Annotated in this window: 105 protein-coding genes (2 of these 105 running past the window's edge); 43 read left to right on the top strand and 62 right to left on the bottom strand. The window is 70.5% G+C overall.

Features of this window, described 5'->3' with window-relative positions:
- From ACZ6ZP_RS32325 to thyX, 3 genes are all read right to left on the bottom strand, one after another.
- On the bottom strand, nt 1-1121 hold the 5' portion of the coding sequence (locus ACZ6ZP_RS32325) for a ribonuclease J (protein WP_351165675.1). The gene continues 565 nt to the left of window position 1, outside the view; 1121 of the gene's 1686 nt are visible here — the first part of the coding sequence; its start codon is at nt 1119-1121; its stop codon lies beyond the left edge, outside the window.
- 136 nt (nt 1122-1257) lie between these two features.
- Entirely contained in the window at nt 1258-2157 is a 900-nt protein-coding gene (gene dapA, locus ACZ6ZP_RS32320) for a 4-hydroxy-tetrahydrodipicolinate synthase (RefSeq protein WP_351165673.1), read from the bottom strand.
- A 190-nt stretch (nt 2158-2347) separates the two neighbouring features.
- Entirely contained in the window at nt 2348-3088 is a 741-nt protein-coding gene (gene thyX / locus ACZ6ZP_RS32315) for an FAD-dependent thymidylate synthase (protein WP_249587375.1), read from the bottom strand.
- A gap of 191 nt (nt 3089-3279) precedes the next feature.
- Here thyX and ACZ6ZP_RS32310 point away from each other — a divergent pair, with 191 nt between their 5' ends.
- Both ACZ6ZP_RS32310 and ACZ6ZP_RS32305 read left to right on the top strand, forming a co-directional pair.
- The gene (locus ACZ6ZP_RS32310; protein WP_351165671.1) at nt 3280-3519 is read left to right on the top strand and encodes a hypothetical protein; all 240 of its coding nucleotides are present in this window, start codon (nt 3280-3282) and stop codon (nt 3517-3519) included.
- Nucleotides 3520-3628: 109 nt separating this feature from the next.
- Nucleotides 3629-4189 (top strand): PH domain-containing protein, encoded by a 561-nt coding sequence (locus ACZ6ZP_RS32305; RefSeq protein ID WP_351165669.1) that lies wholly within the window; start codon nt 3629-3631, stop codon nt 4187-4189.
- Nucleotides 4190-4198: 9 nt separating this feature from the next.
- Here ACZ6ZP_RS32305 and ACZ6ZP_RS32300 read toward each other — a convergent pair whose 3' ends face one another.
- The 5 genes from ACZ6ZP_RS32300 to rpsO all read right to left on the bottom strand — a co-directional run bounded on the left by ACZ6ZP_RS32300 (nt 4199) and on the right by rpsO (nt 9842).
- Complete coding sequence (locus ACZ6ZP_RS32300; RefSeq protein WP_351165667.1) at nt 4199-4651, bottom strand: hypothetical protein; 453 nt, start codon at nt 4649-4651, stop codon at nt 4199-4201.
- A 19-nt stretch (nt 4652-4670) separates the two neighbouring features.
- Nucleotides 4671-5423, bottom strand: coding sequence for a 4-hydroxy-tetrahydrodipicolinate reductase (gene dapB, locus ACZ6ZP_RS32295; RefSeq protein ID WP_469409333.1), 753 nt, complete (start codon nt 5421-5423; stop codon nt 4671-4673).
- Between the two features lie 40 nt (nt 5424-5463).
- The gene (locus tag ACZ6ZP_RS32290) at nt 5464-6843 is read right to left on the bottom strand and encodes a M16 family metallopeptidase (RefSeq protein ID WP_351165663.1); all 1380 of its coding nucleotides are present in this window, start codon (nt 6841-6843) and stop codon (nt 5464-5466) included.
- Nucleotides 6840-9056 (bottom strand): polyribonucleotide nucleotidyltransferase, encoded by a 2217-nt coding sequence (locus ACZ6ZP_RS32285; protein WP_351165661.1) that lies wholly within the window; start codon nt 9054-9056, stop codon nt 6840-6842. Before ACZ6ZP_RS32285 ends, ACZ6ZP_RS32290 begins: the two co-directional genes overlap by 4 nt.
- Nucleotides 9057-9554: 498 nt before the next feature.
- Nucleotides 9555-9842, bottom strand: coding sequence for a 30S ribosomal protein S15 (gene rpsO, locus ACZ6ZP_RS32280; protein WP_351165658.1), 288 nt, complete (start codon nt 9840-9842; stop codon nt 9555-9557).
- A gap of 400 nt (nt 9843-10242) precedes the next feature.
- On the opposite strand from rpsO, the gene ACZ6ZP_RS32275 reads away from it, so the two are divergent.
- Nucleotides 10243-10563 carry a DUF397 domain-containing protein gene (locus tag ACZ6ZP_RS32275; RefSeq protein ID WP_351165656.1) on the top strand — a complete coding sequence of 107 codons (321 nt, stop codon included), beginning with the start codon at nt 10243-10245 and terminating at the stop codon, nt 10561-10563.
- 74 nt (nt 10564-10637) lie between these two features.
- Here ACZ6ZP_RS32275 and ACZ6ZP_RS32270 read toward each other — a convergent pair whose 3' ends face one another.
- Both ACZ6ZP_RS32270 and ACZ6ZP_RS32265 read right to left on the bottom strand, forming a co-directional pair.
- The gene (locus ACZ6ZP_RS32270) at nt 10638-11048 is read right to left on the bottom strand and encodes a hypothetical protein (RefSeq protein ID WP_399979912.1); all 411 of its coding nucleotides are present in this window, start codon (nt 11046-11048) and stop codon (nt 10638-10640) included.
- The gene (locus tag ACZ6ZP_RS32265; protein WP_366464334.1) at nt 11045-11239 is read right to left on the bottom strand and encodes a hypothetical protein; all 195 of its coding nucleotides are present in this window, start codon (nt 11237-11239) and stop codon (nt 11045-11047) included. Before ACZ6ZP_RS32265 ends, ACZ6ZP_RS32270 begins: the two co-directional genes overlap by 4 nt.
- Before the next feature lie 697 nt (nt 11240-11936).
- Here ACZ6ZP_RS32265 and ACZ6ZP_RS32260 point away from each other — a divergent pair.
- From ACZ6ZP_RS32260 to ACZ6ZP_RS32230, 7 genes are all read left to right on the top strand, one after another.
- A complete protein-coding gene (locus ACZ6ZP_RS32260; protein WP_469409352.1) occupies nt 11937-15155 on the top strand; it encodes an SCO5717 family growth-regulating ATPase in 3219 nt (1072 codons plus the stop codon).
- 375 nt (nt 15156-15530) lie between these two features.
- Entirely contained in the window at nt 15531-17432 is a 1902-nt protein-coding gene (locus ACZ6ZP_RS32255; RefSeq protein ID WP_469409328.1) for an ABC transporter substrate-binding protein, read from the top strand.
- Between the two features lie 3 nt (nt 17433-17435).
- Complete coding sequence (locus ACZ6ZP_RS32250) at nt 17436-18518, top strand: ABC transporter permease (protein WP_351165645.1); 1083 nt, start codon at nt 17436-17438, stop codon at nt 18516-18518.
- Complete coding sequence (locus tag ACZ6ZP_RS32245; protein ID WP_361470252.1) at nt 18515-19444, top strand: ABC transporter permease; 930 nt, start codon at nt 18515-18517, stop codon at nt 19442-19444. Before ACZ6ZP_RS32250 ends, ACZ6ZP_RS32245 begins: the two co-directional genes overlap by 4 nt.
- Nucleotides 19441-20484 carry an ABC transporter ATP-binding protein gene (locus tag ACZ6ZP_RS32240; RefSeq protein ID WP_469409325.1) on the top strand — a complete coding sequence of 348 codons (1044 nt, stop codon included), beginning with the start codon at nt 19441-19443 and terminating at the stop codon, nt 20482-20484. Before ACZ6ZP_RS32245 ends, ACZ6ZP_RS32240 begins: the two co-directional genes overlap by 4 nt.
- A gap of 35 nt (nt 20485-20519) precedes the next feature.
- Nucleotides 20520-21518, top strand: coding sequence for an ABC transporter ATP-binding protein (locus ACZ6ZP_RS32235; protein ID WP_366464332.1), 999 nt, complete (start codon nt 20520-20522; stop codon nt 21516-21518).
- Between the two features lie 180 nt (nt 21519-21698).
- Nucleotides 21699-21896, top strand: a complete 198-nt coding sequence (locus ACZ6ZP_RS32230; protein ID WP_469409323.1) for a hypothetical protein — start codon at nt 21699-21701, stop codon at nt 21894-21896.
- Nucleotides 21897-22009: 113 nt separating this feature from the next.
- Here ACZ6ZP_RS32230 and ACZ6ZP_RS32225 read toward each other — a convergent pair whose 3' ends face one another.
- A complete protein-coding gene (locus ACZ6ZP_RS32225; protein WP_469409321.1) occupies nt 22010-22210 on the bottom strand; it encodes a hypothetical protein in 201 nt (66 codons plus the stop codon).
- Nucleotides 22211-22438: 228 nt separating this feature from the next.
- Between ACZ6ZP_RS32225 and ACZ6ZP_RS32220 the strand changes: the two genes are divergently transcribed.
- The gene (locus tag ACZ6ZP_RS32220) at nt 22439-22672 is read left to right on the top strand and encodes a hypothetical protein (RefSeq protein WP_469409319.1); all 234 of its coding nucleotides are present in this window, start codon (nt 22439-22441) and stop codon (nt 22670-22672) included.
- A gap of 56 nt (nt 22673-22728) precedes the next feature.
- Here ACZ6ZP_RS32220 and ACZ6ZP_RS32215 read toward each other — a convergent pair whose 3' ends face one another.
- The 9 genes from ACZ6ZP_RS32215 to rimP all read right to left on the bottom strand — a co-directional run bounded on the left by ACZ6ZP_RS32215 (nt 22729) and on the right by rimP (nt 35229).
- Complete coding sequence (locus ACZ6ZP_RS32215) at nt 22729-23694, bottom strand: bifunctional riboflavin kinase/FAD synthetase (protein WP_351165631.1); 966 nt, start codon at nt 23692-23694, stop codon at nt 22729-22731.
- A 115-nt stretch (nt 23695-23809) separates the two neighbouring features.
- Nucleotides 23810-27928: a serine protease gene (locus ACZ6ZP_RS32210; RefSeq protein ID WP_469409316.1), complete on the bottom strand. Its 4119-nt coding sequence runs from the start codon at nt 27926-27928 to the stop codon at nt 23810-23812.
- Between the two features lie 263 nt (nt 27929-28191).
- Entirely contained in the window at nt 28192-29100 is a 909-nt protein-coding gene (gene truB, locus ACZ6ZP_RS32205; RefSeq protein WP_351165628.1) for a tRNA pseudouridine(55) synthase TruB, read from the bottom strand.
- A complete protein-coding gene (gene rbfA / locus ACZ6ZP_RS32200; RefSeq protein ID WP_351165625.1) occupies nt 29097-29555 on the bottom strand; it encodes a 30S ribosome-binding factor RbfA in 459 nt (152 codons plus the stop codon). The genes truB and rbfA overlap by 4 nt, the downstream gene beginning before the upstream one ends.
- A 32-nt stretch (nt 29556-29587) precedes the next feature.
- The gene (locus ACZ6ZP_RS32195; RefSeq protein ID WP_351165622.1) at nt 29588-29881 is read right to left on the bottom strand and encodes a DUF503 domain-containing protein; all 294 of its coding nucleotides are present in this window, start codon (nt 29879-29881) and stop codon (nt 29588-29590) included.
- A gap of 139 nt (nt 29882-30020) precedes the next feature.
- On the bottom strand, nt 30021-33224 hold the full coding sequence (gene infB / locus ACZ6ZP_RS32190) for a translation initiation factor IF-2 (protein ID WP_351165621.1): 3204 nt from the start codon (nt 33222-33224) through the stop codon (nt 30021-30023).
- A 145-nt stretch (nt 33225-33369) separates the two neighbouring features.
- Nucleotides 33370-33660: a YlxR family protein gene (locus ACZ6ZP_RS32185; protein WP_351165619.1), complete on the bottom strand. Its 291-nt coding sequence runs from the start codon at nt 33658-33660 to the stop codon at nt 33370-33372.
- Between the two features lie 67 nt (nt 33661-33727).
- Nucleotides 33728-34726, bottom strand: coding sequence for a transcription termination factor NusA (gene nusA, locus ACZ6ZP_RS32180; protein ID WP_351165616.1), 999 nt, complete (start codon nt 34724-34726; stop codon nt 33728-33730).
- Between the two features lie 2 nt (nt 34727-34728).
- A complete protein-coding gene (rimP, locus tag ACZ6ZP_RS32175) occupies nt 34729-35229 on the bottom strand; it encodes a ribosome maturation factor RimP (protein WP_351165614.1) in 501 nt (166 codons plus the stop codon).
- A 231-nt stretch (nt 35230-35460) separates the two neighbouring features.
- Between rimP and ACZ6ZP_RS32170 the strand changes: the two genes are divergently transcribed.
- From ACZ6ZP_RS32170 to ACZ6ZP_RS32160, 3 genes are all read left to right on the top strand, one after another.
- Entirely contained in the window at nt 35461-35988 is a 528-nt protein-coding gene (locus ACZ6ZP_RS32170; RefSeq protein ID WP_469409311.1) for a hypothetical protein, read from the top strand.
- A complete protein-coding gene (locus ACZ6ZP_RS32165) occupies nt 35985-36452 on the top strand; it encodes a ferritin-like domain-containing protein (RefSeq protein ID WP_351165609.1) in 468 nt (155 codons plus the stop codon). The genes ACZ6ZP_RS32170 and ACZ6ZP_RS32165 overlap by 4 nt, the downstream gene beginning before the upstream one ends.
- A gap of 62 nt (nt 36453-36514) precedes the next feature.
- Nucleotides 36515-37414, top strand: coding sequence for an aminoglycoside phosphotransferase family protein (locus ACZ6ZP_RS32160; protein WP_351165607.1), 900 nt, complete (start codon nt 36515-36517; stop codon nt 37412-37414).
- Between the two features lie 92 nt (nt 37415-37506).
- On the opposite strand, the gene ACZ6ZP_RS32155 is transcribed toward ACZ6ZP_RS32160, so the two are convergent.
- From ACZ6ZP_RS32155 to ACZ6ZP_RS32110, 10 genes are all read right to left on the bottom strand, one after another.
- Nucleotides 37507-39201: a proline--tRNA ligase gene (locus ACZ6ZP_RS32155; protein WP_351165604.1), complete on the bottom strand. Its 1695-nt coding sequence runs from the start codon at nt 39199-39201 to the stop codon at nt 37507-37509.
- A 107-nt stretch (nt 39202-39308) separates the two neighbouring features.
- Nucleotides 39309-39866 carry a GNAT family N-acetyltransferase gene (locus tag ACZ6ZP_RS32150; RefSeq protein WP_351165601.1) on the bottom strand — a complete coding sequence of 186 codons (558 nt, stop codon included), beginning with the start codon at nt 39864-39866 and terminating at the stop codon, nt 39309-39311.
- A gap of 61 nt (nt 39867-39927) precedes the next feature.
- The gene (locus ACZ6ZP_RS32145; RefSeq protein WP_351165598.1) at nt 39928-40776 is read right to left on the bottom strand and encodes a GNAT family N-acetyltransferase; all 849 of its coding nucleotides are present in this window, start codon (nt 40774-40776) and stop codon (nt 39928-39930) included.
- A gap of 276 nt (nt 40777-41052) precedes the next feature.
- On the bottom strand, nt 41053-42210 hold the full coding sequence (gene ispG / locus ACZ6ZP_RS32140; protein ID WP_469409305.1) for a flavodoxin-dependent (E)-4-hydroxy-3-methylbut-2-enyl-diphosphate synthase: 1158 nt from the start codon (nt 42208-42210) through the stop codon (nt 41053-41055).
- Nucleotides 42211-42373: 163 nt separating this feature from the next.
- Nucleotides 42374-43675 carry a M50 family metallopeptidase gene (locus tag ACZ6ZP_RS32135; protein WP_351165594.1) on the bottom strand — a complete coding sequence of 434 codons (1302 nt, stop codon included), beginning with the start codon at nt 43673-43675 and terminating at the stop codon, nt 42374-42376.
- A complete protein-coding gene (dxr, locus tag ACZ6ZP_RS32130) occupies nt 43672-44928 on the bottom strand; it encodes a 1-deoxy-D-xylulose-5-phosphate reductoisomerase (protein WP_351165592.1) in 1257 nt (418 codons plus the stop codon). The genes ACZ6ZP_RS32135 and dxr overlap by 4 nt, the downstream gene beginning before the upstream one ends.
- A 110-nt stretch (nt 44929-45038) precedes the next feature.
- A complete protein-coding gene (locus ACZ6ZP_RS32125; protein ID WP_351165590.1) occupies nt 45039-46985 on the bottom strand; it encodes an acyl-CoA dehydrogenase family protein in 1947 nt (648 codons plus the stop codon).
- 234 nt (nt 46986-47219) lie between these two features.
- A complete protein-coding gene (locus tag ACZ6ZP_RS32120) occupies nt 47220-48665 on the bottom strand; it encodes an aldehyde dehydrogenase family protein (RefSeq protein WP_361470230.1) in 1446 nt (481 codons plus the stop codon).
- 181 nt (nt 48666-48846) lie between these two features.
- Entirely contained in the window at nt 48847-50442 is a 1596-nt protein-coding gene (locus tag ACZ6ZP_RS32115) for a PucR family transcriptional regulator (protein ID WP_351165587.1), read from the bottom strand.
- Between the two features lie 246 nt (nt 50443-50688).
- A complete protein-coding gene (locus tag ACZ6ZP_RS32110; protein WP_469409301.1) occupies nt 50689-53082 on the bottom strand; it encodes an ATP/GTP-binding protein in 2394 nt (797 codons plus the stop codon).
- A gap of 278 nt (nt 53083-53360) precedes the next feature.
- On the opposite strand from ACZ6ZP_RS32110, the gene ACZ6ZP_RS32105 reads away from it, so the two are divergent.
- The 3 genes from ACZ6ZP_RS32105 to ACZ6ZP_RS32095 all read left to right on the top strand — a co-directional run bounded on the left by ACZ6ZP_RS32105 (nt 53361) and on the right by ACZ6ZP_RS32095 (nt 56110).
- Nucleotides 53361-53531, top strand: a complete 171-nt coding sequence (locus ACZ6ZP_RS32105; RefSeq protein WP_469409299.1) for a hypothetical protein — start codon at nt 53361-53363, stop codon at nt 53529-53531.
- A 170-nt stretch (nt 53532-53701) separates the two neighbouring features.
- Nucleotides 53702-55036, top strand: coding sequence for a 4-aminobutyrate--2-oxoglutarate transaminase (gene gabT, locus ACZ6ZP_RS32100; RefSeq protein ID WP_351165582.1), 1335 nt, complete (start codon nt 53702-53704; stop codon nt 55034-55036).
- A 495-nt stretch (nt 55037-55531) separates the two neighbouring features.
- A complete protein-coding gene (locus ACZ6ZP_RS32095; protein WP_469409298.1) occupies nt 55532-56110 on the top strand; it encodes a phosphatase PAP2 family protein in 579 nt (192 codons plus the stop codon).
- Here ACZ6ZP_RS32095 and ACZ6ZP_RS32090 read toward each other — a convergent pair.
- The 8 genes from ACZ6ZP_RS32090 to ACZ6ZP_RS32055 form a co-directional block, all read right to left on the bottom strand.
- Nucleotides 56098-57213 carry a chitinase gene (locus ACZ6ZP_RS32090; protein ID WP_469409297.1) on the bottom strand — a complete coding sequence of 372 codons (1116 nt, stop codon included), beginning with the start codon at nt 57211-57213 and terminating at the stop codon, nt 56098-56100. The genes ACZ6ZP_RS32095 and ACZ6ZP_RS32090 overlap by 13 nt on opposite strands.
- A gap of 219 nt (nt 57214-57432) precedes the next feature.
- Complete coding sequence (locus tag ACZ6ZP_RS32085) at nt 57433-57927, bottom strand: hypothetical protein (protein WP_351165720.1); 495 nt, start codon at nt 57925-57927, stop codon at nt 57433-57435.
- A gap of 143 nt (nt 57928-58070) precedes the next feature.
- Nucleotides 58071-59489 carry an NAD(P)/FAD-dependent oxidoreductase gene (locus ACZ6ZP_RS32080; protein WP_351165568.1) on the bottom strand — a complete coding sequence of 473 codons (1419 nt, stop codon included), beginning with the start codon at nt 59487-59489 and terminating at the stop codon, nt 58071-58073.
- A 50-nt stretch (nt 59490-59539) separates the two neighbouring features.
- Entirely contained in the window at nt 59540-60343 is an 804-nt protein-coding gene (locus tag ACZ6ZP_RS32075; RefSeq protein ID WP_351165566.1) for an ABC transporter permease, read from the bottom strand.
- Nucleotides 60343-61272, bottom strand: a complete 930-nt coding sequence (locus ACZ6ZP_RS32070; protein ID WP_351165564.1) for an ABC transporter permease — start codon at nt 61270-61272, stop codon at nt 60343-60345. Before ACZ6ZP_RS32070 ends, ACZ6ZP_RS32075 begins: the two co-directional genes overlap by 1 nt.
- Nucleotides 61269-62429 carry an ABC transporter ATP-binding protein gene (locus tag ACZ6ZP_RS32065; RefSeq protein WP_351165562.1) on the bottom strand — a complete coding sequence of 387 codons (1161 nt, stop codon included), beginning with the start codon at nt 62427-62429 and terminating at the stop codon, nt 61269-61271. Before ACZ6ZP_RS32065 ends, ACZ6ZP_RS32070 begins: the two co-directional genes overlap by 4 nt.
- Nucleotides 62430-62478: 49 nt before the next feature.
- Entirely contained in the window at nt 62479-63723 is a 1245-nt protein-coding gene (locus ACZ6ZP_RS32060) for an ABC transporter substrate-binding protein (RefSeq protein WP_351165560.1), read from the bottom strand.
- A gap of 62 nt (nt 63724-63785) precedes the next feature.
- A complete protein-coding gene (locus ACZ6ZP_RS32055) occupies nt 63786-65288 on the bottom strand; it encodes a gamma-aminobutyraldehyde dehydrogenase (protein WP_469409294.1) in 1503 nt (500 codons plus the stop codon).
- Nucleotides 65289-65464: 176 nt separating this feature from the next.
- Between ACZ6ZP_RS32055 and ACZ6ZP_RS32050 the strand changes: the two genes are divergently transcribed.
- Entirely contained in the window at nt 65465-66055 is a 591-nt protein-coding gene (locus tag ACZ6ZP_RS32050) for an NADAR family protein (RefSeq protein WP_383823019.1), read from the top strand.
- A 23-nt stretch (nt 66056-66078) separates the two neighbouring features.
- Here the strand turns inward: ACZ6ZP_RS32050 and ACZ6ZP_RS32045 are convergent, their stop codons facing one another.
- Nucleotides 66079-66495, bottom strand: a complete 417-nt coding sequence (locus ACZ6ZP_RS32045) for a DUF4190 domain-containing protein (RefSeq protein ID WP_361470218.1) — start codon at nt 66493-66495, stop codon at nt 66079-66081.
- A 432-nt stretch (nt 66496-66927) separates the two neighbouring features.
- Between ACZ6ZP_RS32045 and ACZ6ZP_RS32040 the strand changes: the two genes are divergently transcribed.
- From ACZ6ZP_RS32040 to ACZ6ZP_RS32020, 5 genes are all read left to right on the top strand, one after another.
- Nucleotides 66928-67986, top strand: a complete 1059-nt coding sequence (locus ACZ6ZP_RS32040) for an adenosine deaminase (RefSeq protein WP_351165551.1) — start codon at nt 66928-66930, stop codon at nt 67984-67986.
- Nucleotides 67987-68006: 20 nt separating this feature from the next.
- On the top strand, nt 68007-68705 hold the full coding sequence (locus ACZ6ZP_RS32035; RefSeq protein ID WP_469409291.1) for a glycerophosphodiester phosphodiesterase: 699 nt from the start codon (nt 68007-68009) through the stop codon (nt 68703-68705).
- Nucleotides 68706-68735: 30 nt separating this feature from the next.
- The gene (locus ACZ6ZP_RS32030) at nt 68736-68903 is read left to right on the top strand and encodes a hypothetical protein (RefSeq protein ID WP_351165547.1); all 168 of its coding nucleotides are present in this window, start codon (nt 68736-68738) and stop codon (nt 68901-68903) included.
- Nucleotides 68904-68952: 49 nt separating this feature from the next.
- Entirely contained in the window at nt 68953-69336 is a 384-nt protein-coding gene (locus ACZ6ZP_RS32025; RefSeq protein ID WP_469409288.1) for a winged helix-turn-helix transcriptional regulator, read from the top strand.
- 148 nt (nt 69337-69484) lie between these two features.
- Nucleotides 69485-70651 carry a serine hydrolase domain-containing protein gene (locus tag ACZ6ZP_RS32020; RefSeq protein ID WP_469409286.1) on the top strand — a complete coding sequence of 389 codons (1167 nt, stop codon included), beginning with the start codon at nt 69485-69487 and terminating at the stop codon, nt 70649-70651.
- 42 nt (nt 70652-70693) lie between these two features.
- Here the strand turns inward: ACZ6ZP_RS32020 and ACZ6ZP_RS32015 are convergent, their stop codons facing one another.
- Together ACZ6ZP_RS32015 and ACZ6ZP_RS32010 are read right to left on the bottom strand one after the other, a co-directional pair.
- Nucleotides 70694-71404: a class F sortase gene (locus ACZ6ZP_RS32015; protein WP_469409285.1), complete on the bottom strand. Its 711-nt coding sequence runs from the start codon at nt 71402-71404 to the stop codon at nt 70694-70696.
- Nucleotides 71401-72213: a hypothetical protein gene (locus ACZ6ZP_RS32010; RefSeq protein WP_383823004.1), complete on the bottom strand. Its 813-nt coding sequence runs from the start codon at nt 72211-72213 to the stop codon at nt 71401-71403. Before ACZ6ZP_RS32010 ends, ACZ6ZP_RS32015 begins: the two co-directional genes overlap by 4 nt.
- Before the next feature lie 156 nt (nt 72214-72369).
- On the opposite strand from ACZ6ZP_RS32010, the gene ACZ6ZP_RS32005 reads away from it, so the two are divergent.
- Nucleotides 72370-72837 carry a hypothetical protein gene (locus tag ACZ6ZP_RS32005; RefSeq protein WP_351165539.1) on the top strand — a complete coding sequence of 156 codons (468 nt, stop codon included), beginning with the start codon at nt 72370-72372 and terminating at the stop codon, nt 72835-72837.
- Between the two features lie 205 nt (nt 72838-73042).
- On the opposite strand, the gene ACZ6ZP_RS32000 is transcribed toward ACZ6ZP_RS32005, so the two are convergent.
- The gene (locus ACZ6ZP_RS32000; protein WP_351165537.1) at nt 73043-73291 is read right to left on the bottom strand and encodes a DUF6059 family protein; all 249 of its coding nucleotides are present in this window, start codon (nt 73289-73291) and stop codon (nt 73043-73045) included.
- A 983-nt stretch (nt 73292-74274) separates the two neighbouring features.
- Between ACZ6ZP_RS32000 and ACZ6ZP_RS31995 the strand changes: the two genes are divergently transcribed.
- Nucleotides 74275-75093: an AfsR/SARP family transcriptional regulator gene (locus tag ACZ6ZP_RS31995; RefSeq protein WP_351165535.1), complete on the top strand. Its 819-nt coding sequence runs from the start codon at nt 74275-74277 to the stop codon at nt 75091-75093.
- Nucleotides 75094-75195: 102 nt separating this feature from the next.
- On the opposite strand, the gene ACZ6ZP_RS31990 is transcribed toward ACZ6ZP_RS31995, so the two are convergent.
- Both ACZ6ZP_RS31990 and ACZ6ZP_RS31985 read right to left on the bottom strand, forming a co-directional pair.
- The gene (locus ACZ6ZP_RS31990; RefSeq protein WP_351165533.1) at nt 75196-76785 is read right to left on the bottom strand and encodes an acyl-CoA carboxylase subunit beta; all 1590 of its coding nucleotides are present in this window, start codon (nt 76783-76785) and stop codon (nt 75196-75198) included.
- Nucleotides 76786-76909: 124 nt separating this feature from the next.
- Nucleotides 76910-77110, bottom strand: coding sequence for an acyl-CoA carboxylase subunit epsilon (locus ACZ6ZP_RS31985; RefSeq protein ID WP_351165531.1), 201 nt, complete (start codon nt 77108-77110; stop codon nt 76910-76912).
- A 180-nt stretch (nt 77111-77290) separates the two neighbouring features.
- On the opposite strand from ACZ6ZP_RS31985, the gene ACZ6ZP_RS31980 reads away from it, so the two are divergent.
- The 4 genes from ACZ6ZP_RS31980 (at nt 77291) to ACZ6ZP_RS31965 (ending at nt 82012) form a co-directional block, all read left to right on the top strand.
- Nucleotides 77291-78844: a multicopper oxidase family protein gene (locus ACZ6ZP_RS31980; RefSeq protein WP_469409282.1), complete on the top strand. Its 1554-nt coding sequence runs from the start codon at nt 77291-77293 to the stop codon at nt 78842-78844.
- Nucleotides 78845-79120: 276 nt separating this feature from the next.
- Entirely contained in the window at nt 79121-79897 is a 777-nt protein-coding gene (locus ACZ6ZP_RS31975; RefSeq protein ID WP_383822999.1) for a thioesterase II family protein, read from the top strand.
- Nucleotides 79898-79985: 88 nt separating this feature from the next.
- Nucleotides 79986-80255, top strand: a complete 270-nt coding sequence (locus ACZ6ZP_RS31970; RefSeq protein WP_351165524.1) for an acyl carrier protein — start codon at nt 79986-79988, stop codon at nt 80253-80255.
- Nucleotides 80256-80518: 263 nt separating this feature from the next.
- A complete protein-coding gene (locus ACZ6ZP_RS31965; RefSeq protein WP_351165522.1) occupies nt 80519-82012 on the top strand; it encodes a peptide MFS transporter in 1494 nt (497 codons plus the stop codon).
- Between the two features lie 27 nt (nt 82013-82039).
- Here ACZ6ZP_RS31965 and ACZ6ZP_RS31960 read toward each other — a convergent pair whose 3' ends face one another.
- Genes ACZ6ZP_RS31960 through ACZ6ZP_RS31950 form a run of 3 tightly spaced genes read right to left on the bottom strand, consistent with a single transcriptional unit; the run spans nt 82040 to nt 86146 of the window.
- Nucleotides 82040-83275, bottom strand: a complete 1236-nt coding sequence (locus ACZ6ZP_RS31960; RefSeq protein WP_468616347.1) for a cytochrome P450 — start codon at nt 83273-83275, stop codon at nt 82040-82042.
- Entirely contained in the window at nt 83272-84924 is a 1653-nt protein-coding gene (locus ACZ6ZP_RS31955) for an FAD-dependent monooxygenase (RefSeq protein ID WP_351165518.1), read from the bottom strand. Before ACZ6ZP_RS31955 ends, ACZ6ZP_RS31960 begins: the two co-directional genes overlap by 4 nt.
- Nucleotides 84925-84928: 4 nt before the next feature.
- Nucleotides 84929-86146, bottom strand: a complete 1218-nt coding sequence (locus tag ACZ6ZP_RS31950; protein ID WP_351165516.1) for an aminotransferase class I/II-fold pyridoxal phosphate-dependent enzyme — start codon at nt 86144-86146, stop codon at nt 84929-84931.
- A gap of 344 nt (nt 86147-86490) precedes the next feature.
- On the opposite strand from ACZ6ZP_RS31950, the gene ACZ6ZP_RS31945 reads away from it, so the two are divergent.
- Nucleotides 86491-87435: a methyltransferase gene (locus tag ACZ6ZP_RS31945; RefSeq protein WP_361470202.1), complete on the top strand. Its 945-nt coding sequence runs from the start codon at nt 86491-86493 to the stop codon at nt 87433-87435.
- A 90-nt stretch (nt 87436-87525) separates the two neighbouring features.
- Here ACZ6ZP_RS31945 and asnB read toward each other — a convergent pair whose 3' ends face one another.
- Both asnB and ACZ6ZP_RS31935 read right to left on the bottom strand, forming a co-directional pair.
- Nucleotides 87526-89388 (bottom strand): asparagine synthase (glutamine-hydrolyzing), encoded by a 1863-nt coding sequence (asnB, locus tag ACZ6ZP_RS31940; protein WP_351165511.1) that lies wholly within the window; start codon nt 89386-89388, stop codon nt 87526-87528.
- A 99-nt stretch (nt 89389-89487) separates the two neighbouring features.
- Nucleotides 89488-91002, bottom strand: a complete 1515-nt coding sequence (locus ACZ6ZP_RS31935) for an FAD-dependent oxidoreductase (protein ID WP_399979810.1) — start codon at nt 91000-91002, stop codon at nt 89488-89490.
- A 263-nt stretch (nt 91003-91265) separates the two neighbouring features.
- Here ACZ6ZP_RS31935 and ACZ6ZP_RS31930 point away from each other — a divergent pair, with 263 nt between their 5' ends.
- The 9 genes from ACZ6ZP_RS31930 to ACZ6ZP_RS31890 all read left to right on the top strand — a co-directional run bounded on the left by ACZ6ZP_RS31930 (nt 91266) and on the right by ACZ6ZP_RS31890 (nt 97121).
- Nucleotides 91266-91919, top strand: a complete 654-nt coding sequence (locus tag ACZ6ZP_RS31930; protein WP_361470198.1) for a SchA/CurD-like domain-containing protein — start codon at nt 91266-91268, stop codon at nt 91917-91919.
- Nucleotides 91916-92296 carry an antibiotic biosynthesis monooxygenase family protein gene (locus tag ACZ6ZP_RS31925; RefSeq protein WP_351165505.1) on the top strand — a complete coding sequence of 127 codons (381 nt, stop codon included), beginning with the start codon at nt 91916-91918 and terminating at the stop codon, nt 92294-92296. The genes ACZ6ZP_RS31930 and ACZ6ZP_RS31925 overlap by 4 nt, the downstream gene beginning before the upstream one ends.
- Nucleotides 92293-93030, top strand: coding sequence for an SDR family NAD(P)-dependent oxidoreductase (locus ACZ6ZP_RS31920; RefSeq protein WP_351165503.1), 738 nt, complete (start codon nt 92293-92295; stop codon nt 93028-93030). The genes ACZ6ZP_RS31925 and ACZ6ZP_RS31920 overlap by 4 nt, the downstream gene beginning before the upstream one ends.
- Nucleotides 93030-93425, top strand: a complete 396-nt coding sequence (locus tag ACZ6ZP_RS31915; protein ID WP_351165501.1) for a SchA/CurD-like domain-containing protein — start codon at nt 93030-93032, stop codon at nt 93423-93425. The genes ACZ6ZP_RS31920 and ACZ6ZP_RS31915 overlap by 1 nt, the downstream gene beginning before the upstream one ends.
- 23 nt (nt 93426-93448) lie before the next feature.
- Nucleotides 93449-94558, top strand: coding sequence for a methyltransferase (locus ACZ6ZP_RS31910; protein ID WP_469409277.1), 1110 nt, complete (start codon nt 93449-93451; stop codon nt 94556-94558).
- Nucleotides 94559-94672: 114 nt separating this feature from the next.
- A complete protein-coding gene (locus ACZ6ZP_RS31905; protein WP_351165496.1) occupies nt 94673-95098 on the top strand; it encodes a PPOX class F420-dependent oxidoreductase in 426 nt (141 codons plus the stop codon).
- A gap of 191 nt (nt 95099-95289) precedes the next feature.
- Entirely contained in the window at nt 95290-96087 is a 798-nt protein-coding gene (locus ACZ6ZP_RS31900) for a hypothetical protein (protein WP_351165494.1), read from the top strand.
- Between the two features lie 67 nt (nt 96088-96154).
- Complete coding sequence (locus tag ACZ6ZP_RS31895; RefSeq protein ID WP_351165492.1) at nt 96155-96577, top strand: SgcJ/EcaC family oxidoreductase; 423 nt, start codon at nt 96155-96157, stop codon at nt 96575-96577.
- Nucleotides 96578-96668: 91 nt separating this feature from the next.
- Nucleotides 96669-97121 carry a DUF1772 domain-containing protein gene (locus ACZ6ZP_RS31890; RefSeq protein ID WP_351165490.1) on the top strand — a complete coding sequence of 151 codons (453 nt, stop codon included), beginning with the start codon at nt 96669-96671 and terminating at the stop codon, nt 97119-97121.
- A gap of 12 nt (nt 97122-97133) precedes the next feature.
- On the opposite strand, the gene ACZ6ZP_RS31885 is transcribed toward ACZ6ZP_RS31890, so the two are convergent.
- The gene (locus ACZ6ZP_RS31885) at nt 97134-98231 is read right to left on the bottom strand and encodes a methyltransferase (RefSeq protein ID WP_366461438.1); all 1098 of its coding nucleotides are present in this window, start codon (nt 98229-98231) and stop codon (nt 97134-97136) included.
- A 25-nt stretch (nt 98232-98256) separates the two neighbouring features.
- Here ACZ6ZP_RS31885 and ACZ6ZP_RS31880 point away from each other — a divergent pair, with 25 nt between their 5' ends.
- Complete coding sequence (locus ACZ6ZP_RS31880; protein WP_351165485.1) at nt 98257-98751, top strand: hypothetical protein; 495 nt, start codon at nt 98257-98259, stop codon at nt 98749-98751.
- Between the two features lie 303 nt (nt 98752-99054).
- Here ACZ6ZP_RS31880 and ACZ6ZP_RS31875 read toward each other — a convergent pair whose 3' ends face one another.
- The 9 genes from ACZ6ZP_RS31875 to ACZ6ZP_RS31835 form a co-directional block, all read right to left on the bottom strand.
- A complete protein-coding gene (locus ACZ6ZP_RS31875) occupies nt 99055-99375 on the bottom strand; it encodes an antibiotic biosynthesis monooxygenase family protein (protein ID WP_351165483.1) in 321 nt (106 codons plus the stop codon).
- Nucleotides 99376-99504: 129 nt separating this feature from the next.
- Nucleotides 99505-99849, bottom strand: a complete 345-nt coding sequence (locus tag ACZ6ZP_RS31870; RefSeq protein ID WP_468616337.1) for an antibiotic biosynthesis monooxygenase family protein — start codon at nt 99847-99849, stop codon at nt 99505-99507.
- A 12-nt stretch (nt 99850-99861) separates the two neighbouring features.
- Nucleotides 99862-100191, bottom strand: a complete 330-nt coding sequence (locus ACZ6ZP_RS31865; protein WP_351165478.1) for an antibiotic biosynthesis monooxygenase family protein — start codon at nt 100189-100191, stop codon at nt 99862-99864.
- Nucleotides 100188-100940, bottom strand: a complete 753-nt coding sequence (locus ACZ6ZP_RS31860) for an SDR family NAD(P)-dependent oxidoreductase (protein ID WP_351165476.1) — start codon at nt 100938-100940, stop codon at nt 100188-100190. Before ACZ6ZP_RS31860 ends, ACZ6ZP_RS31865 begins: the two co-directional genes overlap by 4 nt.
- A 31-nt stretch (nt 100941-100971) precedes the next feature.
- Entirely contained in the window at nt 100972-101436 is a 465-nt protein-coding gene (locus tag ACZ6ZP_RS31855) for a DUF1772 domain-containing protein (protein WP_351165474.1), read from the bottom strand.
- Between the two features lie 8 nt (nt 101437-101444).
- Complete coding sequence (locus tag ACZ6ZP_RS31850; RefSeq protein ID WP_351165472.1) at nt 101445-101921, bottom strand: SRPBCC family protein; 477 nt, start codon at nt 101919-101921, stop codon at nt 101445-101447.
- Between the two features lie 124 nt (nt 101922-102045).
- Nucleotides 102046-103251, bottom strand: coding sequence for a ketosynthase chain-length factor (locus ACZ6ZP_RS31845; protein ID WP_351165470.1), 1206 nt, complete (start codon nt 103249-103251; stop codon nt 102046-102048).
- Complete coding sequence (locus ACZ6ZP_RS31840) at nt 103248-104516, bottom strand: beta-ketoacyl-[acyl-carrier-protein] synthase family protein (RefSeq protein ID WP_351165468.1); 1269 nt, start codon at nt 104514-104516, stop codon at nt 103248-103250. Before ACZ6ZP_RS31840 ends, ACZ6ZP_RS31845 begins: the two co-directional genes overlap by 4 nt.
- A gap of 64 nt (nt 104517-104580) precedes the next feature.
- Nucleotides 104581-104919: a TcmI family type II polyketide cyclase gene (locus ACZ6ZP_RS31835; protein ID WP_351165466.1), complete on the bottom strand. Its 339-nt coding sequence runs from the start codon at nt 104917-104919 to the stop codon at nt 104581-104583.
- Nucleotides 104920-105730: 811 nt separating this feature from the next.
- Between ACZ6ZP_RS31835 and ACZ6ZP_RS31830 the strand changes: the two genes are divergently transcribed.
- The 3 genes from ACZ6ZP_RS31830 to ACZ6ZP_RS31820 all read left to right on the top strand — a co-directional run bounded on the left by ACZ6ZP_RS31830 (nt 105731) and on the right by ACZ6ZP_RS31820 (nt 108072).
- Nucleotides 105731-106579 carry an AfsR/SARP family transcriptional regulator gene (locus ACZ6ZP_RS31830; protein ID WP_351165463.1) on the top strand — a complete coding sequence of 283 codons (849 nt, stop codon included), beginning with the start codon at nt 105731-105733 and terminating at the stop codon, nt 106577-106579.
- Nucleotides 106580-106741: 162 nt separating this feature from the next.
- Nucleotides 106742-107518, top strand: a complete 777-nt coding sequence (locus ACZ6ZP_RS31825; RefSeq protein WP_351165461.1) for a TetR/AcrR family transcriptional regulator — start codon at nt 106742-106744, stop codon at nt 107516-107518.
- Nucleotides 107519-107622: 104 nt separating this feature from the next.
- Entirely contained in the window at nt 107623-108072 is a 450-nt protein-coding gene (locus ACZ6ZP_RS31820) for a cupin domain-containing protein (protein WP_351165459.1), read from the top strand.
- A gap of 81 nt (nt 108073-108153) precedes the next feature.
- Here ACZ6ZP_RS31820 and ACZ6ZP_RS31815 read toward each other — a convergent pair whose 3' ends face one another.
- The 3 genes from ACZ6ZP_RS31815 to ACZ6ZP_RS31805 form a co-directional block, all read right to left on the bottom strand.
- Complete coding sequence (locus ACZ6ZP_RS31815) at nt 108154-109344, bottom strand: ABC transporter substrate-binding protein (protein ID WP_351165457.1); 1191 nt, start codon at nt 109342-109344, stop codon at nt 108154-108156.
- A gap of 111 nt (nt 109345-109455) precedes the next feature.
- A complete protein-coding gene (locus tag ACZ6ZP_RS31810) occupies nt 109456-112095 on the bottom strand; it encodes an MXAN_6230/SCO0854 family RING domain-containing protein (RefSeq protein WP_469409270.1) in 2640 nt (879 codons plus the stop codon).
- A 170-nt stretch (nt 112096-112265) separates the two neighbouring features.
- Nucleotides 112266-112445, bottom strand: partial view of a gamma-aminobutyraldehyde dehydrogenase gene (locus ACZ6ZP_RS31805; protein ID WP_351165453.1) — the 3' portion only. The gene runs 1260 nt beyond the window's last position; only the last 180 of its 1440 coding nucleotides appear in the window; the start codon falls outside the window, past its right edge; it ends in the stop codon at nt 112266-112268.

The following is a 112445-nucleotide window of genomic DNA, read 5'->3' as shown; positions in this document are numbered from 1 at the left end:
ACGTGCACCTTCGCGTTGCCCTTGTGGACGACGTTCGCTCCCCAGCGGGTCAGGCCGTTGATCACGCGGTAGACCGCGTTCTCGTTGCCGGGGATGAGCGACGACGCCAGGATCACCGTGTCGCCCTGGACGATGCGGATCTGGTGGTCGCGGTTGGCCATCCGGGAGAGGGCGGCCATCGGTTCACCCTGCGAGCCCGTGCAGACGAGCACGACCTGGCTGTCGGGGAGGTCGTCGAGCGTCTTGACGTCCACCACCAGGCCCGGCGGGACCTTCAGGTAGCCCAGGTCCCTCGCGATGCCCATGTTGCGGACCATCGAGCGGCCGACGAAGGCGACCCTGCGGCCGTACTCGTGGGCCGCGTCCAGGATCTGCTGGATGCGGTGGACGTGGCTGGCGAAGCTCGCGACGATGATCCGCTTCTGGGCGCCGGCGAAGACGCCCCGGATCACGTTCGAGATGTCGCGCTCCGGCGGGACGAAGCCCGGGACCTCGGCGTTCGTCGAGTCGGAGAGGAGGAGGTCGATGCCCTCCTCGCTCAGCCGCGCGAACGCGTGCAGGTCGGTGAGGCGGCCGTCCATCGGCAGCTGGTCCATCTTGAAGTCGCCGGTGGCGACGACCATGCCCGCGGGAGTGCGGATGGCGACGGCCAGGGCGTCCGGGATGGAGTGGTTGACCGCGATGAACTCGCAGTCGAACGGGCCCAGACGCTCGCGGTCGCCCTCGACGACCTCGAGCGTGTACGGACGGATGCGGTGCTCCTGGAGCTTCGCCTCGATGAGCGCGAGCGTCAGCTTGGAGCCGATCAGCGGGATGTCCGGCTTCTCGCGGAGGAGATAGGGGACACCGCCGATGTGGTCCTCGTGGCCGTGCGTGAGCACGATGCCGTCGATGTCGTCGAGGCGGTCCCTGATGGACGTGAAGTCCGGCAGGATCAGGTCGATTCCGGGCTGCTCCTCCTCGGGGAAGAGCACTCCGCAGTCGACGATCAGCAGGCGACCGTTGTACTCGAAGACGGTCATGTTGCGGCCGATCTCACCGAGGCCGCCGAGCGGGGTGACCCGCAGGCCGCCCTTCGGGAGCTTCGGCGGGGCGCCGAGTTCAGGATGCGGATGACTCAAAAGACTCTCCTCACCACACGCGCCACGTACCTCCAGGGCACGTGGCGCGCATGACGTTCGTGCAGTAGCAGTTGTTTGGTGTGGGTGCAGGACCGTGTCCCGCGGTGTTACGCGTATTCAGTTGTGAAGTCTGTGGTCAGAGCTGTACCCCGCCGGCGGCGAGATCGATCTTGAGCTGGGCCGTCTCGTCGGGCGACAGTTCGACCAGGGGCAGCCGCAGCGGTCCCGCGGGGCGGCCCTGGAGGGTGAGCGCCGCCTTCGTGGTGATCACACCCTGCGTACGGAACATGCCCGTGAAGACCGGGAGCAGCTTCTGGTGGATCTCGGTGGCCTTCTGCACGTCACCCGTGACGTACGAGTCGATCATCGCGCGCAGCTCCGGGGTGACCACGTGGCTGACCACGGAGACGAAGCCGCAGGCGCCGACGGAGAGCAGCGGGAGGTTCAGCATGTCGTCGCCGGAGTACCAGGCGAGGCCGGAGCGGGCGATGGCCCAGCTGGCGCGGCCGAGGTCGCCCTTGGCGTCCTTGTTGGCGACGATCCGCGGGTGCTGCGCCAGGCGGACGATCGTCTCGGTGTTGATCGGTACGCCGCTGCGGCCGGGGATGTCGTAGAGCATGACCGGCAGCTCGGTGCTGTCGGCGATCGCGGTGAAGTGGCGGAGCAGGCCCTCCTGCGGGGGCTTGTTGTAGTACGGCGTGACCGTCAGGAGGCCGGTGGCGCCGACACGCTCGGCGTCGCGGGCGAGCTCGATGCTGTGGCGGGTGTCGTTCGTGCCGACGCCCGCCACGACGTGGGCGCGGTCTCCGACTGCTTCCACTACGGCTCGGACGAGATCGGCTTTCTCCGCGTTGCTGGTGGTCGGCGACTCACCGGTGGTGCCGTTGATGACGAGGCCGTCATTGCCTGCGTCCACCAGGTGGGCGGCGAGTCGCTGAGCGCCGTCGAGGTCGAGTGCGCCGTCCGCCGTGAAGGGCGTGACCATAGCGGTGAGGACCCTGCCGAAGGGGGTCTGCGGAGTGGAGGTCGGAGCCATGGGTAACACGCTACTCGCTGCTCAGCGCGTGGTCCCCCCTCGGGGGATGTGTGCGGACCTGACAAGTGAGGAGCCCGGCACTGCCTGCTCGGGGGTTCAAGCAGTGCCGGGTCCGTTTGATCAGGCTAGATGAACTTCCCGAAATGCCGCAATACGGACACCTCACTCAGCCCACCCGTACATCAGTGCCTTACGGAGCCACGCGTCCGTTGCCGTTGAACGCGGCGTGCGTGAGGGGCATGAGCTTGGCCCAGTGCTCCTCCATCTTTTCGCCGACCATCTCGATCTCCCGCTGCGGGAAGGACGGGACCTTGGCGAGCTCGTGCTGCGTGCGCAGGCCGAGGAAGTGCATCAGCGAACGGGCGTTGCACGTCGCGTACATCGACGAGAAGAGGCCGACCGGCAGGACCGCGCGGGCGACCTCGCGGGCGACGCCGGCGGCGAGCATCTCCTGATACGCCTCGTACGCCTGGCGGTACGAGTCCTCCATGACGCGGCCCGTGAGCTCCTGCTGGGCCTGGGTGCCCTCCACGAAGACGTACTTCCCGGGGCGGCCCTCCTGGACCAGCTTGCGGGACTCGTCCGGGACGTAGAACGTCGGCTGGAGCTCCCTGTAGCGGCCCGACTCCTCGTTGTACGACCAGCCCACGCGGTGTCGCATGAACTCGCGGAAGACGAAGATCGGGGCGCTGATGAAGAACGTCATCGAGTTGTGCTCGAAGGGGCTGCCGTGGCGGTCCCGCATCAGATAGTTGATCAGGCCCTTGGAGCGCTCCGGGTCCTTCTGGAGCTCTTCCAGGGACTGCTCCCCGGCAGTGGAGACACGGGCGGCCCACAGGACGTCGGAGTCGGTCGCGGCATGCTTCACCAACTCGACGGTGACCTCGCTGCGGAAGCTGGGCTTGAGGTCTTCGGTGGGGGTCTCGCTCACTGGCGCGGGTCCTTCCATGTGCATCACTCGGGCGGCGCCCACTCTATGGCCCGGCACTGACAATCGGCCGTTCGGTGCCTCGCCACGACAATCTTCGGCGAATTTGGCGAAACCGGGCACCATTTGGGCGTTTCGAGCGTCTGTCTAGACAACAGAGTTTCGTTCGAGTCGCGTGAGGAGAAACGCACATCATGTTCCGTCGGCGCGAGCCCGTACCGTTCGCCTTCATCGCCGAAGCCGACAAGTTCCGCAGCAATGTCACTCCCCCACCCCGAGAGCGCCCTTCGGCCGCTCAGGTCGTGGGCCGCACCCTGGTCGGCCTGGTCGTCGTCGCCGGCCTCGCGGGTTCCCTGCTGGTCGGCATGCCCGCCCTGTCGCCCGAGCAGTCACCCGCGCAGACCCAGCAGTCCGAGGCCTCGACCGGTCGATGACGACCGTCTCGGCCCTGCCCCGTCCGGACCCCCAAGGGTGGTAGGCGTGAGCAGGGCTCGGTAGCCTCACCGGGCACAGACCGTGCGTGGATCGAGTGAGGATTCAGTCGTGCCCCTGCCCTTTCTGACGGCGGACCGCGCCTTTGACGAGACAGCGGACGACGCCCCGCTGCCGTTCGACGATCGCGACCACTGGCGGCGGCCCTACCGGCCGGGGCCGTGGCGGGTGGGGGCGTCCGCACTGCTTCTGCTGCTCGCCTCGTACGTCCTGGTCGCCGCCGTGATCATCGCGTTCGCGGACTCCCTCGCGGGTGCCGCGATCTGCGCGGGGCTCGCGACGGTCATCATCGTGAGCGCGCTGCGGCTGCTGCGGGTGGGCACCTGGGTGAGCGCGCACGGACTGCGTCGTGTGTCCTTCCTGACGACGCAGACCGTGCCGTGGGACCAGGTCGTGACGGTGCGTACGACCCAGCAGCCCGTGCGGTGGCTGGGTCTTCCCCGCACGGTACAGGGGCAGGCGCTCATCCTCGTACGACGGGATCAGCGGGCCGATGGGCCGTCCTTCCTGCTCACCGACCGCAATGCCGACTTCCTGGCCCGGCACGAGGCCTTCAACCGGGCGGCCGACTCCATCGAGGTGTGGGCCGACGAGTACCGCCGCACCGCCTGATCCCCAGAGCTAGACGTTCACCGGTCGGCCCGCCCGCAGCGCGATCGCGCGCTGCATCGCCTTTCGCGCGCGCGGGGTGTCCCGGGCGTCGTGATAGGCCACGGCCAGGCGGAACCAGCAGCGCCAGTCGTCCGGGGCGTCCTCGGTCTCGGCCTTGCGCCGGGCGAAGACCTCGTCGGCCGAGTCGCGGTCGATCCGGCCGCCGGGCGTGCGCTTCAACTCGTCGACGGGCAGGCCGCCTTCGGCCTCCAGCTCGGCGGCCAGACGGTTGGCGCGCTGGACGAACTGCGTGTTCTTCCAGAGGAACCAGATGCCGATGAACGGCAGGATGAGCACCGCGACGCCGAACGTGACGGTGAGCGCGGTGCCGTGCTGTATCAGGAGCACGCCGCGGCTGCCGACCAGGACGAAGTAGACGACCAGGACGGCAGCCGTGACGGCGTAAGTGATCTTTGCTCGCATGAGGGTCAGCCGGTCCGTGTCAGTTCAGATCCAGGAAGTGTTCCAGGCCGAACGTCAGGCCCGGAGTGCTCACCACACGGCGTACGCCGAGCAGGATGCCCGGCATGAAGCTGCTGTGGTGCAGCGAGTCGTGCCGGATCGTCAGGGTCTCGCCCTCACCGCCAAGGAGCACCTCCTGGTGGGCCAGGAGGCCGCGCAGCCGCACGGAGTGCACCGGGACGCCGTCGACGTCCGCGCCGCGCGCGCCGTCGAGCGCCGTCGAGGTGGCGTCCGGCTGCGGGGCGCTGTCCGCCTCCCGACGGGCCTCGGCGATGAGCTGGGCGGTGCGCGTGGCGGTGCCGCTGGGGGCGTCGGCCTTGTTCGGGTGGTGCAGCTCGACGACCTCGACGGACTCGAAGTACGGCGCCGCGATCTGCGCGAACTTCATGGTGAGGACCGCGCCGATGGAGAAGTTCGGGGCGATCAGGACGCCCGTCTTCGGCGATGCGGCCAGCGCGGTCTCCAGCTGCGTGATGCGCTCGTCCGTCCAGCCCGTCGTACCGACGACGGCGTGGATGCCGTGTCGCACGCAGAAGTCCAGATTGCCCATCACCGAGTCGGGGTTGGTCAGTTCGACCGCGACCTGGGCGCCGGCCTCGACCAGCGTGTCCAGCTTGTCGCCCCGGCCGAGCGCCGCGACCAGTTCCAGGTCGTCGGCGGCCTCGACGGCTCGGACGGCCTCGGAGCCGATCCGGCCCTTTGCTCCGACGACCGCCACGCGCAGCTTGCTCATGTGCCTGATTCCTTAAGGGAGTTAGGAGACCGCTAAGGGGTTAGGAGACCGCTTCGTGCAGGCGGGCGGCCTGCTTGTCCTTGAGCGGGCCGATGGCCGAAAGCGACGGACGGTGGCCGAGGACCTCGCGGGCGACCTCACGGACGTCGTCCGGGGTGACCGCGGCGATCCTGGCCAGCATGTCGTCGACCGACATCTGCTCGCCCCAGCACAGCTCGCTCTTGCCGATGCGGTTCATCAGCGCACCGGTGTCCTCGAGACCGAGGACGGTGGAGCCCGCGAGCTGGCCGATCGCGCGCCCGATCTCGTCGTCCGACAGACCGTGCTCGGCGACCTGGTCGAGTTCGTCGCGGCAGATCTTCAGCACGTCGTGCACCTGGCTCGGGCGGCAGCCCGCGTACACGCCGAAGAGGCCGGTGTCGGCGAAGCCCGACGTGTACGAGTACACGCTGTAGGCCAGGCCGCGCTTCTCCCGGACCTCCTGGAAGAGCCTCGATGACATGCCGCCGCCGAGGGCGGTGTTCAGGACGCCCATGGCCCAGCGGCGCTCGTCCGTGCGGGCCAGGCCCGGCATGCCGAGGATGACGTGGGCCTGCTCGGTCTTGCGGTTGACGACCTCGACGCGGCCCGCCGTGCGCAGGGCGCGGGAGCCCTGGCGCGGGGCGACCGGCGTCGCGTCGGTGCGGTGCAGGGCGCCCGCCTTCTCGAAGGCGGCACGGACCTGACGTACGACCTTGTTGTGGTCGACGTTGCCCGCGGCCGCGACCACCAGGTGCGTCGGGTCGTAGTGCTTCTTGTAGAAGCGGCGGATCCGGTCCGCGTTCAGGGCGTTGACCGTCTCCTCGGTGCCCAGGACGGGGCGGCCGAGCGGGGTGTCGCCGAGCATCGTGTGCGCGAACAGGTCGTGCACGCAGTCGCCCGGGTCGTCCTCGGTCATCGCGATCTCTTCGAGGATGACGCCGCGCTCCGCGTCGACGTCCTCCTGGAGGATCAGGGAGCCCGTCAGCATGTCGCAGACGACGTCGATGGCGAGCGGCAGGTCGGTGTCGAGCACGCGTGCGTAGTAGCACGTGTACTCCTTGGCCGTGAAGGCGTTCATCTCGCCGCCGACCGCGTCAAGGGCGGACGAGATGTCCAGGGCGCTGCGCTTCTTGGTGCCCTTGAAGAGCAGGTGCTCCAAGTAGTGCGTGGCGCCGTTCAGAGCCGGGGTCTCGTCGCGGGAGCCGACGTTCGCCCAGATCCCGAAGGTCGCGGAGCGTACGGAGGGCAGGGTCTCGGTGACGACGCGGAGGCCGCCCGGCAGCGTCGTACGGCGAACCGTTCCGATGCCGTCCTTGCCCTTGAGGAGGGTTTGGGTACGGGCGACGGCCCGCCCCTCCGAAGAGGGGCGGGCCGTCGTCGTGGTGCTACGCGACGTCACTTGTCGGTGTCGTCCTTCGTGTCGTCGCCCTCTTCGCCCTCGACGACGGGGATGAGGGAGAGCTTGCCGCGCGAGTCGATCTCGGCGATCTCGACCTGGACCTTCTGGCCCACACCGAGGACGTCCTCGACGTTCTCCACGCGCTTGCCGCCGGCGAGCTTGCGGATCTGCGAGATGTGCAGCAGACCGTCCTTGCCCGGGAGCAGGGACACGAACGCACCGAAGGTCGTCGTCTTCACGACGGTGCCCAGGTAGCGCTCGCCGACCTCCGGCATGGTCGGGTTGGCGATGCCGTTGATCGTGGCGCGGGCGGCCTCGGCGGCCGGTCCGTCGGCGGCACCGATGTAGATGGTGCCGTCGTCCTCGATCGTGATGTCGGCGCCGGTGTCCTCCTGGATCTGGTTGATCATCTTGCCCTTCGGGCCGATGACCTCACCGATCTTGTCCACCGGGATCTTGACCGTGATGATGCGCGGCGCGTTCGGGGACATCTCGTCCGGAACGTCGATCGCCTCGTTCATGACGTCCAGGATGTGCAGACGCGCGTCACGGGCCTGCTTCAGCGCGGCGGCCAGGACCGAGGCGGGGATGCCGTCGAGCTTGGTGTCGAGCTGGAGCGCGGTCACGAACTGCTTCGTACCGGCGACCTTGAAGTCCATGTCACCGAACGCGTCCTCCGCACCGAGGATGTCGGTGAGGGCGACGTAGTGCGTCTGGCCGTCGATCTCCTGCGAGATCAGACCCATGGCGATACCGGCGACGGCGGCCTTCAGCGGCACACCGGCGTTCAGCAGCGACATCGTCGAGGCGCAGACCGAGCCCATGGACGTCGAGCCGTTCGACCCGAGGGCCTCGGAGACCTGACGGATCGCGTACGGGAAGTCCTCGCGCGAGGGGAGCACGGGCACGATCGCGCGCTCGGCGAGCGCGCCGTGGCCGATCTCGCGGCGCTTGGGCGAACCCACGCGGCCGGTCTCGCCGACCGAGTACGGCGGGAAGTTGTAGTTGTGCATGTAGCGCTTGCGCGTCACCGGCGAAAGGGTGTCGAGCTGCTGCTCCATGCGGAGCATGTTGAGGGTGGTGACGCCCAGGATCTGGGTCTCGCCACGCTCGAACAGCGCCGAACCGTGCACGCGCGGGATGGCCTCGACCTCGGCGGCGAGCGTACGGATGTCCGTGACGCCACGGCCGTCGATGCGGACCTTGTCCTTGATGACGCGCTCGCGGACCAGGTTCTTGGTCAGCGCGCGGTAGGCACCGGAGATCTCCTTCTCGCGGCCCTCGAACTGCGGGAGCAGCTTCTCGGAGGCGATCTCCTTGACGCGGTCCAGCTCGGCCTCGCGCTCCTGCTTGCCGGCGATGGTCAGGGCCTGGGAGAGCTCCGACTTCACGGCGGCGGTCAGGGCCTCGAGCACGTCGTCCTGGTAGTCCAGGAAGACCGGGAACTCGCCGGTGGGCTTGGCGGCCTTGGCGGCGAGGTCCGACTGGGCCTTGCAGAGCGCCTTGATGAAGGGCTTCGCGGCTTCCAGACCGGCGGCGACGATCTCCTCGGTGGGAGCCTCGGCGCCGTCCGCGACGAGCTGGATGGTCTTCTCGGTGGCCTCGGCCTCGACCATCATGATCGCGACGTCGCCGTCCTCCAGGACGCGACCGGCGACGACCATGTCGAAGACGGCGTCCTCGAGCTCGGTGTGCGTCGGGAAGGCGACCCACTGGCCCTTGATCAGCGCGACACGCGTGCCGCCGATCGGACCGGAGAAGGGCAGTCCTGCCAGCTGCGTGGAGCAGGAGGCGGCGTTGATCGCGACCACGTCGTACAGGTGGTCGGGGTTGAGCGCCATGATCGTCTCGACGATCTGGATCTCGTTGCGCAGGCCCTTCTTGAAGGAAGGACGCAGCGGGCGGTCGATCAGGCGGCAGGTCAGGATCGCGTCCTCGGAGGGACGGCCCTCACGACGGAAGAACGAACCGGGGATCTTGCCGGCGGCGTACTGCCGCTCCTCGACGTCCACCGTGAGGGGGAAGAAGTCGAGCTGGTCCTTGGGCCGCTTGGAAGCGGTGGTGGCCGACAGCACCATGGTGTCGTCGTCCAAGTACGCGACGGCGGAGCCTGCGGCCTGCTTGGCCAGGCGGCCCGTCTCGAAGCGGATGGTGCGGGTGCCGAAAGTGCCGTTGTCGATAACAGCCTCGGCGTAGTGGGTCTCGTTCTCCACTAGCGTTTTCTCCTCGTCTTCGTCCCTTGGCCCGTGTGGCACGGGGACGGTGGCGGAGAAGCGCTCCTTCTGGTGCGGGCCGGTCTTCGATCGAAGCACCCGGGCTGTACCCGGGGGCCACTACCGAGGACCGGCGGCGGCTTTCCTTGAGGTGCGCTTCTCCTCGTTCGGTGTGACGTCGTCTCGTCGCCATGTGCGACGCCGCTACGTCTCCGAACCGTGCAGTCCGATTCTGCCCAGTCCGGTATGGGTGTGCGTATGACGTTGTGCGACCAGACTACAAAGCGCTGGTGACACTTCGCACGTAGAGCGTGCGTACATCGTGTACGGCGCTCTTGTGTACGGCTACGTCGTGCTCAGCTGTACGGCGATGTCGTGCTCGGCGATGACGTACTCAGTGACGTCACCGCCACTGTCGCCTTCGCTGTCGGCACGGATCGCGCATACAGCAAAGGGAGCGGTCCCCTCTTGCGTGGGAACCGCCCCCTTCACGATGTCTTACTTGGCGCCCGCCGCGCCGCGACGGATGCCCAGACGGTCCACCAGCGCACGGAAGCGCGCGATGTCCTTCTTGGCCAGGTACTGCAGCAGACGGCGGCGCTGACCGACCAGGATCAGCAGACCACGACGGGAGTGGTGGTCGTGCTTGTGGGTCTTGAGGTGCTCGGTCAGGTCCGAGATCCGGCGGGAGAGCATGGCGACCTGGACCTCGGGGGAGCCGGTGTCGCCCTCCTTCTGGCCGAACTCGGTCATGATCTGCTTCTTCGTAGCGGCGTCGAGCGACACGCTTACTCCTCGTAGTCTTTACGTGGCCACCGAGTGCCCCTGGTCTAAATCGCAGGGGAGCTTCCATAACTCGGGAGGCTAGGTCCGCTGGGCGCTGTCTCCGGGGCCTCGATCACGTACTCGATCGAGGGGGTCTGGGGACGCGTACACATACGGCCGTTACACAGGGTACCAGTCGGCTTGTGGGAGCTTGACCGGGGCCCCGAAAGGTGCCTGCTCCGCCCGCTCCGCAAGGTGTCCCCTACCTCATTCTCCACCCTGCCGTGAGCGGTTCTCCCTCCCTGGTGTGAGCGTGATCGGATACCCGCTCCACGGCTCCAGGCCCCCAGTACGCTGAGCGGGCAGTTCGTTCGCACCGTTCGCACGTCGGATTCGCACGTCGGGAAGGGGCCGTCCCACCATGGCCGAGACAGAGGGCACGAGCGCCCAGGCGCAGGACGAGGACGTCGCAGCGCGCAAGGAGCGGGAGAAGAACGAGCTCTACGCTCTCGACATCTCCGGCGTCGAGTGGCACAGCGCACCGGGCACCGAGGCGCACGAGGAGCGGGTCGAGATCGCGTACCTGCCGGACGGCGCGGTGGCCATGCGGTCGTCGATCGAGCCCGAGACGGTGCTGCGGTACACCGAGGCGGAGTGGCGGGCCTTTGTGCTCGGGGCGCGGGACGGGGAATTCGATCTGGAGCCGACGCCGCCGCAGAGTGCCGGCCGGGACGTGGGCTGACCGGGACGTGGGCTAACTGGGACGTGGACTGACCGGCCTCCCGAGGCCGCTCCCCCGCCGGGGTGCGCGTGGATCTAGTGCTTCGCGCCCTCGATGCCGATGACCAGCCACGACCATTCCTTCTTCTTCTCGGCACTGGGCCGCCCTGAGGCCTTCCTGGTGCCGAAGAAGAAGTACGGGGTCTCCTTGCCGGGCCGGGGGTTCAGGCTCGTCAGTCCCATGGGCGTGATGCGGTCGCCGCTCTCCCGGTACGCGAGGAGCTGGTCACCGCTCATCCGCAAGGGATGGAGCAGCTGATCGCTCCCCGACTCGAACTTCATGACGGTCTTGCCCGTCCCGAGGTCGAACGACACGACGCGATTCGCGTTGTTGACCATGTCGCCGTGCGGGTCCTCGCGGCTCATGACGAAGACCTGGTCGTCACTGACCACCGTCGAGGGGCAGTCGTCGACCGCGCCGAAGCCTCTCGCGAGCGAACAGTTCACGACATGGCGACCGCCTTCGAGCCCGATGGTCGCGCGCCGCTTCCCGCGATCGTCCCGAACACGGTCTCGGACGTCGGGGACGCCTTGCCCCAGACCCTCTCGCCCGTGTCGATGTCGACGAAGGCCACCTGGTTGCACAGTGCCTCGGGATCGTTCTTGGACCTGTGGAGCACCGCTGTGCGGCCTTCCACCCGTCACATGACGGGTGACCCCGCAGATGACAATTCCTGCGAGCTCCGTCCGCTACCAGCGTGGACTGGGTGAAGGAAGAAGGAGGAGGAGGCGGGCCGAAGCTCACGTCGTGAGTTCTTTGTCTGCATCTGTGGGGGGCAGCGGTATCGGGCCGTCTACATGGGGGCACCGGGGGGAAGCGCATGATCGTACGTGGGCGCTCGGGCCGTTGATCCAGCGTGTCGGCCGCACCGCGGTCAACGCCGGTCCGTGGAGCGTCAGTTCCTCCGCACTCCACCCCGAAGCTCCTCTGCACTTCACCCCAAAACGCATGCGCGGCCCGGGGCGGGGTGGCGCGGGCCCCGGATGCCGAGACCGGATTGTTGAGTAGGGCTCGGAGGGCCGACTCGGCGAGAGGTGATGACAGGAGGACTCATGAATTGGCCAGCACTTGTCGCTTGTTGAGCGATTTGTCCGTCACTGTTTCGGATGAGGGGATCACTCCTGCGGGGAGCGTGATGGAACGGACAGCATTCGTGGGGTGGGCTGCCCTGCCGTGCTGGTGCTTTTGGTGATTAGGCTGGGACAGGGCGCGACGCCAGAACCCGCGAGTGGGTTGTGCGCGTCCACCACGGGGAGAGCCATGGCGGATCGGACGACAGAAACGGTCGCCCTCCCACCACGGCACGAGGGTGCTCGACCACATCAGGAGGCATTGTGAACAGCGATCGGGACGAGATCCGCGGGGGCTGGGACACACCCGTCGATGATCAGTCCGACGCGGAGTCCGCTGCCGAGACGACGGGCGAGTTCACCATCGACTACGCCCCGCCTGCCTGGTACACGCAGAACGCGTCCGGCAGTGCGGGGGAGACTCCTTCGGCGTCGCCTGCCGCTCCGGCGACCTCGTCGCCCGTCTCTCCGCCTGCTTCTCCGCCTGCGGCTTCTGCTGAGCCGGTCGCTCCTCCCGTCGCTCCCGAGCCTCCGGCTCCGCCGGTCGGGCTGCCCACTGCTGTGCCGAAGCTGCCTGTGGGGAGTGGGTTCAAGCCGCAGGCGGATTGGGCTGCGCCGACTGCTCCCGTGCCGCCTGCTCCCGAGCCGATTGATCCCGCTCCGGTTGATCCCGCTCCGGTTGTTCCTGCTCCGGAACCTGTTTCATCCGAGAGCGCGGCGGCTTCGGGGGGTGCTGCCGACTGGAGTGGAGCCGTTGCTGGTGTTGCCTCCTCTGTGCATGTGACGGGTGTTGTTCCTAAGCCTGAGGTGGAGCCTGAGCCCGAGTCCGCCCCTGAGCCGGAACCCGAAGATGCGGATGCGCCTGTCGCCGAGAGCAGTGGCGATCTGGAAAGTGGCGCCACCATGCGGTTCTCCGCCGGCGCTCTGAAACGGGAGATCGAGGAGCGTGCCGCCGCTGAGGCTCCGGCTTCGCGGGATGATGACGCCGCGACGGTTGAGCCTGATGCGGAGGAGGCCGGCGAGGGCGAACTTGGTCTTGGCGAGCTTGGTCTTGAGGATGAGAGTCCTGCGGCTTCTGTTGAGCCTGTCGACGAGTCCGACTCGGATGAGGATTCCTCTGCCGTTGATGACGATGTGAGCGTTGACTCCGATGTCGCGGACGAGATCCGTGATGCCGGTCCGCAGGACGCCGTTCCTGCCTCGCCCGTCGACGAAGTGCAGGACTCCGTACCGCCCTCCTGGACTCCGCCGCCCGCGCCGCACAGCGGGCTCCCGCCGTTGCCGCCCGCCTTCCAGCCCGCCGCGCCTGCGTCAGCACCGCAGTGGCCCGTGCCCGGCCAGGCCTCTACGCCGCCGGCCGCCGAGCCGACGCCTGCTGCCGCCGAGCCCGTGCAGCCGCCGGTGCCTCAGCAGGCTGAGCCCACTCCTGCGCCTGCACCTGCCCCTGCACCTGCACCTGCCCCCGCGCCAGCGCCCGTACAGCCGCAGGCTCCGCAGACTGCGCCTCCCGCTTGGCCCTCGCCGACCGGGCCCGTGGCTCCCTCACCTGTCGCGCCCACGCCTCCTGGTGGGTACGGGTTCCCGCAGGCCGGTGCGCCTGCTCCGACCCCGGCACCTGCCCCTGCCCCTGCTCCCGTGACGCCGGCCCCCGAAGCGCCTGCTCCGCCCGCCGGTTATGGGTTCCCGCAGCAGGGCACCGCCCCTGCCCCGCCGAGCGGTTATGGGTTCCCGCAGCAGGGCCCTCCCGCTCCGTACAACCCCAACTCCCCTGCCCCGCAGGGTAGTTACGGGTTCCCGCAGCCCCCAGCGCCCCAGGCCCAGCAGCCGCTCCCGCCCGCCGTCGCCCAGCAGCAGCCAGCACCGCAGGCAACTCCCCAGCCCTCGGCCCCCGTACAGCCGCAGCCTCCGCAACAGCAGCCGCAGCCGCAGCCGCCCCTTCCGGCTCAGCAGCAGCCGCAGGCTCAGCCCCAGGCGCAGCCCCCGGCCCAGCCTCAGCCCCCCATCGACCCCCGCACCGGTGCCGCCTGGCCGCAGGCCGTGCAGCACGATCAGCGGGAGCGGACCAACCCCGGGGCTCCGCTCGGTTACACCGCTGCCGTCGAGCTCTCCTCCGACCGGCTGCTTCGCAACAACAAGCAGAAGGCCAAGAGCAGCCGGCCCGCTGCCGGTGGGTCCCGGTTCAAGCTCGGCGGCAAGAAGGAAGAGGCCGAGCGGCAGCGGAAGTTGGAGCTGATCCGGACTCCGGTCCTGTCCTGCTACCGGATCGCTGTCATCAGCCTCAAGGGCGGGGTGGGGAAGACCACCACCACTACCGCGCTCGGGTCGACGCTCGCCACCGAGCGGCAGGACAAGATCCTCGCCATCGACGCCAACCCCGACGCCGGTACGCTCGGGCGCCGCGTGCGCCGCGAGACCGGGGCCACCATCCGTGACCTCGTCCAGGCGATCCCGTACCTCAACTCGTACATGGACATCCGGCGCTTCACCTCGCAGGCCGCGTCCGGGCTTGAGATCATCGCCAATGACGTCGACCCGGCCGTCTCGACGACCTTCAACGACGAGGACTACCGGCGCGCCATCGACGTACTGGGGAAGCAGTACCCGATCATCCTCACCGACTCGGGTACGGGGCTGCTCTACAGCGCCATGCGGGGCGTTCTCGACCTCGCCGATCAGTTGATCATCATTTCGACGCCCTCCGTGGATGGCGCCAGCAGTGCTTCGACGACGTTGGACTGGTTGTCCGCGCATGGGTACGCCGACCTCGTGTCGCGTTCCATCACCGTCATCTCCGGGGTCCGCGAGACCGGGAAGATGATCAAGGTTGACGACATCGTGTCGCACTTCGAGACGCGGTGCCGGGGCGTTGTCGTCATCCCCTTCGACGAGCATCTCGCCGCCGGCGCCGAGGTCGATCTCGACATGATGCGGCCGAAGGTGCGGGAGGCGTACTTCAATCTCTCGGCGATGGTTGCCGAGGACTTCGTGCGGGCCCAGCAGCAACAGGGCCTCTGGACTTCCGACGGCAATCCGCCTCCGGTCGTGGCTCCGCCCCTGCCGGGGCAGGGGGGTTATCCCGGACAGCAGGGCGCTGCGCCTGCTCCTGCTCCCGGGCAGCAGCCGTACGGCGGGCAGGCGCCGCAGCCCGGGCAGGCGCCGCAGCAGCCGTACGTTCCCCAGCAGCAGCCGCAGCAACAGCAGCCCCCGCAGCAGTACCCCCAGCCGGGTGGGCAGCCCTACCCGCAGCAGCCGGGGGCTCCGCAGGGGTGGCAGAACGCGGCGCCGCAGCAGGCTCATCCGCAGGCGCCTGCCGCGCCGGCGCCTGGACAGCCGTACCAGGATCCTCAGGGGCAGCCCGCGGCTCAGGGGCAGCCGCAGCCTCAGCCGCAGCAGGCTCCGCCGCCCGTTCAGCCTGGGCAGCCGTACCAGCCCGGGGCTCCCTATCAGCCGCAGCCTCCGGCGCCGGACGCGCCGCAGCAGTAGCCTCCGGCGATCTCAACTGGGCCCGCACCGACTTCCGGTGCGGGCCCAGTCCCGTTCCCCGGCCCCGCGGATTCCGCTGACGAACAAGCATTTCCCGCCCACCCGCCCGATCACCCCGCAGCCCCCACCCCCCAAAGGAAGACGCCCTCCCCCACCTGCCCCTCCCCCCACCATCACCCCCCGACCAGCCACGCTTCACAGGTCTTGACCAATGCGGATGAAATCCGGGTCAACTCGTTATTTCCGCAGGCCACATGGGGTTCACCTGCCGTTGACTGACGCAGACTGGCGCTGGTAGACACACACATCAACCAGCTGGCGTTCCTTGATCAACTAGCCATCTCTGCGCGAGCGATGACGCGAGGTCACCGACCCATGGATACACAAGATCAGCACGGCAGAACACGGTCTCACCCCACCACGAAGGCACCCCCACGGCCCCGCGGCCTCAGCCGCACCCGTATCCGTCTCCTCCTGGCATCGGGAGCCGCCGCCTTCACCCTCACCGCGGGCCTCGCCACCCCCCTCAACCCGGCCCCCGACCAGGCCGAGGCCAAGGCGGACGGCAAGAAGACCCTCACCGTCGCGGTGGCCCAGAGCGTCGACTCGCTCAGTCCCTTCCTCGCCCAGCGGCTGCTCAGCACCAGCATCCACCGCCTGACGTACGAGTACCTGACGAACTACGACGCCAAGGACAACCACGCCATCCCCGGCTTCGCCACCAAGTGGGAGCCCTCCGCGGACAAGCTGACCTGGACGTACACCATCCGGGGCGACTCCAAGTGGTCGGACGGCAAGAAGGCGACCGCCGAGGACGCCGCCTGGACGTTCAACAAGGTGATGTCGAAGGAAGGCACCGCCACCGCCAACTCGGGCTTCGTCGCCAACTTCAAGAAGGTGACCGCCCCGAGCCCCACCAAGCTCGTCATCGAGCTCAAGAAGCCGCAGGCCACCATGGCCGCGCTCGACGTGCCGATCGTCCCGAAGCACGTGTGGGAGAAGGTCGACGACGTCTCGAAGTTCAACAACGACGAGTCCTTCCCCATCGTCGGCAACGGTCCCTTCGAACTCACGGACTACAAGACCGACCAGTACGTGAAGCTGAGGGCCAACAAGGACTTCTGGCGCGGCGCGCCCAAGTTCGACGAGCTGGTCTTCAAGACGTACAAGGACCAGGACGCGGCCGTCGCGGCGCTCAAGAAGGGCGAGGTCTCCTTCGTGGCCGGCCAGCCCGCCCTCACCCCGGCGCAGGCCGCCGAACTCAAGGGCACGGAGAACGTGAAGGTGAACGAAGGGCCGGGGCGGCGCTTCTTCGCCATCGCCACCAACCCCGGTGCCAAGACCCGCGACGGCAAGAAGTTCGGTGACGGCCACCCGGCCCTCCTGGACAAGAAGGTCCGCCAGGCGCTCTTCCTCTCCGTGGACCGCGAGGCACTCGTCGACAAGGTCTTCCAGGGGCAGGCCGTCGAGGGCGAGGGGTACATCCCGCCGCGCTTCGCGGAGTACGCGTGGAAGCCCTCCGCCGACCAGAAGCTGTCGTACGACCCCAAGAAGGCCGCCCAACTCCTGGACGACGCGGGCTACAAGAAGAACAGCGACGGCAAGCGCGTCGGCAAGGACGGCAAGCCGCTCGACCTGCGCATCCTGTGCCACGCCACCGACCCGAACGACAAGGCCGTCGGCAAGTACCTCAAGGAGTGGTGGGGCGATCTCGGCATCGGGCTGAAGGTCAACTGCCTCGATGACGTGTCCGTGCCCTGGTACGCGGGCGAGTACGACCTCGCGTTCGACGGCTGGTCGGTCAACCCCGACCCGGACTTCGTGCTCGGCATCCATTCCTGCGCCGCGCTGCCGGTGAAGGCCAAGGAGAGCGCCGCGACCGACAACTTCATCTGCGACAAGAAGTACGACGATCTCTACAACAAGCAGCTGGCCGAGTACGACCCGGACAAGCGCGCTCAGACCGTCAAGGAAATGCAGTCCTGGCTCTACGACTCCGGGTACATGAACATCCTGGCGTACCCGAACGCCGTCGAGGCCTACCGCACCGACCAGATCAAGTCCATCACCACCATGCCGACGGCCGCCGGCAACATCTACGGCCAAGACGGTTACTGGTCCTGGTGGTCGGCGGTGCCCGCGGATGGGAAGAGTTCCTCCAAGGATGGAAGCTCGACCGGTGTCATCATCGGTATCGCCGCCGCCGCGGTGGTGCTCGTCGGCGGTGGAGTCCTGTTCGCCCTGCGCCGCCGTTCGACCGCAGAGGACCGCGAGTAACGCATGACCGCTGACAGCAATCCCGCACTGCTCGACACCGAGGGCGCCGCGGCGACCGACGATCCGGTATTCGCCGGGCCGTCGGCCCGCGGCCCTCGGGCCCGCAATACCCGCGCCTATCTCCTGTACGTGGCGGGCAAGCTGGGCGGCGCCGCCGTCTCGCTGTTCGCCGTCCTTGTGACCAGCTTCTTCCTGTTCCGTCTGATCCCGGGCGACCCGGTGAAGCAGATGACGGGCGGAAAGCGCGTATCGGCCGAACAGCTGGACGCGATGCGCAAGGAGTTCGGCCTCGACCAGCCGGTCATGACGCAGTTCCTCGACTACTGCGGCAATGCGCTGACCGGCGACTTCGGCACCTCGTACCAGTTCCACACCCCGGTGATGGACAAGATCACCGACGCGCTGCCCGCGACGCTCCTGCTCACCGGCACCGCGTTCGTGCTCTACACCCTCATCGGCATCTGGCTCGGCACCCGCACGGCCTGGCGCAACGGCGGGCTCGGGGACCGTGTCCACACCGGCCTGGCGCTCACCCTCTACTCGGTGCCGTCCTTCTGGCTCGGACTGCTCCTCATCATCACCTTCTCGGTGGGCGTCGGCCCGATCCCCGGGCTCTTCCCGACCGGCGGACTCGAATCGGGGGGCGAGACGGGCATCGCGTACGTCCTCGACGTCGCGCACCACATGGTGCTCCCCGTCATCACCCTGGTGGCGGTGGGATACGCCCAGACGCTCCTCGTCATGCGCTCGTCGCTCCTGGACGAGATGGGCAGCGACTATCTGACGACCGCCCGCGCCAAGGGGCTGCGGGACGATCTGGTACGCCGTCGCCATGCCGTCCCGAACGCGATGCTGCCCACCGTCACGCTGATGTTCGTGAACCTCGGCACGGTGGTGGCGGGCGCGATCCTCGTCGAGACCGTCTTCTCCTGGCCGGGGCTCGGCGGGCTCTTCTACGCCGCGCTCAGCGTGCCCGACCTGCCCCTCGTGCAGGGTCTGTTCTTCGTGTTCGCCGCCGCGGTGATCCTGATGAACACCCTGGCCGACGTGCTCTATCCGCTGCTCGACCCGAGGGTGGGCCGATGACGACCGAAGCGACAAAGACCGAGGTCCCGGTCGCGAAGAGCCCCCGGGCGCTCGCCTGGACCCGCAGACGCCACTCCGTCGCCCGCTTCTGGCGCGATTACCGCACGCACCGGGCCGGTCTCTTCGGCCTTGCCGCGCTCGTGGTCATCGCGCTCGTCGCCGTCTTCGCACCGCTCCTCGTCGGCTCGGACGCGCAGAGCGTGACCGACGCGCCGGGCAAGCCGATGGAATCGCCGAGCGGTGAATTCCCGCTGGGCACCGACCAGTTCGGGCGCGACCTGCTGGGCCTGCTGGTGTGGGGCGCGCGGATCTCGCTCACCGTCGGGCTGCTCGCCGCCGTTCTCTCGGTGGCCATCGGCACGATCGTGGGGATCACCGCCGGGCACTTCAAGGGCTGGTACTCCACCGTCATCATGCGCGTCACCGACTGGTTCCTGGTGATGCCGACGCTGGTGCTCGCCATCGCGCTCGCCTCGGTGATGTCCAAGTCCATCTGGACGATCATCCTGGCGATCGGCGTGACCACCTGGCCGACGACCGCACGGCTCGTCCGCGCCCAGACCCTGGCCGTGGAGTCCCGCCCGTACATCGAACGCGCGCAGGCGCTGGGCGGCGGCCACGGCCATGTCATGGGCCGGCACGTCCTGCCCAACGTCATGCCGCTGGTGCTCGCGCAGACGACCCTCGTGATCTCCAACGCCATCCTCACCGAGGCCACGCTCGCCTTCCTCGGCCTCGGCGACCCGACCGTCGTCTCCTGGGGCGGGCTGCTCCAGGACGCGCGCGAGGCGGGCGCGGTCAGCGCGGGCGACTGGTGGTATCTCGCCCCGCCCGGACTCGCCATCGCCGTCGTGGCCCTCGCGTTCACGCTGTGCGGGCGCGCCGTGGAATCCGTGCTGAACCCCAGGCTGGGGGTCTCCCGTTGAGCAGTTCGACCGAAGTGACGGAGACCAAGGTGACGGAACAGCGCCTGCTCGACGTGAGAAACCTCGAAGTGACGTACGCGTCCGGGGCGGCCGCCGTGCGCGGCGTGAACCTCTCGGTCGACGCGGGCCAGAAGCTCGGCGTCGCGGGCGAGTCCGGCTGCGGCAAGTCGACGCTGGCGCTCGCGCTGCTGCGGCTGCTGCCGGCCGGCACGAAGGTGACCGGCGAGGTCCTGCTCGACGGTGAGGACGTCCTCACCATGAAGTGGGGCCAGGTCCGCGCGGTCCGCTGGGCGGGCGCGTCGATCGTCTTCCAGGGCGCGATGCACTCGCTCAACGCGGTGCACCGCATCGGCGAACAGATCGCCGAGCCGATCCTGCTGCACAAGAAGGCCACCCAGGCCGGGGCCAAGAAGAAGGCCGGTGAGCTGCTCGAACAGGTGGGTCTGCCGGCCGCCCGCGCCGAGGCGTACCCGCACGAGCTGTCGGGCGGGCAGCGTCAGCGCGTGATGATCGCGATGGCGCTCGCCTGCGATCCGCGCCTGATCATCGCCGACGAGCCGACGACGGCCCTCGACGTGATGATCCAGGCTCAGATCCTGCGCCTGATCGAGCAGTTGGTGGCCGAGCAGGACCTGGGCCTGATCATGATCAGCCATGACCTCGCGGTGCTCTCCGACACCTGCGACCGGCTCGCGGTGATGTACGCGGGCCGCGTCGTCGAGGAAGGCCCGGCCTCCGAGGTCTACGAGAACGCCCGGCACCCGTACGGAAAGGCCCTCTCGGCGGCCTTCCCCCGCATCGGCGACGCGGCGTCCCGCTTCGCTCCGCGCGGTCTGCCCGGCGACCCGCCGGACCCCTCCGCGCTCCCCACGGGCTGCACGTTCCACCCGCGCTGCACGGTCGCCCTGGACACCTGCACCACGGAGGACCAGGCGCTGCGGGACGCGGGCCCCCGGCACCGCGCGGCGTGCGTACACGCGGGCGCACAGCTTCCGGCGCAGCCGACATCGGCACCGGCGACGGCGGAGCGCACTCCGTGAGCCCCGACAGAACACGCACCGAGGAGCAGCGACGCATGACCACCGATGACCCCCTGCTGTCGGCGGGCGACCTGCACATCACGTTCCCCGGCCGCCGTGGCGCGCCGCCCGCGCGGGCGGTGGACGGCGTGGACCTGGACATCGAGCCGGGCGAGATCGTGGCCCTGGTCGGCGAGTCGGGCTGCGGCAAGACGACCCTGGCCCGTTCCCTGCTCGGCCTGGTGTCGCCCACGTCCGGCAAGGTGACCTTCGGCGGCAAGCCGCTCGACTACTCGGGCCGCGCCCTGAAGGCGTACCGCAAGCGCGTGCAGCTGGTCCTTCAGGACCCCAGCGGCTCCCTCAACCCGCGTCACACGGTGTACGAGGCCGTGGCGGAGGGCCTGCGCATCCACGGGCACGGGGGCGACGAGCAGGCCACGGTCGCCGACGCCCTGTCACGGGCGGGGCTCCGGCCGCCCGAGCGGTTCTTCCTGCGCTATCCGCACGAGCTGTCGGGCGGCCAGCGTCAGCGTGTGGTCATCGCGGGCGCGCTGGTCCTGGAGCCCGAACTGATCGTCGCGGACGAGCCGGTGGCCTCGCTGGACGCCTCCGTACGCGGCGAGATCCTCGCCCTGCTGCTCAAGCTCCGTGACGAACTGGGCCTGTCCGCGCTGGTGGTGACGCACGACCTGGGTCTGGCGTGGAACATCGCGGACCGCGTCGCGGTGATGTACCTGGGCCGGATCGTCGAGACGGGCACGGTGGAGGAGGTCCTGACCTCGCCTCAGCATCCGTACACACAGGCACTGTTGTCGGTGCTTCCGGAGGCCCCCGGTGACCCGGTCGTCCTCACCGGCGAGCCGCCGGACCCGTCGCGCATCCCGGGCGGCTGCCGCTTCCACGCGCGCTGCCAGGTGCTCGCGTCGGGCGAGGCGGAGCGGGCTGGAGTGGCGGACCGGTGCCGTACGGAGGATCTGCCGGTGCTCTCCGGCGGCGGCGAGACGCAGGTGGCGTGCCACTGGGCGGCGGTCAACGTCAGCGCGTCCGGAGTCTGATCGAGGGCGTCAGGGCCTGCGCCGGAACGGCGGCCGGGCGGGGGCCCTGGGGCGGCGGATCGTTACCTCTTCCCCGTACGGGTGATCCGGGGCCTACCGGGCGTGAGCGCTGGGGAGTCACTGATCGGTTCGGTTTCATCACGGACCGTAGTCAACTCCACCGAAGTGAAGGAGATTTCCATGCGCCGTTCCGCCGCCGTCATCCTCGGGGCCGTCGCTCTGCTGGGGGTCCTCGCCGTGCCCGCCGGTGCCGTCCCCGACCCCGTAGGGACCGTCGACTGCGTGGCGCAGGCCGCCGGTGACGTCACCACGCTCGTCGATCCGGCGAGCCTGGGCGTCCCCTCAGAGGTGCCGGGCGCCGCGTGCCTCGCCCCGTGACCTGAACTCCCCTGAGTCGTCCCGTACTTGCGCGGTCACCCGGGACCCGCGCGAGTACGGTCGGCCGCGAACGGCGTGCCGCGTCGTTCCCGGCGGTATCGGTCCCACCGGCATCAGTCCCAGCGGTATCCGTCCCCGAAGTTGAGGACGTGCTCGAGCACGTCCTCCAGGGGGTCGTCGATCTGCCCGGTGCTGATCAGCGAGACCCTGGGCGCGTTGTGCGAGTTGTCGTGGGTCTCGTCCGCGTGCGCCGTGCCGGAGCACAGGACGGTCGGCACCGCGGCCACCGCCGCGACCAGCGCCCAACGGGACATTGCCTGCACCCAACTGCCGTTCACTGCAGCCTCCTTGGACCGTGCACGTGCGGGGCCGCCGATCGCGGCCCGCTCACCGTGCGTAACACCGGCACGACCAGGAAGTCACTGACGATCATACGAACGGGTCGTCGGACGTCGGGGCCCGTGCGTCGCCCGTGTGGGCTAACCCGATCTCCGCGGCCTCTCCCCACCTGCCGGAGGAATCCGGAAGAAAGCAGAGATCGCATGCGTCATCGCCGTGTCCTGACCCTCACCCTGCTCGCGGTCCTGGGCCTGTCCGTCACCGCGATCACCACAGCGGCCACGGCTTCGGCTTCGGCTTCGGCTTCGGCTTCGGCGGCACAGCACGGGACGGCGAACCCGGCCCCGCCACTGCCCCACATCGAGTCGCTGATCACCGAAGGAGTCAACGTCGAGGGCCCGCTGGTCAACAGCGTCGCCCTGCCGCACGTCCTGTAGGGAGGAGGACGGAGGGCCGGGGGCTGGGGGGCTTGGCCCTCGGCCCCCTCCTCCGATTACTCCGAAGCGCCCTTGGCGGAGTCCGCCTCGATGAGCTCGCGGGCCTTCTTCACGTCGTCCGCGATGGCCACGAGCAGCGAGTCGATCGAGTCGAACTTCGCCTGTCCGCGCACGAAGGCGAGAAAGTCCACGGCCACGTGCAGCCCGTACAGATCGAGCCCGATGCGGTCGATCGCGTACGCCTCGACCGTCCGCTCCGTCCCGTCGAACTGCGGGTTCGTGCCGACGGAGATCGCCGCGGGCATCGCCTCGCCCTGCGCGTGCAGCCAGCCCGCGTAGACGCCGTCGGCGGGGATGGCGGTGTGCGGCAGCGTCTCCACGTTGGCGGTGGGGAAGCCCAGTTCACGCCCGCGCTGCGCGCCGCGTACGACGACGCCCTCGACGCGGTGCGGGCGGCCGAGGATCTCCGCCGCGCCCTCCACGTCGCCCTCGGCGACCAGGCGCCGGGTGAGGGTGGAGGAGAAGGGCTCGCCGCCCCCGGCCTCACCGCTCACGTACAGGTCGATGACGTCGACTTCGTAGTCGTACGTGCCGCCGAGCTCGGTCAGGAAGGCGACGTTGCCCGCGGCCTTGTGGCCGAAGCGGAAGTTGGGGCCCTCGACGACCAGGCGCGCGTGCAACTTGTCGACCAGGACCTTGACGACGAAGTCGGCGGGCGACAGCTTCGAGAACTCCGTGGTGAACGGCAGGATGAGCAGCGCGTCCACGCCCAGCTCCGCCATGAGTTCGGCGCGCCGGTGGTGCGGGGCCAGCAGCGGCGGGTGGCTGCCGGGGCGCACGACCTCGGAGGGGTGCGGGTCGAAGGTGACGACCACGGCGGGCACGCCGAGCTCACGGGCGCGCTCCACCGCACGGCCGATGATGAGCTGGTGTCCGCGGTGTACGCCGTCGTAGGAACCGATGGTGACGACGCTGCGCCCCCAGTCCTGGGGGATGTCCTCCAAGCCACGCCAGCGCTGCACTGTCTTTGCTCCTCGCCGAACCTGTGTACGTGTGTGTACGTCCCATTGCCGATTGCGCAGGTCTAAGACTGCCATGCCCGTGCCGTCCGGATCGCATCGGAGGGGGTGGCGGGGGTCACGCGGGGACACGGGCTCCGGCGAGGTTCTCGATCATGCGGCGGGCGCTGGGACCGACGAGGGCGGACCAGTCCTGCGGGGCCGCGCGGATCCACCGGGAGACCAGGGTGGAGAAGCCCGCTACGGAACGGGCCAGCTCGACCAGGCGCCGATCGAAGCAGGTCGCGCCCTCCGGGGTGCGGACGAGCAGCACGCCGGTGCGGTGCACCAGGTCGCGGACCCTTTCCTTGTCGTCGCCGCCCGCCACGGCGCAGAGCACCGCGTCCAGGACCTCGGGCTCGCGCTCCTGGTCGAGCAGCACGTCCAGGAGCTCGGTGCGCAGGGCGCGCGACGCGTCGGTGCCGGGGGCGGCGAGGGCCGCTGCCAGCGCGGCGCGCACCGGGGGCGTGTGGTGCCGCAGGAAGGCCGTGACCAGCGGGTGGAGGACGGCACGGACACCGGGCCCCTGCTCGAACCGCAGGTCGAGGAAGGCCGCCACGTGCCCCGCGAGGTCGGGACGCAGCTCCAGCACATCGCGTACGAGATCGGCCACCCGCCGGGCGAGCCCGGGCGCCGTCACGTCGGCCAGGGCGCGCAGGACGTCGCCCGGCGCGGGGCCGGGTCCGTACAGGCGGGTCCGGAAGGCGGCGAGGATCTGCTCCGGGTGGGTGTCGAGGGCGGTGACGAGCGCGCTCGCGGGCAGCTGCGGGTCGCCTGCGGTGAAGCGCTTCAGGGCGGGCGGCAGATGGCGTGCGCGGGTCTGCGGGTCACGCACGAGGAGGGCGAGGGCGGCGCCGTGCAGGGTGTCGTCGGCGGTGCGGGCGAGGAGGGCGAAGGCCGTGTACCGCAGGAGCCTGTGGTCGGCGTCCGTGGTGGCGTGCGGGGCGGCGCGCAGGCCGTAGGCGACGGCGGCGACACGGCGTGCGGGCCGCTCGTCGTGGACCCAGCGGTCGACGGCCCGGCAGACGGCCGATGGCTCCTCCTCCGCGAGCGCGGCGAGCAGTTCGTCGGCGCGGGGGTGGGCGCAGTCGACCAGGATCTCGGTGAGGTCGTCGATGGCGCGGTGGCGGTGGGTGTGGAGGAGGGCCTGCGCGGCCGATGCGACGGTGGCGTGGGGGGTGGCCGCGAGGGGGCGTTCGTCGGTGAACCAGCGGGTGAGTTGTGGCTGCACCTTTTCGGGCTCGGTGGCCAGGAGTTCGGCTACGGCGTCGAGGCAGCGGCCCTGCCGGGTGCCGGGCGGGGGGTCGTGGATCACTGCCTCCCGCAGGAGGTCGAAGCGGTGGTCTTCGGCCAGGGGCAGGCCCAGCCAGAACTCGGCGGGGTGGCTGCCCTGCTGGGCGAGGTCTTGGAGCAGCCCGAGGTGGAGGCTCGCGTCGGCCACCCGCTGCAGGGTCTCCACCAGCAGATGGCCGGCCCACCACTGCGCGTCCCCACACCCTTGCGCTGCGGCCCCCGGCGGCACGGGACCGCTGCCCCCACCCTCCGTCCAATCAGCCCCCGACGGCGGGGACCTGTGACCCACCTCCCCTGCCACATCAACACCCGGCGGTACAGGACCGCAGCCCCCACCCTCCGTCCAATCAGCCCCCGACGGCGGGAGCCGGTGACCCACCTCCCCTGCCACATCAACACCCGGCGGTACAGGACCGCAGCCCCCACCCTCCGTCCAATCAGCCCCCGACGGCGGGGACCTGTGACCCACCTCCCCCGCCACATCGACACCCGGCGGTACAGGACCGCAGCCCCCACCCTGTGCCACATCGGCCCCCGGCGGCGCGGAACCGCTTCCCCCACCCTCCGTCCAATCAGCCCCCGGCGGCCGGGGCCGGTGACCCACCTCCCCTGCCACATCGACACCCGGCGGTACAGGACCGCAGCCCCCACCCTGTGCCACATCGGCCCCCGGCGGCACGGGACCGTTGCCCTCACCCCCTGCCACTTCGGCACCCGGCGGCTGAGGTTGTGCCCACCCTTCCCCAAGCTCTCGGCTTCGCTCGAGCAAGGGAGACCCCAACCGGCCTGCCGAACGCCTGCCCACAACGAGGGCGGCCTCCCCGTTCCCCCCAGCGGGGGTGGCCCCGCTCTCCGCCGCCGTCCCCGCCGCTGTGGGCAATCGTCCCGCTGGGCGATGGAGGTCCCCCCGCTCGAGCGCAGCCGAGAGTGGGGGAGGGTGGGCACAGCCCTGGATGCCGGGGTCCGACTCGTCAGGCGCCGCGCAAGGCTCCCCGAAGCGGGCCAAGTCCCTCAGCCGGGCCTCCAGTTCAGCGGGGCCCCGCTGTCGGCCCAGGAGCAGCAAGGCCTGGATCACGGGGCCGATGCGGTGCCGGGGTACCGGCAAGGACGACTCGGTGTCCGGCGCAGCCGGCCCGTACCGGTACACCAGCGACCACAGAGCACCGTCCACGTCCAAGTGCATCCCCTGGATCCAGTCCGCGAGCTCCTCGTGCGCGAACCTGTACCCGTCCCCCGCGGGGACGAGGAGCCCCTCCGTGAGCACCGCGGAGGCCCACCCCGCCCCCCACGGGAACACCTCCTCGAACGACGCCCGGTCCAGCTCCCCCTGCCCCGGCCCCAGGCACCGCCGGGCGGCCTCGTGCACCTGCCCGGACACCTTCGCCGCCAGGCGCCGTACCGCCGCGCCCCGGACCCCGTTCGCCGCCGCGAGCCGCACCGCCACCCGCAGGCACAGCACGTCCAGATAGGCCTCGAAGATCTCCTCCCGGTCCGGGCACCCCGGCGGCGGCTCCTCCGGCAGGGCCGCCCGCACCTCCGCGAGGAGCCGCAGGGCCAGCGGATGCCGCGCGTCGGCCGCGGCGAGCGCGCCGTCCGGGATGCCGTACCGCGCCCGTGCGATCCGTGCCTGCCGCTCGGGCAGATCCCGCAGCTCCACGCACCCGGCCGAAAGCGAGGCGGGAAAGTGCGCCCCTGCCTGCTCCCAGTACTCCGAACGGCAGCCCACCACGAGCCGCGCCCCCGTCTCCCGCAGCCACTCGGCCGTCCCCCCGCTCCACTGCGCGAGGCGGTGCGCGAGGACCGGCGGCATCTCCTCCGGCCCGTCGAGCAACAGCAGCAGCGCCCGCCCCTCGTCCCGCACGAGCCGCGCGACCCGCCCGGCGGAGATGTCCCCGAGCCCGTCGTCCGCCTCGGGCAGGGCCTCCTCCGAAGCCTCCAGGATGCGCCCCGCCCGCTGGAGCGCCCGCTCCACCGCGTCGCCCACGCCCGTGTCCGTGCCCTGGAGGTCGGCGCCGCGCAGCCACAGCGTGGGAGCCGGTTCGGCGCCCCGGGAGCGGAGCGCGGCGAGCGCCGCGAGCTCCGTGGTGCGGCCGGTGCCGGGATCTCCGACCAGGCCGAGCACCTGCGCGGGCCCAGCCGTGAAGTCCGCCAACTCCCTTGCGGTGTCCGGGCGTTCGACCGGTTCGAGCAGTGCGGGGCGCGGCCCGTCGGAGCCCACCGACGTCGCCGCCAGGTGCAGCGCGCCCGCCAGGTTCAGATCGCGGCCGTACGCGGGAACGGTCGCCGCGTTGCGTGCGAGGAGCTCGGCGAGCGGCCCGCCCGGATCGGCTGCGGCCGCCTCCCGCAGCGGCACGGCGAACCCCGCCGCACGGTGCTCACTGTGCAGCGCGGTCCCCAGGACGGCGAGCACGGCTCCGGACGAGACGTCGACGACCGGGCCGCCCGCGGCGCCGCCGCCGAGCCGCAGCGCGTCCGCGCCGTCCGTACCGATCGCCAACTCCATGGCGGCGTCGACCAGATGGAAGCGGTCCGTCGCCGTGTACGTCACCGGCGCCGGGCCCAGGACCCGCGCCTCGCGCCTGCCGCGCGCGACGATGCGGACGTAGGCACCCATGGGGGTGGTCTCGCGGACCGTGACAGGCAGGGGCCGCAGGCACAGCCCCTCCGTGCGGACGAGCGCCAGATCGGCCTCGGGGAGTGCCACCACGGAATCGGCGGTCACCACGCAGACACGCTCCCCCGCCGCGTGCAGCACGATCCGCGCGAGGCCGTCGACCGCTTCGTGGCTGGTGATCACCGTGCCGTGGTCGTCGGCGGCGAAGCCCATCCCGCGCGGGCGCCCGGCCAGATCGCAGATCCGCACCAGGGCCCCGTCGAGCGCCGCCGGGTCACCCTGTCCCGCCATGCCCGAACCTCCCCGCCGCGCCCCGTACCTCCGACGGTAGGTCGGCGGTGATCAGCAGGACAGAACGCGTCGCGAACGCGCCCCCTTCCGCCCCCTCGATTCACTCCGAGCGCCTGCCCGATGGGGTGAATCCGCAGGGCGCGGTGGATACAACTTGAGGTGGGGGAAGAGGGGGGTTCGCCGTGGAGCGGCGCGCGACGACGCGCACAGTTGTCCGCCGCTCCACGACGGAGACCCGGGAAGGGCCATACGAAGGCGAAGGCTCAGGCGAAGACGGCCAGGCTCTTGGCCTTGCCCTTCAGCTCCTCGGCCAGGACCAGGAAGCGGCCCTCCGGATCGAAGACGGCGACGGCGCCGACACCGGCGTACTCCCCCGGCATCTCGATCCGTACGCCGTTGAGCAGCAGCTTCGCCCGCCGCTCGTCCACGTCCCAGCGCGGGAACGCGGCGGTGGCCGCCTCGGCGACCGGCATCACCGTCAGCTCCTCCTGGAGCTGGTCGATGGTCCTGGCGGCGTCCAGCTTGTACGGCCCGACGCGGGTGCGCCGCAGCGCCGTCAGATGGCCGCCGACCCCGAGGTCCGCGCCGAGGTCGCGGGCGAGGGCGCGGATGTACGTCCCCGACGAGCAGACCACGGACACGACCAGGTCCAGGACGGGGGTGCCGTCGTCGGCGACGGCGTCCCTGACGTCGTACACGGTGAAGGCGGAGATCTTGACCGGCCGGGCGGGGATCTCGAAGTCCTCGCCCTCGCGGGCGCGCGCGTACGACCGCTTGCCGTCGATCTTGATCGCGCTGACCTTCGACGGCACCTGCATGATGTCGCCGGAGAGCTTGGCGATGCCCGCGTCGATGGCGTCCCGCTTGATCCCCGAGGCGTCGGCCGACGAGGTGATCTCGCCCTCGGCGTCGTCCGTGACCGTGTTCTGGCCGAGCCGGATCGTGCCGAGGTACTCCTTCTCCGTCAGCGCGAGGTGGCCGAGGAGTTTGGTCGCCCGCTCGACCCCGAGGACGAGAACGCCCGTCGCCATGGGGTCGAGGGTGCCCGCGTGGCCGACGCGGCGGGTCTTGGCGATCCCGCGCATCTTGGCGACCACGTCATGCGAAGTGAAGCCGGACGGCTTGTCGACGATGACAAGGCCGTCCGGCGTCTTGTTGCCGGTGTTGCTCATGCCGAGGCGTCGCCATCCGTCTCGTCGTCTTCGTCTTCCGGCTTGCGGTACGGGTCGGCACCGCCGGCGAACTCGGCGCCCGCGGACACCTCGCGCACCTTCTCGTCCGAGAGCCGGGCCCTGTCGAGGAGGTCCTCGATGGCCTTGGCGTTGTCCGGCAGCGCGTCCGCCATGAAGGTGAGGCTCGGGGTGAACTTCACGCCCGCGGCCGCGCCGACCGCGGAACGGAGGACGCCCTTGGCGCTCTCCAGACCGGCGGCGGCCGCCGCGCGGTCCTCGTCGTCCCCGTAGACCGTGTAGAAGACGGTCGCCTCCCGCAGGTCACCCGTGACGCGGGTGTCCGTGATGGTCACGTGCGTACCGAGCCGCGGGTCCTTGATCCCTCGCTGCAGCTTCTGGGCAACCACCTCTCGGATGAGGTCCGCCAGCCTTTTCGCCCGCGCGTTGTCGGCCACTGCTCCGTCTCCTTCTTCGCCTTGCTGTGCAATCAGTCTTCGTCGCCGTGGAGCCTGCGTCGAACGGAGAGCAGCTCCACCTCGGGACGGGCGGCGACCATGCGCTCGCACCGGTCCAGTACGTCGGTGAGGTGCCCCGTCTCCCCGGAGACCAGCGCCAGGCCGATCTCGGCCCTGCGATGGAGGTCCTGGTTCCCGGTCTCCGCCGCGCTCACCCCGTACTTGCGGATGAGTTCGGCGACGATCGGGCGGACGACGGAGCGTTTCTCCTTCAGCGAGTGAATGTCGCCGAGGAGCAGATCGAAGGACAGTGTCCCCACATACATGTATGTCCGGATGTCCCGCCGGTGCGGGTTCGTGCCCCGCCAACCACTTGGCAGGGACACAAGAACCGTACACGGAACGGCCGGGGCCGATCGACGGGATTTACCTCCCCTCGACCGGCCCCGACCCGAGCTGCGTTGATCAGCCGCGAGGCTTCTCGCGCATCTCGTACGTCGCGATGACGTCGTCGATCTTGATGTCGTTGAAGTTGCCGAGGTTGATACCGCCCTCGAACCCTTCGCGGATCTCGGTGACGTCGTCCTTGAAGCGGCGCAGACCGGAGATGTTGAGGCTCTCCGCGATGACCTTGCCGTCGCGGATGAGGCGCGCCTTGGTGTTGCGCTTGACCTCGCCCGACCGGACCAGGACACCGGCGATGTTGCCCAGCTTGGACGAGCGGAAGACCTCGCGGATCTCCGCCGTGCCGAGCTCGACCTCTTCGTACTCCGGCTTGAGCATGCCCTTGAGGGCCGCTTCGATCTCTTCGATCGCCTGGTAGATGACCGAGTAGTACCGGACGTCCACGCCTTCGCGCTCGGCCATCTGCGCGGCACGACCGGCCGCACGGACGTTGAAGCCGATCACGATCGCGTCGGAGCCGGTCGCCAGGTCGATGTCCGACTCGGTGACCGCACCCACGCCACGGTGCAGGACGCGGATGTCGACCTCTTCGCCGACGTCGAGCTGGAGCAGCGAGGACTCGAGAGCCTCCACCGAACCGGACGCGTCGCCCTTGATGATGAGGTTGAGTTCCTGCACCAGACCGGCCTTGAGGGCCTCGTCCAGGTTCTCCAGGGAGAACCGAACACCCTTGCGGGCGAAGCGGACGTTGCGCTCACGGGCGGCACGCTTCTCGGCGATCTGACGGGCCGTACGGTCCTCGTCGACGACCAGGAAGTTGTCGCCGGCACCCGGGACGTTGGTGAGACCGAGGACGAGGACCGGAGTCGAGGGACCCGCCTCTTCCACGTTCTCGCCCTTGTCGTCGAGCATCGCGCGGACTCGGCCATACGCGTCGCCGACCACCATCGTGTCACCGACGCGGAGGGTACCGCGCTGGACCAGGACGGTCGCGACGGCGCCGCGGCCCTTGTCCAGGTGGGACTCGATCGCAATACCCTGCGCGTCCTGCGCCGGGTTGGCGCGAAGGTCGAGCGAGGCGTCCGCGGTCAGGACCACGGCCTCCAGGAGGGCCTCGATGTTCTCGCCCTGCTTGGCGGAGATGTCGACGAACATCGTGTCGCCGCCGTACTCCTCTGCCACCAGACCGAACTCGGTGAGCTGACCGCGCACCTTGGTCGGGTCGGCACCCTCGACGTCGATCTTGTTGACCGCGACCACGATCGGCACGTCGGCCGCCTTGGCGTGGTTCAGCGCCTCGATCGTCTGCGGCATCACACCGTCGTTCGCCGCGACCACGAGGATCGCGATGTCGGTGGACTTCGCACCACGGGCACGCATGGCGGTGAACGCCTCGTGACCGGGGGTGTCGATGAAGGTGATCCGGCGGTCCTCGCCGTTGACCTCGGCGCCGACCTGGTACGCACCGATGTGCTGCGTGATGCCGCCGGCCTCGCCCGCGATGACGTTCGTCTTGCGGATGGCGTCGAGCAGTCGGGTCTTACCGTGGTCGACGTGACCCATGACGGTCACGACCGGCGGACGCGCGACGAGTGCTTCCTCGCCGCCCTCGTCCTCGCCGAACTCGATGTCGAAGGACTCGAGCAGCTCGCGGTCCTCCTCCTCCGGGCTGACGATCTCCAGGACGAAGTTCATCTCGTCCGCGAGGAGCTTCAGCGTCTCGTCCGGGACGGACTGCGTGGCAGTGACCATCTCGCCGAGGTTCATCATCACGCCGACGAGCGACGCCGGGTTGGCGTTGATCTTCTCGGCGAAGTCGGTCAGCGAGGCACCACGGGACAGGCGGACCGCCTGGCCGTTGCCCCTCGGCAGCATGACGCCGCCGACCGACGGAGCCTGCATCGACTCGTACTCCTGGCGCCTCTGCCGCTTCGACTTGCGACCACGACGGGCGGGCCCGCCGGGACGGCCGAACGCACCCTGCGTGCCACCACGGGCACCGGGACCGCCGGGACGGCCACCGAAGCCGGGACGACCGCCGCCGCCACCGGGGCGACCGGCGAAACCGCCGCCACCGCCACCGGGGCCGCCGGGACGACCGGCGAAGCCACCGCCGCCACCGCCACCGGGACGACCGGCGAAGCCGCCGCCGCCACCGGGACGACCGCCGCCGCCACCGGCACCGCCGGGACGACCGCCACCACCGGGACCACGGCCACCGCCGGGGCCACCACCGGGACGCGGGCCGGCAGCGGGACGCTGCGGCATCATGCCCGGGTTCGGACGGTTACCACCGGCACCGGGAGCGCCGCCGCCGGGACGCGGAGCGCCACCCTGCGGGCGGGGCATGCCGCCCGGGCTGGGGCGAGCGCCGCCCTGACCCTGCGGACGAGGAGCACCCTGGCCGCCGCCCTGGCCCTGCGGGCGCGGGGCGCCGCCGGGACCGCCGGGGCCACCCTGGCCGCCGGGACGCGGGGCGCCGCCCGGACGGGGCGCCTGCGGGCGCGCCATGCCGGTGGAGCCACCAGAGGTGAAGGGGTTGTTGCCGGGGCGCGGTCCTGCCGGACGGCCACCGGGGCGCGCTGCGCCACCCTGGCCGCCGGGACGCGGAGCGCCACCCTGACGGTCGCCGCGGTCGCCACGACCACCCTGGGCCTGACCCTGACCACCCTGACCGGGGGCCGGACGGCCCGCGGGCTTGGGGGCACCCGGGCGAGCGCCCGGACGGGGGCCTGCCGGCGCCGAAGAGGCGGCCGGAGCAGCCGGAGCGGCCGGCGGAGCGGTGAACTCCGGGGCGGCCGGAGCCGGGGTGACCGGTGCGGCGGGCGCAGCCGGGGCGGCCGGAGCCGCGGGCGCGGCCGGAGCTGCGGGCGCCGGCTTGGGCGTCGGCGGCTTCGGACCCGGACGCGGGCCGGGAGCGGCCGGAGAGGCCGCGGGCTTGTCGGCCGCGGCGGCGGGCTTGGCCGCCGGCGGCTTGGGCGCGGCCGGACCCGGACGGGCGGCCTGCGCGGGAGATGCGGACGCCGGACCCGAGGGGGCCGGCGGCTTGGGGGCGGCCTGCTTGCGCGGCGCGCCGGGCTTGGCGGCGGCCTTGCCGTTGCCACCACCCTGGTTCAATGCGTCAGTCAATTTGCGTACTACGGGCGCCTCGATCGTCGAGGACGCCGAACGTACGAATTCACCGAGTTCTTGGAGCTTGGCCATGACGACCTTGCTCTCTACGCCGAACTCCTTGGCGAGCTCGTATACCCGGACCTTAGCCACTTCGCTCCTTTTAGGTCCGGGTTACGCCGGACCGTCGCTACTTCATGGGCGTACTCATCGCGTGCTCATCGAGTGCTCATCGCAATCTCGACCTACTTCCAACTCGCGGAATACCAGGGCCGCGCGGGGTTCCGCGCGACCTTCCTTACGGTGTTGCCTGCTGGGCAACTGTCTCGACGACTCGGCGCAAGTCCGCCGTGTCGAGCGGGCCCGGGGCCCGGAAGGCCCTCGGGAACGCTCTGCGTCGGACCGCCAGGTCGAGACAGACCGGGACGGGGTGGATATACGCACCCCGGCCGGGCAGCGTACCGCTTGGATCGGGGGCGCAAGCGCCCTCTTTCGCCACGATGCGCAGCAGATCGCTCTTGGCCGCTCGCTCCCGGCACCCCACACAGGTGCGTTCAGGGCATGCGCGGGCTTGCGTCCGGCCAGACACGATTAAGTCTACCTCCCCGCACCGACCTCACCCCTTTGGGGCAATAATCGAACGGTTGTTGTCTTGATCAGGACTCCGGAGAGTCCTGGACCTGCTCGGTGTCCGGGCGGATGTCGATGCGCCAGCCGGTGAGCCGCGCGGCGAGGCGGGCGTTCTGGCCCTCCTTGCCGATCGCAAGGGACAGCTGGTAATCGGGCACCGTCACCCGCGCGGAACGGGCCGCGAGGTCGACGATCTCCACCTTGCTGACCCGCGCCGGGGAGAGCGCGTGGGCGACCATCTCGCCCGGGTCGTCCGACCAGTCGACGATGTCGATCTTCTCGCCGTTGAGCTCGGCCATGACGTTGCGCACACGCTGGCCCATCGGGCCGATGCAGGCGCCCTTGGCGTTGAGGCCGGAACGGGTCGAGCGCACCGCGATCTTGGTCCTGTGACCGGCCTCACGCGCGATGGCCGAGATCTCGACCGAACCGTCGGCGATCTCCGGCACCTCGAGCGCGAAGAGCTTCTTGACGAGGCTGGGGTGCGTACGGGAAAGCGTGACCGAGGGACCGCGGACACCCTTCGCCACCCGGACGACGTACGAACGAAGGCGCAGGCCGTGGGTGTACTCCTCGCCCGGCACCTGCTCCTGCACCGGCAGGATCGCCTCGAGCTTGCCGATGTCGACGAGCACGTTCTTCGGGTCGCGGCCCTGCTGGACTACGCCCGTGACGATGTCGCCCTCACGGCCCGCGTACTCCCCCAGGGTCGCGTCGTCCTGGGCGTCGCGCAGCCGCTGCAGGATGACCTGCTTGGCGGTCGTCGCCGCGATACGGCCGAAGTCGGACGGGGTGTCGTCGAACTCCTTGGCCTCCTGGCCCTCTTCGAGGTCCGCCGGGTCCTCCGTCGCCCACACCGTCACATGGCCGCTCTCGCGGTCAAGCTTCACGCGGGCGCGACGGAAACTGCCGTCGGTGCGGTGGTAGGCGATGAGGAGAGCGGACTCGATCGCCTCGACCAGCAGGTCGAAGGAGATCTCCTTCTCCCGGACCAGACCCCGCAGGGCACTCATGTCGATGTCCACGGCTACGCCTCCTCTTCCTTCTTGTCCTTGCGGCTGAACTCGACCTCGACGCGCGCCTTGGCGATCGCGTCGAAGGTGAGCCTGCGGGCGGTGGGCTTGCGCCCCTTCACGCCCGGTACTTCAAGATCCACGCCTTCGTCGTCCACCTCGAGGATGCGGGCGATCACGTCGTCGCCGCCCTCCGTCAGCTGGAACTTCACCAGGCGCCCGACGGCGCGCAGATAGTGGCGGTGCTCCGTCAGCGGGCGCTCGGCGCCCGGGGAGCCGACTTCGAGGGTGTACTCCCCCTCGCCCATCGCGTCGCTCTCGTCGAGCTTCTCGGAGATCTCGCGGCTGATCTCGGCGATCTGATCCAGGTCCACGCCGTCGTCGGAATCGACGACGACCCGCAGCACCCGCTTGCGTCCGACCGAGGCCACTTCGATCTCTTCGAGATCCAGATCCTTCGAGCTGACGAGCGGTTCCAGCAGTTCTCGCAGCCTCTCGCTCTGGGTGGTGCTCATCCGGGTGACTCCTCGGCCGCGTGTGCTGTTGTGGGATCGTCGCGTGTCAGCTCAAAGGGTATCCGGTCCGGAGGGGTGTTGCCGCCCGCCGTCCGCCCGCTCCGCGCCCGGCACCGAGCCGCTCACGCGTACGACGGCAGGCCGAAGGTACGGTGATCACCGGGCTCGCGCCCGGCTTCGCCCACCTTCTGACTGCCTGCCTTTCTGGCCTTCCTGCCGAGGACGTCTGCTGTGCCGTCGTATCCCACCCCCTCGCACGCCCGTTCGGGGCCGCGCCGGAGGAGTCTGCTGACCGGGGCCGCCGGAGCGGCCGGGGCCGTGCTGCTCTCGGGCTGCTCGGACTCCGACTCCACGGACGAGAGCCCTTCCGCCGCCGCGCGGCTGCGCGCGCATGCCGCCCGGGACAGCGGTGAGCTGCTCGGGCGGTACGACGCCGTCCTCGCCGCCCATCCCTCGCTGGCCGGACGGCTGGACCCGCTGCGGGCGGAGGTGAAGCGGCACGCGGCGGTCTTCGCGGAGGGGGCCGCTTCCCCGTCCCCTTCCGGCTCCCCCGCCAAGTCCGCCTCGCCCACGCCGAAGCCCGCCGTCCCCCAGGACGAGAAGGCCGCCGTGCGCGAGCTCGCCAAGGCCGAGCGGGAGCTGGCGAAGCGGCGCGGGGGCGCGCTCGTCGACGCGCCCGCGGAGCTGGCCAGGCTGCTCGCGTCGGTGGCGGCGGCGGGCGCCGCGCACGCGTATCTGCTGACGGAGGGCGACAAGTGAGCGATTCCAAGGACGAGTTGAGAGCGGTGCAGGCCGCGCTGGGCGCCGAGCACGCGGCCGTGTACGGCTTCGGGGTCGTCGGCGCCCGGATCGGCGAAGGCCGCAGGGCCGAGGCGCGCACGGCGTACGACGCGCACCGTGCCCGGCGCGACGAGCTGCAGCGCGCCGTGCGCGACCTGGGCGGCGAGCCCGAGCCGTCGGCGCCCGCCTACGCGCTGCCGTTCGCGGTGCCGGACTCCGCTGCGGCCGTGCGGCTCGCGACGGAGTTGGAGGAGCGGGTCGCGGGGGTCTACGCGGATCTCGTACGCGCGTCCACCGGCGCCCGGCGCGGCAGCGCCGCCGAGGCGCTGCGGGAGGCGGCGGTCCGGGCAGCGCGGTGGCGCGGCGGGAGCGTAGCCTTCCCTGGTCTCGCCGAGCGGGCCGCCGGGTCGGGCACCTCCGCACCGGCGACACCCAAGGCGTAGCCGGCCGTCACGACAGTGGCGCGGCCGGCAGTCGCGACCGTAGGGAAGGGAACACCTCGCGTATGGCTCTCGAACCGCCCCGGCGTCTCGTCACCGCACTCGGTGAGACGGCGCAGGACGGCGACGACTGGCTGGAGGGGCTGCCCGGCGCAGCCGAACAGGCCGTCGCTCTACGCGAGTTGACCGTCGAGCGGGTCCACGTGCCCGGCGGGCGCAGCGGCCTCGTCGTCCTGGTGCGCCTCGCCGACGGCACACCCGCCGTGCTGAAGCTGGTGCCGCCGCGCTCGCGGCCGCAGAGCGAACGGGCCGCGCTCGCGCACTGGGGCGGGCTCGGTGCCGTACGCCTTCTGGACCCCTCCGCCACGGACGGCGCCCTCCTCCTGGAGCGGCTGCACCGCGACGTGTCGGTGCGTTCGCTGCCCGAGGCCAAGGCCCTCCTGGAGGCGGCGGGCACGCTGCGCCGGCTGTGGGTGGAGCCGCCCACGGAGCACCGCTTCGAGACGGTCGCCGAGCGGACGGGGCGGCAGGCCGAGGCGATGCGGGCCTCCGCATCCGCCGACGGGGAGGTCGCGCCGCTGGTGGACGCCGCGCTCGCCGCGCGGGACGAGCTGCTCGCGGGGGACGCGGAGGTGCGGCTGCTGCACGGCACGTTCCGGCAGAGCAAGGTGCTTCAGGGGGATCGGCTGCCGTGGCTGGCCGTGGGGCCCGACCCGGTGGTCGGGGAGCCCGCGTTCGACCTGGCGCGGCTCGTACGCGACCGCGTCGAGGACCTGATCGCCTCCCCCTCGGGGTCTTCGATCACCCGCCGCCGCGTGAAGAAGCTGGCCGAGGCGCTGGACGTCGACCAGGAGCGGCTGCGGGGCTGGACGCTGTTCCGCGCGGTGGAGTCCGGGGTGCGGGCCCGCCGGGTGGGGCGGGAGCAGGACGCGGAGCTGTTGCTGGAGTTCGCCGGGTGGCTGTAGGGGCGGGTTCTCTTCCCCGGCCCCGCCGAGTTCGTCCTCAGGCGCCGGACGGGCTGAGGATCAGCCCGTCCGGCGCTTGAGCAGCACCTCACTCAGGCAGTCAGGCGCGCGATCGCCTCAGCCACGGTCAGCTCCTCGCGCTCGCCGGTACGGCGGTCCTTCAGCTCCACGACGCCCTCGGCCGAGCGACGGCCCGCGACCAGGATCTGCGGGACACCGATCAGCTCCGCGTCCGTGAACTTCACACCCGGCGAGACGCCCGCACGGTCGTCGACCAGGACCCGCACGCCCGCCGCGTTCAGCTGCTCGGAGACGTCCAGGGCCAGCTCCGTCTGGAGGGCCTTGCCCGCGGCCACCACGTGGACGTCGGCGGGGGCGATCTCCTTGGGCCAGCACAGGCCCTTGTCGTCCGCGGTCTGCTCGGCGAGCGCCGCCACCGCGCGCGAGACGCCGATGCCGTACGAACCCATCGTCACGCGGACCGGCTTGCCCTGCTGGCCCAGGACGTCGAGCTGGAAGGCGTCGGCGAACTTGCGGCCCAGCTGGAAGATGTGGCCGATCTCGATGGCGCGGTCGAGCTGCAGGCCGGTGCCGCACTTGGGGCAGGGGTCGCCCGCCTCGACGACCACGACGTCGAGGTAGTCGTCGACCTCGAAGTCACGGCCCGCGACGACGTTCTTGGCGTGCGTGTTGATCTTGTTCGCGCCGGTGATCCAGGCGGTGCCCGGAGCCACCCGCGGGTCGGCGATGTAGCGGACCTTCTCCAGGCCCTGCGGGCCGACGTATCCGCGTACGAGATCGTCGCGGCCCTCGAAGTCCTCGGCCGTCACGAGCTCCACGACGGCGGGCGCCAGGTGCTCGCCGAGCTTGCCGAGGTCGACCTCGCGGTCGCCGGGCACGCCCACGGCGACGATCTCGCCGTCGACCTTGACCAGGAGGTTCTTCAGGGTCGCCGAGGCCGGGACGCCGAGGTGGGCCGCGAGCGTCTCGATCGTCGGGGTGTCGGGGGTGTCCAGGTCCTCGACGGGGCCGTGCGCCGAGCCGTCCGCCTCGGTGGCGACGAAGGAGACGGCCTCCGTGTTGGCCGCGTAGTCGCACGCGGGGCAGTCCACGAAGGTGTCCTCGCCGGCCGGGGCGGGCGCCAGGAACTCCTCGGAGGCCGAGCCGCCCATCGCGCCGGAGACGGCGGAGACGATGCGGTGGTCGAGGCCGAGGCGCTCGAAGATCTTGATGTACGCGGCGCGGTGCAGGGCGTACGACTCGGCGAGGCCCTCGTCCGTGGTGTCGAAGGAGTACGAGTCCTTCATCTGGAACTCACGGCCGCGCAGCACACCGGCGCGGGGGCGGGCCTCGTCGCGGTACTTCGTCTGGATCTGGTAGAGGATCACCGGCAAGTCCTTGTAGGACGAGCACTGGTCCTTGACGATCTGGGTGAAGATCTCCTCGTGCGTGGGGCCGAGGAGGTAGTCCGCGCCCTTGCGGTCCTTGAGGCGGAAGAGCAGGTCGCCGTACTCGTCGTAGCGGCCCGTCGCGTCGTACGACTCCTTGGGCAGGAGCGCGGGCAGGAGGACTTCCTGGGCGCCGATGGCGTCCATCTCCTCGCGCACGACGTGGGTGATGTTCTCCAGGACCTTCTTGCCGAGGGGCAGCCAGGACCAGATGCCGGCGGCGGTGCGGCGGACGTATCCGGCCCGGACGAGCAGCTTGTGGTTGAGCGTCTCGGCGTCCGCCGGGTCGTCGCGCAGTGTCTTGATCATCAATCGGGACATGCGCTGGACCTGGGCCATGGTGAACTCCTGCGGGATGGGGGTCCCCCCTGCTCGAGCGGAGCCGAGAGCTTGGGGGAGAGTGATGTCAGGAGGTTAGCCGGGGGCCGGGCGCGTGCGGAAATCGGTCAGGCGTCGGGGCGCCTCAGCGGCAGGGGCGCGCCCATCACCGCGTACGGCTTCGGGGCGCTGGGGAACTGGACGTTGCGGGCCAGGTCGGCGTACCCGAGGGAGCGGTAGAGGCCGCGCGCGGGGCTCTCGATGTCGATGGCGGAGAGGATCGAGCGGGGCTGGCTGACGGCGTCCGTGATGGTGGTGATGAGGGTGCGGCCCACTCCGCGGTTCTGGTGGCCGGGCTGCACATGGAGTTCGGTGATCACGAAGGAGTCGTCGAGCCAGTCGTCCAGGCCGCCGGCGCGCAGATACGGCTCGACGACCGTGGACCACCAGTGGCCGCGGTCGTTGGGCATGCCGTAGACGAAGCCGACGAGCCGCCCCTCGGGGGTGGTGGCGCCGAGCGCGCGGGCGCCGGGGTAGGTGATGTGCCGCAGCACGATCTGCCGCCGCACGGACACCTCGTCGTCGCTGAGCCCGAAGGCGTGGGCCTGCACCCGCAGCGCTTCGTCCACGTGCGCGGCGAGGTCGAGCGGCCCGATCACGACGTCGTCAGTCATGCGGTCAGTCATGCGCCGAACTTTAACTCGCTGACGGCGATACGTGAGGAGTGCGGTGTGAGACGCGGGGGAGCTAGAACAGGACGCTCATGAACGCCCCGACCTCCTGGAACCCCACCCGCCGGTACGCCGACCTGGCCGCGGTGTTGAAGTCGTTGACGTAGAGGCTGACGACCGGGGCCACGTCCGCGAGGGCGTAGCGCAGGACGGCCGCCATGCCCGGCGCCGCGTAGCCCTGGCCGCGGTACTCGGGGGCGACCCAGACGCCCTGCACCTGGCAGGCCATCGCCGTGGCGGCGCCGATCTCGGCCTTGAAGACGACCTTGCCGTCGCGGTCGAGGCGCGCGAACGACCGTCCCGCGCCGACCAGTTCGGCGACCCGTGCCTGGTAGAGCAGGCCGCCGTCACCGGCGAGCGGCGAGATGCCGACCTCCTCGGTGAACATCGCCACGCACGCGGGCATGATCGTCTCCATCTCGTCCTTGCGGACGCGACGGACGTACGGATCAGGGGTGATGTCCGACGGCAGCCGGTCGGTGACCATCAGGGGCTGCTGCGAGCGGACCTCGCGGGCGGGGCCCCAGGACGGTTCGAGCAGCCGCCACAGCTGGGCGGTGGGCTCGGCCGGGCCGACGATGGAGGAGCAGCGGCGGCCCGCCCTGCGGGCGCGGTCCGCGAAGGCGCGTACGGCTCGGGGGGTCGCGCAGATGGGGACGAGATTGGCGCCCGCGTAGCAGAGGGACTCCAGCATGCCGTCCTGGTACCAGCCCCACATCTCGCCGCCCAGGCGCCACGGGTCGAGGCCCGCGACCCGGACCCGTGAGGTCACGAAGGCGTTGGCCACCGGCTCGCGGTCGAGCACTGCGAGCGCGGCGTCCAGGTCACTCGGTTCGAGGACCCTGGTGGTGGTCTGAGTCAACACGTGCGGGGGCCTCACCATACGGTCTGCTGATCTCCGCACTGTACCTGGCGGGGGCGCCTTGTGCCCTGGGGTGGCTTGGAGGGGGCTTTGTCTGCTCTCCCCCGCGGGTGGCGGGTGGGTCTTCTTCGCCGCTTCGCGGCGGGATTCCCGCCCGCCCGATTACCCCGGGTGCCCGGGTGGATGGCAAGTAGAGGTCCGCCGCGAAGCGGCGGTTCGGGCCGAACACACGAGGGCTCCGCCACCCGACCCGGTGGCGGAGCCCTCGTTGCGAGAAAGTCAGCCGGCCACGGCCACCGACGGCTCCCCGGAGGGGACGCCGTCCTTCTCCATCTGCTCGGCGATCTTCATCGCCTCTTCGATGAGGGTCTCCACGATCTTCGACTCGGGGACGGTCTTGATGACCTCGCCCTTGACGAAGATCTGGCCCTTGCCGTTGCCGGACGCGACGCCGAGGTCGGCCTCGCGGGCCTCGCCGGGGCCGTTCACGACGCAGCCCATGACGGCGACGCGGAGGGGGACCTCCATGCCGTCGAGGCCCGCGGTGACCTCTTCGGCCAGCTTGTAGACATCGACCTGGGCGCGGCCGCAGGACGGGCAGGAGACGATCTCCAGGCGGCGCGGCTTGAGGTTGAGGGACTCCAGGATCTGGAGGCCGACCTTGATCTCCTCCACCGGCGGGGCCGAGAGGGAGACGCGGATGGTGTCGCCGATGCCCTCGGAGAGCAGCGCGCCGAAGGCGACCGCCGACTTGATCGTGCCCTGGAAGGCGGGACCGGCCTCGGTCACGCCGAGGTGCAGGGGGTAGTCGCAGGCGGCGGCCAGCTGGCGGTAGGCGTTGACCATGACCACCGGGTCGTTGTGCTTGACCGAGATCTTGATGTCGCTGAAGCCGTGCTCCTCGAAGAGCGACGCCTCCCAGAGGGCCGACTCGACGAGCGCCTCGGGGGTGGCCTTGCCGTACTTCTGGAGGAGGCGCGCGTCCAGGGAGCCCGCGTTGACGCCGATCCGGATCGGGGTGCCCGCGTCGTTCGCGGCCCGCGCGATCTCCTTGACCTTGTCGTCGAACTGCTTGATGTTGCCGGGGTTCACCCGGACCGCGGCGCAGCCGGCGTCGATCGCGGCGAAGACGTACTTCGGCTGGAAGTGGATGTCGGCGATCACCGGGATCTGCGACTTGCGGGCGATGGTGGCCAGCGCGTCCGCGTCGTCCTGCGTGGGACAGGCGACCCGCACGATCTGGCAGCCGGACGCGGTCAGCTCGGCGATCTGCTGCAGCGTCGCCCCGATGTCGGACGTACGCGTGGTGGTCATCGACTGCACCGACACCGGTGCGTCGCCGCCGACGGCGACCGTACCGACCTGGATCTTGCGGCTGACACGGCGGTCGGCGAGCTTGGTCGGTACGGACGGGATTCCGAGAGAAACGGCAGTCATCTGGCGTGCATCCCCAAGGTGTGGATCAAGGTCCCGAGATCGGCGGGCTCCAGGCTTCGAGATTACGGCACCCCACAGGGCCCGAGCACATCCCGCCCCCAAGTCCACCCAATGGTGGGCGACCGGACACATAGAGTGCCCGGCCGCCGCAAACTTCACATTGCTAGGAGATTCTTACCGGGTTAACGACGTCCGCGATCAGGACCAGGATCGTGAAGCAGATGAAGATTCCGGCCACCACATAGGCGACGGGCATCAGCTTCGCGACGTCGAAGGGGCCCGGGTCGGGCCGCTTCAGGACCTTGGCCGCGTTGCGCCGCAGCGACTCCCACAGGGCGCCGGCGATGTGCCCGCCGTCCAGCGGCAGCAGCGGCAGCATGTTGAACAGGAACAGCGAGAGGTTGAAGCCCGCCACCAGGAACAGCATCATCGCGACCTGGTTCTCCGGCGGGATGTCGAGGGTGAAGACCTCGCCGCCCACGCGGGCCGCGCCCACGACGCCCATCGGGGAGTCCTGCTTGCGGTCGCCGTCGCCGAAGGCCGCGTCCCACAGGTCGGGGATCTTGGACGGCAGGGCGATGAGCGACTCGACGCCGTTCTCCATCATGTCGCCCATGCGGTTCACGGAGTCGCCGAAGCCCTGCTTGACGATGCCGGTGGCGGGGGTGAAGCCGAGGAAGCCCGCGTAGACGTACTTGCCCTCCACATAGCCGCCCTCACCGTCGGTCTTGCTGACCTGGTTCTTGATGAGGTCGGCCCGCAGCTCCTTCCGCTTGCCGTCGCGCTCGACCGTGATGGTGGCCGGGCCGATGGTCTCGCGGATCTTGCCCTGGAGCGCGGACCAGTCGTCGACGGGCTGCCCCTGGAAGGCCACGATCTTGTCGCCGAGCTTCAGGCCCGCCGCCTTGGCGGGCGCGGGCGTGTCGCCCTTCTCGCACTTGGAGCGGTTCTCGCTCTGCTGGATGACGCAGTCGGACACCTTGCCGACCGTCGTCGTCTGGGTGCTGATGCCGAACGTCATCATCACGCCGAGGAAGATCGCCACGGCGAGGATCAGGTTCATGAACGGGCCCGCGAACATCACGATCACGCGCTTCCACGGCTTGCGCGTGTAGAAGAGGCGGGTCTCGTCGCCGGGCTTGAGCTCCTCGAAGGCGGCCGAGCGCGCGTCCTCGATCATGCCGCGCCACGGGGAGGTCGAGCGTGCCTCTATCCGGCCGTCCGGACCCGGCGGGAACATGCCGATCATGCGGATGTACCCGCCGAGGGGGATGGCCTTGATGCCGTACTCGGTGTCGCCCTTCTTGCGCGAGAAGATCGTCGGGCCGAAACCGACCATGTACTGCGGCACGCGGATGCCGAACAGCTTGGCGGTCGACAGGTGGCCCAGCTCGTGCCAGGCGATCGAGAACAGCAGCCCGACCGCGAAGACGACTATGCCGAGGATCATCATCAAGGTCGTCATGCGCGGGCCTCCGCGGTCGCCTTCGCCGTCAGTTCACGGGCCCGGGCGCGTGCCCAGGTCTCCGCTTCGAGGACGTCCGCGACGGTCAGGGAAGTTCCCGCCGACGGCGTGCCGTGTTCGGCGACGACCTTCGTCACGGTCTCCATGATCCCGTTGAAGGGCAGGGCGCCGTTCAAGAACGCGTCCACGCACTCCTCGTTGGCCGCATTGAACACCGCCGGGGCCGTGCCCGCGAGCTTGCCCACATGCCGGGCGAGCCCGACCGACGGAAAAGCGTCGGTGTCGAGGGGGAAGAACTCCCAGCTCGACGCCTTCGTCCAGTCGAAGGCGGGCGCCGCGTCCGGCACGCGCTCGGGCCAGCCGATGCCGATGGCGATCGGTCCGCGCATGTCGGGCGGCGTGGCCTGGGCCAGCGTCGATCCGTCGGTGAACTCGACCATGGAGTGCACGTAGGACTGCGGGTGGACCACGACCTCGATGCGCTCGAAGGGGATGTCGTAGAGGAGGTGCGCCTCGATGACCTCCAGACCCTTGTTGACGAGGGTCGCGGAGTTGACGGTGATGACCGGGCCCATGGCCCAGGTCGGGTGCGCCAGCGCGTCCTCGGGCGTGACGCCGGCCAGATCGGCCTTCGTACGTCCCCGGAACGGGCCCCCGGAGGCCGTGACGACCAGCTTGCGCACATCGGCGCGGGTGCCCGAGGCGAGCGCCTGGAAGAGCGCGGCGTGCTCGGAGTCGACCGGGATGATCTGCCCCGGCTTGGCGAGCGCCTTCACCAGCGGGCCGCCGACGATCAGCGACTCCTTGTTGGCGAGCGCGAGGGTGCGGCCCGCTTCGAGCGCGGCGAGGGTGGGCGCGAGCCCGATGGAGCCGGTGATGCCGTTCAGGACGGTGTGGCACTCGGAGGCGGCGAGCTGCGTGGCCGCCTCGGGCCCGGCGAGGATCTCGGGCAGCGGCTCGTCGCCGTACTGCCCCTTGAGCGCCTCGCGCAGCGCCGGTACGACGTCCTCGCGGGCCACGGCCACGGTCCGCACCCGCAGCTGCCTCGCCTGCTCGGCGAGCAACGCGACGCGGCCGCCCGCGGCGGAGAGCGCGGTGACGCGGAAGCGACGGGGGTTGCGCAGGACGAGGTCGATGGCCTGGGTGCCGATCGACCCGGTCGAGCCGAGGATGACGATGTCCCGCGGGCCGTCCGTGACGACGGGGTCGAAGACGAGATGCGGGTCGGCGAGGGGGGCTGGACTGTCGCTCATCCCCCCATTCTTGCCTGGGCGGCGGTGCGAGGGGACACTGCGCCCCGATCCGGCGGGCCGCAATCGTGTTCCGGGGCGCTCCTGTGACGGCGAACGCCCCGGAAAGCGCGTCAGCGGATCGGCCGGTGGACGTTCTCCCGGGTGCTCGCGCCCGGTGTCGCGTCCGCGATCCACGGGCCCTCGCCGCTGGGGTCGACGATGCCCGACTCCAGCCAGGTGTACATGCCGTTCAGGACGCCCTTGACCACCTTGCGGTCGATGTCGTCCGTGTTCGTCCACAGGCGGTCGAACAGCTCGTCGACGCGGATGCGGGACTGGCGGCAGAACGTGTCGGCCAGCTGGTAGGCCTCGCGGCCGTGGTCCTCCGTCGTCCGCAGGAGCTCGGCGCGCACGCACGCCGCGCTCATCGCGAAGAGTTCGGCGCCGATGTCGACCACGCGGCCCAAAAAGCCCTGCTTGGTCTCCATCTTTCCCTGCCAGCGCGACATCGCGTAGAACGTCGAGCGGGCCAGCTTGCGGGCGTTGCGCTCCACGTAGCGCAGGTGCGGGGAGAGGTCGGCGTGGCCGCTGGGGTGGAACTCGGCGTACGAGCGCGGGAGCTGGCCCGGGCCCGTGACCAGCTTCGGCAGCCAGCGGGCGTAGAAGCCGCCCGCCTTCGCGCCCGCCTTCGCCTTGTCGGTCAGCGACTTGTCCGGGTCGATCAGGTCGCCCGCCACCTTCAGGTGCGCGTCCACCGCCTCGCGGGCGATCAGCAGGTGCATGATCTCCGTCGAGCCCTCGAAGATGCGGTTGATGCGCAGGTCGCGCAGGACCTGCTCCGCCGGGACCGCGCGTTCGCCGCGGGCCGCGAGGGACTCGGCCGTCTCGAAGCCGCGGCCGCCGCGGATCTGCACCAGTTCGTCGGCCATCAGACAGCCCATCTCGGAGCCGTACAGCTTGGCGAGCGCGGCCTCGATGCGGATGTCGTTGCGGTCCTCGTCGGCCATCTGGGACGAGAGGTCCAGGACGGCCTCCAGGGCGAAGGTCGTCGCCGCGATGAAGGAGATCTTCGCGCCGACCGCCTCGTGCAGCGCGACCGGCTTGCCCCACTGCTCCCGCGCGCCCGACCACTCACGGGCGATCTTCAGGCACCACTTGCCCGCGCCGACGCACATCGCGGGCAGCGACAGGCGCCCGGTGTTGAGGGTCGTCAGGGCGATCTTCAGGCCCGCGCCCTCCGGGCCGATGCGGTGCGCGGCGGGGACCCGGACCTGGTGGAAGCGGGTCACGCCGTTCTCCAGGCCGCGCAGGCCCATGAAGGCGTTGCGGTTCTCGACGGTGATGCCCTCCGCCGCCGCCTCCACCACGAAGGCCGTGATGCCGCCCTTGTGTCCTTCGGACTTCGGCACGCGCGCCATGACGACCAGGAGGTCCGCGACGACGCCGTTCGTGGTCCACAGCTTCACGCCGTCCAGGACGTACGAGTCGCCGTCCGGCACCGCCATGGTCGCAAGGCGCGCCGGGTCGGAGCCGACGTCCGGCTCGGTCAGCAGGAACGCGCTGATGTCCGTGCGGGCGCAGCGCGGCAGGAACTCGTCCTTCTGCTCCTGGGTGCCGAACTGCTTGAGCGGCTGCGGTACGCCGATCGACTGGTGGGCGGAGAGCAGCGCGCCGATCGCCGGGCTCGCGGAGCCGACGAGGGCGAGCGCCTTGTTGTAGTAGACCTGCGTGAGGCCGAGCCCGCCGTACTTCGTGTCGATCTTCATGCCGAGCGCGCCGAGCTCCTTGAGGCCGTTCATCACCTCGTCGGGGATCTGCGCGTCGCGCTCGATGCGGGCCGAGTCGATCTTCGTCTCGCAGAAGTCGCGGAGCTTGGCGAGGAACTCCTCGCCGCGCCGGGCGTCCTCGTCGGCGGGCAGGGGATGCGGGTGGATCAGGTCGAGCCGGAAGCGGCCGAGGAAGAGTTCCTTGGCGAAGCTCGGCTTGCGCCAGTCCTGTTCGCGGGCGGCCTCGGCGACCTGCCTGGCCTCGCGTTCGGTGACGGACGGCCCGGAAGGGGGTGTGGTTGGTGCGGACATTGAGGAGCTCACCTCGCCGCGGAGGGGGCCGATCGGCTCCGGTTGACCCGATCTCGACCCGGTCGGTTACTGACTGGTGCTACTCGATCGTATGGATCGTATGTACCCGATTCGCCCGGAGCCCACCAGTCCTCGCGCAGCGTTCGGCGCATCGCGTCCCACGCGGTGTCCTCGCGCACGAGAACGGCCGGAGCCCCCGCACAGTGGGCTCCGGCCGTTCGGTCCGTGAACGGGTTACAGGGCGAGGCCCGTCATGACCATGACCCGCTCGTAGGTGTAGTCGTCCATCGCGAAGCGGACGCCCTCGCGGCCCACGCCGGACTGCTTGACGCCGCCGTACGGCATCTGGTCGGCGCGGTAGGAGGGGGCGTCGCCGATGACCACGCCGCCGACCTCGAGGGCGCGGTGGGCGCGGAAGGCGGTCTGCAGGTCGTGCGTGAAGACGCCCGCCTGGAGGCCGTACTTGGAGTCGTTGACGGCGGCGAAGGCCTCCGCCTCGCCGTCCACCTTCTTGATCGTGAGGACCGGTCCGAAGACCTCCTCGACGGCGATGGTCGCGTCGGCCGGTACGTCGGCGAGCACGGTCGGCGCGTACGAGGCACCGTCCCGCTTGCCGCCGGCCAGGAGCTGCGCGCCCGCCTGGACGGCCTCGTCGACCCAGGACTCCACGCGCTTGGCGGCGTCCTCGTTGACGAGCGGACCGACGTCGGTCTTCGGGTCGGACGGGTCACCGGTGACCTGGCCCTCGATCGCCTTGAGGACGCGCGGCACGAGCCGGTCGTACACGGAGGCGTCGGCGATGACGCGCTGCACCGAGATGCAGGACTGGCCGCCCTGGTAGTTGGAGAACGTCGCGATGCGCGAGGCCGCCCAGTCCAGGTCCTCGTCGGAGGAGAAGTCGGAGAGGACCACGGCGGCGCCGTTCCCGCCCAGCTCCAGGGTGCAGTGCTTGCGCGGCACCGAGTCCAGGATCGCGTACCCGACCTTCTCGGAGCCCGTGAAGGAGATGACGGGAAGGCGCTCGTCCTGCACGAGGGCGGGCATCTTCTCGTTCGCGACCGGGAGGACCGACCAGGACCCCGCGGGCAGCTCGGTCTCGGCGAGCAGCTCGCCGATGAGGAGGCCGGAGAGCGGGGTCGCGGGCGCCGGCTTGAGGATGATCGGCGTGCCGGACGCGATGGCCGGGGCGATCTTGTGGGCGCAGAGGTTCAGCGGGAAGTTGAACGGCGCGATGCCCAGGACGACGCCCTTGGAGAAACGGCGGGTGAAGGCGAGACGCCCCTGGCCACCGGCGTCGGTGTCCAGGCGCTGGGCCTCGCCGCCGTTGAACCGGCGGGCTTCCTCCGAGGCGAACCGGAAGACGGAGACGGCGCGGCCGACCTCGCCGCGGGCCCACTTGATCGGCTTGCCGTTCTCGGCGGAGATGAGCTGGGCGATCTCTTCCGTGCGCTCGACGAGCCTGCGGCTCACGTGGTCGAGGGCGGCGGCCCGCACGTGCGCCGGGGTCGCGGCGAACTCGTCGCGCACCGCGTACGCGGCGGCGACGGCCTCCTCGACCTGGGCGTCGGTCGGGACGGCAGCCTTGCCGACGACCCGCCCGTCCCAGGGCGATGTGACGTCGAGAGTGGTCTCACCGGTGGTCTGGCGACCGGCGAGCCAGAAGGCGTGGATGGAAGTCATGTCGATTCCCGGCCCTTCCGCGAAGGTGTGTCTTGGGGGGTACGTTCCCCACCGTAGGGGCGGCAGGGGTGCGGGACGTTTGTCCGACTCGGAGTACTGCCCTCCGGGGCCGCGCCTCTTTGGCAGGTGAGCGATTCCCCCGCATTTGCTCCGTACCGCTCGATTGCTCCGTACCGCTCGATCAGTCCGTACCGCTCGATGTCGCCTTCAGTGACAGCCACAGCTCCATGCGGACGTCCGGGTCGTCCAGGGAGCGGCCCAGGATCTCCTCGACCCTGCGCATGCGATAGCGCAGCGTGTGGCGGTGGACGCCCAGGTCGGCCGCTGCCGCGTCCCACTGGCCGTGCCGCGAGAGCCAGGCGCGCAGCGAGGCGATCAGGTCGCCGCGGCCCTTGGCGTCGTGCTCGTACAGGGCGCGCAGCAGACCGTCGGCGAACGCCCGCACCGCGTCGTCGGCGAGCAGCGGCAGGACCGAGCCCGCCGCGAGGTCCTCGTGCTCGACCATCGCGCGGCCCCGGCGCCGGGCGATGGAAAGCGCCTGGTCGGCCTGTTTGTACGCGGTGGCCGCGGCGATGGGTCCCGCGGGTGCGGAGAGGCCGAGCAGGAGGGCCGCCCCGTCGACCGCGCCCTGTTCCGGCGCCTCGGGGCGCGCGGCCTCCAGCGCCTCCGCGTACGCGACGCAGGCCGCGGCGCCCGCGCCGCCGTCCACGACGAGCAGCACGAGCCGCTCGCCGTAGGGGACGACCAGGAGTGCCTCGCCCGCGCGGGCGGCGGCCGACTCGACGGCGTCCGTGAGGGCGGCGAACGGGTCGCCGTCCTCCGGGGCGGAGGCCGATGCGGCCGGTACCTCCGCCACCACCAGGCGGAACGGCGCGTCCAGCAGGCTTCCGTACAACTCCCCCGCCACCGTGCGGGCGTGCTCCGGCTCCCCGGCGAGCAGCATCCGGAGCACGGCGGAACCGACCCGGGCCTCGGCGGCCTGGAGCGAGCGGTTGCGCTCGGTGGTGAGGGTGAGCAGCGCTATGGCCGAGTGCAGTGCGTACCGCTCGGCGGTGCCGAGGGTGGAGGCCGTGCCGACGGCGAGCGCGGCGCGGGGCCGCCGTCCGGTGCCGATCGAGTGCAGCTCCACCCGGTCCTCGGCGCCCGCGACGACCGCGCTCGCGGGCGCCGCCCGGTCCCGCAGCCGCTCGACGTCGGAGGTGAGCCGGGCGGCCCTGCGGGAGGCCCACTCGGGGGCGGTGGCGACGACGGCGCCGGACGCGTCGTACAGCGCGGCCCAGCCGTCCACCTGGCCGGCCAGCGCGCCGAGCAGCCCCTCGGGGCCGTCGCTCAGGGCCTGCTTGGTCAGCTCGCGCTGGGCGGCGAAGCCCGCCGTCACGGCGCGGTACTGGTCGGCGGCGATGGCCGCGGAGACGGCCTTGCTGATGGCGAGGAAGGGGGTACGACGCGGGACTTCGAGGAGCGGGAGCCCCTCGTCCGCCGCCGCGGCGACCAGCGCGTCCGGGATGTCCTTGTAATGCACCCCGACCGCGAACCCGAGCCCGACGACGCCCGCCGCCGCGAGCCGCTTCACATAGCGGCGCATCGCCTCCGGATCCTCCGCGTCCAGCTTGAGCGCGGTGATCATGAGGAGCTCGCCGCCCTCCATGTAGGGCACGGGGTCGGTGAGCTCACTGGCGTGCGCCCAGCGCACGGGCGCGTCCAGATGATCCTCACCCGCGCGCACGGTGAGCTTCAGTGCGGAGTGGTGGACGAGGGAGGCGAGCGTGGGCGGCATGGGACCTTCAGGTCTGTCAGCAGGTCAGGGCATGTCAGGGCGGGCGTCTGGCAGCGGCTGATGAGGCACGCGTCCCGGTCGGCCATGGAATCCCGGACCAGATGTGGATCTTTTGGCCGGTACGTATGAACGACCTGTGTCGATTCTGCCTCACCGTACGGTACGTACGGGACCGAATACCCCGTACGTACATCCCTACCTACGCCCCGGCGGCTGTACGTACATCCCTGAACTACGCCCCGGCGGCTACCCCCGAAGATCCACCAGCAGCGGCGGCGCGTGCTCTCCTCGTACGTCCGTCAGCGAGAGCACGGCGTGGCCCGGGGGCAGCGAGTGGGCGAGGTCGGACGCGGACCAGCGTTCGCGCTCGACCTTGCGCACGGTGACGGCGTCCGTCGTGACCGCCTTGCCGGTGACGAGCTTGCGCAGCGAGTGCAGCGCCCGCGTCATCGGCTGGTCGGCGAAGACGGTGTGCTGCGCGACTTCCTTGGTCTCGATCCACTCGGTGCCCCAGGCCTCGGTGAACCGGCGTCCGTCCCAGGTCGTCACTCCGGAGAAGGCCATCCGGCAGCCGACCGCGGCGTAGAGCGGCCCCTGGAGCGGCTCCGGCACCTCGCCGATGGTGCGCAGACCGAGCACGACGCCCGCGTTCAGCGACCGCAGCCGCTGGATGGCGCGCACGCTCTCGGTGGTGACGGTACGCGCGGCGTCGTCGAGGACCAGGCAGACGAAGTGCGGCCGCCGGGCACGGCCGCGCACGACGTACGCGAACTGGGCGAGCAGCAGCCGGGCGAGGAGCCTGGACGCCTCCTCGTGGCCGTGCTCGGGCAGATCCACCCTGACCCGCAGCGGGTGGTGGACGGCGGCGCGCATCGAGAAGGGGCGCCCATCGCCGCCGGGGTTGAAGAAGTCGGCGAAGGCGGGCCGGTCGAGCAGGGCGAGCCGGTCGGCCAGGGCGGGGCCCGGGTCGTTGGGAGAGTCGGACTGGCGGACACGGGCGTCGAGTTCGCGGCGCATGGCGGTGTGCCCGCCCGCGGCGAGGCCCGTCCGGAGGTCGTCGAGCCCGGCGGGGTCGCCTTCCAGGAGTTCGCGCAGCACGGGGACCGAGGGGAAGCGTCCGTGCAGCTGGCGGTAGGGGCCCAGGAGTTGGGCGAGGGTGGTGGCGGCGCGCCGGGTGTCGACGGCCTCGAGATCGCCGACCAGGCCTTCGGCGAGGAAGGCGGCGGCCTCGTCCGCGTCGGCGCAGTCCGCGTACAGGTCGATGTCGTGCACGGACGCCGGGTCGCCCGGCTTGACCACGACGTCGTACGCCTGGTCGGGACCGAGCGCCGTGCCCGCCGCGCACACGACGACGACCGCGCACTGTCCGGTGAGGGCGCCCAGGGAGAGCGATTCGGCGACCGGGCGCATGAGCCGTCCGGTCTTGCCCGCGCCGGAGGGACCCACCGCGAGCAGCGAGGTGCCGAGCACGGCGGGGTCGAGCGCGGCTCCGGCGTCGCGCACGGCGTAGGGGTTGCGCTCGTCCTTCGCGTAGCGGCCGATCTTGACCTGTCCGACGAGCAGGTCGTGGACGGCGCTGCGAGCGGGCAGGTCGCGCTGGCCCGAGGGGTGGGCCCAGGCGGCACAGCCGTGCCGCGCGACGGTGTCCACGAAGGTGGCGAGGGCGGCCGGGTCAGGGGCGCCCGGGTCGGGGGCGGCCGTGCGCCAGGCGTGCGTCACGCGGGTGCAGTCGACGTCGTTCATGCGTCCGCTGACCAACTCGGCGGAGAGCAGGTCGGCGGCCTTGTGCTGTCCTGCCGCGCGCAGTTCGGGCCAGTGCGCGCGCGGCGGCGCGGCGGCGGGGCGCGGCGGGGTCACGCGCGGCCGTGCCGCCACGGTCCTGCGGTCGCGGACCGCCTCCCACCATCCGCCGATGCGGGCGAAGGGCCACAGCACGGCGAGGGTGATCACGACGTACAGCGTGTCGGTGAGCACGCGCGACTCGAAGACTTCGTAGCCACCCGCGAGGAGGGCGACCAGCGAGAAGACCGGGTCGGCCACGGGCAGCGGCCGCGCGTCGAGCCCGAGGGCGCTCGGCCAGACGAAGACCAGGACGCCGACCGCCCCGACCGAGGCGATCACGGCACGGGCCGGTTGCGGACGCCGCGTCACGAAGTGCCGGATCGCGTCGGGCCAGGCACCGAGCCGCCCGACGGTGTACACCACCGCGCCGAAGACGAGACCGTCGTAGACGATGCGGGCGTCCTCGGCCTGCCTCATCTTGGGCTGGATGCTGCCGGCCCACCACCATTCACCCGGCGTGAACAGCTTCAGCGGGGCCCACTGGTAGGGGATGCTGCCCTGCCGCCACAGCGACCAGAACAGCAGACCGAGCACGGTGGAGATCACCATGCCCACGATCAGCCGCCGGTCGGCGCCCTCGGTATCGGCCTCGGGCGCGGGGGGCCGGTAGGCGTAGCGCCAGATGCCCGGTGCCGCCTCGGGGCGCGGCGCGGCGAGCCAGTCGGCGACGGACGACGCGTTGTCGGCGCCGGGCGGCTGTCGAGGCATCGGCGGCGCCGCGGGGCTCGGGGGCCCCGCCGGGCGCGGCACCGGTGTGGCGTGTGTGCCGCGAGCGTCGTGCGTGCCTTCGGAGTCCATGGCCCTTGCCCCCTGACCTGCCGGTCTGTCGGTTCAGCCGTCAATCTAGTGCCCCCGCATGGGTAGTTCACCGAATACGCGCCCGGACCTGCGGGAATGGGGCGGGCGCGAGGGCCTCGGCGGCCTGTGCGGCACACATCGAGACGACTACGGTCGTCCGATGCCCGATCCCGAAGACACCCACACCGGCACCGGCACCGGCACCGGCACCGGCACCGGCACCGGGCACCGCCGTCGGCGGCCCGGGGGAACGTGATCCCTTCACCAAGCCGCTGGCGGTGCTGGCGGTGCTGGCGGTGCTGGCGGTGCACGACCCCGCACACGCCACGCGCCTGTGGATCGCGGGCGAGCCCGGCGCCCGCCGCATGGTCTCCGTACCCGGCGGCGCCCGCCGCACGGTCTCCGTACCCGGCGGCGCCCGCCCCCTGAGCTTCGCGCCCGACGCCTGAGCCCGGCGCTCAGCCGCCGACGCCGCCGTCCGGGCCGCTATGTCCACCACGGACAACCGCCACGCCGAACAACTCCCCCGTGGAGCATGCCCGCCCCCACCCTCCGCCCCTAACCTGCGAAGAAAGCAAGCATTCGAGCGTCCGCCTCGTCCCACCCCCAGGAGCACCCCATGACCGCACTTCCGCAGGAGCGCCGCGTCGTCACCGCCATCCCCGGGCCGAAGTCCCAGGAGCTTCAGGCCCGCCGCACCGCCACGGTCGCCGGCGGCGTGGGTTCCGTGCTGCCCGTCTTCGCGGCGCGCGCGGGGGGCGGCATCATCGAGGACGTCGACGGCAACCGCTTCATCGACTTCGGCTCCGGCATCGCCGTGACGTCGGTCGGTGCCAGCGCCGAGGCCGTCGTACGCCGTGCGACCGCGCAGCTCGCCGACTTCACCCACACCTGTTTCATGGTCACGCCGTACGAGGGGTACGTCGCCGTCGCGGAGCAGCTCGCGGAGCTGACGCCCGGTGACCACGAGAAGAAGTCCGCGCTCTTCAACTCCGGCGCCGAGGCCGTCGAGAACGCCGTCAAGATCGCCCGTGCGCACACCAAGCGCCAGGCCGTCGTCGTCTTCGACCACGGCTACCACGGCCGTACGAACCTCACGATGGCGCTGACCGCGAAGAACATGCCGTACAAGGACGGCTTCGGGCCGTTCGCGCCCGAGGTCTACCGCGTGCCGGTGGCCTACGGCTACCGCTGGCCGACGGGCGAGGAGAACGCCGGTCCCGAGGCCGCCAAGCAGGCCATCGACCAGATCAGCAAGCAGGTCGGCGCGGAGAACGTCGCCGCGATCATCATCGAGCCGGTGCTCGGCGAGGGCGGCTTCATCGAGCCCGCCAAGGGCTTCCTGCCCGCGATCGTGAAGTTCGCCAACGACAACGGCATCGTCTTCGTCGCCGACGAGATCCAGTCCGGCTTCTGCCGCACCGGCCAGTGGTTCGCGTGCGAGGACGAGGGCATCGTCCCCGACCTGATCACGACCGCCAAGGGCATCGCGGGCGGTCTGCCGCTCGCCGCCGTCACGGGCCGCGCCGAGATCATGGACGCCCCGCACTCCGGCGGCCTCGGCGGCACCTACGGCGGCAACCCGGTGGCCTGCGCCGGTGCGCTCGGCGCCATCGAGACGATGAAGGAGCTCGACCTCAACGGCAAGGCGAAGGCCATCGAGGCCACGATGAAGGCCCGCCTGAACGCCATCGCGGAGAAGTACGACATCGTCGGCGACGTCCGCGGGCGTGGCGCGATGATCGCCATCGAGCTGGTCAAGGACCGCGCCACCAAGGAGCCGAACCCCGAGGCGACGGCCGCGCTGGCCAAGGCCTGCCACGCCGAGGGCCTGCTGGTCCTCACCTGCGGCACGTACGGCAACGTCCTGCGCTTCCTGCCGCCGCTGGTCATCGGCGACGACCTCCTGAACGAGGGCCTGGACATCATCGAGGCGGCGTTCGCGCGCGTCTGAATCGTGTACGAGGGTTGGCACCCGACGGAGCCGGGATCACCCCAAAGGGGGAAGATCCCGGCTCCGCATGTGTCCGCACATGCCCCTGACGTGTGCCTGCCTCGCGCGGTGCCAGACCCATGACCTGGGGTGACCGTCAGGGCATGTGAAGAACGTGTGCGGGCCCCATGACGGCTTGCCGTTCCGCCTGTCGGCCTGTCACCACCTGACGTACGGTTTCTGCAGATGAGAGAAACACCCCGCCCACAGGGGACTGTGGGCGACACCGGGACGGAGCCTCCCCAGCCCCGTCTTGGTCGTGCCCTCGCGCACACACCCGGAGCTTCTGGCTCCGGAACTCCTCACCGATCGGATGGCCGCCCGCCCCAAACCCCCCGGGGCGCGCGGAACACCGGTCAGGACGGCCGCCCCGGAACCACCCCCCCTGTTCCGGGGCGGCCGACCACTTTCCTCTTCTGCCTCTGTGCGCTGTTCTTCGCGCTCATCACCTGGCAAGTGATCGCCGACGGCCCCCTCCGCGACGCGGACGAGCGGCTCGGCCCCTGGATCACCGGCAGCCGCCTCCCGGACGGCGCCGCGGAACTCCTCGCCGACCTGGGTTCGGTCGCCGTCGCGGCCCCGCTCCTCGCCGCGGCCATCGCCTACGCGGCCTGGCGCGGCCACCGAGCCGGTACGTACCGCTGGTGGCTCGCCCCGGTCACCGCCGCCGTGGCCATGGCCGTGGTCCCGGTGCTCGTGATCCCCCTGAAGGAACTCATCGGCCGCACCGGCCCACCCGGCATGGACGGCACCGGCTACTACCCGTCGGGCCACACGGCCACCGCCATGGTCGCCTACGGAGGCGCGGCCCTGCTCCTGCTCCCCTACCTGCGCGGCAGCTACGCACGCCGCGAACTGGTCATCGCCTGCGCCCTGCTGAACTTCGGGGTCGGCCTCGGCCTCGTCCGCCGCGGGTACCACTGGCCCCTGGACGTGGTGGCCAGCTGGTGTCTGTTCGGGATGGTGCTCCAGGTGATGGTGGTGGTCGTGGCGCGGCATGGCCGGCGCGCCGACGAGGAACCTCAGCCGAAGTAGCCGTCGAAGTTCTTCGAGAACTCCCAGTTGTTGAAGCGGTCCCAGTTGATCGACCAGGTCATCAGGCCGCGCAGGGTCGGCCAGGTGCCGTGCGGGGTGTACGAGCCGCAGTTCGTGCCCTTCGTCAGGCAGTCCAGGGACTTGTCGACCTCCGTCGTGGGGACGTGGCCGTTGCCCGCGTTCGTCGAGGCGGGCATGCCGATGGCCACCTTCTCGGGAGGCAGCGCGGGGAAGACGTTGTCCGCGTTCCCCGCGACCGGGAAGCCGGTGAGCAGCATGTCGGTCATCGCGATGTGGAAGTCCGCGCCGCCCATGGAGTGGTACTGGTTGTCCAGGCCCATGATCGGGCCCGAGTTGTAGTCCTGGACGTGCAGCAGGGTGAGGTCGTCGCGCAGGGCGTGGATGACCGGCAGGTACGCGCCCGCGCGGGGGTCCTGGCCGCCCCATTTGCCGGTTCCGTAGAACTGGTGGCCGAGCTGCACGAAGAAGGTCTCGGGGGCCATCGTGAGCGTGAAGCCGCTGCCGTACTTGGCCTTGAGGGTCTTGACGGCCGCGATGAGGTTCACGATCGAGGGGGTCTTCGGGTTCTTGAAGTCCGTGTCGTCGGCGTTCAGCGACAGGGAGTGGCCCTCGAAGTCGATGTCCAGGCCGTCGAGTCCGTACTCGTCGATGATCGCGGAGACCGAGGAGACGAACGTGTCGCGGGCCTGGGCGGTGGTGAGCTGGACCTGGCCGTTCTGGCCGCCGATGGAGATCAGGACCTTCTTGCCCGCCGCCTGCTTGGCCTTGACCGCGGCCTTGAACTCCTCCTTGGTCTCCACGTTCGGGCACTCGGTCTTCGGACACAGGCCGAAGCGGATGTCGCCGGACGTGGCGGAGGTCGGCTCGCCGAAGGCGAGGTCGATGATGTCCCAGCTGTCGGGGACGTCCGCGAGCCGCGTGTAGCCGGACCCGTTGGCGAAGCTCGTGTGGAGGTAGCCGACCAGGGTGTGGTCGACGACGGCAGCCTCTCGCGGGGCGTGCGGCGCCGGTTCGGGGCCCGCTGCCGCTTCTGTGGCGAGGAGGCCGGACGCGGCGAGCGCGCAGGCCGTGGCCGCTGCCACGGTGAGACGTCTGATGCGGCGGGCGAGGGGACGCGTGAGGGGACGCGGCGATGAACGGTCCACAACTGCCTCCGGGCATGGGGGGAATGGAGGGTGGGCCGCTCAATTTGGTCCAGACCAATGCGGTTGTCAAGGCCTCGTCAAACTTTGGGCGACAGCCCTGCGACGACGAGCTTTCGGCGGCCGGCCCGTGTCAGGGGCGCCCCCGCCGCTCCCCCGTCACTCCTCAGCCTGCTCCCCCGTCTGCTCCCCCGCCTGCTCCCCGTCCCGCGGCACCAGCTGCGCCGCCGCCTCGTGCATGGCCAGTTCGAGGAGCGCCGGATCGGTCAGCGTGCCCGATCCGTCGGGCGGGACCAGCCAGCGGACGCCACCCGTGGAGCGCCCCGGGTAAGGGACCACGATCCAGGTGCCGCGGCCCGCGCCGCGCACGCCCGTGCCGATCCAGCGGGAGACCGTGCCCGCCGGCACGAAGAACCCCATGCGGGAGTCCCCGAAGTCGGCGAGCACCGGGCCCGGGCGGTCGATGCAGCAGGTCAGTACGTCGAGCGTGGGATAGCCGAGTTCACCGGGAAGGATGAGTACGTCCCAGAGCCTGCCCGCCGGGAGCAGCGCGACCCCGAGGGGGTTGCGCTCCCACTCCCAGCGGCAGGCGTCCGGATCCGGCGCCACCGACACCAGCCATTCGACCCCCGACTTCGCCCCCGGACCAGTCATGTCCGTCATGGCGGGACCTCCTTCTCTCCGTGCGACAGCTGTGCATGTCACAGGAGAGAGGGGGCCGGGGCGGCAGCGTTACGCGGGTTCGGGAAACTTATTGACGAACCGTCGACAGGCGGCCGTCCGCGCCCCGGAGCCGGTCAGCTGTCGAAGCCCAGGCCCAGCTTGTCCATCGTCTTCAGCCAGAGATTGCGCCGCCCGCCGTTCTCGTCCGCACGGGCCAGCGACCACTTGGTCAGCGCCACGCCCGTCCACGCGAACGGCTCGGGCGGGAACGGCAGCGGCTTCGTGCGCACCATCTCCAGGGACGTACGCTCCGTGCGCTCGCCGGAGAGCAGGTCCAGCATGACGTCGGCACCGAAGCGGGTGGCCCCGACACCGAGCCCGGTGTAGCCCGCCGCGTACGCGACGCGCCCCGCGTGGGCCGTGCCGAAGAACGCCGAGAAGCGCGAGCACGTGTCGATCGCGCCGCCCCACGCGTGCGTGAACCGGACCCCCTCCAGCTGCGGGAAGCAGGTGAAGAAGTGGCCCGCGAGCTTCGCGTACGTCTCGGGGCGGTCGTCGTGCTCGGCGCGCAGCTTGCCGCCGAAGGGATAGATCGCGTCGTAACCGCCCCACAGGATGCGGTTGTCGGCCGAGAGCCGGAAGTAGTGGAACTGGTTGGCGCTGTCGCCCAGACCCTGGCGGTTCTTCCAGCCGATGGCCGCCAGCTGCTCCTCGCTCAGCGGCTCCGTCATCAGCGCGTAGTCGTAGACCGGGACCGTGTAGGCGCGCACGCGCTTGACCAGCGACGGGAAGATGTTCGTGGCGAGCGCGACCTGCCGGGCACGGATGCGGCCGTACGGGGTGCGCACGGCCATCCCGGCGCCGGACGAGACGAGTTCGAGCGCGGGCGTGTGCTCGTAGACGCGTACGCCCTTCTCCAGACAGGCGCGCTTGAGACCCCAGGCCAGCTTCGCCGGGTGGAGCATGGCGACGCCCTCGCGGTCCCAGAGGCCGCCGAGGAAGGTCGGCGAGTCGACGTGCTCGCGCAGGGCGTCCGCGTCGAGCAGCTCGGAGCCGCCCGCGAGGCCGTGCTCCGCCATCTCCTCGTACATCTCGCGCAGTTCGGCCAGCTGGTGCGGCTGGGTCGCCACGTCGATCTCGCCGGTGCGCTCGAAGTCGCAGTCGATGGAGTAGCGCTTGACGGCCGCCTCGATCTCGTCGAGGTTGCGGGCGCCGAGCTCCTCCAGCTTCGCGATCTCGCCGGGCCAGCGGGACAGGCCGTTCGCGATGCCGTGCGTGAGGGACGCGGCGCAGAAGCCGCCGTTGCGGCCAGAGGCGGCCCAGCCCACCTCGCGGCCCTCGACCAGGACCACGTCGCGGTCCGGGTCGCGCTCCTTGGCGATGAGCGCGGTCCACAGCCCGCTGTAGCCGCCGCCGACGACGAGCAGGTCGCCCTGCTCGTCACCGGTGAGGGCGGGCTCGGCGCGGGGCTTGCCGGGGTCGTCCAGCCAGTACGACACCGGCTGGGCGTCGGAGAGGGACTTGGTCCAACGGGTCATGGCGCTAGGGGCCATGATTTCCACTCCTTCAGAGTTCTTGACGCGATGTTCTTGACGCGATGTTCTCAACGCGCTTGCTTGTTGCGGCGCTTTCCGACGATCATCCCGCCGAGCACCAGGAGAACGGCGACGAGGAACATCGCCGTACCGATCACATTGATCTGAACGGGCGTGCCGCGCTGTGCCGATCCCCAGACGAACATGGGGAACGTGACGGTCGAGCCCGCGTTGAAATTCGTGATGATGAAGTCGTCGAAGGAGAGCGCGAAGGCGAGCAGCGCGCCCGCCGCGATCCCCGGTGCGGCGATCGGCAGCGTGACCCGGAGGAAGGTCTGCACGGGGCCCGCGTAGAGGTCCTGCGCGGCCTGTTCCAGGCGCGGGTCCATGGACATCACGCGCGCCTTGACGGCGGTCACCACGAAGCTGAGGCAGAACATGATGTGGGCGATGAGGATCGTCCAGAAGCCGAGCTGCGCACCCATGTTGAGGAAGAGCGTGAGCAGCGACGCGGCCATGACGACCTCGGGCATCGCCATCGGCAGGAAGATCAGCGAGCTGACCGCGCCGCGCGCCCGGAAGCGGTAGCGCACGAGCGCGAAGGCGATCATCGTGCCGAGCACGGTCGCACCGATCGTCGCCCAGGCCGCGATCTGCAGGCTCAGGCTGAGCGAACCGCACATGTCGGCGACGCCGCAGGGGTCCTTCCAGGCGTCGAGCGAGAAGTCCTGCCAGGCGTAATTGAACCGCCCCTTCGGCTTGTTGAAGGAGAACACCGTCACGACGACGTTCGGGAGCAGCAGATACGCGAGCGTGAGCAGACCCGCGATGACGACGAATTTGCCGCGGAGCCAGCGGAAGAAGGCAGCCATCAGACGAGATCCTCCGTCCCGGACTTGCGGATGTAGAACGTGACCATCACGAGGATCGCCGCCATGAGGATGAAGGAGAGAGCCGCTGCCGTCGGGTAATCCAGAATGCGCAGGAACTGCGTCTGGATGACGTTGCCGACCATGCGGGTGTCGGTGGAGCCGAGCAGATCCGCGTTCACGTAGTCGCCCGCCGCCGGGATGAAGGTGAGCAGCGTCCCGGAGACGACGCCCGGCATGGAGAGCGGGAAGGTCACCTTGCGGAAGGTCGTGGACGGCTTGGCGTAGAGGTCGCCCGCCGCCTCGTGCAGCCGGCCGTCGATGCGCTCCAGTGAGGTGTAGAGCGGCAGGATCATGAACGGCAGGAAGTTGTACGTGAGTCCGCAGATCACCGCGAGCGGTGTGGCGAGGACCCGGTCGCCCTCCGTCACGCCGAGCCAGCTGGTCACGTCCAGGACGTGCAGCGAGTTCAGGGCGCCCACGAGGGGGCCGCCGTCCGCGAGGATCGTCTTCCACGCCAGCGTACGGATGAGAAAGCTGGTGAAGAACGGCGCGATGACCAGGACGAGGATGAGATTGCGCCAGCGGCCCGCGCGGAACGCGATCAGATACGCGAGCGGGTAGCCGAGCAGCAGACACAGGATCGTGGCGGCCCCGGCGTACAGGACCGAGCGCAGGAACTGCGGCCAGTAGTCGCTCAGCGCGTCCCAGTAGGTGGCGAAGTGCCAGGTGACCTTGAAGCCGTCTTCGAGGGAGCCGGTCTGGACGGACGTGGATGCCTGGTAGACCAGCGGCAGCGCGAAGAAGACGACGAGCCAGAGAATGCCGGGGAGCAGCAGCCAGTAGGGGACGAGGCGGCCGCGCCTGCGGACCTTGCGGGGCGCCTCGTCCGGCTCCTGCGCCGGGGGCGCCTTGGTGAGGGTGGTCGTCATGCGGAGGCGTCCTCCTCGACCTTCTCGACGCCCGCCTCGATGTCCTGGGCGGCGTCCAGGCCGAAGGTGTGCGCGGGGTTCCAGTGCAGGACGACCTCGACGCCGGGGACCAGGCGGGTGTCGCGCTCGATGTTCTGGGCGTAGACCTCGAACTCGTCGCAGATCGGGCTCTTGATGACGTACTGCGTCGAGACGCCGATGAAGCTGCTGTCGGCGATGCGGCCCGTGATGCGGTTGCGCCCCTCGGGGATCTGCCCCGCGTCGTCGGCGTGCGTGAGGGAGATCTTCTCGGGGCGTACGCCGAGGATGACCTTGCCGCCCGTGGCGGTGGGCGCCGTACATCGCGCGGCGGGCAGGAGGAGCTTGCCGTCGCCCGCCTTGAGAGTGAGGTCGTCGCCGCTGCGTCCTGCGATCTCGGCCTCTATGAAGTTCGAGGTGCCGAGGAAGTTGGCGACGAAGGTGGTGCGGGGGTTCTCGTAGAGGTCGGCGGGGGCGCCGAGCTGTTCGACCTGGCCCGCGTTCATCACCGCGACCTGGTCGGCCATCGTCATGGCCTCCTCCTGGTCGTGCGTGACGTGGATGAAGGTGATGCCCACCTCGGTCTGGATGCGCTTGAGTTCGAGCTGCATCTGGCGGCGCAGCTTGAGGTCGAGCGCGCCGAGCGGCTCGTCCAGGAGCAGCACCTTGGGGTGGTTGATCAGGGCGCGGGCCACGGCGACGCGCTGCTGCTGGCCGCCGGAGAGCTGGTGCGGCTTCTTGCGGGCCTGCTCGCCGAGCTGGACGAGGTCGAGCATCTCGCCCACCTTGCCCTTCACGGACTTGATGCCGCGGCGGCGCAGGCCGAAGGCGACGTTCTCGAAGATGTCCAGGTGCGGGAAGAGCGCGTAGGACTGGAAGACCGTGTTGACGGGCCGCTTGTACGGCGGCAGCGCCGTGACGTCCTGCTCGCCCAGGTGCACGGTGCCCGAGCTGGGCTCCTCAAGGCCCGCGATCATGCGGAGCGTGGTGGTCTTGCCACAGCCGGACGCGCCGAGCAGCGCGAAGAAGGAGCCCTGCGGCACGGTGAGGTCGAGGGGGCGGACGGCCGTGAAGGAGCCGTACGTCTTGCTGATCCCGGTGAGGCGGACGTCGCCGCCGTGTTCTGTAGCAGTCGTCATGGTGCGTCCAGGGGGTCGAGGGAGTCGGGTCGGGACGAGGGAAATCGGGTCAGGCACCGGTCAGCTTGGCGAACTTCTCCTCGTACGCCGTCTCTTCCTTCGGCGTCAGCGAGCGGAACCCGTGGGACTTCGCGGCCATCTCCTTGTCCGGCAGGATCAGCGGATTGGCCGCCGCGTCCTTGTCGAGCTTGGCGAGCTCGGGGCGCACACCGTCCACGGGACAGACGTAGTTGATGTACGCGGCGAGGCGCGCGGCCGGCTCGGGCTCGTAGTAGTAGTCGATGAGCCGTTCGGCGTTGCGCTTGTGGCGCGCCTTGTTGGGGACGAGCAGGTTGTCCGTGGACGTGATGTACCCCTGGTCGGGGATGTGGAAGGCGATGTCGGGGTTGTCGGCCTGGAGCTGCACGATGTCGCCCGCCCAGCCGAGGCACGCGGCGAGGTCGCCCTTGTCGAGATCCGACGTGTAGTCGTTGCCCGTGAAGCGGCGGATCTGCTTCTTGTCGACGGCCTTCTGGAGGCGGGCGATGGCCGCGTCGAAGTCGTCGTCGGTGAACTTCGAGGGGTCCTTGCCCATGTCGATGAGCGTCATGCCGACGCTGTCGCGCATCTCGGAGAGGAAACCGACGCGCCCCTTGAGCTTGGGGTTGTCCAGGAGCTGCGACACCGAGGTGATCTCTTCGCCGTCGGTCGCCTTCTTGTTGTACGCGATGACGGTGGAGATGCCGGTCCAGGGATACGAGTAGGCCCGCCCGGGGTCCCAGTCCGGGTTGCGGAACTGGGAGGCCAGATTGGCGTACGCGTGCGGCAGGTTGGCCGGGTCCAGTTTCTGGACCCAGCCGAAGCGGATGAGCCGGGCCGCCAGCCAGTCCGTGACGCAGATGAGGTCGCGTCCGGTCTCCTGGCCCGCCGCGAGCTGCGGTTTGATCTTCCCGAAGAACTCGACGTTGTCGTTGATGTCCTCGGTGTACTTGACCTTGATCCCGGTGCGCTTGGTGAACGCGTCCAGGGTGGGGCGGCGTTCGTCGTCGTCGACGTCCATGTACTCGGTCCAGTTGGAGAAGTTGATCTGCTTCTCCTTGGCCGAGTGGTCGTCGGACGAGACCTCGCCCTGGCTCTTGCTCGCCGCCGGGATGCCGCAGGCGCTGAGCGCCCCCAGACCGCCGACGGCGAACGCGCCGCTCGCGGAGGCGCGCAGCAGGGAGCGGCGGGTGAGGGCGGCCCTGCCGTTCCTGAGGCTGCGGTGCATGGCGGCCAGTTGGGCCGGGGAGAGGGGGTCGGGCTCGTACTGCTCCATGCGCTTGGTTGCCCTTTCGGGAGGATGGGCGGCCGCTGGTCGGGCGGCCTTCCAGCAATCGGCTATCGGTCCCCGAAGACGGTGCGGTGCCAGTCCTTGCGGACCACCGCGGTGTTGTCGAACATGACGTGCTTGATCTGCGTGTACTCCTCGAAGGAGTAGGCGGACATGTCCTTTCCGTAGCCGGATGCCTTGTATCCGCCGTGCGGCATCTCGCTGAGGATGGGGATGTGGTCGTTGACCCACACGCAGCCCGCCTTGATCTCGCGGGTGGCGCGGTTGGCGCGGAACACGTCGCGGCTCCAGGCGGAGGCGGCCAGGCCGTACGGGGTGTCGTTGGCGAGCCTGATGCCTTCCTCGTCGGAGTCGAAGGGCAGCACGACCAGGACCGGGCCGAAGATCTCGGACTGCACGATCTCGCTGTCCTGCGCGGCGTCCGCGATGAGGGTGGGCTTGTAGAACGCGCCGGGGTGGTCGAGCGCCTCTCCGCCGGTGACCACGCGCGCGTAGGAGCGGGCCCGGTCGACGAAACCGGCGACGCGGTCGCGGTGGACGTGCGAGATGAGCGGCCCGAGGTCGGTGTCCTCGGCGAAGGGGTCGCCGAGCCGCACGGTCTCCATGAGCGCCGCGACGCCGTCCACGAAGGCGTCGTACAGCGGCCGTTGGACGTACGCGCGCGTGGCGGCCGTGCAGTCCTGGCCGGTGTTGATGAGCGCGCCGGCGACCGCGCCGTGCACGGCGGCCTCCAGGTCGGCGTCGTCGAAGACGACGAACGGCGCCTTGCCGCCGAGCTCCAGGTGCAGCCGCTTCACGGTCGAGGTGGCGATCTCGGCGACGCGCTTGCCGACGCCGGTGGAGCCGGTGAAGGAGGTCATGGCGACGTCGGGGTGGCCCACGAGCCGCTCGCCCGCGTCGCGCCCGGCGCCGCTGATGATGTTGACGACGCCGTCCGGGATGCCCGCCTCGGTGGCCGCTTGCGCGAAGAGCAGCGAGGTGAAGGGGGTCAGCTCGGCCGGCTTGAGGACGATCGTGTTGCCCGCGGCGATGGCGGGAAGCACCTTCCAGGCGGCCATCTGGAGGGGGTAGTTCCAGGGCGCGATGGAGCCGACGACCCCGATGGGCTCACGCCGTACGTACGAGGTGTGGTCGCCGGAGTACTCGCCGGCCGACTGGCCCTGCAGGTGCCGGGCCGCGCCCGCGAAGAAGGCGGCGTTGTCGACGGTGCCCGGTACGTCGAACTCCCGGCTGAGCTTGATGGGCTTGCCGCACTGGAGCGACTCGGCCTGCGCGAACTCCTCCGCGCGCTCGGCCAGTACGCCCGCGAAGCGGTGCATGGCGTCGGAGCGCTCGCCGGGGGTGGCGCCCGCCCACGCGGGGAAGGCGTGCGCGGCGGCGGCGACGGCGGCGTCCACGTCCTTCTCGCCCGCGAGTTCGTAACGGTGGACCTGGTCGCCGGTGGCCGGATCGACCACGGCGTGGGAGCGCCCGGATGTGCCCTCGGTCAGCCGTCCGGCGATGTACTGCGCGCCGTCCGCGAAGTGGTCCCGCGCCTGGAAGTTGTGCATGACGCTCTCCTCCGCCGTCGTCCCCGTCCCTGGGGGTCGGCGTAGCTCCAGATCGATTTGAGTGCCGATCCTGACAGAGCAGTGGTACTCCAACAAGTGATTCCGTTGTTGCCTTTTGGTTACGCGACGGAATCTGTCGACCAGGTGTCGAGTCGTCCTGGAAAACCCAGGACGGAATGTCAGTGGTGCGTGCCAGACTCGCGTGCATGACGAAGATCGACTCGGTGGACACGCTGGTCCGGGCGGTGCGCGCGGGGGAACGGGTCAGGTTTCTGCACTTCTGGGGGCACACCCCGCGCCGGGACGGGACGCTCGGCGCGAGCTGCTTCAGCCAGTGGTGGCAGTCGCCGTTCACGGTCGACGGGGTGGAGTACGGGACGGCGGAGCACTGGATGATGGCCGCCAAGGCCAGGCTCTTCTCCGACCCGGAGGCCGAGACCGCGGTCCTCACCGCGCGTACGCCCGCCGAGGCGAAGAAGGCGGGACGCCTGGTGCGGGGCTTCGACGGGGCGGTGTGGGAGCGGGAGCGCTTCGGGATCGTGGTCGAGGGCAGCGTCCACAAGTTCGCCTCGACCGACGCCCTGCGCTCGTTCCTGGTCGGCACGGGCGAGCGGGTGCTGGTCGAGGCGAGCCCGGTGGACCGCATCTGGGGCATAGGCCTGGCGGCCGACGACGAGGCCGCCCAGGACCCGGAGCGGTGGCGGGGCTTGAACCTGCTGGGCTTCGCGCTGATGGAGGCACGGGACCGCTTGTTGCGCTCCGCTTAGACCCTGCCCCCGGCAAGAGCGGCTCAGGTACTGACCGTCACGCTGGTCGACCGGCCGCCCGAGGCTCCGTCCTCCTCGAAGAAATCGTCCGGGACCACGATCAGGACCACCAGCAGAGCCACGCCCAGGACGACGCCCGCGACGCCGCAGATGATCCCGGCCAGCGCCTGCCCGGGGTTCGTCGCCTCCCCGCGCCGCGCCTTGCCGCGGCCGATCGCCCCGAAGATGATCGCGAGGACGCCCAGCACGATCGCCAGGGGCCACAGGCAGAAACCGGCGGCCGCGATGATCCCGAGGACCAGTGCGGCCACGCCCATCCCGTTGGAGGGCGCCATCGGCATCGCGGGCCACCCGTACCCGGGCGGGCCCTGCCCCTGGTAGCCGGGGTAACCCGGGTAGCCCGGATAGCCGGGATGCGCCCCGGGGTACCCGTAGGGCACCTGCCCCGGCCCCTCGGGCCCGACCGGAGGCGGCGGCACCGGCTCACCGGCGCCCGGCGGCCCAGGCCGGCCAGGAGGCCCCGGCTGCCCCAGAGGCCCCATTTGCCCCGAGCCGAGCGTCGACCGCTCGTGCACGGACGGTGCCGCCCACGGATCGCGCTTCTCCAGCGGCACCGGCCCGGACGCCATCCCGGGGGCCGCCCCGGAAGCCGGCCCCGCAGCCCCCTGCCGCGGTGCCCCGTCGTCCTCCGGCGGAGCCCAAGGGTCCCGACCCTCGGACGCATCCGGCCCCCTCGAACCCTCGGACATGCCGCGCCACCTCTTTCGTACGTTCCGTCATGCTACGGCCACAGCCCCCGGCCGACGGCACGCCACTTACGATGATCCCGACCCATCGATCAGCCGATCAATTCCGTTCCTGGGGAGGAAACCGTGACCGATCCGCACCGCACCCGTGAGCCACGCGACCCGCACGCCTTCATCGCCGGACTGCCCAAGGCAGAACTGCACGTGCACCACGTCGGCTCGGCTTCCCCCCGCATCGTCTCGGCCCTCTCGGCCCGCCACCCCGACTCCAAGGTGCCCACGGACGTCGAGGCCCTCGCCGACTTCTTCACGTTCACGGACTTCGCCCACTTCGTCCAGGTGTACCTCTCGGTCGTGGACCTGGTCCGCACCGCGGACGACGTACGCCTGCTCACGTACGAAGTCGCCCGCGACATGGCCCGGCAGAACATCCGCTACGCCGAGCTGACCGTCACCCCCTACAGCTCCGTGCGCCGCGGCATCGACGACCGCGCCTTCATGGACGCCATCGAGGACGCCCGCAAGGCGGCCGAGGACGAGCTCGGCGTCGTCCTGCGCTGGTGCTTCGACATCCCCGGCGAGGCGGGGATCGAGTCCGCCGAGGAGACGGTGCGGCTCGCGACCACCGACAAGCTGCGCCCCGAGGGCCTGGTCTCCTTCGGGCTCGGTGGGCCCGAGATCGGCGTACCGCGCCCGCAGTTCAAGCCGTACTTCGACCGCGCCATCGCGGCGGGCCTGCACTCCGTCCCGCACGCGGGCGAGACCACCGGGCCCGGCACCATCTGGGACGCCCTCACCGACCTGCGCGCCGAGCGCATCGGCCACGGCACCAGCGCCGCCCAGGACCCGAAGCTCCTGGCCCACCTCGCCGAGCACCGCATCCCGCTCGAGGTCTGCCCGACGTCGAACATCGCGACCCGCGCCGTCGCCACCCTCGACGAGCACCCGATCAAGCAGTTCGTCGCCGCCGGTGTCCCGGTCACCGTCAACTCCGACGACCCGCCCATGTTCGGCACGGACCTCAACACCGAGTACGCGGTCGCCGCCCGCCTCCTGGACCTCGACGAGCGGGGCATCGCGGCCCTGGCGAAGAACGCCGTCGAGGTGTCGTTCCTCGACCCGGCCGGCAAGGCGAAGCTCGTCGCGGAGATCGACACGTACACGCAGACCTGGCTCGCTCCCTAGCGCGGCACCACAATGGGCCCATGCGCACCGTGACAGCCGTGGCCCACCGAGGCGATCCCTACCGCGTCCGCGAGAACACCCTCCCGTCCCTGCGCTCCGCGCTCGACCGGGGCGCGGACGCGGTGGAGATCGACGTCCGCCTCACCCGTGACGGCGTCCCCGTCCTGCTGCACGACGCGACCCTCAAGCGCCTGTGGGAGCACGACCGCCCCTTGTCCACGCTCTCCGCGGACGAGGTGCGCGGCCTCACCGACGGCGGCGTGCCCACGCTGGAGGAGGCCGCCGCGGCGACCGACGGCCACCGGCTCATGGTGGATCTGCCGGACGCGACGCCGCGGTCCGTGCGGGCGGTCGTCGGCGCCGTCGCCGACTGCGGGGCGGCGGAGCGGACGTACTACTGCGCGGGCGCGCGGACGATGCTCGCGGTGCGCGAGGCGGATCCCGCCGCCGAGATCGCCCTCACCTGGACGACCCTCGCGCCGCCGCGCCGTGCCGTCCTCGACGCGATCAAGCCCCGCTGGCTGAACTACCGCTTCTCTCTGCTCCACCGTGAACTGGCCGTCCAGGTGCAGCGACAGGGGCTGCTCGTCTCGGCCTGGACCCCGGACACGAGGCGTTCGATGCGCCGTCTCCTCGACATCGGCGTCGACTCGATCACGACCAACCGCGTCGACACGCTGCACGCCCTGCGGGCGCGGCCCGACGGCGCGCTCTCGTAGCCGGACGGTCCCTCAACTAGCTTGTGGTCCATGGGGAACAGCGACGAGCACAACCGGGAAGAGCCGCTCTTCGTGTACGAGCGTGACGAACGGGGTTACCGCGGCCACCGCTTCAATCCGCGCAATCCCGTCGGGCGCATGCTGACCATCGCTCTTGTGGTCGGCATCGTCCTCGTCCTCCTGCTCATGGCGAAGTGACGGCCGCCTCCCGACGACGGCAGAAAAGCGCTCGGGCACCATTCGACACGTGACGAACCACGACCTGCTCGCCGACTGCCGGGCCCGCCTCGCCTTCGATCTGCTCGCCAACACCTGGAACGCCGTGACGCTCTGGGCCCTGCGGCACGGCCCGCGCCGCCCGGGTGAACTGCGCGGCCTGATCGGCGGCATCAGCTCCAAGATCCTCACCGAGACACTGCGCCGCCTCGAGTACAACGGCCTGGTCTCCCGGCAGTCGTACGCCGAGTCACCGCCCCGCGTCGAGTACGAACTCACCGCCCTGGGACATACGTTGATCGCCCCGATCGAGGCCTTCGGCGTGTGGGCCTTCGAGCACGGCGACGAGGTGATGGCGGCCCAGGAGCACGCCGACCGCGCATCCGACGCCTCCTCCCCCGGCGGCGCCCCCTAGGGGGGAGCCCCGTCAACACCCCTGAGGCGCCTCAGTGTTGTCCCCTCAGGGGTCACCGGTACCCCGCCCTCCCCAGTGAGGATCCGCCTCGTCCCGCCGATCACCAGGATGGGAACCACACCACCACGGCCCACCCTGGAGTCACACCGTGCCCTTCCCCGCCCGTACCGCTCTCGCCGCCGCCCTCGTCCTCGGCCTCACCGGCGCCGCGACCGCCCCCGCCCTCGCGCACGCCCCGGCCACGACGGTCCGCGCCCAGGAGACCGCCCCTGCCTCCGCGCCCAACGGCAAGGCCCTGCGCGAAGCGATCGAAGGGCTTCCGAACGCCGACGCGACCGCCGCCCTCGTCCGCGTCGGCGGCGCCGGTGGGGCCTGGCACGGCAGTTCCGGCGTGCACGACCTGGTGACGGAGCGGAAGGCCGACCCGCACGGCCGGTTCCGTGCCGGGTCGACCACCAAGATCGTGACCGCGGCCGTGGTCCTCCAACTGGCCGCCGAGGGCGAGCTGGATCTCGACAGACCCGTGCAGCACTACATGCCGGGCCTGTTCCCGAAGAAGACCTTCGAGCCCATCCCCGTCCGCAGCCTGCTCAACTACACCAGCGGCCTGAAGCCGGGCGACGGCTTCGACGACCCGTTCGCCCACCGCTACGACACGCTGAAGCCGCGGACGGTCCTCGCGTCGGCCATCGCCAAGGGACCCGAGCACGACCCCGGCGACGAACAGCACTACCGCAACATCGGCTACACCGTGCTCGGCCTGTTGATCGAGCGCGTCACCGGGGATTCGTACGCCGATCAGGCCGCCCAGCGGATCTTCAAGCCGCTCCGGATGCGCGACACCTACTTCCCCGGCGCCGATCCCCGCATCCGCGGCCCGCACAACCGCGGCTACCAGAGCGTGGAGCGGCCCGACGGCACCACGCGCCTCGTCGACGTGACCGAGTGGAACCAGTCGGACCGCTTCGCGGCGGGCGACATGATCTCCTCCACCGCCGACCTGGAGGTCTTCACCCAGGCGCTGTTCGACGAAGAGATCGTGCCCCAGCCGCAGCTGAAGGAGATGTTCACGCTGCCCGAGCTGGCGCCGGGCGCCCCGGAGCCCCTCTACGGCGCTGGGCTCCAGCGGATGAAGATCGACGGCAAGGTGTACTGGCTCAAGTCCGGCGCACGCTACGGCTACGCGAATCTCCTGGCCGCCTCCGAGGACGGCACCCGCACCCTCGTCTACTCGGTCAACGCGACCGACGCGAAGGGCGAGGGCATGAACCCGGTGGCCGAGCGGATCGCGCGGGCCGCCCTCAGCGGCAGCTGAACCGGAGCCTCCGTCACACCACCGGCCCGCGCCGCCCTCCTCCTACGCGACACCCGTCATGCGCGCGAACACCGTGACGTTGTTGGGGTAGTAGTTGCGGTCCGCGTCGAACTGTCCGCCGCAGGTGATCAGGCGGAGCCCCGCGTGGTCGATGTTCTTGTAGACCTCCAGGGTGGGGAACTCCTTCTTCGGGAACTCCTCGACGCGGTCCACCGTGAAGGTCGCCGTCCTGCCGTCCGCGCGGGTCACCTCGATGGCCTCCCCTGCCTTGATGGTCTTCAGCTTCTTGAAGACCGCGTCCGCGCCGTTCCAGGTCACATGGCCGGCGATCACCGCGGGGCCCCGAGAGCCGGGGGTGGGGCCCGGCTCGTACCAGCCCGCCAGATCGGGGTCCTTCGGCGTCGTCATCGTCCCGTCCCCGCCCTGCCCCAGCGTCTCCAACGCGCTCGACACGCCCAGGGAGGGGATGGCGACCCGCTGCGGAGCCGACCGGCCCAGGGGCGCGGCGGCCTCGCCCGGCCCCGCCCCCTCCCCCGGCGCCTGCGGTGTCCGGCTGTCCGCCGGGCCGCCCGGCTCCGCGCTCTGGCGGGGGGCCGTCGGCGGGGCAGCCGTGTCCGCCGCGTCCTGGCCCGCGCAGGCGGAGAGCACCAGAGCCGCCGCGATGGCGGCGACCGCGGCGGCGGACGCGTGCCGGACCCCGGCCCACACCCTCCGCACCGGCCGGCGCACGCCTCCGCGCACCGAGCGGCTCACGCGGCGCTCCCGCTCTTCGCGGCGACCGTGGCCCCGGGCGCCGTCCGCCGACGCGCGAGCACCAGCACACCGGCGGCGGCCACCGACGCGGCCCCGGCGCCACCGATCACGGCACCGCGGGACGTGCCGCCCTCGGCGCCGCCGCCGGTCTCGACCCCGCCGACGGGGACGGACCCGACCGCCGCGCCCTTGACCACACCGCAGTTGGTCGGAGCGGTGGCCTCCTGCGGGAGCTTCGGGTCGAGCTCGCTCTTGCCCGCGCCCTCGAAGTCGTACGTGCCGTTGTCGTTCGGGTCGATGCCGTGCTGCACGATGTGCAGGTCCTTGATGTGCTCGACCACGTCCTGTCCCACGGTGATGGTGCGCTTGTAGGAGACCTTGCCCTGGGCGTCGGCCACCGGCATCCGGTCCACGGCGAGGCCGCTGCCCGCGTCGGTGTCACCGGATTCGGTCAGCGAGATGTTGATGTCGCCGTAGTGGACGGTGGCCTCGGTGTTGTCGAGGATGCCGTCGCCGTTCGTGTCGTCGCCGTCGTCCGGGCACTGGAAGTCGTGCCCGTCGGTGGAGCCGTGCAGGTGCTGCGCCGACGGCTGTCCCGGCACCATCCCCTCGGACTTGATCCACACGGTCAGCGCGTTGCCGCGCAGGCTCAGGAGGGCCGTTCCGGTGGAGCCCGAGTCGTTCAGCTGCGCCAGGTCGATCTGATAGGCCGGGGGGTCCGCCGCGTAGACCGGGGACGAGGCGACCACCGTGAGGAAGGCGGCGGGCAGAGCGGCGAGCCCCACGAGAAGGCCGGTTCGCTTGATCATCAAGTTCGTCCTCTTCCGCGGCACCCGGACAGGCGGGCCGCACGAGCCATGCAGTTACCTATGAAACGGAACGAGACTCGGGGGCGTTCAAATCGAACGCGCGGTTCCGCGCGGGCCGTGCCCGCATCCGGGTACGGGCAGGAAGGATTCGTGGTCATGACGGCCGAGTGGAACTGGGAGAGCGGCCAGGGCCTGCTGGGCCTCGACGATCCCGCCGAGTGGGACGCGGCATACGAACGCGGCGAGGGGAACCTCGGCACGGCGGCCATCGGCCTCGCCTTCAACTGCCCGCTGGCCGAGGCCTCCCCCCGCATCGTCCGGGCGATGCGGTTGCCGGACCGCGGTCAGCGCGGGTTCGCGTACACCGCGGCGGGGACAGCGGCCCGGCTCAACGGCGAGCTGACGCCGGAGCTGTACGCCGCGCTGCGCGCCCAGGGCCATCGCGGCCTGGCCGAGACCGCCGTCGACGACACCCTCGACCACGTGCCGTTCCGGGAGCTGCCGCTGTGGTTCAAGTGGCGAACGGTCGCATCGAAGGTGCGGGACAAGCTGGATACGTGGCGGCTGAACATCACGTACGCGGCCGAGGACGTCAGGAAGGCCCTGGGGCGGCGCAGGTCGTGAACTGTGCGTGGTCACCGCGCAGCCACCGCAGCCCGGAGAATCCTGCCCTCGTCGCGTGATATGCGTCACGCAGGAGACCGGCCACCCGCCGCGGGCGGCGGGGTAACGATCTGGCCAGAATTTCACTCCACCGGCCATGCCGTCTTGACTGCGTCGAACTGCTTGACGTGCTGGTGCCGACCAGCGGCAGAGCCCGGGTGCGAGGCTACTCCAGCGGGATGCCGCGGCGCTCCAAGTGGCGGGCCAGTTTGCGTTCCTGGCGGGTCAACGGCAGGTCGGGTCGCAGGCGTTCGGGATGGTTTCCGGCCGGGCCGGTGAGCGGTCGCGCGGAGCGTTCGTCCTCGGCCCGGAGGACTTCACCGGCCAGGTACAGCATCCCCAACGCCATCAAGCCCTCCCAGACTGGACGCAGGACGTGGTCGATCGCTACGCGTCGGATCCCTCGGATGGACATGAGTGCGGATGGTTCCAGTGGCGTCTCGCGCCCCGGTCGAAAGCACCTCGGGGCCCAAGGGGCCGGGTGAGGGGCGAGAGGCGTGGAGGGCGGCCGGCGCGCGTGGCGCGTGGCCGGCGTGCGCCGCGCATGGTCGGCCGAGCGCCGCGGGTGAACGACCGTGCGCCGTGAGTGAGCGGAGAAATCGGTGATCGGACCGCGTCGCCCGCGATCGGGACGCCCGTCGGGGAGCACGGAACCCGCCACATGTTCCGGCCCGCCTCTCGGGCGGCCCGGACCGCGTCCACCGCTTCCGTGCGCCTTCCGCGCGTCGAGCTTCTCGACGACCGACAGGGGGCAGTCGCGTACGGAGCCGGGGCCGGACGGGGACGTGTCGCGCTGCCGATCACCTCGACCCCGCCCGCGGCCGGTCGGGGTCGATCACCGGCCGCCCCGATACGATCTTGCGGCCGATGACGGCACGTTCCCGGGACGGGCGCCCTTGTGGCGGCAGCCGAAGATCGGGCGATCTCGTCCCCTCGTTTCACATCTGCAACGATCTCGCGATCACGCTCCGGCGCCGGCAAAGCAGCCCCTGCACCACGCATTGGCGCAGTCCTTCGGTCGGCGGGACTCGGATCTCAACAATGCCCCATGCATGAATTCGGTGTACCCCGAGTTGAACCACCTCGGGAATGATATCCGGTGACGGCTGCTCTACCCGATCCGAGCACACCAACTGGTGTTCTCCCAGGCCACGTTAACCATGCGAAAGCCGGGGTGCACGGATGAGCGAATGTCAGGCGCACGGCGCATCGGAGAGCGTTCGGCGTATCGGCCGCCCTGGATCATGAGGGGTCAAATTCGGCCATCCACGATCGTCCACCCTGGATTAACAGTAGATTCATTGGCCAGTAATAGCCGACCGAAAAACCTGGCCCCGGCACTGGCGCGGGGCTGTGACCCGTGCAAGGTTCATCCACGACAGCAAACTGGGGGATTGGATGCACATACGTGTCCTGGGGGCCATCGAGGCCCAGTTGAACGACCGCTCGATTCTTCCGACCGCAGGCAAACCACGTCAGCTTCTCGCTCTGCTCGCCTTCCACAGCAATCAGGTACTGCCGGTCTCCACCTTGATGGAGGAGATCTGGACCGCCTCACCCCCGCGCAGCGCGCCGACCACTCTTCAGACCTACATCCTGCAGATCCGGCGCTGCATGGACACGGCGCTCGGAAAGGCCGGCGCCGGCCAGGGCGCCAAGGACCTGTTGATGACGCGGCACGGGGGATACCTGCTGCGGCTCGAACCGAACGGGCTCGATCTGTACGAGTACAACCGGGTGACGGCCGAGGGCCGTCAGGCCGAGGAGGTGGGCGACGACGAGGAGGCCGCCCGCCTCTATCGCGCGGCGCTCGCCCTCTGGCAGGGCCCCGCCCTGGCCGATGTGCACACCGGGCCGCTTCTCTCGGTGGAGCGGATGCGTCTCGAGGAGAGCAGGCTCGGCCTCCTCGAGCGCCGCATCCAGGTCGAGTTGCGGCTCGGGCTGCACGCCGAGCTGCTGACGGAACTCGCCGTACTCGTCGCCCAGAACCCGCTGCACGAGAGCCTGCACGCCCAGCTGATGGTGGCCTACTACCGCGCCGGGCGACCGTCGGCCGCGCTACGGGTCTTCCAGACGCTGCGCGCCGCTCTCGTCGAAGAACTCGGCATCGAGCCGTCCGCGCGACTCCAGCGGCTCCAGCGAGCCGTGCTCATGGACGATCCGGGACTGCTCGCCGAAGGGAAAGCGGGCCGGATGCTCGACCTGTATCCGGGGTGAGGAGAAAGCCGCGTCCGGCAGCCGGGGAAGAGACAGCCTCCGAGTCGCGCACCGCTGCCTCACGGCACCGTGCGCGACGGGAGGTCCTTCCCTCAACTGCCGCTACACCGGAGGATTCCCGTGCTTCCGCTCGGGCAGGGGCGCGTGCTTGTGCCGCAGCATCGCCAGGGAGCGGACAAGTACCGTACGGGTCTCCCCGGGGTCGATGACGTCGTCGACGAGGCCGCGCTCGGCCGCGTAGTACGGGTGCATCAGCTGCGACTTGTACTCCTTGACCAGCCGGGCACGGGTGGCTTCCGGGTCGTCGGAGGCGGCGATCTCCCGGCGGAAGACCACGTTCGCGGCACCCTCGGCGCCCATCACGGCGATCTCGTTGGTCGGCCAGGCGAAGGACAGGTCGGCGCCGATCGAGCGTGAGTCCATCACGATGTACGCACCGCCGTAGGCCTTGCGCACCACCACCGAGATCCGCGGCACGGTCGCGTTGCAGTAGGCGTAGAGCAGTTTGGCGCCGTGCCGGATGATTCCGCCGTGCTCCTGATCCACGCCGGGCAGAAAGCCCGGCACGTCGACCAGCGTCACCAGCGGGATGTTGAAGGCGTCGCAGGTGGAGACGTGGTGGGCGGCCTTCTCCGAGCCGTGGATGTCCAGGACCCCGGCGAGTGCCGCGGGCTGGTTGGCGACGATGCCGACGACCTGCCCGTCGATCCGCGCCAGCGCGCACACCACGTTGGGCGCCCAGGCCGCGTGCAGCTCGAAGTACTCGCCGTCGTCGACGACCTCCGCGATCACGTCGCGCATGTCATAGGCCTGGCCCGGTTCGGCGGGCACCAGGGAGGAGAGCGCGTCGGTACGGCGGTCCGGCAGGTCGACCGGCTTGGCGGACGGCGGCAGTTCACGGTTGTTCTGCGGCAGCAGCGACAGCAGATAGCGCACGTCTTCGAGGCATTCGGCCTCGTCGTCGTAGGCGAAGCCCGCGACGCCCGAGGTGCCCGCGTGCACATCCGCGCCGCCCAGGCCGTTCTGGGAGATCTTCTCGCCGGTCACCGCCTGCACCACGTCCGGCCCCGTGAGGAACATCTGCGAGGTCTCCCGGACCATGAAGACGAAGTCGGTCAGCGCGGGCGAGTAGGCCGCGCCGCCCGCGCACGGTCCCATGATCACGCTGATCTGCGGGATCACCCCGGACGAGCGGGTGTTGCGGCGGAAGATCCCGCCGTAGCCGGCGAGCGCGGTGACGCCCTCCTGGATGCGGGCGCCCGCCCCGTCGTTGAGCGAGACGAGCGGGGCCCCGGCCGACTCGGCGAGGTCCATCACCTTGTGCACCTTGGCGGCGTGCGCCTCGCCGAGAGCGCCGGCGAAGACGCGGAAGTCATGGGCGTACGCGAAGACCGTACGGCCGTGCACCAGACCCCAGCCGGACACCACCCCGTCGCCGTACGGCTTGCGCTCGTCCAGGCCGAAGCCGGAGGCCCGATGTCGGCGCAGCGGCTCCACTTCCGTGAAGGTTCCTGGGTCGAAGAGCAGATCCATCCGTTCGTACGCGGTGAGCTTGCCCTTCTCGTGCTGGCGCCGAGTGGCCGCGGGATCCAGCGCGCGGCCCGTCTCGGCCTTGAGACGGTTCAACTGGTCGGTTGCTCGGCGCAGTCCGGGAGCCGGGGCGTCCGAGAAGCTCTCGTCGAGGGTCGTCATCCCGTCACCGTATGATCGCCCCCTCGAGGGGCGCTCCAGACGTGGTCGGCCCCGAGGTGGGGCTCGGCGGTCCGTGCGTCGGGCCCGCCGACCGGGTGTTCCGCCGCTCCGGACCTGGTGGGGATCAGCGGGACTTCCAGGCCACCTGGGACCGGTGACGGTACCGCCCCGGGCCCCTCGCCCAAGAGGCCCGTAGCGGGCCTGCGGGCTCCTCCTCTTCCTGGCCTCCGCTGCGCGCCACGGCCAGCAGCACGCTCACGAGCGTGGCGAGCTCGGTGGGGTCGGGGCGGCCGCGGAGCACGATGAGACGGAGGGGTTCGTCCATGACAGCAGCGTGCGGCGGCCGCCTCGAAAAGGGCTCGGGGGTTGCTCGTCCCGGCGCGGCGATCCTGGCACGCCCGCCCCGCTGCGGCCGGCCAGTCGGGCACGACCGAGAATCCAGCGGGACTCGAGCGGCTCAACGGATCATGGTCTCGTTCCTCGACTTGCCGATGGAGAGCGCACTATGGCCACAGTCCGACGCCGGGTCCTTCTCTCCGTCGGAGGTGTCGCCCTGGTCGGCGGCGCGGGTTGGGGGGTGAACTGGCTGACCGCGTACAGCAGATACGAGCAGAGCAATGTCGGCAAGCTCAGCTTCCGCAACCGGCTGAAGTTCCCCGAACTGATCGACCCGAAGCCCGACGGCGCGGGCCGTCGCCACTACTCCCTGCGGCTCGCCCCGGGCACCAGGACGTTCCGGCAGGGCCAGAAGACCGACACCTGGGGCGCGAACGGCAGCTATCTCGCACCCACCCTGCGGATGCGCGACGGCGACGAGGTCTCGGTCGCCGTGGCCAACAAGCTCCCGGAGCGGACCACCCTGCACTGGCACGGCATGCATCTGCCGGCCGCGATGGACGGCGGCCCGCACCAGATGATCGAGCGCGACAGCACCTGGCGCCCGCGCTGGTCCGTGCACCAGCCCGCGGCCACCCTCTGGTACCACCCGCACCCGCACGGCTCCACGGGCAAGCACGTCTACCGGGGCGTCGCCGGGATGATCATCGTGGACGACGAACACTCCAAGTCGGCCGGATTACCCACCACTTACGGTATCGACGATCTGCCTCTGATCATCCAGGACAAGAACTTCCACGACGACGGGCAGTTCGACTTCACCGAGACCTCCTTCAGCGACGACGTGGCCGGTGTCGACAACCGCGGTGTGCTCGGCGACACCATCCTGGTCAACGGCGTCCACGACCCCTACGTCCCGGTCGCCACGGAACGCGTGCGGCTACGCCTGCTCAACGCCTCCAACGCGCGTATCTACCGCATCGGCTTCACCGACGACCGGCCCTTCCACCTGGTCGCCGCCGAGAACGGACTGCTGCGACGGCCGCTCGAACTGACCCGGCTGCGGCTCGCCCCCGGGGAGCGGGCCGAGGTGGTCGTGGCGTTCACGCCCGGTACGAAGACGGTGCTGCGCAGCTTTCCGCCGGACATCAATGTCTCCTGGCCCACGGACCGGTTCCTCGGCGGCGACGACACGTTCGACCTGGTCGAGTTCCGGGCCTCGGCACGGCTGCGGAAGTCGCCCGAGCTGCCCACGCGGTTCGCCGGTGCGCCCCGGCCCATCGAGCTGCCCAAGGACCCGACGGTGCGAAAGCTCTCGTTCGTCGGCGTCCAGATCAACGGCAAGGCGATGGACCTGGCGCGGATCGACGAAGTGGTGCCCGCCGGGGCGACCGAGGTCTGGGAGATCGAGCGCGGCGACGACATGGTGCATGCCGTCCATGTGCACGGCTGCACCTTCAACGTGATCGAGGTGAACGGCGACAAGCCGCCGGCGCACATGACCGGCCCCAAGGACACCGTCTATCTGCCGGTCATCGGCACGGTCCGGCTGGCGGTCAAGTTCGACTCCCTCACCGACACGAAGACGCCGTACATGTTCCACTGCCATGTGCTGCGCCACGAGGACGACGGCATGATGGGCCAGTTCCTGGTCGTCGAACCGGGCACGGAGAAGCAGGTGTCGCGTCGGCTGACGCTCGACGACTCCCACGACTCGCACTGAGAGCGGCGACCGTCGCCGCGCGGTGTTGACCACGGCGACCGCAGTACATTGCCGCGCGCACTGCTGCCCACTGGTGCCCACTGCTGCCCACTGACTGCCCACTGCTGCCGTCCGTAACGCTGCTCGACGTCCCCAGGCTGCCACGAACGACGCGGACAGCTCTGCTCCGCTCCTGCCCAAGCGGCATTCGAGCGGCCTTATAGGGCCCATGGCGACTCTGGTGGCGCGCATCGAGGGCCGCCTGCTTGTGGGGCCACAGCTGCAAGGGGGACAGAGGTGCACCGTTTTCTGGCAGTGCGGCCACCGGCCGACGGGGGCAGGCTGCGGCTGCTCTGCTTCCACCATGCCGGGGCGGGGGCGCAGGCGTTCGCCGGGTGGCAACCACGGGTGGGCCGGGACATCGACGTGCTGCCGATACGGCTGCCCGGCCGGGAGACCCTGCTCAAGGAGCCCCGCATCACCGACGCGGAGCAGCTGGTGCACGAACTCCAGCAGGAACTGGGCCCGTTGCTCGACTCCTCGACCCCGTACGCCTTCTACGGGCACAGCCTCGGGGCGCTCGTCGCCTACCGCCTCACCCAGCATCGGCTGAACGCCGGCCTTCGGCCCGCCCGGCTGTTGCTCGTCGGGGCCTGCGTGGCTCCGCAACTGCCCGTCGACCTGCTCGACGCACGTGACCCGGCCGAACTCACCGACGAGGAACTGATGGTGGCGTTCAGCGGCGAGCAGTCGCTGCCCGAACCGTTGCGCAGCCGACCGGGACGGCTCGCACTCGTCCTGGCCACCCTCCGCTCCGACCTGCTGCTCGCCCGCAGTCTGCGGTCGGCGCCGGCCGCCGCGCTGCCGTGCTCGCTGCGGGCCTTCGCGGGCCGTGACGACGCGATGGTCTCCACCGCGCAGGTACAGGCCTGGCAGCACTGCACGCGTGCGGACTTCCGCCTGGACTCCGTGCCCGGGACGCACTTCTTCGTCCGCGGCCGTGAACTGCCCCGGCGCATCGGGGAAGTGCTGCGCAGCCCGGCACCCTCCGCACCACCGGTTCCGGCGGGATAGAGAACGCCGCGCCGACCTCGGCGAGAGCGGACCGAACACAAGCAGACGGCACCCCACCCATCGAGATACACCCATCGAAAGGACCGTCATGAGTGACATCACCCTGAGCGACCTCAGTGAGCTGCTCATCGAGAGCATCGGTGCCCCCGACGAGGGGACGACCATCGAGGGCGAGCAGGCCCTGGACACCTCCTTCATGGAGTTCGGCTACGACTCCCTGGCGATGCTCCAGCTCACCGCTCTGGTCAGCCGCAAGTACGGCATCGTGCTCGACGACGACGCCGTCGCCGAGGCCGAGACCCCGCGCCAGCTCCTCGCCGTCATCAACGCGGCCCCACAGGCGGGTTCCGTCCGATGACGGGGCCCGTCACCAGCCTGGCCGGCAAGCGCGTCGCGGCCCGAGCACGGAACGGGTCGCGTCCGGGCGGAGGTTGACCTCGCACCCGGTGACGTCCACCGCGAAGGACCGCACCCGGCCGCCGCTCCCCCGCTCCGCCCGGGGCGGCGAGCGCGGCCGGGGCGCGGGTGTCGCGCCCGCCGGAGAGCTCGGTGGCCGACAGGTTGTGGCCGGCCTCGTGCCGCCAGGGTCTTCCGTACTGCCGAACAGAGGAGTGCACGCCGATGACAGCCGAGCCCGTCACCCGGGGCCCACGCGACGAACAGCCCGAAGAGACCGGACTCCTGGGCCGGCCCCGGTGGTTCACCACCTTGTTCGGCACGGACGTCTGGGAGCGCTTCAGCTTCTACGGGATGTCCGCGATCCTCGTGCTCTACGCGAGCGAGCCGGTGGCCGACGGCGGGCTCGGGCTCTCCGACGACGACGCCGCACTGCTCTTCGGCAGCTACATGGCCGCCGTCTTCCTCTCGTCCGTACCCGGTGGCTGGATCGGCGACCGGCTGCTCGGCTCGTACCGTGCCGTCCTGTACGGCGGCGTGGTCATCGGGCTCGGGCATCTCACCCTGGCCGTGCCCTCCGAGTTCTTCTTCTATCCGGGGCTGCTGCTCGTCGCCCTCGGCACCGGGCTGCTCAAGCCCAACATGGCCAACCTGCTGAGCACCTTCTACGCCCCCGAGGACCGCTCGGGCCGGGACGCCGGATTCGCCGTCTTCTACATGAGCGTCCAGGTCAGCGCGCTGATCGCGCCGCTCATCGTGGGCACGGTGGGTGAGGGCGTCAACTGGCACCTCGGCTTCGGACTCGCCGCGCTCGGCATGGCGCTCGGTCTGATCCAGTACGTCCGCGGCGCCCGCCACTTCGGCGCCAACGGCAAGGTGCCCGAGCGCGCGGCCGCGCCCGCCCAGCGGGCCGCGGTGCTGCGCTGGAGCGGGGCCGCCGCGGGCCTGGTCGCCGTCGGCTACGGCGTGGACGCCGCCTTCGGGACCTTCCAGATCGGCCATGTGATGGCCCTGGTCGGGCTGCTCTGTGTCGTTGCCCCCGCGGCAGCGTTCTGGCGGCTCATCCGCAATCCGCTCCTGACGGCGGCCGAGCGCAGCCGGGTCAAGACCTACATCTGGCTGTTCCTGGTCTCCGCCGTCTTCTGGGGCCTGTTCCTCCAGGGCGGCTCCGTCTTCGCGCTCTTCGCGAAGGACTCCACGGACCGCGACGTGCTCGGCTTCACCATCCCCGCGAGCTGGTTCCAGTCCACCATTCCCCTGTTCGTGCTGCTCACCGCCCCGTTCTTCGCCCGGGCGTGGCAGCGGGCCGGCGAACGCCTCGACACCGCCGTCAAGTTCGCCGTCGGCATGGGCTGTACCGGCGCCGCCTACCTGGTGCTCGCGGCGGCCGCGCTGCTGGTCGCGAACACGGGCGAGCCGGTGTCACCGCTGTGGCTCGTGGTCTCCTTCCTGCTCCTCGCCTGCGGCGAGGTGTCGTTCGGGCCGGTCGGCATGAGCGCCACCACCGCGATCGCCCCGGCCACCTTCGTCAGCCAGATGGTCGCCCTGTTCTGGCTCGCGGGCGCCCTCGGCGGCGGTCTCGGCGGCAACGCCCTCAAGGTCTCCGGCGAGGAGGCCCCCGGCGCCGGATACTTCCTCTCGGTCGGCGCCGTGGCCCTGCTCGTCGGCGCGATCCTGCTGCTGGTCCGCCGTCCGCTCACCCGCAAGCTCGGGGTGTGAGCGGTACGGCGGGCCGCACGCCCCTCGTTACCAGGTGACGGGCAGGGACTTGGGGCAGCGGATCGGCTTGGCGGTGTTCCATTCCAGTTCGTCCAGGGGCACCGCCGGGCGCAGCGTCGGATGGCGGCGCAGCAGGGTGCCGAGCGCCACGCCGATCTGGAGGCGGGCCAGATGGGCGCCCATGCAACGGTGCGGGCCGTGCCCGAAGGCGAGGTGCGAGGCGCCCCGGTCCACCTCGAAGCGGTACGGATCGAAGAGGTCCGGGTGCTCGTACACCGCCGTGTCGCGGTTGGCCGACGTGGTGGACGGCAGCACCGCCTCGCCCGCCCGGATCACCGTCCCCGACAGCTCCACGTCCTCCGTGGCGACCCGCAGGGTTCCGCCGGTCATGGCGATGGGGACATAGCGCAGCAGTTCCTCGACGACGGGCTCGCGCAGCCGGTCCCCCTCGTACAACTCGCCCCACTCTTCGGGGTGTTCGCTCCCGTAGGCGAGCAGCACGTTCAGCGAACCGGCGATCTGCGCGGCGACGGTCTCATACCCGGCGACCAGCAACGTGGTGGCGAAGGTGCACAGCTCCGCATGGCTGAGCCGCCCGTCCTCGTGTGCCGCGACCAGCGCGCCGAACACGTCGTCGGTCGGCCGGCGCCTGCGACGCTCCACCAGTGCCGCGAAGTAGGTGTCGAGCTGCTGGGCCGCCTCGGTGGACCGGGCGGCGTGCTCCGGACTCAGGGTCAGATACGCCTCGGTCCAGTCCCGGAACTGGTCGCGCTCCTCCTCGGGCAGCCCCAGCAACTCGCAGATCACGATCAGCGGCAGCGGTTGCGCCAGGCCTGCGACCAGGTCGGCGGGCCGGTGCGCCATGGCCTCGTCCAGCAGACCGCGGGTGATGACACCGATACGTTCCCCCAGCACGTCGAGCCGCCGCGGCGAGAAGGCGCCGCCGAGCGCCCGGCGCAGCCGGGAGTGCTCGGGCGGGTCCATGGTGGTGATGGAGTTGGGGTCGAGCGGGATGTTGCGGGCCCGCGGAGCGCCCTTTCCGGCGGCCGCGGAACGGCTGAACCGGCCGTCGGAGAAGACCTTCAGGTTGTCGGCGTACGTGGTGACGAGCCAGCCGCGGTCACCGGACGGCAGCCGCACCGGGGCCACCGGGCACCCGGCGCGCAGCCGGGCGAGGTCCGGCGGCGGGGCGGCGGGGTCGGGGCTGGACAGGGGGAAGCTCAGCGGTGCTTCGGTGACGTGGGCGGGCTCGGTGGAGGTCATGCGGGTACTCCCTGCGCGGAGGTGTCCCGGTGGGTGAGGCGCGCCAGGGCCGCGGACAGCTCCTGGGCGGGCAGGCCCGACGGGGTGCCCGGCCAGCGCCATCCCACGAACCCGTCCGGCCGGACCAGGACGGCCCCGTCGTCTCCCACGCCGTACTGCGCCTGGAACTTCTTGGCCGCCTCGTCACCGGACGGCAGCTGGCACGCCCGCAGCCGGGCTCCCCCACCGCACGCCTCCGTGACGGCGCGCACCCAGCGGGAATCGCTCGTCACCAGGACGAACTCGGTGCCGTAGCGGTCCAGCAGCGACCGGCCGCCGGGCAGGGGCACGTGCGGGGCGCGCGTACCGGGTGCGCCGGACCAGCGGTCGGCGGGCAGGAAGGTCTCACCGGCGGCGGTGTCCCCGGACGTGGCACCGTCCCCGGAGGCATCGCCGGTGTCCCGCGCGGTGGACGCGTACTGGTACCCGAGCATCACCGCCGCGTCGTCGGCCAGCCCGGGGGGCGGACCGCCGTCGCCGCCCTTGCGGCCCCGGTCCTTGGAGCGCAGTACGGCCTGTTCCACGGTGGCCGTGCTCACCGGGCGCCGCTCGGCCTCGTAGGTGTCCAGCAGCCCTGGCCCGGCTTCGCCGCGCAGTACGGCGGCCAGCTTCCAGGCGAGGTTGTGCGCGTCCTGGATGCCGGTGTTGGAGCCGAACGCACCGGTGGGCGGCATCACATGAGCCGCGTCGCCGGCCAGGAACAGCGTGCCCTCGCGCCAGCGCGTGGCCACCCGCCCCGCGGACTCCCAGGGCAGCACGCCCTGGAGCTCGACATCGAGCGCGGGCACACCGGTGGCCTTGCGGATCAGCTCGACGCATGCGTCCGGCTCGAAGCGGTGCTTCTCCGTCTCCCAGTCGGGCCCGATGGGGACGTGCAGCAGCCAGCGGCGGTGGTTGTCGATGGGCAACAGGGCGCCCTGGAAGTCCTGTTGCCTGAGGTAGCACATCACGAAGCGGCGGTCGCGCAGCGGCTCGGTGAGATCGGCGTGGAAGTAGATGTTGGCGAAGTGCGCCAAGGTGCCGGGCCCTTCGAAGGCGATGTCGCGGGCCTTGCGCAGCGGGCTGTGTGCGCCGTCGGCCGCGACCACGTACGCGAAGGAGATCTGGAATTCCGTACCGGCACGCACATCACGCACGGTCGCCACGTCGCCCTCAAGGGCGGTGAGTTCATGGCCGAAGAGCAGCCGTGAGCCCAGATCCCGGGCGCGGTCGGCGAGCAGCGGCTCCAGTTCGTCCTGATCGCACAGCGCCCACGAGGTGGGGCTGATGTCGCTCCAGGCTTCGGGCCGGGGGTCGGCGGTATGCGCGCCGTCCATCCGGCCGAACTCCTCGCCGGCCAGATCGTGTGCGGCCACGATGCCGTGATTGGCGGCGAGCGCCACCGCGGACTCGGTGGCGCGGATCGCTTCCTCCAGGCCCGCGGCGCGCAGGATTTCCATGGAGCGGACGTTCACACCGCGGGCCCGGGGGTGGGTGCTGGTGGTCGCGTGCCGCTCCACCAGGACATTTGCGATGCCCCGCTGGGACAGGAACAGCGACATGGACAGACCGACGATCCCGCCGCCGACGACCAGCACCGGGGTGTACGCGGACGTGCCTGTTGCGGTCATGGAATTACCTCACCTGGCCGATTTCCGACGGAATGGAAGCTGTGGTGTACGGCGCCGGCATCGGACGCGTCCGGTCCGGCCCGCCCGAGTGCCGCTCGGGCAGATGGCGCGGAAGCCGGGACAGCGCGTCCGCCACCCGGCTCATCTCGAGATCGGTGGGCGCGACGATCCGCAGGCCGGGCACCCGCCCGGGGCTGGTTCCCGAGAAGATCCGGACCACGACGCCCTGTTCGGCCAGCTGGTCGTAGACCTCGTGCGCCTGCTGCGCGTCGTCCGTGTGGACGAAGCGGAAGTGGACGGGCGCGCCGGTGACCACCGCGTCGCCGAAGCGCTCGCACAGGAGGTCCTCCATCTGCTGCCCGGCATCCAGCAACCGGGTGCGGGTGGCCGCGGCCCAGGACCGTTCGCCGAGCGCGGCAGTGGCCACGGCCGCGTCGAGATAGGACAGCGGCCAGTTCGGCAGCCGCCGCCGCACGGCCTCGCGCAGCACGTCGTTGCGCGTCCACAGAGCGCCGGTGCGCACCCCCGCGATGCCGAACAGCTTGTTCGGCGACTGGAGCACCACGACGTTGTCCAGCCCGCACCGCGTCATGGACAGCGAGGAGTCCGCCATGAAATCGGCGTACGCCTCGTCCACGATCAGGGTCGCCTCGGGATTGGCCCGGCAGATCCTTACCAGTTCGTCCCGGGGAATGTAGAGCCCCAGCGGATTATTGGGGTTGGACAGCACCACGAACCGGCGCTCGCGCATGGCCGTCGCCACCCGCTCCGTGCGCCCGCGCACGGAGTCGCGCACGACGTCGATCCGGCCTGTTCCGGACCCGGCGCCCGAACCGCCTCCGGGGCCGAGGTGCCGGGGGAACAGCCGAATGGTGTCGGTGTAGTCCGGAGTGATCACCACGCTGTCCTGCGCGTACAACTGCGCGAGGACCGTGAGGAATTCGGTGATCCCCCGCCCCACCAGAAGGTCGTCGGGCGCGACGTCCAGATACTCGGCATAGGCGGCGGTGAACTGCTCCGAGGCGTCGTACGGATGCGTCCGCAGGGCCCGGGCGTCCACGTTCGCCAACGCCTTTTCCACGGCGGGGGGCGGCCCGTAGCGATTGACGCAGGTGCCCAGATCGAGAAGGTCCCGGTCGGAGGGCAGATGTCGCAGATCGCCCCCTTGGCGCTCGGCCGCCCCGGCGGAGGCGTCGGGATGGGAAACGGGCGTGCGCGTCATGATGCTCTCCTAGGTCGTCTTCCTCGGAAACCGTCGTGAACGGCCGCCGAGCGGCGGACACCGCCGCACCGGCCCGATGGTTTCCCGCCTCTCTCGACGCCTCTTCGAGTAATCCCAAACCCGCCCGCACGCGGCCCCCGTCCGCCGGGGCACTCCATGCCCGGTCAAGCAGCGCCCGTCCGCTCCTTGAGCCCACCTGCGCATGCTGCGCGGGACCCCATCCACGAAGGGACCCGCCGATGGCAAAGCCGACGCAAACGACGAGGACCACGCGAACGTTCTCGCCCCCGTCAGACCGACTGGCCGACAACGTAGGAGCAGGCCTGGTCCCCGTACTGGACGCGGTGGCCGCAGGAACCGCGGTCCAGGTGTTCGCCGCCGCGGTCGAGCTGGATGTCTTCGGCGCGCTCGCCGAGGCCCCGGCCACCACCGAGGAGATCCAGCGCCGCCTTGGGCTGCACCCCCGCCCGCTCCCCGATTTCCTCGACGCGCTCACCGCCATGGGCCTGCTCGTACGCGGCCCCGACGGCTACCGTGCCACCGCCGCGGCCCGGCTCCACCTCAGCGCCACCGCACCGGAGTTCATCGGCGCCTTCGTGACCGCCGGTCCCGCCCCGGAGCTGGTGGGCCTGCTGCGCACCGGCCACCTGGCGGAGCGGCCCGGCGAGGAGGACGGCGCGGGCGGAGACCCGTACGCCGACCCGGGCGCGGCCCACGCCTTCATCGCGTTCATGGACTCCATGAACGCGATGATCTCGGACGAGCTCGACGAGGCCATCGACTGGAAGAGCTACACCTCCTTCGTCGATGTGGACGGCTCACGAGGCGAGTTGGCCCGCCACCTGCTGGCGACATTCCCGCAGCTCACCGGCACCGTCGTGGACCGCCCCGAGGTCGCCGCCGCCTTCGAGGAACACTTCGCCAACGATCCGGCCCGCTCCCGGGTCGCCTTCCACGGCGCGGACGGCGGGCCTCTTCCGCGGGCCGACGTGGTGCTCCTGGGCGGAGTCCTGCACGACATCTCCATGAAGGAACGCGAGGACCTGCTCCGCCGGGCCTACGAAGCGGTCGCCCCCGGCGGTCTGGCCCTGGTCTACGACGTCATGATCGACGACGACCGCACCACCCTCAACCCGCTGCTGGGCAGCCTCCAGATGATGATGACGGTCCCCGAGGGCGGCAAGTACACCCCGTCCCAATGCCGCGAGTGGGTGGCGGCCGCCGGCTTCACCGACCTCGCCACCCAGCCCATGGGCGTGGACACCCTCATCATCGGCCACAAGAACTAGACGAGCGGTCCGGCATGCACGGCGCCCCCTGGAGTCCTCTCCAGGGGGCGCCTCTTTTCGACCCGCACCCGGCTCACCGGCGCAGGATCCTCAGAACGTCACCCGCACTCCGCTCCGCAGCCACACATCGAGGTTGAGCAGCATTTCCACGTCGGACCGGGCCGCCCACGCGCCCGCGCCCGAAGCGAGGCGCTCGGGTGTGCGGGCGACTTCGCGGGCGGCGTCGACGTCGGCGAAGTCGGTGACCGGGGAGGAGGAGTTGGAAAGGACGTCCAGCAGCTGGGCGCAGATGAGTTCGGCGTAGCGGATGTCCTGGGTGACGGGATAAGGGCTCTTGCGACGGTCCAGGATCTCGTCGGGGACGACGCCGCGGAAGGCGGCTCGCAGCAGGCTCTTCTCGCGGCCGTCGAAGCTCTTGATCTCCCAGGGGATGTTGTACGCGTAGTCCACCAGCGCCGGCTCGCAGTAGGGGACACGGACTTCGAGGCCGCAGGACATGGCCAGCCGGTCGCCGCGGTCGAGCAGGGACGGCAGCCAGCGGGTCATGTGCATGTAGTCGATCTCGCGGATGCGGCGCTGCAGGGCGCTGTCGCCGGGCAGCAGCGGGGTCTCGGCCAGGGTGGCCTCGTACTGGGCCTGCGTGTACGCGGTCAGGTCCAGCTTGTCCAGGAGCGTGCGGTCCAGCAGGCCGCAGCCCAGGCCGCGGCTGGCGCGGCCGTGCAGCTGGCCGACGGCGACCCACGGGAAGGTGGGGGCGTTCATCAGCTCGGGTTTGTGCGACCAGACGAAGCCGGCGAAGACCTCGTCCGCCGTGTCGCCCGACATCGCCACGCCGATGTGCTGCTTGACCTGCTGGAAGAGCAGGTACATCGAGGCGTCCATGTCGCCCAGGGCCGTGGGCTGGTCCTGGCGGTCCACCACGGCGGCGCGCAGGGCGGGGTCGGCCAGCGCCTCGGGGCTCAGTTCGATCTCCGTCAGGTCCAGGTCGAGGCGCTGGCTGAGCAGACGGGCATAGGCGATGTCGGGGGTGGCGCGTACCTCGTCGGGGCGGAAGTTCTCCGCGTACCCGGTGAAGGTCATGCCGAAGGCGCGCGGCGCCTCGCCCTCCTCGCGCAGCCGGGGCGCGGCCAGGGCGGCGATGGTGCTGGAGTCGATGCCGCCGGAGACGAGGATGCCCCTGGAGATGTCGGCGACGAGCTGTTCCGTGATGGTGCCGCCGACCATCTCGCGCACGGTGGCAATGGTGGCGTCAAGGTCGTGGGGGTGCTCGCGGGCGCTCAGCTTCCAGTAGTTGCGCTCGGTGAGCCGTCCGTCCTTGACGTGCAGGATGCTGCCGGGCCGTACCTCGAGGATGTTCTTGAAGATCGAGGTGCCGGGCGTCTTGGCCTGACTGAACAGCTCCCGCAGGCCGTTGTCGTCCACCGCCGGTTCCAGCTCGGGGTGGCAGAACATCACCTTGGGCTCGGAGCCGAAGAGCAGGCCGGTGGAGGTGCGGGCGTAGAAGAGCGGCTTGACGCCCATGTGGTCGCGGATCAGGAGGAGTTCCTGCGACCGGGCGTCCCAGACGGCGAAGGCGAAGATGCCGTGCAGGCGGTGGACGCATTCGGTGCCCCATTCCAGATAGGAGTGGAGCAGCACCTCCGTATCGCTGTTGGTGCGGAAGTGATGGCCCAGGCCACGCAGCTCCTCGCGGAGTTCGCGGTAGTTGTAGATCTCGCCGTTGTAGCAGATCGTCGCGAGGTCACGGCCGTCGTGGGTCACGGTCATCGGCTGCTGGCCGTTCGCCGGGTCGATGACCGAGGTACGGGTGTGCCCGAACGCAACCCGGCCGTTGTGCCAGATGTCCTGCTCGTCTTGTCCGCGGCACAGCATGACCTGGGTCATCCTCGCGATGGACTCCTTGCTGTCCCGGGCGTCAGGGACCCAGTCGATCACTCCGGCTATCCCGCACATGAGGCTCACTCCTCTTCGGAAAAAACGTCCGGCTCATGACCTGACGGAGTATCGGGACGTCAGGTCAACGCGTACTCAAGGCGCGCTCGTCGGGCCGCGTCACCCCCCGCCCGCGACCCGGTCGAAGTATTCGAGCACCGAGCGTTGCGCGGACCTGCCCGCGCCGAACGGAATCTCGGCGCCCACATAGCCGTCCGGGCGCACGATCGTGATCATCAGGCGGTTGCAGCCCGCGAGTTGGGCCCGGTTGACCACCCGCGGGTTCAGCGGATGGGTGACGCTGAGCGGCATGCGGGAGGGTGAGAGCACCAGCCACTGGCCCTGGCTCTGCAGCGTGGAGACGGTCCACACTCCGGCGGGCGTGTGGACGGGCCACGACGCGATCCACTGGCCCGCGCAGCCCTCCGCGAACCGCTCGGCCCCCGCGGTGAGCGGGCTCGCCTCGTACGCGGGTGCCGGCTCGGTACGGATGCGGGGGCTGCCCTCGATCAGGATCGGCCCGAGGGTGGCCTCCGGGTCGGCGGCGACCCCGGCGCGCAGCACTCGCTCCCCGCGCTCCATCAGCACCTCGGCGACCTGTCGCCGTTCGACCTCGTAGGTGTCCAACAGCCGTACGGACGCGTGGCGTTGGACGACGGCGGAGAGCTTCCACGCGAGGTTGGCGGCGTCCTGAATCCCCGTGTTCAGTCCGTGGACGGGCATGGGGAAGACCCGGGCGGCCTCGCCCAGGAGGATGACCCGGCCGGTCAGCCACTGCTCGGCGCGGCCCTCGACCGGTGTGTGCCACCACAGGTGCTGGGGGTCGTGCAGCCGCGCCTCGGGGCCGACCACTTCTCTGAACAGCCGCTCCACGTCCCCGAACGAGGGCCGCACGGTGGCGTCCTCGGTGCCGGAGGCGAGGAAGACGCGATGGCGGCCGTCGGCCAGCGGCACCATGCCGACGTGGCTGTACGGGGCGTGGAACAAGTCCTCCCGCTCGGGCGGCAGCTCCACCCCGGAGATGCCGGCGTCCACCTGCCACCACGCGACGCCGTCGTGGCCGCGGACCTTCCAGTCCACTCCGGCGGCGGCCCTGGACAGGCTCTGCGCTCCGTCCGCCGCCACCACCCAGGCCGCCCGCAGCACCTCGGAGCGGCCCTCCGGGGTGCTCAACTCGACGCGGACGCAGTCCTGTTCCTGGTCCAGGACGGTCGCGGTGACACCCTGGCGCACCGGGCAACCGTGCTGCCGGGCGAGCGCCGTGAGGTACTCCTCCTGCTGGTCCTGGCGGACCAGCAGCGGGTAGGGCCACTGCTGGTCATCGGCGTCCTCCAGCAGCGAGACGGCGGCGGTGCGGTCTCCCACGTGGAACACCTTGGAGCGCATCGGTACGCCGTGCGCGCGCAGTTCGTGCGGGGGCTGCCCGAGGCGGGCGTACGCGTACATGGTGCGGCGCCACACGTTGGGGCAGCGGGCGCCGGGTCGGGGGGCGGGGCGGCGCTCGGCCACCTGGCAGCGCACGCCGTATCTGGCGAGGTCCGCGGCGAGCGCGAGACCGGCCGGCCCGGCGCCGATGACCAGGACGTCAAGGTCCGTGTCCGGTAGGGGGTGTGGGTACGGGTCTCGATCGGGCAACGGGATGCTCCTTTCACGGCGTGAGCCGTACGGGGTGGGGCCGATCCTCCCGGGACCGCTCGGAAGCGGCCTCGAACGGAAGTCGCGTCCCAGGGGACCGGTGCGGCTCCCGGACCGTGCCCGCCCTGTGGACCGGTTCCAAGGTCACCCGAACGTCGCTTGAGAACGGCCGTCGAGACTCGGGGTGCCTCAGGAGATCTCAGGAGATCGAACCCGCCACGACCACGAGCAATACGACTCACGAGTGAAAGGTAGGGCGGCACATGGCTCTGTCCGCCATCGCATACAAGGTGAGGCCCGGACTCGACGACGAGATCGCGCGCGTCCTCGCCGACGAGCCCGAGCGACTCGCCCCCTTGTCAGCCACGGGGCTGTTCGCGCAGGGAGACACCGTCATGCGGGTGTTCCACCACCACGACGACGCCGACGACGTGATCCGCGCGATCACCGATCGGGACGCGGCCCGGCTGGCCCCCTACCTCCAGGACGGCGGCGGCCCGGCCCCGATGCTGTGCGTACAGTCCCGCTTCATCGAGGACCGGCCCGCCGGGATGGCCGCGCTGCGCTACCGGGTCAAGTCCGGGCACGCGGAGGACATCCGCAAGGTGTTCGCCGAGGTCCAGGCGGAAGCACGGCCCACCCTGCGCGGGGAGCAGGGCCAGGAGACCGGGGTGATCCTCGGCGTCGGCCTGTTCGTCCACGACGACAACATGATCCGCGTGGTGCTGTTCGACGGTGAACTGGACGACGTGGCCGCCTACATGTCCAAGCGCGGCGGACGCCCGGGCATGGAGCAGAAGCTCGCCCCGTACATGGCCGAGGAGCGCCATGTCGAGACGCCCGAGCAGTTCCTGAAGCAGTTCCGCGCCAACACCATGCGCTGTGTCAGCCAGCAGCGGATGCCCGCGCTGTCATGACGGCCCGGCTGGTCGTCTACCACCGGGCGCCCACCGACGACCCGCTCGCGGTGGAGCGCGCCTACCGCCTCTTCCTGCCGGACTTCCGGCCCACACCGGGAGTGCTCGGCGTCGCCCTGCTCCGGCTGGCCAAGGACCCGTACGGCTATGCGGTGATCACCGACTGGGAGGACGCGGACGCGTACGAACGGTGGCGGCAGGGGCCGGCCCACCAGCAGCGGAAGACCCCGCTGCGCCCCTATCAGGACCAGCAGCGCACGCCCTGTTACGAGCTGTACGAGGTGCTGGACACCGCGCCCGCCGCAGCGCGGGACCTCGCGGCCAAGGACAGTGCGCCCGGCACGGCCCGGGACGCCGACAAGGAGTACCCCTCGTGACCGTAGACACACAGCCCCTGGACGGTGGGCTCAAGGACAAGCGGGTGCTCGTCACCGGCGGCACCCGTGGCATCGGCCGGGCCATCGCTCTCGCCTTCGCCCGGGGCGGGGCCCAGGTGATCACCTGCCACCTCGGCTCCCACGAACCCGACGCCGAACTTCGCCATGCCGTACGGGACATCCACCGCGCCGACGTGTCCAGCGGGCCCGATGTGGCGCGGCTGGCCGAGGCCGTGGCCGAGACCCTGGGCGGCCTCGACGTCCTGGTCAACAACGTGGGCGCGGACGGCGCGGCGCCGCTGGCCAGGCTGGAAGAAGACGAGTGGGCCCGGGTCATGGACCGCAACGCGACCGCCTGCTACCGGGTCACGCGGGCCGCCCTGCCCCTGCTGGGCGAGGGCTCGTCCGTGATCAACATCGGTTCGGCCGCCGCTCTGCGCGGCAGGCCCGCGGCCGCCCACTACGGAGCCGCCAAAGCGGCGCTGATCGGCTTCACCCGTGCGCTGTGCAAGGAACTCGGCCCGCAGGGCGTCCGGGTCAACACCATCGCACCGGGCATGGTCGCCGACGGCACCGAGGACCCGCACGACCCCGTCACCCAGCGGATCGTCGCCCTGACACCGCTGGGGCGGCTCTGCCGCCCCGAGGACGTCGCCGCCGCCGCCCTGTTCCTGGGCAGCGACAGCGCGGCGTTCCTCTCCGGAATCACGCTCAACCTCGATGGAGGAATCTGATGCCGTACGCCGCGATCAGCTACCGGATCAAGCCGGAGAGCCAGGAAGAAGTCGCCGAACTCTTCTCCGGTTTCCAGCGGGTGAGCACCCCGGTGTTCACCGACGACGACGGCCAGGAGGTGGGCCGACTGCTGGGCACCGCCGTCTTCCTCCAGGACGACGTCCTGGTCCGCGTCATCCACTACGAGGGCGACTTCGCGCAGATCGGGCGGCACATGGGCGCCCAGAAGGGCGTCCACATCCTGGAGGAGAAGCTGGCTCCCCACCTGGCCGAGGCCCGGGAGACCGACACCCAGACCGTGGACGGCTTCACCTCGCACTTCCGCTCCTCCGTGATGCGCTGCATCTCCCAGCTCTCCATCGACACCCACCCGCAGGCGCAGAGCCAGAACTGATCGACGAATCTAAGGAGTTGGGCATGACCGCCACCGGCACGTCCGGCACGACCCCGCACGGTACGCCCGGCACGCACCCCGCCGGTCCGACGGCCTCCGCCCCACCCGGGCCGCCCGGCGGGGCCGCGATCCCGCCCCACGCCCGGCTGCTGCTGCTCACCAACGGCAAGCGCGTCTCCCAGGTCGTCTACGCGCTCGCCGAGGCGGGAGTGGCCGATGTGCTGGCGGGCGGCGAGCTGACGGTGTCGCAGCTCGCGGAGAAGACGGGGACCGACCCCGGGGCGTTGCGCCGGATGCTGCGCTGTGCGGCGGCGGTCGGGGTCTTCACGCTGCGGGAGGGGGGGAAGGTCGGGCTGACCGACATGGCCCAGGCGCTGCGCAGCGATGTGCCCAACAGTCAGCGCGACATGATCCTGTTCAACGGCAGCGAGGCGGTCAGCCGCCCGTACGCCGAGATCAGCACGGCGTTGCGCACCGGACGGCCGGTCTTCGACGACATCTTCGGCATGGACTTCTTCGGGTATCTGCGGCAGCACCCGGAGACCAGCGCGCTGTTCGACCGGGCGATGTCCCGGATGAGCGCCACGACCACCCAACAGCTGCTCGAATCCTTCGACTTCGGCAGGTTCCGGCGCATCGCGGACATCGGCGGCGGGCAGGGGTACTTCCTCAGCGAGCTGCTGCTGCGCAACCCGGGGACGCGCGGCACGCTCGTGGACCAGCCGCAGGTGGTGGAGAACGCGCCGGCGTTCTTCGAGGAGAAGGGGGTCGCCGAGCGGGCCGAGGTGGTGAGCGGCGACTTCTTCGGCGAGCTGCCGGGCGGCCACGACGCGTACGTGCTCAAAGCCGTGCTGCACGACTGGGACGACGCCGCGGCAACCTCGATCCTGCGGGGCATCCGGCGGGCGATCGGGGACGACACGGCGGCCCGGCTGGTGGTCCTGGAGCACGTTCTGGCGCCGGGCGACACCTGGGACCAGGGCAAGTTCCTGGACATCGACATGCTGCTGCGATTCGGCGGCGCCGAGCGGGATCTCGGCGAGTGGCGGGAACTGCTGGCCGCGGGCGGCTTCGAGCTGGAGGACGAGCCCGCCGCCGGGCGCTGGGCCGTGCTCACCTGCCGCCCTGTGTGACGGCGGCCGGGGCCGCCGGCGGGGGACGGGCCACTGAACAGTGAACTTGACGGTGAGCACTGTTCAGCTAAGGTGAGCACTGTACAGCTCGCCCGTCCTCTCGGAAAGACGATCATGACTTCCGAAACAACTGCCGCAAAGGCACTGGAACCGCTCAAGAAGTCCCGAGTGGCCCTGCTGACGACGTACAAGCGCAGTGGCGTCGGGGTCGCGACACCCGTCGGCCGGATCCTCAAAGAGGACCGGATGTTCTTCAACACCCGGTCGAAGACGTGGAAGGTCAAGCGGCTGGCCAACAACCCGCGGGTCACCCTCGCCCCGTGCACCCGCAGGGGCAAGCCCCTCGGGCCGACCGTCGAAGGCGTGGCACGCCTCGTCCCGCCGAAGGCACAGGGCGAGATGTCGACCTTCGAGAAGATCCAGAGCTCCGCGTGGATCCTCATCTACCGGCTGATGTACCAGGACCGCCCGCTGACGTACGAAGTACGCCCCGCGGCCCCTGGCGAGGACCCCTTCGCGCAGGACGACGGCGGCCGCTGACCGCCCGCGGCCACCGGCCGCGGGCGTACCGGCCGCGCGTACGGGCGCGCACCCGCTCCCGGCTTGAGCCCGGCTCAAGCGAAAGAAGTGCGGGGCCCTCAAGAATCGACCGCAGCAGTGCAGCAGCAATTCCTCAGCGCCGACCACACTGCTGAAATGCGTGCATATATCGGGTGGAAGGATTCGTTTCCATGGAGATTTACGAAATAGTCGCGGGTTCCGGTGGGATCAAGGCACCGGAGACCGTGCCCGCCGGTGTGGTGACCTTTCGCATCCAGGCCACCGACCCCGACGACGCCTGGCTCGGAGTCGTGAAGCTGGCCGATGGAATTCCGCTGGAAAAGCATGTGGACAATCTCCGGACGGCCTATGGGTACGGCCCGGACGCCATGGCCGCCAGCAAGGTCGTGGACCGGGAATTCACGATGCTCGGTGGCGGCGCGGTCACCGGTCGGACGTCGGTCTCCTTCACCGCGGAGCTCACCGAGGGCACCTACCACCTCTTCGACTACAAGCGCGTCAAGGACGACGGCTTCACCGCGGCCTCCATCCCCGTCGTGCGCGCCGAGGCGGGGTCCGGGCAGGCAGCCGCCGCGCTCCCCGAGGCGAGCGTGGAGATCGTGCAGTGCCGCACCGACGACGGGCCGCGCTTCAGGGCCCCGGACCGGATTCCCAGCGGCGCGTCGATCCGGATCACCAACGACGTCGGCCAGTACAACGAAGCGATCCTGATGGCGGTGAAGGAAGGCGCCACCAGCGAAGACGTGGCGGCGTTCTTCACCGCCAAGTCCCAGGGGCTGAAGCCCCCGATGACGGATCTGATCCGCGCCAACCCGGTCGGCTGTGTCCCGCTCTCCCACGGACGTTCGGCGGTGATCGCCGCCGATCTGACGCCCGGTCCGTATGTCCTCACCACCTGGCTCACCAACCTCACCACGGCGCGGATGTTCGCCGTCGAGGGCATGCACCAGATGATCACCGTCGACTGACGGGGCCGCGGCCACCAGATCATCACCCGCACACTCACTCACCAGCACCCGGAAAGGCAGAGACAACATGTCGCAGCGCAGCAAGGACGAAGAGGCGATCAAGGAGATCCTGCTCAGCATGGCCAGGGCATGGAACGCGGGCGACGGCGCCGGCTACGCCGCCCCGTTCCTGGACGACGCCAACTACATCTCCTACGACGGGCAGCTGGCGGAGGGCCGCCAGGTCATCCAGGACATCCACCAGATGCTCTTCGACGGGCCCCTGAAGGGCTCGAAGATGGACGACCAGCACCACGGCGACCCCAAGATCCACTTCCTCACCGACGACTCCGCCGTGATCATCTCCGTCGGTGGTGTCTCGTTCGGCGAAAGCGCGGAGACCGACCCCGACCGCGGTTCGATCGTCAGCCTCACCGCGGTGCGCCAGGGCGACACCTGGAAGCTCGCCTCCTTCCAGAACACCCGCCGTCAGGCCGCCTACCAGCACTGACCGCCGTACCGGCCCCGGGCCCGCGCCGGAGTACCGGCCGGGCCCGGCGCCGGTACGGGACCGGGCGGACCACCGCAGAAGGGAGGACAGCGTGGTGTCACACATCTTGGCGGTCCTGGCGCTGACCGCCTCCGGAGTCGGCGCGGGAGTGCTCACCGCCGTCGCCATCAGCGTCTTTCCGGCGCTGTGCAACATGCCGCCGGAGCGCTATGTGGAATCGCACCGGATGTTCGGCAAGGGCTTCCACCCGACCATGCCGATCGTCTTCAACGTCGGGATGTTCTCGGCGTTCGCGCTGGCCGTCATCGAGGGGGGCGCGTCCAGCATTCCGTTCACCGCCGGCGGCCTGGCCCTGCTGGCCAGCCAGTGCGTGTCCCACCTCGGCAACGTCCCCATCAACCGGCGGCTGGCGGCGCTCGATGCGCGGAACATCCCCGACGACTGGGACGACCCCCGGCCCAGGTGGGGTCACCTGAACCGGATTCGCGCTTCGCTGGCCGTTATCGCGCTCGCCCTGATCGCGACCGCCACGGCGGTCTCGTAACACCCGATGGTCTCACTCGGGTTTCACCGCCAGGGCCAGCATCTCCGGGCCCCCGTCCATCAGCTGTACGGACGGGGCCCGGAATCCGCATGCGGCCAGCCAGCCGCTCAGCTCGCCGAAGGTGTACTCCGAGCCGGACTCGGAGAACAGCAACTGGTCGAGGCTGGCCAGCGACGATTCCCGGCTGTGCTGCCGGCTCTCGTCCGTGAGCTGGTCGAAGACCAGCAGCGTGCCGCCGGGCCGCAGCGCGTCGAAGGCCCGGCGCAGCAGCCGGAGCCGCTCGTCCTCGGACCAGTTGTGCAGGATGCGGCCCATGATGACGACGTCGGTCTCGGGCAGCGGCTCCTCGAAGAAGTCCCCGCCCTGGAAGGCGACCTTGTCCCCGGCGCCCGCGCGCACCGCCATCGTGTCGAACTGCTCCTTCAGGGCGGGCAGGTCCACGCAGGTGCCGCGCAGATGCGGCTGCAGCCGAAGGAGTTCGAAGGCGAGGGTGCCGTTGGAGCCGCCCACGTCCACGAACGACTCGTAACGGGACCAGTCCAGGGAGCGGGAGATGACGGGGGCCGCGGCCCGCGCGAAGACGGCCATGGCGTCGACGTAGACAGCGCTCCACTCCAGGGGCCCCTCCTGACCGTCGGCGCCCCCGTCCTGCTGCGCGGCGTCCGGCTGCCCGCCGCCCTGTTCCGAGCCACCCTCTTCCGCGCCCCACTCTCCGTCGCCTCCGGCGGTGAAGCCGGTGCACGGACGGCCGGTCCGCAGGCTCGTCTCCAGCTGCGGCCACAACCAGTACAGCCCTCCGTTCAGCCCGAGATAGCCACCCAGGTACGTCTCGGTGTGCTGGGCGTCCAAGTGGCGTGCGGCGACCGGCGTGTTGGCGTACATGTCACCGGTGCGCTCCAGCAGCCCATGGCTCACCAAGGCGTCCAGGAAGGCCTGTGCGCCCCGCGGGTGCAGCTCCAGGCGCCGCCGGAGCTCCGCGCCGCTGAGCGGGCCGGAACCCAGCTCCGTGAACACCTCCAGCCGCACCGCGGTCAGGATCAACTGCGAACTCGCGAACCCCTTGGCCATGCCCAGGAGTTCGTTCAGGTTCATTTCCACAGCAACACTCACTTCCCACAAGGAACGGACAACTGACATGACCAGTGCACAAGGACGGAAGAAGACCTCGCTGCGCGCCATCCGGCGCTCATTCGGCAGCTCCAGCAAGCCGATGTACGAGACCTCCGGCATCGTCGAGGCGTCGGTGGACGCGGTACGCGCCCTGCTCACCAACGTCTCCGAGGGCGAGGCGAGCAAGCGCAACGCCGTACTCCTCAACGACCCGGCCCAGAAGGTCACCCTCAAGGGCGGCCCCGACCGCTTCTCCCTGCCGTACGGTGCCGCCGAGGTGAACCGCAGCCGCGGCAGCTTCGCCGAGATGGGCAACTGGTGGTACAAGGGCGTCTTCACCGCCGAGCCGCACGCCAAGGGCACCCGGCTGCTGCTGCAGGTCTACAACCACGCCCCGAAGTTCCGGGTCTTCGTCTGGATGACGCAGTTCGGCCTGGCGGACGTGGCCGTGGACGCCATGGACAAGGCCCTGAAGCGGATCACCGCGGCGACCGGCTACAAGACCCACCGGGAACGGTGACGGCGGCGAGAGCGGCGACAGCGGTACGTCCGCCCGCCTGACGGGAGTGCTCAGCAGTGATACGTCCGTGGCCGGTGGGCACATGGTCGAACTCCCGTCTCCGCCGTCCGGTACCCGTCCACCGTGCCGTGCGGAGATCGATCCCCGCCGGAGCGTGGCTCGACGCACGCCCGAGCGCGGCCGCCCGGACCGGGCAGCACACCACAGCGCGGCAGGCCGGTGGTCACCGACACTGCCGCGCTGTGGTGTGCTGCCCGACGCCGCGGGCTGTGCTGTACGGCCCGCCGGCCGCCGTCTAGGGGCTCAGGCGGCCTCGAGACCGGCCCGGCCGATCAGGCGCATGGTCGCCATCGACCCGGCGCGCCGATAGCGCCCCAGCCGCTTCCGGTTCTCCACATGCGGTGCGCTGAGCTCGAACTCCCGGAAGCTCGCCTCGTCGGCCCAGTCGGTCATCACGTAGTAGGAGCCCTCCGAGCCGCTCTCCCGGAGCAGCCACTGCCCCAGATTCGCGGGCTGCTCGGAGATGGTCCTGGCGATGTCCCGCCAGGTCTCCTCGAACTCCTGGCCGGTCCCCGGCGTGATCTCCATGTGCAGGACGGCCCGGAACGTCTCCGGCTCGGCCACGTCCGACTCCTTTCCCAGATTTCGCGGACTTCCGGATGTCCCGGACAGCTCTGCTTGATGTTCCTGTTGAACCCGGGGGCGCGGAGGGGCGGTTGAGTGCCCCTCCGCCGGAGGACCGGGAGCCGGCCGTCAGCGGCTCCGCCGGCCGGCCGGCATATCGGCCCCGGCGGCCGGGTACGCCGCGCTCACCTCGTACACCCCGAACGGCCGCGCCATCCCGGGGTGCCGGTAGGGCCGCAGCGGCGCCGTCTGCCCCTTGTGCTCCGACCCTTGCTCCCAGCGGTCGAAGTCCGCGCGGCTGGCCCACCGGCTGACGACGATGAACTCCGCGGGATCGTACGGCGAGACCAGCAGCTCGTTGCCGAGCAGCCCCGGCACGCCCTCCATGGCCCGGCTGGCCTGGTGGTACGCGGCGGTGATGCCCTCGGTGTCCTCGGTGGAGTGATAGAGCAGGACTCTGATCTCCCCCTTCATCGCTGCTCCCTCCTACGCCCGGGACCGCGCCCCGGCCGCCGGGGCCTCGGCCACCAGCTCCAGGAACGCGATCGAGCCGCTGGAGCGGAACGGATGCAGCCGCGCCCGGTGCTCCAGGTGGGCCGGGCTGTCCTCGAACTCGCGGAACTCGCGCTCGCTCGTCCAGTCGCTGACGATGTAGAAGACGTCGTCCTCCTCGGTGCTGGACGCCAGCGAGTGGCCGCGGTTGGCGGGGTGCTCCCCGACCACCGAGGAGTGCTCCGCCCACGCCTGGATGAAGCCGTCCGCCATGCCCGGGTTGACCGTCATCTTCAGCAGCACCCGGAACGACGCGGCGCTCACGAGATGCCTCCGTCGACGTACACCACGGACCCGGTCACGTAGCGGGACAGGTCGCTGGCCAGCCACAGCACCGCGCCGGCGACCTCCTCGGGCTTGCCCAGCCGCCCGAGCGCGGTCTTCGGCTCGTAGCGTGCGAGCATCTTGGTGCGCTGCTCCTCCGGCATCTCCCACAGCGCCTCGGTCTCGATCACCCCGAGCGCCAGGACGTTGAAGCGCCAGCCCTTGTGGCCGAACTCCTTGGCCAGCGAACGGCTCAGCCCGCGCAGGGCCGCCTTGGTCGCGGTGTAGTGCGACCGCAGCGGGATGCCGACCTCGGAGGACTTCGAACCGACGCTGATCACCGAGGCGGTGGGCGACAGCAGCGGCAGCGCACCCTGGATGACCAGGTGGGCGGCGGTGAGGTTGGTGGCGACGATCCGGTTCCAGTCCGCCAAGGTCAGTTCCCCGTAGGGAACATGCGTGATCGCCCCGGCGTTGTTGACCACCAGGTCGAGCTGTCCGAAGGCCCGCTCGGCCTCGGCGAGCAGCGCGCTCACGCCCTCCGGCTCGGCCAGGTCGGCGCGCACCACATGGTGGTTGCCGCCGATCTCCTTCAACTCCCGCCGCAGCGACTCCACATGGTCGCTCTCCTGGCGGTAGCAGGTGATCACGTCCAGTCCGGCCCGGGCGAGCTCCAGCACGACCCCCCGGCCGATCCCACGGGATCCTCCGGTGACCAGAGCCTTCTTGCCTTCCACGTTCAGTTGCACAACGGACCTCCTAGGTCGCATCGGAAAAGATTCACAGCAGCGTCGCCAGCGCGGCGCAGTTGGCCGCGAGCGCCGCCGTCAGCAGCCAGGTGCGTACCTGGTTCCACCGTCCCCATGAGCGGCGCGGGTCCCGCTCCGCGAAGTCGGCGGGCAGTCGCTGCGGATCGAGCGACTGCACCCACCGGTTGACCGGCACGTTCTTCACCACCGACACCGTGATGGTGCCCAGGGCGAGCAGGGCCGCCAGGGCGTGCAGCACGCGTGCCTCCGAGTGGCTGCCCGCGATGGCCAGCACCGCCGCGCCCAGCGCCGTGCCCACGATGCACAGCGGCATGAACGGGTCGTAGCGGGTCGAGTAGAAGGCGTGCGCGTGCACATAGCGGGCCGGAGGGAGCAGGTTGAGATACGCGAAGCCGCCCAGCTGGGTGTTCATCATGACGCCGGCACCCAGACCGTTCACCAGCAGCACCAGGGGGACCATGACGACTTCCAGCACGAGGTCCCCTAACCGGCGTTGGACAGCTGGTCTGCCCTCGCCTCGACCCGCTCTTTGATGTGCTTCAGCTGGATGCGCGTGTTGGTGTTCAGGCGCTCGCTCATGGCGGCCAGCGTCACCGGGGCCTGCGGCTTCATCTCGAAGTCCTGCACCCAGCGCAGCTGCACGCCGGCGTCGGTCTGGGTGTACTCCCAGAACAGCGACATGTACTTGAACGGCCCGGTCTGCACCCGCTTGGAGTGTGTGGTCCGCTCCGCCTCGTTGACCGTACGGTCCGACGTCCAGCTCCACTGCTGCCCGTTCTCGTCCGGATGCAGCGTCAGCCGGAAGCGGATGGTGTCGTCGCCGAAGCGCTCCAGGATCTCCGCCCCGGCGTATTCGGTGAACAGCCGCGGCCAGGACTCCACGTCGTTGGTCATCTCCCAGACCAGGTCCATCGGTGCCACGATGACAATGGCGTTGTCGGTGTGTCCGGCGACAGTCATGCCCGCGCCTCTTCCTTCGTCTGACGGTTGATGCTGCTGTCCAGGGCGCCGCGCGGGTCGCGCAGAGTGAGCTCGCTCATGAATGCTGCTCCTGTCCGGTCATGTTGCTGAATGTGACTGTTGCTCAGCGGTCGATCCGGCCCAGCGCCACCGCGGCGTTGAACCCGCCGTACCCCCGGGCGATCACCAGCGCCACGCGCGGCGCGCACTCGCGCGGCGCCTCACGCACCAGGTCGATGCCGGGGATCGGCCGGGTGACGCCGGCGGTGTGCGGCACCACGCCGTCGCGCAGGCCGAGCAGAGCGGTGGCGACGTCGAGCGGGGCGCCGCCGCCGTACAGCCGTCCGCTGAGCACCTTGGGCGCGGTGACCGGCACCCCGGAGGGCCCGAACACCTCGGCGATCGCGTCGACCTCCTCCTGGTCGTGCAGCGGGTCGCCCATCGCGTCGGCGTAGACCACGTCCACGTCGGACGGGTCCAACCGGGCGTCGGCCAGGGCCCGTCGGAGGGTGCGGGGCAGCGAAGTGGGCTGTCCCGGCAGGTCGAACCCGGCCGCGTACCCGAGGACCACGCCGTAACCCCGGCCCTCGGCCAGCGCCGGTTCGCCCCGCTCCGCGATCAGGATCGCCCCGCCCTCTCCCGGCACATAGCCGCAGGCGTCCACGTCGAACGGCAGGTACGCGCGGTCCACCTGCTCGCTGCGCGACAGCTTCCCCGACGACAGCTGCGCCACCAGCCCGTACGGGCACAGCGAGGCGTCGGTGCCGCCCGTGACCACGAGCCGGGAATCGCCCCGCAGCAGACGGCGGGCCTGCCCCAACGCGTCGAGTCCGCCCGCCTGTTCGGCGCTGATGACCCCGCAGGGGCCGCGCATGCCGTGCCGGATGGAGATCTGGCCGGTGGTGGCGGCGTAGAACCAGGCGATGGACTGGTAGACGCCGACCCACCCGGGCCCCTTGGTGTAGAGCTGCTCCATCTCGCGCTGGCCGAACTCGGTGCCGCCCGAGGAACTGGAGGTGACCACGGCCATCTCGAACTCGTCGAGCGTCGCCAGGTCCGTCCCGGCGTCCGCGAGCGCCGCGTCCGCGCCGTAGAGCGCCAGATGGGTCCAACGGTCGGTCTGCGGGACCAGCCGCCGGGGCACGCTCTCCCGCGCGCTGAAGTCCCCGACCTCACCGGCCAGTACGACCGGGTACGAGGACGGGTCGAAGTGACTGATCCGTCCGATGCCGCTCTTCCCGGCGAGCACCGCCTCCCAGTGCTCTTCGGCGTCCATGCCGGTGGCCGCGACGACGCCGAGGCCGGTGATGACCATGTCATTGCCGTTCATTGCCGGTCTCCCGAAGGTTTGCGGATCACCATGGCGCTCTGGAACCCGCCGAATCCGCTGCCGACGCTGAGTACGCTGTCGAGCTGCCTCTCCCGTGCGGTCAGCGGCACGTAGTCGAGATCGCACTCCGGGTCCGCGTGGTGCAGATTGGCGGTCGGTGGGACGACTTGGCGGTCCAGCGCCAGCGCACAGGCCGCGATCTCGATGGAGCCGATCGCGCCCAGCGAGTGGCCCACCACCGACTTGATGGAGCTGACCGGTACCTCGTAGGCCCGCCGGCCCAGGCTGCTCTTGAACGCGGCCGTCTCGTGGCGGTCGTTCTGCTTGGTGCCCGAGCCGTGCGCGTTGATGTAGTCGATGTCGTCCGGGTTCAGCCGGGCCTCGGCCAGGGAGGCCCGGATGGCCGCGGCCATCTCCCGGCCGTCCGGCTTGAGTCCCGTCATGTGGAACGCGTTGCTGCGCCGGGCGTAGCCCGCGATCTCCCCGTAGATCGTGGCGCCCCGGGCCTTGGCGGCCTGGTACTCCTCGATCACCATCACCGCGGCCCCCTCACCGAGGACGAAGCCCCGGCGCTCGGCGTCGAACGGCCGCGATGCGTGCTCGGGGTCGTCGTTGTCGGGCGAGGTCGCCTTGATCGCGTCGAAGCAGGCGGAGGTGATCGGCGACAGCGGTGCGTCCGTGGCGCCCGCGAAGACGACCTCGGCCGACCCCTCGGTGATCAGCTGCACCCCGTGGCCCACCGCGTCGAGGCCCGAGGTGCAGCCGGTCGAGGTGAGCGACACCGGCCCCTGCGCCCCGACGTCCCTGGCCACTTCCACGGCCAGCGTGCTGGGCACCATCTGCTCGTACAGATGCGGCACCCCGTAGGTGTGGTCGACCAGCCAGCGGCGGCCGCTGTCGGACAGGACCTGGTACTCCTCCTCCAGGCTCATCGTGCAGCCGACCGCACTGCCGATGCTGACCCCGAGCGTGCCGGGGTCGAGCGCCGCGAGGTCCAGTCCGCTGCCCGCGAGCGCCTCCCGGGCGCAGACCACGGCGAACTGCGCGGCCCGGTCCATCCGCCGGATCTCCTGGTGCGTCAGCCCGGATGCCATCGGGTCGAAGTCCACCTCGGCGGCGATACGGGAGCGGAACCCGCTCGGGTCGAAGAGCGTGATGTTCCGGGTCTTGCTGCGCCCGGCGACGAGCACCTCCCAGAACGCGTCCTTGCCCACCCCGCCCGGGGCCACGACCCCGATACCAGTGATGACGGCGCGTCGGCTCATCGGCTGCTCCAGGCAAGCGTGGTGTGAGCCCGACGCGTCGAGTGCGCCGCGTCCGTCTCCTCGCTCACAGCTGCCGTCCCTCGCCCGCGGTCCAGACGTAGAACGGGTTGGCCATCGCGTCCTTCGGCTCCTTCCAGTCGGGGTCGTACGGCGCCACGAACTGGGTGAGCTTCTCGCTGACGTCGTTGTAGAGCGGGTGGCGGCGCGCCTTGTACAGGTCGGGCGTGATGTCGTCATCGGCCTCGACGAGGTGGAAGTACAGGTCGTGGAAGGCGAAGAGCGTTCGCCGCGACACCCCCACCATGCGCGGCAGGTCGGTGGCGTCGGACTGGGCGAATGTGTCGGCGATGCCGGCGGTGTCCCGTGCCTCCTGCAGGCGGGCAACAATGAGAGTCCTGTGCACGGCTGTCCCCTTCAGCTGGATGAATGCGCGCCAGGACAGTCGCAGTCGGCGTCGGAGCGCCACTCGATCTGCATTAAAATATCGGCCGAATCGCAGCGGACTGGTCGGTTCCGGCCATCTGTCCGACGCCGGAACCGTTAGCGCGATAAAGCCGCGCCGCGACGGTCACTGCGCGTGCCGGAGAAACGATCAAGGAAAATGGCCGGACATAGTCGACGAGACGTCACACGGTTCCCGTACGTCACCCTTGACCTTTCGGCAGACACACATACGCTCCGTCCTGCGGCTCAATCGATCCGCGACAATGACTCAAGCGACACGCGAGATTGAGGCGTGTACATTCCAAACGACCCTGTAGCAGGATTGGGGTCAGCACCGAGCGAGACGGGGGACCAAGACGGGGATGCAAGACGGGGATATACAAACGGGGCCTGAAACAGGCGTGTCGTTGCGGATACGCCTGCCGATGCGAGCACGGCGTCACCCTCTGATATCGGCCTTCCGGCCACTGACCGGCCCGGACGGGCTGGTGGAGACGGTGCACACGCCTGTCGCGCGGTATCAAACCGGCCACCGGCGCGTTACGTCAGCGCCACAGATGGCTGTTCTCATCGGCTTCATGAAAAAGACGCACCGGGGCGCGGTGCGACTTTTCAAGGTGCCGCTTCGCCATCTCCATGTGACCCTCTTGTGGCCTCCTGAAAGCGGAAGAAGCTATTCCACTCAGGTGATCGTCGCGATTTAAACAAACCTTGCAAAGCCCGAACAGGTTTCACCGGAGGACAGGTTCGTTCACAAGGGAGGATTCACGATGCGATTCACGGTTCTTGGCTCGGTCGAGGTCATCAATGGAGACCGGCACTGCACACCCTCCGCACCAAAAGTCCGTCAAGTGCTCGCCCTTCTCCTCCTCCGGGCCAATCACCTGGTCCGGGTTGACTCCATCATAGAGGAACTATGGTGCGATTCCCCGCCCAAAAGCGCCATGACCACCGCCCAGACATACATCTACCAACTCCGCAAGATGATTGAGCGGGAGCGGTTCGCACAGCGCGGCGAAGACATTCTGCAGACCCAGTCCTTCGGCTACCTCCTCAACTTCCGCACGGACGCCATTGACGCCTGGAACTTCGAGAAGCTGGCGGCGGAAGGCCAGGCCGAACTGAGGGCGGGGCGCGCCGAGCAGGCAGCCGCCACCCTCGCGAAGGCCCTCAAACTGTGGGCCGGCCCCGCGCTCGGCAACATCGCCTGCGGGCCTGTACTCAGTGCGTACGCGGTGCAGTTGGAGGAGCAGCGGCTACAGGTGCTCCAGCAGCGCATCGAAGCGGAGCTCCAACTCGGCAGGGAGCGCGAGCTGGTTGGCGAACTGCGGCGGCTCGTCGCGGAGAACCCGCTCAACGAGTGGTTCCACGGGCGGCTCATCCGCGTGCTTCAGGCCATCGGCCGCCGTCACGAGGCCTTGCAGACCTACCAGAAGTTGAGGACGATACTGAGCGAGGAGATCGGGCTGAGCCCGTCGATCGAGGTACAGCGCATACACCAGGGCCTTCTCGCCGACGACCAAGTGCTCCTCCCCAGGCAGAACGCTCACATGGGCCCGTCGACAAGCGCTCCCGAACGAACAGGCACCGTTGGCCCTCGCAGGTCGCGATCCGCCTGAACCCCCAGCCGTCGACCGACCCACAAGGCGTCCACCCCCGGAACACGGGGGTGGACGTGGTCACGCCGTCCGGAGTCGGCGCCACCATGTCGCGGTATACGGCGTTCACCTTACAAGAACAACGTTCTGCCCTCAAGAGGCCTCTCCATGTATCCTCAGCCCATGGCCAGGATCGATCCCCAAGACAACCTCGCTGACGACGCCGGCGCTCTCGCTCCGTTGCCTTGGGATCAGCACCGCCTGTCCAAACGCACCGCTCCCAAGCGCAAGCCGCTGACCCTGAAGACGATCATCGACGGAGCCCTTGACGTCCTTGACCGCGAGGGCATCGAAGTCCTGAGCATGCGCAAGGTCGCGGCGGAGGTCGGCGTCACCGTCTCGGCTCTCTACGCGCACGTGCGCGACAAGGACGAGCTGCTCCAGGTCATGTACGAGCACGTCTACTCCCAGTTCCGCGTGCCCGAGCCGGACCCGGACAACTGGCGCAAACAGATCAAGGACATGGCCCACGATCTGCGCGACCTCCTCCAGTCGCACCGCGACATGGCCCGTATCTCCATGGGCCGTTACCCCGCCGGCCCGGAGATGATCGTCCAACTGGAGCGGATGCTCGCCCTCTTCCTCACCGCCGGACTCCCCGTCCCCATCGCCGCCAAGGCGGGCGACATGCTCTCGCTCCTGGTCGAAGGCGTCGTCCTGGAATCCGACATGTGGAACGAGCGGGGCATCGACGGCGATTCCGGCGACGAGGTCCGCAACTACTTCGCGGACCTCCCCAAGGACCGCTTCCCCAGGCTGACCGAACACGGCCCGGTGATGTTCACCGACTCCCCCGACGCCCGCTTCGCGCTCTTCCTGGACGTCTTCATCAACGGCCTTGCCCTCTACCGCACAGCGCCCGCCGAAGCCTCCGACGCGGCGGCCACCGAACCGGCATAGCCCCGCCCACCCGGCGTTCGAGTTCGCCTCGAAACCCCCCGGGCACGGTGAAGAACCCAGGTGCCATCTACGCGCCACAGGCCTTCACCGAACAGGGGTGCACCATGAACGCGGAACAGCTGAACGCGGAGAAGCAGCGCGTCTCCGTCGCCACCATCGAGCCCAACCGCCGTCGCGGCGGCGATCTGCGGCTCACTCTCGGCCCGAAAACCGTAGGCGCGACCTCCGGCTTCGGCGGCTTCCTCAAGCTCCAGCCGGGCGAACTGATCACCGAGCACCTCCACCCCTACTCGGAGGAATTCCTCTACGTCATCGAGGGCGACCTGGAGATGAGCCTCAACGGCGAGAAGGTCTCCCTCGCCGCGGGCGACTCCTTGCTGGTGCCCATCTCCGTCCGGCACCGCCTGGTGAACACGGGCACCACACAGGCCACCGTCATCTTCCACCTGTCGCCCCTGGCTCCCAGCCCTGAACTGGGCCACGTGGACACCGAACAGCCCACCGACGCCTCCCAGCCCCACATCCCCGTGGGAAGCCCCACCCCCTCCTCCTGACCCGCACGTGGTCCCGGGCCGGCCCCCTTCCGCCCCGGGACCACGTCCCTCACGGGCCCGACCGGCCGGATGCCGGGCCCGCTACAACCCCGCGATCGCGTTCCACCGCTTCGCGAACTCCGTGCGCTCCTCGGAGGTGATGTCCCGCGCGATCGCGAGCCGCTCGCGCATCGTGTCGTCCGGGAAGATCAGCGGGTCCTCGGCGAGCGAAGCCAGCTCCTTGTCCTTGGACGAGGCGAGGATGTCGCGCGCGGCCGGCACCGGACAGACGTAGTTGACCCAGGCGGCGAGCTCGGCGGCCACCTCGGGCTCGTAGTAGTAGTCGATCAGCCGTTCCGCGTTCTGCTTGTGGCGGGCCAGGTTCGGGATCATCAGCGACTCCGCCCACAGCTCGGCGCCTTCCTCGGGCACGAGGAACTCGATGTCCGGGTCGTCCGCCTGGAGCTGGATCACGTCACCGCTGTAGGCCTGACAGGCCAGGACGTCGCCGCTGGAGAGGTCCTTGATGTAGTCGTTGCCGGTGAAGCGGCGGACGTGCTTCGAGGCCACCAGCTTCTCCACCCGGTCGCACATGCGGTGGAAGTCGTCGGCCTTCCACTTCGTGATGTCGACCCCGTCGCCCTGCATGAGCAGCGCGAACGCCTCGTCGAGGCCGGAGAGCAACGTGACCTTGCCCTTGAGATCGCCGGCCCACAGGTCGGACACGTGCTTGATCTCCCGGCCGAGCCTGCGCTTGTTGTACGCGATGCCGGTGATGCCCGACTGCCAGGGGACGGTGTGCCCCCGCCCGGGGTCGAAGTGCGGTGAACGCAGCAGCGGGTCCAGGTACTTGGTGACGTTCGGCTGCCGGGCGCGGTCCATCTCCTGGACCCAGCCCAGCCGCACGAAGCGGGCGCACATCCAGTCGCTGATGACGATGAGGTCGCGGCCGGTCTCCTGGTGGTTCATCAGGGACGGGCTGATCTTGCCGAAGAACTCGTCGTTGTCGTTGATCTCCTCCGTGTAGCGGACGTCGATCCCGGTCCGCTTCTCGAAGGCGTCGAGCGAGGGCCGCTTGGTCGAGTCGTCGTCGTCCGTGTCGATGTACAGCGGCCAGTTGGCGAAGGTCAGCGACTTGTCCTGCCGGGAGCGGTCCGCGGCGGCGCGCTCGCCGGGTCCGATGTACGCGGCGGGCACACCGCAGCCCGCGAGCGTGCCGAGGGCCGCCCCGCCGCCGATGACACGCAGCAGGGACCGGCGGGAGACTGAGGAGGCACTGGGGTTCGCTCGCACATCGGCAGCATGCGCCTGGGTGTCACGTACAGGCAATGGACGCTGCGTCGAGCCGAGCGGTCCGGAAGCGACACCCTGTCGATCTGTCCGATCACCCCCGCCCGCGGGCGCTCACGCGGGCGCCAGCCACCCCGCCAGATCCCCCGCCGTGATCCGCACCGGCGCGGCCGCGTCGACCGGACCCGGGTAGAGCCGGTACACCGTGCCGGACGCGGCATCCTCCGCCCCCTCCAACTCCCCGTGCAGGAGCGCCAGCAGAGCACGGCGCCCCGCCAGCTCCGGCCCCGGCTCCGCGCGCAGCTCGTCCGGCTCCCAGCCGTCGCGGACGCGCAGCGCGAAGTCGGCGCGCGGCTCGTCATCGGCACGGCGGTAGCCCCACAGGACGTGGCCACGCCCGCGCACGTACACGGGCCCGTCGGTGCGGGCGGCGGCCGTCCAGCAGGCGAGGTCCCACAAGGTGGCACGACCGCGCGGCTGGAAGGTGTCCAGCAGGTCGTTGCCCATCCGGCCGAGCCGCTCGCGGTAGCGCCACACGTCGTGGTGGCCGTCGCCCGTGCCCAGGGTGACGTCGGCCCACCAGGCGCGGCGCGTCCGCAGGTCGACGATCATCGGCACGCGCAGCGCCGCGTCACCCGCGAGGTCGAAGCGCTGCCGGACCGTGCGCGGGTCGTACACGGCCCGCTTCTCGCCGCTCACCGCCATGAACCCCGAGAAGGCGTCCGGGAGTTGGTCGAAGGGGACGTTGTTGTACGAGAGGACCGCGGGCACCACGAAGCGCACCCCCGCGTTGGCCAGCCGCGGCAGGTCCAGGTCCAGGTACTCGGTGGCGCCGTGCGGGGCGGGCGCCGACGTCAGGTCCCCGGAGTGCCGGGCGGCGCCGCCCGCGTACGTCAGATGCGTGTAGTCGCACAGGCCGACGAAGCGCCACAGGTCGTCGTAGAGCGCGACGGACAGGTCGAGGTCGACGCGCACGCCCTTGGGCTGGCGCCAGTGCAGGAAGAGCCGCACGTTCTCGCTGTCCGCCGGCATGGGCAGCGAGCTGCCGCGCGGCACAGCGACCAGCGAGGCCGCCGAAGCGCGCTCGGCGAACGGCACCGGCAGATCGGCGAGCGAGGCGTCCAGGACGGCCACCTCGTACCGCTCCCCCTCGCGAACAGCGAGCCGCCGTACGGCCTCCGCCTCGATCAGCTCACCGGCGCGCCCCACCACGCGGGACGGCAGCGGGGGCCGGTCGTCGTCGATCGCGTACGCCTGGGTGACGCGCCCGCGCGGGAAGAAGACGCGGCGGTGCCCCGGCACGGAACGGACCTTCATGCGGCCGTACGCACCGAGCAGCGGCCCGGGAGCGGTGTGCGGCAGAGCGTTCGCGAGCGCATCGGCCAGCACATCGGGCAGGGTCTCGGCGCCGGAACGGGCCAGCAACAGGTCCAGGCGGCGCAGGAGTTCGCCGGGCCGCTCGCGCAGCAGCCCGGCCGCGGCCGTGGTGTCCCAGCGGCCGAGCGCCTCCTCGACGCGCCCCTGCCAGGTGGAGATCCGCAGCCGGTCGCCCTCGATGCGGACGTCCTCGTGGCGGGCGGCCTCGGCGAGCAGCACCTCGGACAGCGCACCGTCACCGATGCGGGTGCCGCGCAGGACGGCGAAGGCGAGCGCCACGCGCGCGTGGCGGTGGGGCTGCTCGAAGGGGTGCAGGATTTCGCCGACCCGCTTCCAGGCGCGCGGGTCGCGGGCCATGTCCTCGGCGAGGCGTCGCAGGTCCAACCCGTCGAGCAGGGCGAGGAGTTCACGGCGCACGGGACGCGGGAGCCCGCGAAGACGCGGCGGTTCGAGCAGGTCGGGGTCGCCCCCCATTGGGGTCTCCCCTGCTCGAACGGAGTTGAGAGCTTGGGGAAGTACGACGAGAATCCGCAGCACGTCGGTGGCGGTGTCCACGTACCGCGCGATCAGCGCACGCGTTTCGGGGAGGTCGAGCAGCGGCGCGAGGGCGAGCGCCTTGCTCTCGCGCAGCGGTATCTCGGCCGGGAGCCAGTCGGCGGCGTCGGCCGGGTCCAGGTGACCGAGGAGCAGGACGAGGTCGTCGTGGTCCTGGGGGTTGAGGGGCGTACGGCGGGCGAGCAGGGCGGCGAGTTCGGCCGCGGTGTCGCCGGGCGCGGCGATGCCAAGGGCGCGCAGGACCTCGCCGCCGTCACCGCCGAGCCCTGCCCCGGTGTCGAGCCAGGGGTCGGTGGGCCCGTCCGTCTCGTAGCGGTTCTCGCAGATCAGGCAGGCGTACCAGACGCAGCAGTCCTCGCAGCAGCCCCAGTCGTCCTCGATGCGGTGGCACTCGTCGCACAGCAGGTGTCCACAGGGCGCGAGCGCGCGGACGCGGGCCTTGGTGCTGGCGCAGTTCATGCAGGGCTGGTGCGGCTGGGCGGCGAGATGCCGGGCGACGAGAGAAGTGAACCGGTCGTACGCGTGCTGGTACGGGACCTCTGCGGGGAAGCTCCGGAACAGCGGGGCGTGGTGACGGTCCGAGCCCATCAGCGCGTCGACGTCGGCGAGCAGCTTCATGCCGGTCGCGGCGAGGTCGGCGGCGGACAGCGCGGTGAGCGCGCGGCGCAGCGGGGCGGTCAACAGGTGCCCGCGGTCGGCGAGTTCGGCCTCGAGGACGACCACACCGGCGTCGGCCACGGCGGTCCGCCCGGCCCCGGAGGGCACGAACACGCTCTGCCGCCGGCGCAGCAGCAGCCCCGCGAGGTCGTCGGTCGTCTTCATCAGGTCACACCCCCGTAGTACAGAAAATGCGGGGGCGGGGAGTGGGTGCGCTACGGATCTTTTGCAGAGATGAGAAAGAAGGAAGCACACCACGGAGCCGCCCCCGCGTTCCTGACGGTACGCGGGGGCGGCGGGGCCGGGCATCCCAATTAGCCCAGGGCCAGGGAGGACTAACCCTCGATCGACGTCATCACGTGCTTGATGCGCGTGTAGTCGTCGAAGCCGTACGCGGAAAGGTCCTTGCCGTAGCCGGACTTCTTGAAGCCGCCGTGCGGCATCTCCGCGACCAGCGGGATGTGCGTGTTGATCCAGACGCAGCCGAAGTCGAGGACCTTGGCCATGCGCATCGC

It is taken from the genome of Streptomyces sp. NPDC054047 (assembly GCF_055585065.1).
The sequence above is the reverse complement of the archived record's forward strand: the minus strand, read 5'-3'. Positions and strand labels throughout refer to the sequence as shown.

Excerpts from the sequence above, each read along its gene's own strand:
- ACZ6ZP_RS31825 (WP_351165461.1), top strand. The coding sequence starts at position 106,742 with ATGGCCAGGATCGATCCCCAAGACAACCTCGCTGACGACGCCGGCGCT.
- ACZ6ZP_RS32300 (WP_351165667.1), bottom strand. The coding sequence starts at position 4,651 with ATGCGAGCAAAGATCACTTACGCCGTCACGGCTGCCGTCCTGGTCGTC.
- ACZ6ZP_RS32150 (WP_351165601.1), bottom strand. The coding sequence starts at position 39,866 with ATGACTGACCGCATGACTGACGACGTCGTGATCGGGCCGCTCGACCTC.
- ACZ6ZP_RS32250 (WP_351165645.1), top strand. The coding sequence starts at position 17,436 with ATGACCGCTGACAGCAATCCCGCACTGCTCGACACCGAGGGCGCCGCG.
- ACZ6ZP_RS31910 (WP_469409277.1), top strand. The coding sequence starts at position 93,449 with ATGACCGCCACCGGCACGTCCGGCACGACCCCGCACGGTACGCCCGGC.
- ACZ6ZP_RS31870 (WP_468616337.1), bottom strand. The coding sequence starts at position 99,849 with ATGAAGGGGGAGATCAGAGTCCTGCTCTATCACTCCACCGAGGACACC.
- ACZ6ZP_RS32235 (WP_366464332.1), top strand. The coding sequence starts at position 20,520 with ATGACCACCGATGACCCCCTGCTGTCGGCGGGCGACCTGCACATCACG.
- ACZ6ZP_RS31810 (WP_469409270.1), bottom strand. The coding sequence starts at position 112,095 with ATGAAGACGACCGACGACCTCGCGGGGCTGCTGCTGCGCCGGCGGCAG.
- ACZ6ZP_RS32210 (WP_469409316.1), bottom strand. The coding sequence starts at position 27,928 with ATGGCGGGACAGGGTGACCCGGCGGCGCTCGACGGGGCCCTGGTGCGG.
- ACZ6ZP_RS32030 (WP_351165547.1), top strand. The coding sequence starts at position 68,736 with ATGGGGAACAGCGACGAGCACAACCGGGAAGAGCCGCTCTTCGTGTAC.
- ACZ6ZP_RS31965 (WP_351165522.1), top strand. The coding sequence starts at position 80,519 with ATGACAGCCGAGCCCGTCACCCGGGGCCCACGCGACGAACAGCCCGAA.
- dapA (WP_351165673.1), bottom strand. The coding sequence starts at position 2,157 with ATGGCTCCGACCTCCACTCCGCAGACCCCCTTCGGCAGGGTCCTCACC.
- ACZ6ZP_RS32085 (WP_351165720.1), bottom strand. The coding sequence starts at position 57,927 with ATGACTGGTCCGGGGGCGAAGTCGGGGGTCGAATGGCTGGTGTCGGTG.
- ACZ6ZP_RS31980 (WP_469409282.1), top strand. The coding sequence starts at position 77,291 with ATGGCCACAGTCCGACGCCGGGTCCTTCTCTCCGTCGGAGGTGTCGCC.
- ispG (WP_469409305.1), bottom strand. The coding sequence starts at position 42,210 with ATGACTGCCGTTTCTCTCGGAATCCCGTCCGTACCGACCAAGCTCGCC.
- ACZ6ZP_RS32245 (WP_361470252.1), top strand. The coding sequence starts at position 18,515 with ATGACGACCGAAGCGACAAAGACCGAGGTCCCGGTCGCGAAGAGCCCC.
- ACZ6ZP_RS31895 (WP_351165492.1), top strand. The coding sequence starts at position 96,155 with ATGTCGCAGCGCAGCAAGGACGAAGAGGCGATCAAGGAGATCCTGCTC.
- ACZ6ZP_RS32005 (WP_351165539.1), top strand. The coding sequence starts at position 72,370 with ATGACGGCCGAGTGGAACTGGGAGAGCGGCCAGGGCCTGCTGGGCCTC.
- ACZ6ZP_RS31985 (WP_351165531.1), bottom strand. The coding sequence starts at position 77,110 with ATGGACGAACCCCTCCGTCTCATCGTGCTCCGCGGCCGCCCCGACCCC.
- ACZ6ZP_RS32010 (WP_383823004.1), bottom strand. The coding sequence starts at position 72,213 with ATGATCAAGCGAACCGGCCTTCTCGTGGGGCTCGCCGCTCTGCCCGCC.
- ACZ6ZP_RS32115 (WP_351165587.1), bottom strand. The coding sequence starts at position 50,442 with ATGCCGCCCACGCTCGCCTCCCTCGTCCACCACTCCGCACTGAAGCTC.
- ACZ6ZP_RS31840 (WP_351165468.1), bottom strand. The coding sequence starts at position 104,516 with ATGAGCCGACGCGCCGTCATCACTGGTATCGGGGTCGTGGCCCCGGGC.
- ACZ6ZP_RS31990 (WP_351165533.1), bottom strand. The coding sequence starts at position 76,785 with ATGACGACCCTCGACGAGAGCTTCTCGGACGCCCCGGCTCCCGGACTG.
- ACZ6ZP_RS32220 (WP_469409319.1), top strand. The coding sequence starts at position 22,439 with ATGCGTCATCGCCGTGTCCTGACCCTCACCCTGCTCGCGGTCCTGGGC.
- ACZ6ZP_RS31915 (WP_351165501.1), top strand. The coding sequence starts at position 93,030 with ATGCCGTACGCCGCGATCAGCTACCGGATCAAGCCGGAGAGCCAGGAA.
- asnB (WP_351165511.1), bottom strand. The coding sequence starts at position 89,388 with ATGTGCGGGATAGCCGGAGTGATCGACTGGGTCCCTGACGCCCGGGAC.
- ACZ6ZP_RS31950 (WP_351165516.1), bottom strand. The coding sequence starts at position 86,146 with ATGACGCGCACGCCCGTTTCCCATCCCGACGCCTCCGCCGGGGCGGCC.
- ACZ6ZP_RS32310 (WP_351165671.1), top strand. The coding sequence starts at position 3,280 with ATGTTCCGTCGGCGCGAGCCCGTACCGTTCGCCTTCATCGCCGAAGCC.
- ACZ6ZP_RS31900 (WP_351165494.1), top strand. The coding sequence starts at position 95,290 with ATGGAGATTTACGAAATAGTCGCGGGTTCCGGTGGGATCAAGGCACCG.
- ACZ6ZP_RS32255 (WP_469409328.1), top strand. The coding sequence starts at position 15,531 with ATGGATACACAAGATCAGCACGGCAGAACACGGTCTCACCCCACCACG.
- ACZ6ZP_RS32230 (WP_469409323.1), top strand. The coding sequence starts at position 21,699 with ATGCGCCGTTCCGCCGCCGTCATCCTCGGGGCCGTCGCTCTGCTGGGG.
- ACZ6ZP_RS32080 (WP_351165568.1), bottom strand. The coding sequence starts at position 59,489 with ATGGCCCCTAGCGCCATGACCCGTTGGACCAAGTCCCTCTCCGACGCC.
- dxr (WP_351165592.1), bottom strand. The coding sequence starts at position 44,928 with ATGAGCGACAGTCCAGCCCCCCTCGCCGACCCGCATCTCGTCTTCGAC.
- ACZ6ZP_RS32225 (WP_469409321.1), bottom strand. The coding sequence starts at position 22,210 with ATGTCCCGTTGGGCGCTGGTCGCGGCGGTGGCCGCGGTGCCGACCGTC.
- ACZ6ZP_RS31930 (WP_361470198.1), top strand. The coding sequence starts at position 91,266 with ATGGCTCTGTCCGCCATCGCATACAAGGTGAGGCCCGGACTCGACGAC.
- rimP (WP_351165614.1), bottom strand. The coding sequence starts at position 35,229 with ATGAGCACCACCCAGAGCGAGAGGCTGCGAGAACTGCTGGAACCGCTC.
- ACZ6ZP_RS32155 (WP_351165604.1), bottom strand. The coding sequence starts at position 39,201 with ATGGCCCAGGTCCAGCGCATGTCCCGATTGATGATCAAGACACTGCGC.
- ACZ6ZP_RS32160 (WP_351165607.1), top strand. The coding sequence starts at position 36,515 with ATGGCTCTCGAACCGCCCCGGCGTCTCGTCACCGCACTCGGTGAGACG.
- gabT (WP_351165582.1), top strand. The coding sequence starts at position 53,702 with ATGACCGCACTTCCGCAGGAGCGCCGCGTCGTCACCGCCATCCCCGGG.
- ACZ6ZP_RS32075 (WP_351165566.1), bottom strand. The coding sequence starts at position 60,343 with ATGGCTGCCTTCTTCCGCTGGCTCCGCGGCAAATTCGTCGTCATCGCG.
- ACZ6ZP_RS32070 (WP_351165564.1), bottom strand. The coding sequence starts at position 61,272 with ATGACGACCACCCTCACCAAGGCGCCCCCGGCGCAGGAGCCGGACGAG.
- ACZ6ZP_RS31995 (WP_351165535.1), top strand. The coding sequence starts at position 74,275 with ATGCACATACGTGTCCTGGGGGCCATCGAGGCCCAGTTGAACGACCGC.
- ACZ6ZP_RS31830 (WP_351165463.1), top strand. The coding sequence starts at position 105,731 with ATGCGATTCACGGTTCTTGGCTCGGTCGAGGTCATCAATGGAGACCGG.
- dapB (WP_469409333.1), bottom strand. The coding sequence starts at position 5,423 with ATGAGCAAGCTGCGCGTGGCGGTCGTCGGAGCAAAGGGCCGGATCGGC.
- ACZ6ZP_RS32120 (WP_361470230.1), bottom strand. The coding sequence starts at position 48,665 with ATGACTTCCATCCACGCCTTCTGGCTCGCCGGTCGCCAGACCACCGGT.
- ACZ6ZP_RS31960 (WP_468616347.1), bottom strand. The coding sequence starts at position 83,275 with ATGACCTCCACCGAGCCCGCCCACGTCACCGAAGCACCGCTGAGCTTC.
- ACZ6ZP_RS32060 (WP_351165560.1), bottom strand. The coding sequence starts at position 63,723 with ATGGAGCAGTACGAGCCCGACCCCCTCTCCCCGGCCCAACTGGCCGCC.
- ACZ6ZP_RS31970 (WP_351165524.1), top strand. The coding sequence starts at position 79,986 with ATGAGTGACATCACCCTGAGCGACCTCAGTGAGCTGCTCATCGAGAGC.
- ACZ6ZP_RS32000 (WP_351165537.1), bottom strand. The coding sequence starts at position 73,291 with ATGTCCATCCGAGGGATCCGACGCGTAGCGATCGACCACGTCCTGCGT.
- ACZ6ZP_RS32275 (WP_351165656.1), top strand. The coding sequence starts at position 10,243 with ATGGCCGAGACAGAGGGCACGAGCGCCCAGGCGCAGGACGAGGACGTC.
- ACZ6ZP_RS31905 (WP_351165496.1), top strand. The coding sequence starts at position 94,673 with ATGACTTCCGAAACAACTGCCGCAAAGGCACTGGAACCGCTCAAGAAG.
- ACZ6ZP_RS32055 (WP_469409294.1), bottom strand. The coding sequence starts at position 65,288 with ATGCACAACTTCCAGGCGCGGGACCACTTCGCGGACGGCGCGCAGTAC.
- ACZ6ZP_RS32050 (WP_383823019.1), top strand. The coding sequence starts at position 65,465 with ATGTCAGTGGTGCGTGCCAGACTCGCGTGCATGACGAAGATCGACTCG.
- ACZ6ZP_RS31880 (WP_351165485.1), top strand. The coding sequence starts at position 98,257 with ATGACCAGTGCACAAGGACGGAAGAAGACCTCGCTGCGCGCCATCCGG.
- ACZ6ZP_RS31850 (WP_351165472.1), bottom strand. The coding sequence starts at position 101,921 with ATGACTGTCGCCGGACACACCGACAACGCCATTGTCATCGTGGCACCG.
- ACZ6ZP_RS32125 (WP_351165590.1), bottom strand. The coding sequence starts at position 46,985 with ATGTCCGCACCAACCACACCCCCTTCCGGGCCGTCCGTCACCGAACGC.
- ACZ6ZP_RS32065 (WP_351165562.1), bottom strand. The coding sequence starts at position 62,429 with ATGACGACTGCTACAGAACACGGCGGCGACGTCCGCCTCACCGGGATC.
- ACZ6ZP_RS31955 (WP_351165518.1), bottom strand. The coding sequence starts at position 84,924 with ATGACCGCAACAGGCACGTCCGCGTACACCCCGGTGCTGGTCGTCGGC.
- ACZ6ZP_RS32135 (WP_351165594.1), bottom strand. The coding sequence starts at position 43,675 with ATGACGACCTTGATGATGATCCTCGGCATAGTCGTCTTCGCGGTCGGG.
- ACZ6ZP_RS32035 (WP_469409291.1), top strand. The coding sequence starts at position 68,007 with ATGCGCACCGTGACAGCCGTGGCCCACCGAGGCGATCCCTACCGCGTC.
- ACZ6ZP_RS31820 (WP_351165459.1), top strand. The coding sequence starts at position 107,623 with ATGAACGCGGAACAGCTGAACGCGGAGAAGCAGCGCGTCTCCGTCGCC.
- truB (WP_351165628.1), bottom strand. The coding sequence starts at position 29,100 with ATGAGCAACACCGGCAACAAGACGCCGGACGGCCTTGTCATCGTCGAC.
- ACZ6ZP_RS31845 (WP_351165470.1), bottom strand. The coding sequence starts at position 103,251 with ATGAACGGCAATGACATGGTCATCACCGGCCTCGGCGTCGTCGCGGCC.
- ACZ6ZP_RS32110 (WP_469409301.1), bottom strand. The coding sequence starts at position 53,082 with ATGGACTCCGAAGGCACGCACGACGCTCGCGGCACACACGCCACACCG.
- ACZ6ZP_RS31925 (WP_351165505.1), top strand. The coding sequence starts at position 91,916 with ATGACGGCCCGGCTGGTCGTCTACCACCGGGCGCCCACCGACGACCCG.
- ACZ6ZP_RS32195 (WP_351165622.1), bottom strand. The coding sequence starts at position 29,881 with ATGTATGTGGGGACACTGTCCTTCGATCTGCTCCTCGGCGACATTCAC.